We start from the raw sequence: 108,793 nt of genomic DNA, 5'->3' as shown, positions 1-108,793 counted from the left end.
GAGACTGTGCATCTGTTCGGTTTCGACGTTGTCGTGGATCAGTACCTGCGACAGGTTCAGACCCATGTCGAAGATGACGACGTCGTTACCGGCGCGGACGGCAGTCATCTGCCGCCCGACTTCCTCGTAGCCGCCGATTGTTGCGATTTCGATTTCCATGGTTTGTCCGAGCATTGAAACGCCACAAGTGTGGCAAGGGTGCTCACGCAAATCCCGTCTCTGGGGGCCACCGGCCCCGGCGTCTTACAGCACGTCGGTCGCTGGTCCCCGCATGCGGCCATCGGCCGCATTTGCCCGCGGGTCGTTGGTACACTGGTCTACACACCCGGGTGATAAAAAGTGCGTGGGTCGGCCGGCGCCGAGCCACGGGGTGGCACGGACAGGGTTATGCGCGGCGAGGCGCATCGCCCGAACGAATGCCGACGCGACGAACGGCGCTCGCGGCGGCCGGTGGCGCCCTCGCCGGGAGCCTCGGCACCTACGCCGGCCTCGAAGCGACCGACACCGGCTACGGCTCGATCCAGTGGGCGAACGAACTCGACCGCGAGGTTCGCGTCCGGACGGTCGTCCGCTCGACCGGCGGCGTCCTCGCCGATCCGGCCGTCGTCTACGAGAGCGAGTACCGGATGTTTCCGACCGAACACACTCGCGGCGGCGACACGAACGTCGTCGAGACCGGACGGTACGAGGTGTCGGTCGAGGTAACGTCACGGGACGGCGGCGTGCTCGCCGGCCCCGAGTCGACGACGTGGGCACCCGCCGGCTGTTACCACCAGCGGCTGATCGTTCGGGTCACGGCCGACCGGTCCGTCGAGTTCCTTCAGCGCGAGTGTTGAGCGATCAGTCCACCCACTCGAACGCGACGCCCGCCCGCTCCGCGGTCACGGCGTCGCGTTCGGAGTCGCCGACGAACAGCGCCGAAGACGGCTCGGCGCCGAGGCGGTCGATGGTCGTCAACAGGGGTTCGGGGTCGGGTTTGTACGTCGCCACCGAGTCCCGGCCGACGACGACGTCGACGTGATCCAGCAGGTCGTGTCGGTCGAGTGCCAGCCGACACGCCGCCTCGGCGTTGAGCGAGCAGACGCCGACCGGAACCCCCCACTCCGGAATGCGGTCGGCGTGCGGGAGCCGGATCGCACGCTCGGCGCCGCGACGTTCGTGGCCCGCGAGGATCGACTCTAGGTCCTCGGCCAGGCCGTACTCCGGCGCCGTCTCGAACAGCGACCAGAGGTCGGCGTCGGCGGCGTCGACGCCCGCCTCGGCGAACGCCGTCGTCGCGTCGCTGGCGGCGGCCTTCCAGTTGACCGCGAGTCGGACGAGCGTCCCGTCGAGGTCGTACACCACCGCCTCGTAGTCGGTACTCGAACTCACACCGGTCCGTAGGGTCGCGTGGATGAAGGCGCCTTCGGTCCGGTGGATCGCGGGTGGACGACGGGGCCGAACTCGGACGACGACGACCGTGTCACCGCGCGACAAGGTATTTTACAGGTTGCCGCCGTACGTGCGTCCATGTTACGGGTTCCCGAAGTACTAGGTGCACTTCTCGTGTTGTCCCTCGTCGCCGGCGCCAGCGCCGGCGTCACCGTCGCGCAGGGGGGCGGCGAGACGGTGACCGTCACCGTCGCCGTGCGTGACCGCGCGGGCAACACCATCTCGAACGCCGACCTCGACGTGGAGTGGGACGGCGGGTCGACGACGGCGACGACGGCCGGCAACGGCAAGGCGTTCGTGGACGTGCCCGCGGGCGCCGAGGTGACGATCAGGGTGACCCACCCGCGGTACGTCCGGAACAACCCCTACGTCATCGACTCGGCGGCCGAACGCGAGGTCGACGTGCAGGTGTACCGCAAGAGCACGGTCCGCCTCGAAGTGAGCGACGACGACGGCTCGGTCGCCGACGCGCGGGTGCGGATTCAGCGCGGCGGGCTGGACATCGAGACGGGGCGAACCGGCCCGAACGGGGTCTTCGAGTCGGACACCGTCGAGGCGGGTCGATACACGGTCGTCGTCAGTAAACCCGGCTACTACACGCGGGAGAAACCGCTCGAAATCGACGGCGACATCACGAACCGCGTCGCGCTCCGTCGCGGATCGGTGACCGTCGGCGTACGGGTGATCGACCCCCACTTCGACCCGCCACAGGCCGTTTCGGGCGCGACGGTGACCCTCACGGACGTGGCGACCGAGCGGACGGGCCGCAGCGGGAACGTCAGCGTGACCGCCCCGGTCAACACCGAGACGACCCTGCGCGTGACCCGCGACGGCTACCGGACCGCCGAACGCGACCTGACGGTCGGGGAGGAGGCGACCAACGTCTCGGTCGGCATCTCGCGAACCCCGTCGGTCACGCTCGAATCCGCCAACGAACGCGTCGTGGCGGGCGAGCGGGTCGTCCTCACCGCGACGAACGCGTACGGCGAGCCGGCGAGCGTCGCGACGGTCTATCTCGACGGCGAGCGGGTCGGCACCACCGACGGCGAGGGCGAGGCGCGGGTGCGGATCGACGACCCCGGCGAGCATACACTCTACGTGACGAAAAACGGCGTGCGGTCGAACGAGGTCGGAATCGAGGCCATCAACGCCGACGGCGGGACGGACACCGCCGACGCGACTGCGACGGCGTCGCCGACGGACGAACCGACGCCGACGGCGACGACGACGAGCGACAGTAGCCCGGGCTTCACCCCGATCCTCGCACTGCTGGCGATTCTCCTCGTCGCCGCCCGGTTCGCGCGTCGCTAGTCGCGTAGGGCTGCGACGACCGTCTCGGGGGCGGCGTCGAGGCCGCCACCCTGTGCGAACGTCGGGCCGCCACCGCCGCCACCCCCGAACTCGTCGGTCAGGTCGGCCACGAGGTCACCGGCGTCGACGTCGCCGGTCGTCGCGACGACGACGTACGGCGCCGACCCCTCGCCGACCGCCGCGATCACGTCCGCGTCGCCGTCGCCGACGCGTTCCTGTGCCGCCTCGCCCACCTCGTTCGGGCCGAAGTCCGCGACGGTGCCGACCCGCCAGACTGCGCCGTCACGCTCCGTCGTGGGGAGGGCGGCGAGGCGCGCGCCGAGGACGTCGGCTTTGTATTCGCGCACCTCGCGTTCGAGTTCGTCGCGCTCCGCTCGCAGGTCGGCCACCGCGTCGTCGAGAGAGTCGACGCTCGTCCCGAGGGCACGGGCGGCACCGAGGGCGGCGCGTCGGACCGACGCCCGGCGATCGATCGCCGGCGGTCCGACCGCGAACTCGACGCGCGTCAGCCCCTCGCCGGGGTTCGAGCGGTCGACCACCTCGACCGGCCCGACCTCCCGGGTGTTCGAGACGTGCGTGCCCCCACAGGCCGCCACGTCCCAGCCCTCGATGTCGACGAGGCGGACGGTGTCGGCGTCGTCCATCACGCCCTCCTCGGTCTTCGTGTTGAACGCTACGTCGTCGCGGGCGCGCGCCTCGTCGACGGGTACCTCGCCCCACGAGACGGACCGGGAGTCCCACACCGCCCGGTTGGTCAGGCGTTCGAGTTCGACCAGCACGTCGTCGTCGATGTCGGTCGAGGTGGCGAAGTCGACGCGGACCTTCTCGGCGTCGATGTCGAATCCGCCGTACCCCAGGTCGTCAAGCAGGCGTCGGCCGGCGCCGTAGAGCAAGTGACTCGCGGTGTGGGCGCGCATACAGTAGGTGCGGAAGTCGTCGTCGATCACGCCGACGACGGTGTCGCCGGCGGCGACGCCCGGGTCGTCGTCGAGGTGGTGGACGACGGCGTCGTCCGCGGCCTGTACGTCGGTGACGGGCACGCCGGCGAGGGTGCCGCGGTCCGCCGGCTGGCCGCCGCTCTCGGCGTAGAAGTACGTCTCGTCGAGGACGATGGCGGCGTTCGTGGAGCCACGCTCCACGTCCTCGACCGTCGCCTCGAACTCCCGAACCTCGGGTTCGGCGGGGGCTCGTGTCTGCATGCCCGCCAGTCGTGGGCGGGACGGGTAAAAACTCCCTACTCGTCGACGAGATCGATCCCGAGTCGCTCCTCGACGGCGCGGACGAGCGACCCGCCGACGCCGGCGCGGGTGGCCCGGCCCTGTTCGAGCGCGAGCACGTCGTCCTCGTCGGCGTCCAGTTCGGCCGCGAGTTCCTCGACGGTGAGACCCGCCTCCTGCCGTGCGGCCTCGACGTGGTCGCCGTAGCCCGAGACGAGGTAGGGGAGGCGGTCCTCCTCGTAGTCGGTCCCCTCCTGCTCCCAGCGTTTCGTGTTCCCCCGCGAGGCGTCGTAGATGCGCGCCGTGTTCTGGGCGGCGCGCTTCTTCCGGCTGGGTTCGTCGTCGCCGCGCGATCCGGAACTGGCACCGGACGAGGACCCGGATCCCGTCCCGCCGCGCCCTCCGGAATCGCCGTGTGGCGCGCAGTCCGAACAGACGAGTAGCTTCGCGCCCGCGACGGTGGCGCGCTGAAGGTTGGCCGTCTCGCGGCCACAGAGTTCGCAGGCGTCGCCGTCGCCGCCACCCCGGTCCGAGCCGGTCGAGTATTTCGTCATACCTCGTCTACCCGGCCGACCTATTTCAACGTCCGGTCCACGACGCGCGACCGAAGGACAAGGCATCTACGCGCCCGCCCCGAACGGCGCGTATGCGAGCCTGGCACTTCGCCGAGCGACCCGACGGGGAACCGACCCTCGACAGTTTCGAACTACGGGAGTACGAGCGGCCGACGCCGCGACACGGCGAACTCCTCGTGCGCGTCCGCTATCTCTCCGTCGACCCCTACATGCGGGGGCGGATGCGGGACGCCGACTCCTACGCCGAGCCTTGGGCGGTCGGGGACGTACTCCGGGGCGGCGTGGTCGGCGAAGTCGTCGAGAGCGGGAGCGACCGATACGCGGCCGGTGACCTCGTGGCCGGGCGCGGCACCTGGGCCGAATACAGCGTGCTGGACGCCGACGACGCCACGCCCGTCGACCCCGAGGTGGCCGACCTCCCGGCCTACCTCGGCGTCCTCGGCATGCCGGGGCGGACGGCGTACTTCGGCTTGCTCGACGTGGCCGAGCCGCGACCCGGCGACACCGTCGTCGTCTCGGGCGCGGCGGGCGCCGTCGGCTCGACGGTCGGACAGCTAGCGGGGCTGAACGGCTGTCGGGTCGTCGGCGTCGCCGGCACGGACGAGAAGACGGCGTGGCTCACCGACGACCTGGGCTTCGACGCGGCGATCAACTACGCGACGACCGACGACTACCGCGCGGCGCTCGACGACGCCGCGCCCGACGGTGTCGACGTCTACTTCGACAACGTCGGCGGGCCGATCACCGACGCAGTGTTTACGAAACTGAACGTCGACGCCCGCGTCGCCGTCTGCGGACAGATCGCTCACTACAACGCCGAGGCGGTGCCGACGGGACCGCGAAAGCTCCCCCAGCTCATCGCGTCGCGGGCGACGGTCCGGGGGTTCCTCGTCACCGACTACGCGACGCGGGCCGACGCGGCACGCGAGCGCCTCGGAGGGTGGGTTCGGGCCGGCGATATCAGCCATCGCGAGACGGTCGTGGAGGGACTGGAGCACGCCCCCGACGCGTTCCTCGGGCTCTTCTCGGGGGAGAACGTCGGCAAACAGGTAGTGCGCGTCGCGGAGTGATTATTCGGGGAACAGCGGCGGTTCCAGACTGTCGCGCTCGATGAGTTCGATTTCGTGGCCGTCCCCATCCTTCGTGAACGCGTACATGTCGTCACAGGAGGCGGGGTCGCGGTAGTCGTCGGCCTCGCGTTCCATCAGACGCTCCCAGTCCTCGTGCAGGTCGTCGACGCGGACGCAGAGGTGGCCCCACGCGTCGCCCATGGTGTACGACCGGCCGTCGTAGTTGTAGGTCAGTTCGACGGACATCGCCTCCACGGGGGCGTTCCGCGGTTCGGTGAAGTAGTTCGCGAAGGTGTCCGACTCCCAGCGACGGGTGGGAACGTGTTCGAACTTCCGGGTCCAGAAGCCGAGCGCCTCGTCGGCGTCCTCGACGCGGATCATGGTGTGATCGAGGCTCCAGCGGGCACCGTGGTCGCGCTGGACGATTTCCACCTCGTGGCCGTCGGGGTCTTTCACGAACGCGTACCGTCCACCACAGGAGTCGGGGTCGCGGTAGTCCTCGACGCCCTCGGCCATCAGTTCCTCGTAGGCGTCGTAGACGTCCTCGACGCGGACGGCGATGTGGCCCCACGCGTCGCCCATCTCCTCGGGGGCGCCGTCGTGGTTGTGGGTGAGTTCGAGCATCGCGCCCGCCTCGTGCATGTCCTCGGGGCCGAGGTAGACGATGGTGAACGTGTCGGCCTCCCAGCGATCCTTCTCCTCGTAGTCGAGATGCGACCGGTACCACGAAAGCGAGTCGTCGAGGTCGGCGACCCGCATCATGACGTGATCGAGCGTTCCGTCCATGCGCGACGGGAGGGCGGCGACGCCGAAAAACGTACCGCAACCGGTGGTTTCGCGCCGCCGAACCGCCCCGTCGACTACCACCGACTCGCGGGGAACGGGATCGGATCGCCTCCGAACGGGAACGGGTCGGGACGCGGGCCCGGCCAGGGCCACGGCCACGGCCACGGCGGCCACTCGTCGGGCGGGAAGGTGAGCCCTTCCCGGGACATCGCGGCCCCGCTCCCGGGGGTGAGCCGTCGCGGATCGACCGCGTTCGTCGGCCGGCGTCCGCCGAGTGGCGTGCGCTGGAGCGTGTCGGACGGACTGTCACGGACCGTCGGCAGCGGGACCGGATCACCGTTGTCGGCGTACCCCCACGGACCCGGACGTGGTCCCGGCCCCGGCCAGGGCCACGGCCACGGCCACGGTGGCCACTGCGGCGGCCACGGCCACGGGTCCGGCGGCGGCGTGAGACCCACGGGCGATTCGGCACCGCGGCTCGGCTGTGGGCTCGGATCGCCCCAGGTGCGCGCGACCGGTCGGAACCCCCCGCCCGGCGACGCCGTCTCGACGTCGAGGAGGCCCTCCTCTTCCAGATGCGAGAGGTACTCCTCCCGAATGTCGAGGAAGTCGCCGAGCCGGTCACCGACCGCGGGCGGTGAGCCTGCCAGACAGATCGGATCGTTCGGATGCTCTCGGCAGTACTCGGTCCACTTCTCCTCCTCACCGGGAATCGGCTGGAACACCTTGCCGCCACCGCCGACCAGGTTCTCCTCTTCGAGCCGCTCGACGTACGCCCGCTGTGCGTCGCCGACGCGTCGGGCCCAGTCGGCCTGCATTCGGCGCGAGAGCTCCCGACGCTCGTCCGGATCGAGTTCTCCCAGCCGTTCGATCAGGTCGTCGATGTCGTCTCCCATCGAGTATCCCCTCCGTATAGATATTTGACACTATAGATAATTAATGTTAGCTTTCTAAGATTACTTGGCAACGCGTCACGGCCTACGCGTCACACTCGCGGTACACCCACCACGCGACGAGCCAGCACGCGGCCGTGCCGAGCGGCCACCCGGCCCGGCCGGGCTGGAACGAGAATCCCCGTGCCAGCGTCAGTTGTGCGACGCCGGCGGCCGCGAGGAGGCCGGCGGTCACCCGCGGGTCCTCGCGGCCGAACAGGTAGCCGCCGAGCGCGCTCGCGAACGCGAGGAGGTAACAGGCGACCGAGAGCGGCCAGGCGAGGATGTAGTCGGGGAGCCCCATCGTGTACCGAAAGAGGAAGTCCCAGAGGAAGGTGACCGAGAACGGATCGAAGTTGAGCAGTCCCCACGCGAAGACGAACCCCGGCGGCCGAGCGCCCACGAAGGTCTGGACGGACCACGGGACGGCGAGGAGCGCGAAGACGACGGCGGGACGGATCGGCGAGCGCTCGGGCACTATCGTCTGGCGACGACGCGCATCACGTCCTCGTCCTGGAGTTCGTGGTCGCGACCCACCTGCTGTTCGTCGTGTTTCGCGCTCGGGCCGGTGACGCGGGCGAAGCGGAAGCGCTCGTCGAGCGAGCCGCCGAGTTTCCGGAGCGCGTCGTCGACGGTGTTTTCCCCCTCGCGCAGGACGAGGGGTTCCTCGTAGTCGACGCCGCGGCCCGGCTTGTCCATGTAGACGCGAATCATCCCGAGCGCCTCCCAGATCTTCTCCTTGAGGGCGTCGAGGCCGCGTTCCTCCTCGGCGCTGATGAACACCACCTCCTCGGGGTCGAGACCGTGTTCGCGGAGGTTCTCCTCCACCGTCGGGAGGTAGTCCTTGTCGATCAGGTCGGCCTTGTTGACGGCGACGATGGAGGGAAGGTAGACCCGGTTGTCCTGGATGCCGTCGATGAGTTCGTCGATGGTGCAGTCGCCGCGGATCGTCACGTCGGCGTTGACGTAGCCGTGTTCGCGCAGGACGCTCTTGATCGTCCCCTCGTCCAGCGCCACGTCGTCGGTGGTCGTCACGCGCAGGCCGCCCTTGCCGGTCTTCGAGATGGAGAGGCTCGGCGGCGAGGTGTCTAGGCGAACCTTGTTGGCGTAGAGTTCCTCGCAGAGGCGGTCGTAGTGCTGAATCTCGAACACCGAGAGGAGGAAGACGACGAGGTCGGTCGTCCGGACGACCGACAGCACCTCCTGCCCGCCGCCGCGGCCGCCGGCGGCGCCCTCGATCAGTCCCGGTACGTCGAGCATCTGGATGTTCGCGCCGTTGTACTTGAGCATGCCCGGGTTCACGTCGAGGGTGGTGAACTCGTACTCACCGACTTCGCTCTCCGCGTTCGTGAGGGCGTTGAGTAGCGTCGACTTGCCGACGCTGGGGAAGCCGACGAGACCGACGGTGGCGTCGCCCGTCTTCTCGACGGCGTAGCCGTGCCCGCCGCCCGAGGAGGATTGGCGTTCGAGCTTCTCCTTTTTTTCCGCGAGCTTCGCCTTCAGCCGGCCGATGTGCTGTTCGGTCGACTTGTTGTACGGCGTGTTGGATATCTCCTCGCGGAGGTCCTCGATCTCCTCCTCAAGACCCATCACCCGACTCTCGGCCGGCGGCGTCGAAAAACCTGTTCCTTCAGAGTCGCCGGCGACCGACGGCTCGGACGTAGCCGGGATAGTGATAGAATTTCGACACGGTTATACCGGGGTACTGGGACTGTACGATACCGATGCCGAGCCCCGAGCGGTTGCGAGACAGCACGCAGATCGTCGTGCCGTGCGAGTCGCTGGTCGGGCTGCGGGACGACCTCGAATCCGACTTCGCCGTCAGCGTCTTCTCCATCGAGGAGGCGACATGTCGGATCGTCGGCAGCCCGGTCGAGATCAAGGCAGTCAGCCGGTTTCTCGCCCGTCACGGCGTCAACGTCGCCTGACTCGGGGTGGGGCGACGTGTCACGAACGGGTCGAAGCGTTTTCTACGATCCGGCCGCTACGGCGGGTATGGACGAACAACCGGGACTGAGCGACCAGTATCGGATGGCGAGCCCCTGGCCGATATTCGTCGCGTTCGGCATCCCCATCGCGGAACTCGGCATCCTGTTCGACGTGTTCGTGGTCGCGGTCGGCGGTCTCCTCCTGTTCTGTGGGAGCCTGACCGGCATGATCCGCGAAGCCGGCTACGCGAAGACGGCGTGGCGACCGCTCGCCGTCTTCGCCGTCCTCCTCTTCGCCATCGGCGGCGGGCTCGTGTTCACCGACGTGAACCTGGTGACGCGGGGCTACGCCATCATCACTGCCGGCGCCCTCCTCGCGGCGGCGGGGATCGGGGGCGAACTGTTCGTGCCGAAACGCGAACCCGTCTGAGGCAGGTCGTCGTCACCGGCTAGCCGTCGTCGCACTCGCGGAACCGGCGATCCCGTCCGTCCGAGCGGCGACGGTCTGGGGGGCCGATGGAAACCTATTTGTTCGGGCTGTGTTTTTGATCACCCATGGCGACGAAAGTGTTCGACCGGGACACACTCCTCGATCTGACGGTGAACTTCATTCCGCTGTTCATCATCCTCTTTTTCATCGTCGGCTACGCCGTGTACGACCCGTTCGGTCTCGACTCGGTGTCGCGCATCCTGCAGTACGTGCTGCTGGTCGCGCCCTTCGTCCTGCTGGCTATCCTGACGTATCTGTCGGGGAAAGCCATCGCAACGGCGGAGAAGACGTCGACGATGTACCTGCCGGGAGGCGCGACGGTCGACGACGCCGAACCGATCGAGGAACACGAGGAGGAGTGAGCGCTCGCGGCGGGCAGTGACAGCGGCGCGCGGAGCCGCGCGCATCCGCCGTGACCGCCCGACGCGCACCCGAATATTTCTTAACCCTGGCTTCCTGAGCAACGTCCATGCAGATCACCGGACAGTTAGCGTTGACGGTGCTCATGGGGCTCTTCCTCGTGATCATCGCCGCGTGGCTTGCGCGGATCGAAGACTGGCGGTCGTATACGCCACTGGGGAGTGGCGGGGCGGCCGGCGAGTCGGGATACGTCTCACAGGAGAAGCCGGCCGGCATCAGTCGCTGGCTGACGACGGTCGACCACAAGGACATCGGCATGCTGTACGGCCTCTACGGCGTCATCGCCTTCGTCGTCGGCGGCCTGATGATCATGCTCATGCGGATCGAACTGCTCGATCCGGGGATGACGCTCCTGTCGAACACGTTCTACAACTCGTTGCTGACGAGTCACGGCATCACCATGCTGTTCCTGTTCGGGACGCCCATCATCGCGGCGTTCGCGAACTACCTCGTCCCCCTGCTCATCGGCGCGGACGACATGGCGTTCCCCCGGATCAACGCCATCGCCTTCTGGCTCCTGCCGCCGGGCGCCCTGCTCATCTGGGCAGGCTTTTTCCCGCTCGGTGACATCATCCCCGCGCAGACGGCGTGGACGCTCTACACGCCGCTCTCGGCGGGCGTCGGCGGCGGCAATCAGGCCAACGCCGGCGTCGACCTGATGATCCTCGGTCTCCACCTCACCGGCGTCTCGGCGACGATGGGGTCGATCAACTTCATCGCGACCATCCTCACCGAACGCGCGGAGGAAGTGACGTGGGCCAACCTCGACATCTTCTCGTGGACCATCCTCACCCAGTCGGGACTGATCCTCTTTGCCTTCCCCCTCCTGGGAAGCGCGCTGATCATGCTCCTGCTGGACCGCAACCTCGGCACCACCTTCTTCGCCATCGAAGCCGGCGGGACGATGCTCTGGCAACACCTGTTCTGGTTCTTCGGCCACCCCGAAGTGTACATCCTCGTCCTGCCCCCGATGGGCATCGTCAGCTACGTCATCCCGCGGTTCTCCGGACGGCGGCTGTTCGGGTTCAAGTTCGTCGTCTACTCCACGCTCGCCATCGGCGTGCTCTCGTTCGGCGTCTGGGCCCACCACATGTTCGCCACCGGCATGGACCCGCGCCTGCGCGCCTCGTTCATGGCGGTGTCGCTCGCCATCGCGATTCCCTCGGCCGTGAAGACGTTCAACTGGATCACGACGATGTGGAACGGAAAGCTCCGCCTGACGACGCCGATGCTGTTCTGTATCGGCTTCGTCTCCAACTTCATCATCGGCGGCGTCACCGGCGTCTTCAACGCCTCCATCCCCGTCGACCTGGTGCTCCACGACACCTACTACGTCGTCGGGCACTTCCACTACGTCGTCATGGGCGCCATCGCCTTCGCCGGCTTCGCCGGGCTCTACTACTGGTTCCCGATGTTCGCCGGACGGATGTACCAGCGCCGCCTCGGCAAGGCGCACTTCTGGCTGTGGATGATCGGCTCGAACATCACGTTCCTCGCCATGCTCGTCCTCGGCTACGGCGGTATGCCCCGGCGTTACGCCACGTACCTGCCCCAGTTCGCCACGTTCCACCAGCTGGCGACGCTCGGCGCCGTGCTGATGTTCGTCGGCGGCCTCATCTGGACGTACAACTTCGTCGTCTCGTGGCTGGAAGGCCCGAAGGTGCAGGACGGCGACCCGTGGAACCTCCGCGAGGACGGCATGTACACCAACGAGTGGCAGTGGTTCGCGGACAAGCAGGAAACCGCCCTCGCCGACGGCGGTGACGAAGAGGACGGTCTCGTCGCGGACGGCGGCGAGCCGACCGACGAGTAACGTCGGCCCGTTTTTTTACGTCGCGAGCAGAATTCCGGTAACGAACATCAGGAGCGCGACGCTCCCGAGGATGATCCCGAGGATATCCTTGTTGGTCATACCCGCTCTGACGAGCGGCGCGGTCAAAGGCCCATCGGTCCGAAGGGAAAGCGCTAATCGGTGCGCAGCCCTACCGTCGTATGTGACCGCAACACGGCGTGACGGCCAGCGGCTGATGATACTCCTCTATTTCGTCATCGTTGGTATCGCGGGCGTCCTCGGTCTGGTCCTCGGCGGGTTCATCTTCGCCGGCGAGGGACCGGAGCTGTTCTTCCTGATCGACCTCCCGGCGACGGCGCTCGGCTACGCGACGTTCGGCGTGGTGACCGTCGCCGTCGGACTCGGGATTCCGCTCGCACTCGTCGTCTACGTCTCCCGCGGGCTGGACGGCGTGGATAAAGACACTTAGCCCTGGCTGGCGGACCCTTCTGTATGTACCACGTCGTGATCGGCGTCGACGACAACGAGGAGCGAGCGATGGCATGTGCACGGGCGGTGGCCGACCTGCCCGGCGACGCGTCGGAGAAACGGGTGACGGTGATCCACAGCTTCACCGACAACCCGAGCGGTGCCTCCGCGTCCCAGCTCGCGTCCGTCCGTGACGTGACCGACTTCCTGGAGGAGCGGGGCATCGAGATCGAGGTGACCGAATCGAGCGGCGACCCCGCCGATCAGCTTCTCGAAGTCGCACAGGAAGAGGATGCGGACCTCATCGTCGTGGCCGGCCGGAAGCGCTCGCCGACGGGCAAGGCGCTGTTCGGAAGCGTCACGCAGTCGGTTATCTTGAACGCGGAGCGGCCGGTGATGGTCGCCGGCGAGGCGCGCGAGTAGCTACTCGTACACGGCCACGAACCGGTCGGCGTAGGTGTCGGGCGACTGGCGCCCCGTCGTCACGTCTTCGAGAGCGCCGTCGCGGAACGAACAGACCGCGGGCGCCGCGTCGACGTCGAACGTCCGGCGGAAGTCGGCCACCGACTCGCCGTCGACGCCCGCCACCGCCACGGCGTCCGGAAGCGCCGACAGCACGGCGTCGAGGTCGTCTTTTAACGCCTCGCAGGGCGCGCAGTCGTGGCGCCACACCGTCACGACGGCGTCGGGATGATCGGCGAGAAAGGCCGGCCACGACTCGTCGTCGAGTTCCGGCACCGCGTCGGGCACCGGCGACCCGGGCGAAATTTCGGCGACGAGCGTCGCCATCGTCGCCAGTCGCTCGTCGTCTGGCAACGTCGCCTCACCCGCACCGTCACCGCCTTCCCGAGGCGTCTCCGACGCCTCGCTGTCGACGGCTTCGCCGTCTGCCCGAGGGATCTTCGATCCCTCGTTGTCGAATGCAGCCCGAAGCGAGAGGTAGGCGATCAGGTCCGCACGGGTGATCGATCCGGCGTCGATTCGCTCGGCTGCGGTCGACTCGCTCACGCCGAAGGCGTCGGCGACGGTGGACCGGAAGACGGCGTCGTCGACGCCGGCGTAGGAGTCGCGATAGACGCGGCGCGTCGACTCGAAGGCGTCGGTCGTCACGAGGCCCCCGTCGTCGCGTTCGGCGACGAGACCGGCGTCGATCAGGGCGTCGAGCGCGTCTTCGAGCGCCGCGTTCGAGGGGCCAGACATCTCAGACACCCAGATAGCGCTCGCGGGTCCGTTCGTCCTCGCGGAGTTCGTCGGCCGTGCCGTCGAAGACGATTCCTCCCTGGTCGACGACGTACGCCCGGTCGGCGATTTTGATCGCCGCCGCGGCGTTCTGCTCGACGAGCAGGATCGTCACGCCCTGATCGCTGATGCGCTCGACGGCCGCCTCCACGTCCTCGACGATTTTGGGGGCGAGTCCCTCGTAGGGTTCGTCCAGCAGGAGGAGGTCGGTGCTCTGTTTGAGCGCGCGGGCGATGGCGAGCATCTGCTGTTCGCCACCGGAGAGCGTGCCGGCCTTCTGGGTCTTGCGCTCGCGGAGGCGGGGGAAGTCGTCGTACACCTGCTCGGTCGACATCGACGTGCCGGTCGCGGTGAGCGGCCGGCGCCACGTGTTCGAGCGGTTGCGCGACACCTCCGCGATCCGGAGGTTCTCCTCGACGGTGAGGTTCGGAAAGACGCGGCGTTCCTCTGGCACCAGCGAGATGCCCTGCATCGCCACGTCGTCGGCGGGCAGCGACGTGATGTCGTCGCCGTTGAACGTGATCGACCCGTCGCGGACCTCCGGCGGTTTCGCGCCGGCGATGGAGCGCAAGGTCGTCGTCTTGCCCGCGCCGTTGCGGCCGAGGAGCGCACAGATTTCGCCCTCCTCGACGGTGAGCGAGAGGTCACGCAGGATGTGGCTCTCGCCGTAGTAGGCGTCGACGGCGTCGACGTCGAGAAGCGTCACAGGTCCACCCCCCCGAGGTACGCCTCCTGCACTTCGGGATCGCCCCTGATTTCGTCGGGCGTTCCCTCGGCGATGACCCGACCGCGGTTGAGGACGACGATGCGATCGGAGACGCTGAAGACGATCTCCATGTCGTGTTCGATGAGGACGAAGGTGAGCCCCATTTCGCGTTTGACTTCCTCGACGAGGTCGACCGTCGCCTCGGTCTCCTCGGGCGACATCCCCGCTGTCGGCTCGTCCATCAGGAGGAGGTCGGGTTCGGCCGCGAGCGCGATGCCGATTTCGAGGCGCCGCTTGTCGCCGTAGGGGAGTTCGGAGGCCGTGCGGTCTGCCTGATCGAGGAGGCCGACGGCGTCGAGGGTGTCCCGTGCCACCTCGTGGACGTCGGTGAGGCTGTCCCGGTGTTCGAGGAACTTGAACCCGAACGAGCCGTGTTCGGCGGCGAGAGCAGCGATTTCGGCGTTCTCCCGCACGGTGAGGTTCGAGAAGATGGAGGCGGTCTGGAAGGACTTGCTGACGCCCATCTGAACCACCTCGTGTGGATCACGGTTCACGATGGACTCGCCTTTGAACCGGATATCGCCCGACGTGGGGTCGAGGCGGCGCGTGATGAGGTTGATGAGCGTCGACTTGCCCGCGCCGTTCGGGCCGATGATCGAGACGCGTTCGTCTTCTTCAACCTCGAGGTTCACGTCGTCGGTGGCGACGAGACCGCCGAACTCCTTGACGAGGTTCTCCGTTTCCAGCAGCGCCATCAGTCCTCACCTCCGGTGACGAAGTCGCGAACGTCGCGGACGAACCCCCAGATGCCGCGGGGGAAGATCCAGATGACGACGACGAACACCAGGCCGAGGATGAGATGCCAGAACGGGGCGATGAAGTCGACCGGGTGGCCGCCGCTGACGATGTTCTCGACGTAGAGGTAGACGCCGGCGCCGACCATGGGGCCGAACAGCGATCCCGTGCCGCCGAGGACCGTCATGATGACGATCTCGCCGCTTTCGGTCCAGTAGAGCGACGACAGCGGGACGTACGACCCGTGGATGGTAAAGAGGCTCCCGGCGATACCGGCGAAGAGCCCGGAGAGGATAAAGGACATCAGCCGGTAGCGCCAGACGTTCAGGCCGACGAATTCGGCGCGCTGTTCGTTCTCCCGGATGGCTCGGAACACCATGCCGTACGGCGAGTGGAGGATGCGGTAGGCGAGAGCCACACAGAGCAGCGTGATGATCCCTACGAAGAGGTACAGCCACGTGCCGAGGAGCAGTCCGACCACGGACGGAAGTTCGGCTTCGAGCGCGAAAGTGCCGAGCAGTTCTCCCGTCTCGACGCCCGTGAACCCGTTCTCGCCGCCGGTGATGAACGCGAGCGGCGACGAGGACATGTAGAACATCATCTGGGCGAACGCGAGCGTGAGGATGGCGAAGTAGATACCGCCCCGACGAAGCGAGAGGAAGCCGAGTACCCACGCGAGGAGGACGGCGAAGGCCGTCCCCGCGGCCACCATCAGGACGGGGGAGCCGGAGACCTGCTGGCTAAACACGCCGGCCGCGTAGGCCGCGCCGCCCCAGAAGGCGGCGTGACCGAACGACAGCAGTCCGGTGTAGCCGAGCAGGAGGTCGAAGCCGAGCGCGAAGATGCCCCAGATCAGGATGAGCGTCGCGAGGCTCTGATACCCCTGCAGCAGGTCGCTCACGACGGGCATCCGCGAGAAGACGAACGGAAAGAGCGCGAGGACGACGGCGGTGCCGGCGACGACGCGAACCTCGTTGCCGCGGGGCGCCCAGACGCCGATGGCGTCGGTGAGGGCACCCGCTTCCGTTTCCGGTTCGCTCGCCGGTGCGGGTTCGTCGCTCATGGGGCCACCTCCGCCTCACCGAGCAGGCCCTGTGGCCGCACGAGCAGGACGAGCGCGGCGATGGCGTAGAGTCCCACCTGCGCCCACGCGGAGTACGTCGCCACGAGGATGGCCTGTGTGAGTCCGAACAGGACGCCCCCGAGGACGGCGCCGGCGATGGAGCCGACGCCGCCGATGACGACGGTCAGGAACGCGGGCACGAGAATCTCGTTGCCGATGGTGGGGTTGACGGGGTTGAGCGGGCCACCGACGACGCCCGCGACGCCGGCGAGCGCCGCGCCGATGCCGAAGACGACGATGTACGGCCGACTCAGCCGGATGCCGAGCAGTTCGACCATCTCGGGATCACGGGTGCCGGCACGGACGATCAGCCCGAAGTCCGTGAACTCCACGAGGAGGTAGACGATGAGCACCAGAACGGCTGTGATGCCGATGACGTAGTACCGCCACGAGGAGATGGGGATGGCCGCGAGGAAGGGCACCTGGGGCGGCCCCTGTGCCCACGCGGGCTGGCTGAACGGCAGGCTGCTCGATCCGAAGAAGGCTCGGAACAGTTCCTGAACGATGATCGCCAGCCCGAAGGTGACGAGAATCTGGTCGGTGTCCGGACGGTCCTTGAACGGTTCGACGACGAAACGCTCCATCGCCAACCCGACGACGAAGACGACGAAGGGAACGATGAGCAGCGCCGGGATGTAGCCCAGGCCGAGGCCGAGCTCGGAGAACCCCCACTCTTGAAGCAGGCCGCTCGTCAGGTTGATTTCGAGGGCCAACAGCAACCCCGCGTAGGTGCCGATGAGATACAGCGCCCCGTGGGCGAAGTTGACGAACTTCAGTGTGCCGAGGATGATCGACAGGCCCACCGCCAGCAGGATGTAGATGGCGCCCTGCTGGAGGCCGTTGAGCAGGACGGTAATCGCCTCGATGTGAAAGCTCATCGTCTCACCTCACGGGCACCTCGAAGGGGTCGACGAGGAGCGCCGGTTGGTAGTGTCATACACGTGTAGTTGAGCATTATTGACTATAATTTTGTGCTACGGCGCGAGGCCGACTCGCGCCGGGCGGTCGTCGCTACTCGTCGCCGTACTCGCCGAGCTCACATTCGGCGGCAGGACCGGCGTCGCAGGCGTATCCGAGTTCGTCGCGACTCGTGACGTTGATGATCTCGAAGTACTGGCCTTCGGCCTGTTCGGACTCGGGGAGGCCACGGACGACGGGCACGTCGCGCTGGGCCTGGTGGTCACAGCCACGCATCGTCTCGGCACCCATGCCGATGTTGTCGTACTCGTAGTCCTCCAGTTGCCGGATGACCTCGGGCGGGTAGAACGTCCCGGCGCGTTCGACGGCCGCCGCGTACATGAGCGTCTGGGAGTACGCGAGCTGTGCCGGCCCGGATGGGATGCGGTCGTACTCGTCCTGGAACACCTGCAGGAACTCCTGGGACGGCGTGTTGTCGATCTGTGAGTCCCAGGCGACGGTGCCGAACACGCCCTCGATGGCGGCGCCGGCTGCCTCGGCCATCGGGCGGTTGTACAGCGGGACGACGAGCTCCATGTCCTCGTCGAGACCGGCGTCGACCGCCTGGCTCACCGACGTTGCCCCGTCCAGTCCGTAGTGGTCGAGCAGGAGGACGTCGGCCCCGGAGTTCGCCGCCTCCGAGAGATAGGACGAGTAGTCGCTGGTGCCGAGCGGCGTCGCGACGGAGTCGACCTGCTCCCAGCCGGCCGTCTCGGTCAGGAACTGGTTCATCGACTCCTGAACGGTCTGCCCCCAGCTGTAGTCGGCGTAGAGCTGATAGAACTGCAGGTCGCTCCCGTACTCCTCACGGAGGACTGGCGCGAGCGCCTGCCCGGTCATGTACGCGTTGAACATCTCCCGGAAGCCGTAGCGCACGCAGTTCGCGCCGGTCGTCTCGTTGGAGTGGGTCAGACAGGCCATGAACATGACCCGCTCGCGCTGGCACAGCTCCTGCACCGCGATGGCGACGGCGGAAGAGGACCCGCCGGTCACCATGATCGCGTCGTCACGCTGGATCATCCGCGACGCGGACTGGCGCGCGGTGTCGGCGTCGGTCGCCGTGTCGCCGCTCACCGAGTCGATCTGGTAGCCGAGGACGCCGTCGCCGGAGAGGTCGTCGAACTGGGAGTCGACCCAGCCGCCGCCGTTGTTCAGGTGATCGACCGCGAGTTCGTACGCGCGGAGTTCGTCTTCCCCTTCGGAGGCGTACGGCCCGGACTGCGGGACGTTGAACCCGAGCGTCGCCGTATCGCCCTCGATGGGGTAGTTGCCGAGTTCGGGGTAGTCGGAGTCGCCGCCACCGCCGCCACCGCCGCCACCACCGCCACCCGAGCAGCCGGCCAGTCCGACCAGCCCCGCGGTGCCAGCAGCGCCGGCGGCCTTGATCACGTCACGCCGATCCAAATAGCCATCAGTGCTATCCATGCACAAAGGGGTGGGTAGAATATTAATAATAGTTTCTGTTTTTGCGGTAACTTTCGTGTAAAATCCGGCTGGAAGCGGTCAGCACAGGTCGTCGGCGACGGCCGGCAGGGTCGTCACTTCCCGGTCCGGACGGGCACCGATGGCTTCGGGCGGGTCACGCGCGCGGTTCACCCACGTCGTCGCCATGCCCGCGTTGCCGGCGCCGGCGACGTCCCACGCGTTCGAGGAGATCAACCGGCAGTCGCCGATGGGGCGGTCGAGGGTCTCCGCGGCGTGTTCGTACACCGCCGGGTCGGGTTTGAACGTCCGCACCGCGTCCGCGCTCAGCACGTCGTCGAGGTGGGGCGCGAGCCCCGCGTTGTCCGCGAGGCGTTCGAGCATGGCGGGGTTGCCGTTCGAGAGGACGACCACGTCGTGGCCGGCCTCGGAGAGTCGGGTGAGCGCCTCGACAGCGCCCGGGAACGGCTCCAGATGGTTGTACGCGTCGCGGATGCGGTCACGCGCCTCGGCGTCCGGGGCGAGGTCGTACGCCGCGAGCGCGTAGTCGAGCGCGTGGGACGTGATGGCCCAGAACGGTTCGTAGTCGTCCATCTGTGCGCTCTGGTAGGAGTACTGGAGCTGTTTGCGTCGCCACGTCTCGTCGACGGCGGCGACGAGCCGGTCGGGCACCCCGAGCACCTCGCCGAGGCGCGTCCGCACGCTACTCGTGTCACAGAGCGTCCCGTACATGTCGAAGCAGAGTCCGGCCATGCACGGGGGCACACGTGACAGCCTCTTGTAGTTGTGCCAATCCCCACCGGGACCATTTAAGGAGCGGCACCGCACACTCCCCACCATGGACATCCGCGAGGCAACCGCAGCGGACATCGACGGGATTCGGACCGTGGCCCACGACTCCCTCGCCGCGTCGTACGGACACGTACTTGAGGACGACATCATCGCGCAGGCCGTCGAGCGGTGGTACGACGAGGAGACGCTCGCCGACGACTTGGACGACCGGAGCACGGAGTTCCTCGTCGCCGACGACGACGGAGACATCGTCGGGTTCGCACAGAGCTACGTCGTCGACCGGCGCGAGGTGGTCGGCGAAATCGACTGGCTCCACGTCGAACCCGGGAGCCGCGGGAGCGGCATCGGGGACGAACTCCTGGCCGCGCTCGAAGCCCGCCTCATGGACCACGGCGTCGGCCGCATCGAGGGGCGCGTCCTCGAAGCCAACGAGGCCGGAGCCGGCTTCTACGAGCGCGAGGAGTTCGAAGGCATCGGCGACCGCACCGTCGAAATCGGCGGCGAGCCGTTCGTCGAGAAGCTCTACTCCAAGTTCCCCGAGACCGGCGGCCGGCAGGTACTCACCGAGGCCGCGACCCTCCCCGACGGCCGACAGGTGTTCGTCGCCCTCGACGAGAGCGTCCGCGGCTCCAGCGGCCCGTTCTACGCCGTCTACCTCGACCGCGACCGCTCGGAACGCTACGGCTACCTCTGTGGCAACTGCGACGGCTTCGGCATCTCGATGGACACCATGGGCCGCGTCGTCTGCAAGGACTGCGAGAACCGCCGCAAGCCCACCCGCTGGGACGCGAGCTACCTGTAGTCGGCGTTACCCCCCCCCCCCCCTTCTCCGCGTCGCGAGTCGATACCCTCCCGTGGCACCCCGGCGATTACCCAGTTATAACACAAACTATTACACCGTCGACCGCGTGCCGACAGCCATGCACGAACGAACCGGAGGTGCGGTGTCGTGGTGACGACGACGACGTTGCTCGGCCTCCTCGTCGCCGTCCTCGTCGTCTTCGCGGCGTTCGGCGCGTGGTACGCGCGGGGACGGATCGAGACGGTCGAAGACTACATCACCGCCCGCAACTCGACGGGCGGGGGGACGCTGACCGCGACGGTCGTCGCCTCCAGCATGGGGGCGTGGATCCTGTTCAGCCCCGCGGAAGCGGGGGCGGCCTTCGGCGGCATCACGGCCGTCGCGGGCTACGCCGCCGGGTCGGCGCTCGCCCTCGCCGCCTTCGCCGTCGTCGGGCCGCGCATCCGACGCCTCCTCCCCGAGGGCCACAGCCTCACCGAGTACGCCTACGCCCGCTACGGCCCGGTCATGTACGGCTACGTCCTCCTCGTGAGCGTCGCCTACATGTTCGTCTTCCTCGCCGCCGAGTTCACGGGCATCGCGAGCGCGCTCTCCCTGATCGCTGGCGTCCCCGGCTGGCAGACGGCGGCCGTCGTCGGCGCCACCGTCCTCGCCTACACGGGCTACGGCGGCCTGCGCGCGAGCATGGTGACCGACACCGTCCAGACGGCGCTCATTCTTCCGCTCCTGATCGTGAGCGTCGTCGTCACCCTGCTCGCGCTCGGCGGGACGGACGCCGTCCACGCCACCGTCGTCGACGCCGCGCCCGAACTGCTGACGCTTGGCGCGCCGAGCGGCCTCGAGTTCGGCGCGTACGTCGTCGTCGCCATCGTCGGCGCCGAGATGCTGAATCAGGCGTGGTGGCAGCGGGTGTACGCCGCGAGCGACGAGGGGACGCTCCGGCGTTCCTTCCTCGTCGCCGCCGTGGCGGTGGTGCCCATGGTCTTTCTCGCCGGTATCTTCGGCCCCGTCGCCGTCGGCCTCGGCCTCGTCGAGGCGCCCGGCGACGCCTCTGTCTCCTTTTTCCTCGTCGTGACCGAGGTCCTGCCCGATCCGGCCGTGATTGCCGTCGCCGTCCTCGCCGTCCTCCTCGTCGTCTCCAGCGCCGACACGCTCTTCAACGCCATCGCGAGCGTCGTCACCGTCGACCTGCCGCGGGTGGTCGACCTCTCCGATGCGGGGCTCACGGCCGCCGCGCGCGCGGTGACCGTCGTCGTCGCCGCCGCCGCCACCGTCGTCGGCGCGCAGGGCTACTCCGTCCTCACCCTGTTTCTGCTCGCGGACCTGCTGGCCGCCGCGACCTTCGTCCCCCTCCTGTACGGCCTCTACTCGCCGCGGGCGTGGTCCGGGGGCGTCGCCGCGGCCAGCGCGGCCGGTCTCGTCGTCGGTCTCGCCTTCTTCCCGCCGGCGCGGGCCGTCCTCCCGCTCTCGGCGCTGCCCGCTGCCTCCTACTTCGTCTCCTTCGTCGGCGCGGCCGCCGTCTCGACGGGGCTGGCCGTCGTGACCGCTCGGCTCGGGAACCGGCGGTACGACCTCGACCAGCTGGACCGCGACGTGCGTCGGCTGGACGACGGCGTACTGGCCGACGGTCGCGGAGGTGACCGCCGGTGACCCTCTCGGCGCTCGGCTTCGCCGTCCTCGTCTGGGGGTCGCTCGCGCTCGTCGCCGTCGTCTTCCTGTACGAACTGCTGACGGTGTGGCGCGACCGGCAAAAAACGGGTGGCGAGTCGACTTAGTCGCCGCTGATCTTGCCCTGGATGTCCTCGACGATGTCGGGGTTGCGGAGCGTCGAGGTGTCACCCAGTTCGGCCTCGTTGGCGATGTCTTCGAGCAGGCGGCGCATGATCTTGCCCGAGCGCGTCTTGGGTAGGTCGGGCGAGAAGACGACGCGCTCCGGCCGGGCGATGGGCCCGATGGCGTCCTCGACGCCCTGGACGATGCGCTGGCGGAGGTCGTCGTCCTCCTCGTACCCTTCCTCGGTGATGACGTAGGCGTAGACCGCCTCGCCTTTCACCTCGTGGTCGCCGCCGACGACGGCCGCCTCGGCGACGCCCTCGACGCCGACGATGGCGGACTCGATTTCCATCGTCCCCAGCCGATGCCCGGAGACGTTGATCACGTCGTCGACGCGGCCGAGGACGGTGATGTAGCCGTCGTCGTCGATCTTCGCGCCGTCCTCCGGGAAGTACACCCAGTCCTCCGGATCGTCGCTGTCGGTGTCCGAGTACTCCGCCCAGTACTCCTGGATGTAGCGCTCGTCGTTCTTGTAGAGGGTCCGAAGCATGCCCGGCCACGGCTTCCCGACGGTGAGATAGCCGGCGCGGCCGGCCTCCACCTCGTCGCCGTTGGTGTCGACGATCCGAGCGTCGACGCCCGGCAGCGGCGGCCCGGCGGAGCCGGGCTTCATGTCCTTGACGCCCGGCAGCGTCGTGACCATCATGCCACCCGTCTCGGTCTGCCACCACGTGTCGACGATGGGGCACTCCTCGTTCCCGATGTGCTTGTAGTACCACTTCCACGCCCGCGGGTTGATCGGCTCGCCGACGGTGCCCAGCAGTCGCAGGCTGGAGAGGTCACACCGCTCGGGGTACTCCGATCCCCACTTCATGAACGCACGGATCGCCGTGGGGGCGGTGTAGAGCTGGTTCGCCTCGTACTCCTCGACGATCTGCCAGAGGCGGTCGCGGTCAGGGTAGTCCGGCGTCCCCTCGTACATCATCGTCGTCGTGCCGAGCGCGAGCGGTCCGTAGACGATGTAGGAGTGACCCGTGATCCAGCCGATGTCGGCCGAGCAGAAGTAGGTGTCCTCGGGCTTGACGTCGAGGACGGCCTGACTGGTCCACGACGCCCACGCGAGGTAGCCGCCGGTGGTGTGTTTGACGCCCTTGGGCTGGCCCGTCGTGCCCGAGGTGTACATGAGGAACAGCATGTCCTCGGCGTCGCGCTGGACCGGCTCCACTTCCGCGCCCTCGTGGTCGGTGACGAGGTCGGCGTAGGCGTGCTGGTTGTCCGCCATGTCGTGCCCGAAGCCGTCGCCGTCGCGGAGACGTTCGGCGACGACCACGCCTTCGACGTCGTGATCGACGCCCGACAGGCCCTCGTTCGCCTTCGCGAGGTGGTCGAGCGGGTCGCCACGGCGGTAGTAGCCGTCACAGGTGACGAGATACTCCGAGTCGGCGGCGTTCATGCGCGTCGCCAGCGCGTCCGCCGAGAAGCCCGCGAACACCACGCTGTGGGGCGCGCCGATACGCGCACACGCCAGCATGGCGATGGGGAGTTCCGGGATCATCGGCATGTACATCGTCACCACGTCGTCCTCGCCGACGCCCATGTCGCGGAGCGCCGCGGCGCACTCGTTGACCTCGCGGTGGAGCTCCGCGTAGGTGAACGAGCGGTCGTCCTCGTCGACGGGTTCGCCGACCCACTCGATGGCCACCTCGTCACCACGCTCGTCGAGGTGGCGATCCAGACAGTTGGCCGACGCGTTCAGCTTGCCGTCGGTGAACCATTTATAAAATGGCGGGTTCGAGTCGTCGAGCACCTGGTCGTACCCCTCGTCCCAGTCGAGGAGGTCGGCCGCCGCCTCCCAGCAGTCGGGCCAGTTCTCCTCGAACTCCTCGTAGATGCCAGGGTCCGAGACGTTCGCCTGCTCGACGAACGCGTCCGAGGGCTCGAACACCTCTTGCTCTTCGAGGCGTGCCTCCAGTTCGATGTCGTCGTCGGACATGTCTCATCGTAGGGATTCCCAATCATTCGTGATAAACCTACGCCATCTGACGACAGCGCCCCGATTGATCGCCGCGTGGTCGGTCGACGCGGGGATCGACGGCGAGACCGTCCGTATTTGCGGGAACCCGAACCATTCAGAAGGCTTTTGAGCGGTCCGGCGATACCTCCCACACAGTATGCCTGCGGACTTCAACTGGGCGATCGGTGGGGAAGCCGGAGACGGCATCGACTCCACGGGAAAAATCTTCGCCCAGGCGCTTTCGAGGGCCGGTCGGCACGTGTTCACCTCCAAGGACTTCGCGTCACGGATTCGCGGCGGTTACACGGCCTACAAGGTCCGCACGTCAGTAGAACAGGTACAGAGCGTCGTCGACCGACTGGACGTGCTCATCGCACTCACCCAGCGGACCATCGACGAGAACCTCGACGAACTTCACGAGGGGAGCGTCATCATCTACGACGGGGAGCGAACCACGATGCAGGACGTCGAGATTCCCGAGGAGATGATCGGCCTCGACGTGCCGCTGAAGAGCCTCGCCGAGGACGCCGGCGGCGCCATCATGCGCAACGTCGTCGCCCTCGGCGCCGCCTGCGCCGTGAGCGACTTCCCCATCGAGAACCTCAACAGCGCGCTCGAGAAACGCTTCGGCGACAAGGGGGCGGCCATCGTCGAGAACAACATGGCCGCCGCCCGGAAGGGCCGGGACTACGTTCGCGACGAGTACGACTACGAGTTCGGCTACGACCTCGAATGTACCGACGAGAACTACGTCCTCCTGAACGGCGACGAGGCCATCGGCATGGGCGCCATCGCCGGCGGCTGTCGGTTCTACGCCGGCTACCCCATCACGCCCGCGACGGACGTGATGGAGTATCTCACCGGCCGGATCGAACGCTACGGCGGCCACGTCGTCCAGGCGGAAGACGAACTCGCCGCCATCAACCTCGCGCTCGGGGCCGCCCGCGCCGGCGCGCGCTCGATGACCGCCACGTCCGGTCCGGGGATCGACCTCATGGCCGAGACGTTCGGCCTCGTCGCCACCAGCGAGACGCCGCTGGTCATCTGTAACGTGATGCGCTCCGGCCCCTCGACGGGGATGCCAACCAAACAGGAGCAGGGCGACCTGAACGCCATGCTCTACGGCGGGCACGGCGAGGTGCCGCGGTTCGTCCTCGCGCCGACGACCATCGCCGAGTGTTTCCACAAGACCGTCGAGGCGTTCAACCTCGCCGAGAAGTACCAGCTTCCGGTCTACCTCACTGCGGATCTCTCGCTCGCGGTCACCGAACAGACCTACCCGCCCGAGGAGTTCGACATGGACGCGGTCGAAATCGACCGCGGCAAGGTCGTCGACGAGGAGACGGTGGGCGAGTGGCAGGACGAGCAGGGCCGGTTCAAGCCCCACGCCATCACCGACGACGGCGTCAGTCCGCGCACCTTCCCGGGGACCGAGGGCGGCGTTCACATGTCCACCGGCCTCGAACACGACGAACTCGGGCGCCGGACCGAGGAGACCGGGATGCGGATCAAGCAGGTCGACAAGCGGTCCCGAAAGGTCGAGACGGCGAAGGAGCGCGAGCCGTTCGAAGCCCGAGAGTTCGGCGACCCCGACGCCGAGACGCTCGTGATCTCGTGGGGGTCGAACGAGGGCGCCATGGTCGAGGCCATGGACTTTCTCAAGGAGGAGGGCATCGACGTGCGTTTCCTCTCGGTGCCCTACGTCTTCCCCCGGCCGGACCTGACCGAAGTCATCGAGGACGCCGAGGAGACGGTCGTCGTCGAGTGTAACGCGACGGGACAGTTCGCCGACCTGATCGAACACGACGCGCTGACGCGCGTGAAACGGCTGAACAAGTACGACGGCGTCCGCTACAAGGCGGACGAACTCGCCGAGCGGATCGCCGCGACCCTGGCGGACGACGGCGGCGAAACGGAGGAGGCCACGACATGAGCTCAGACGTTCGATTCACCGACTTCAAGTCCGACGCACAGCCGACGTGGTGCCCCGGATGCGGCGACTTCGGCACCATGAACGGGATGATGAAAGCCCTCGCCGAAACCGGCAACAGCCCCGACGAGACGTTCGTCGTCGCCGGTATCGGCTGTTCCGGCAAGATCGGGACGTACATGCGTTCCTACGCCATCCACGGCGTCCACGGGCGCGCGCTTCCGGTCGGCGCCGGCGTCAAACTCGCCAACCCCGACATCGAGGTGATGGTCGCGGGTGGCGACGGTGACGGCTACTCCATCGGCGCCGGCCACTTCGTCCACGCCGTCCGCCGCAACGTCGACATGACCTACGTCGTCATGGACAACCGCATCTACGGGCTGACGAAGGGCCAGGCCTCGCCGACCAGCCGCGAGGACTTCGAGACGTCGACGACGCCCGAGGGGCCACAACAGCCCCCGGTCAACCCCCTCGCCCTCGCCTTCGCCGCCAGCGGCACCTTCATCGCGCAGTCGTTCTCGACGGACGCCCAGCGCCACGCCGAAATCGTCAAGCAGGCGGTCGAACACGACGGCTTCGGCTTCGTCAACGTGTTCTCCCCCTGCGTGACGTTCAACGACGTGGACACCTACGACTACTTCCGCGACCACATCGTCGACCTGCAGGACACGGACCACGACCCGACGGACTACGAGGACGCCCGGTCGCGCATCCTCGACCCCGGATCGGAGTATCAGGGCGTCCTCTACCGGGACGAGGACTCGGTGCCCTACGAGGAGAGCCACGGCGTCGACGCCGACATGTCGGACATCCCCGACGGCGCACCCGAGGACGCGATGGATCTGGTGCGCGAGTTCTACTGATCTATCGGCTTCGAATCCGCACGCACCGACGCGAAGACCCGTTCTGCCCACTCCCGTGCGATGGGCGAATCCGTATCCACGAACACCGTCAACAGCCCCGTCTCCTCGTCGTAGCCGCCGATACCGACCCGGCCGTCGAAGATGGCGAGACCGTAGGGGAACGCTCCCCGCGTCCGCAGAGTCAGATGCCCACGCTCGACGGCCGCCGTCGCGCGCTCGGGATACGTCTCGACGAGTTTCTCGACGGTCCGCGGGAGGTAGACGAGTTCGGCGTCGACGCCCTCGAATAGACGCCGGTGGAACTCGCCGAGGACCGGCGGGACCATCGGCGTCGTGTTGAAACCGCGGAACGTTCCCGACTCCCGGAGCAACGAGAGGAACCGTTCGACCGGTCGGTACGGGTCGTCCGGCTCCGCGACGGTCACCGTCGCGCCAACGAACGGTTCGACGACGAACTCCAGATGGTCGTCGCAGATGCGGTCCAAGAGCGGCGCGAGGCGCTCGACAGTGCGGACGTTCGCCTCGAACCGAAGCACTTCGTCGGCGACTGCCTCGCCGCGCCCGGTCAGCCGGAAGCGCCCGTCGACTTTCTCCACGTACCCTCGCTGGTCGAGCCACTGCGTCAGCCGGTGGCTCGTGGCGCGGGAGACGTCGAGACGCGCCTCTATCTCCCGACGGTCCAGCGGCCCCTCCCGGAGCGCCTCCAGCACCGGACCATGGCGAACGATGTCCCCGAGGAGCGTCGTCTCGACCCGGTCGCCCGCGGCGTCCAGTCGCTTCCCCAGGTGGCGGCGGCGCCGTTCGTTCTCCAGAAGCGCCTCCAGCACCGGCGACCCTGGCGAGACGTCTGCGGCGTCGGCGTCCTCGTCTCGGTCACCCATGTGAATTACCCTCTAGAGAGTCGATGTCGTGGATACTAACTCTGTCCCTGAAACGCGTCTCACGCCGTGAAACGCCGTTCACGCGTCCGAACGCGTGTCGACGAATGAGGCCAAGGGACGCGGCGCCGTTCGATTCGGTATGGTCCCACCACTGACCGACGACCGACTCGACCGGTTCGAGGCGGCGCTCCACGGCGACCTGATCCGCCCCGACGACGACGGGTACGACGACGCCCGTGCGGTCTGGAACGGCATGATCGACAGACACCCGGCGCTGATCGCCCGGTGTGCAGGCGTCGCAGACGTGATCGAAGCGGTGACACTCGCCCGCGAGGCGGACTGTCCGGTCTCGGTTCGCGGCGGCGGCCACAACGTCTCCGGGAGCGCCGTCTGCAACGACGGCCTCGTGATCGACTGCTCGGAGATGACCGCCGTCGGCGTCGACCCGGCGGCGCGGACGGTGTGGGTGCAAGCGGGCGCCCGGTGGGCCGACGTGGACCACGAGACGGGGGCGTTCGGCCTCGCGACGCCCGGTGGCGTCGTCTCCGACACCGGCGTCGCGGGGCTGACCCTCGGCGGCGGCATCGGCCACCTCCGGCGAAAGCACGGTCTGAGCTGTGACAACCTCCGCTCGGCCGAGGTGGTCACGGCCGATGGCGAGTTCGTGACCGCGAGCGCGACGAGTCACGCCGACCTGTTCTGGGCCCTCCGGGGTAGCGGCGGCGGAGTCGGCGTCGTCACCGCGTTCGAGTTCGACTGCCACCCGGTCGGGCCGGAGGTGGCGACCTGTTTCACGTTCTATCCGGGCGACCGGGCGACGGAGTGCCTGCAGGCCTACCGCGAGTTCACCGCGACGGCGCCGGACGAAGTGAGCACCCTCACCTCGACGGGCGTGATGTACGACCCCGACCTGTTTCCGCCGGGCGTGGTAGACGAGACGAAGTTCGCAGTCATGGGCTGTTACGCGGGCGACCCCGAGACTGGCGAACGGGCGCTGGCCCCGCTTCGGGAGTTGGCCGACCCCATCGCCGACTACAGCGCGGTTCGGCAGTACGTCGATTTCCAGCAACTCCTCGACGCGGACTACCCGGAGGGGATGCGCTACTACTGGAAGTCGCTCTATCTGGACGGACTTCCCGACTCGGCCATCGACCGCATCGCGTACTGGGCCGAGGCGGCCCCGTCGCGGCTCTCGACGGTCGACGTGTGGCATCTCGGTGGCGCAATCGGGCGGATCGGCGCCGCGGAGAGTGCCTTCGCCGGTCGTCACGCGCCCTTCCTCCTCGGCGTCGAGGCGAACTGGAAGGACCCCACGGCCGACGACGAGAACGTCGCGTGGGTCCGGGACTGCCTCGACGACATGCGCCAGTTCTCCGACGGGTCGGTCTACCTCAACTTCCCCGGCTTCTTCGAGGAGGGCGAAGCGATGCGTCGAACCACCTTCGGACCGGCGTACGAGCGACTGGTCGAAGTGGAGGAGACGTACGACCCGACGGGAGTGTTCGGGCGGCAGACGGGGGCAGGAGCAGGAGCGGAGGCGAGCGAGAGCGACCCCGAGTGAGCTACGACAACACCACCGGCCAGACGAATCGAAGGAGGAGCGTGAGCACGCCAGTCGCGAGCAGGATCACCACGGCGTCCAGCGGCAGGCCGGCCCGGAGCATGTCCTCGCGGTCCATGTAGCCCGCGCCGTAGGCGATGGCGTTCGGCGGCGTCGCCACGGGGAGCGCGAAGCCGTAGCTCGCGGCGACGGCGCCGACGATGGCGAGGAAGGCCGCGGCCGTCGGCGCGGACGTGCCGAGGACGTCGGCGTACGCGGGACCGATCCCCACCAGGAGGGGCGCGAGGATGGCCGCCATGGCCGTGTTGGAGGCGAGTTCACCCACGACGACGACCAGCGTGACGACGACGAGGACGAGGACGGGCAGGGGGACGGGACCGAGTGCGCCGAGCGTCACCGACGCCAGCCACTCGGTCGCCCCCGTGGCGACCAGCGCGTCCGCCAGCGAGATACCGCCCCCGAGGAGGACGAGCGTCGCCCAGTCGATGTCGAGTACCTCGTCCCACTCGGCGGCGCCGGTCACGACGAGGGCGACGACGGCGACGAGGCCGACCACGACGTAGTAGAGGAGGCCCTGGTGTCCCGTCGTGCCGAAGACGGAGACGGTGTCGCCGCCGAACAGCGTCGTGTAGACGGCGGGCGGGAGGACCGGCCGGACGAGGAAGCCGAGGCCGCCGAGCACCCAGAGGCCCGCCGTGAGGGCGAAGATGCCGACGGTTCGGCGCGCTCGCGGCCCCAGCTCGCCGGCCGCCGCGAGGCTCCGGCGGGCGCTCTCCCGTGCGTCGCTCACGTCCCCCACTCGTGGCGGGTAGACGACGAACGTGAGCAGCACCCAGGCGACGGGGAGGGTCACGACGACCATCGGCAGGCCGACGAGGAGCCAGTCCGCGAAGGAGACGTGGTAGTCGAGGAGTTCGCGCAGTTGCCCGACGACGATGGCGTTCGGCGGCGTGCCGACGATGGTGCCGACGCCCCCGAGGCTGGCGGCGTAGGCGACGCCCAACAGGGCCGCGAGCTGGAAGTTCGAGGGGGACTCCGTCCGAGCGGTGGCGGGCGCGTCGGCGTCGGCGCTCACCACTTCCGTCACCTCGCCCACGAGGCCGACGGCGATGGGCACCATCATCGCCGTCGTCGCGGTGTTCGAGACGATCATCGAGAGCAGGGCGGTGGCGACCATGAGCGCGAGGACGAGCCGTCGGGGCGAGGTGCCGACGCGAAGGAGGACGTGGTAGGCGACCCGGCGGTCGACGCCGTGGAGCTGGAGCGCCTCGGCGAGCACGAATCCCGCGAGCAACAGGAAGATCACGGGGTCGGCGAAGCCGGTGACGGCGTCGCCGAAGGTCGGGACGACGCCGAAGGCGGCGAGGAGGACGGGAATCGCGAGCGCGGTCAGTGAGAGGGGGATGGCGCCCGTGAGCCAGAGGAGGGCGGCGAAGACCGTCACGCCGAGGGCGTAGCCCGCGGCGGGCGAGAGGGCGGCGACGGGACCGGCGGCGGCGCCGACGGCGAGGGCGCTCGCCACGGCGAGGCCGAGGATGGCGGCGTCACGAGCGCCGGTCACGCCCCGTCCCCCCGTCGGTCCCGTCCGTCCATCGGATTGGGTGGCGGGGGCCGCGGACAAGAGTCTATCCCCGTGCCGTCCCGGTTCGGAAAGACTGATTACGCTCACCCGGTAGGGAAAGATATGCCCGACCGTTTCGACGTGATCGTCGCCGGCGCGGGGCCCGCCGGGGCCCAGTGCGCCCGCGACCTCGCTCAACGGGGGTACGACGTGGTCGTCCTCGAGGCCGAACCGGAGGCCGACTTCCCCCGCCAGAGCGACAAATCTACCGCCGGCACGTTCTACTCCATGATGGCCTCCTTCGGCGTGCCGGACGAGGTAGTCATGAACTACACCGACGACGTGGTGCTGGAGTCGCCGAACGACCACTACGTCCAGCGCCAACCCGGTGCCGTGTTGGAGTTCGCCGACTTCAAGCGGTGGCTGGTTCGGGACGGGCGCGAGGAGGGCGCAACCTACCGCTTCGACGCCCGCGTCAACGCCCCGATCGTGGAGGACGGCACGATTTCGGGAGTCCGCTACGCGGGCGACGAGGAGGTGTACGCCGACATCGTCGTCGACGCCACGGGGCCGGCGGCGCCGCTGGCGAAGAAACTCGGCGTGAGTGATCTCAAGCGGACCAACCAGGCCATCGGCGTCGAGTGGGAGATGGACGGCGTCGTAGTCGATCATCCGGACTACGCCGACCTCACCGACTCGATGATGCTCCGCCTCGATCACGAGTACGCCCCCGGTGGCTACTCGTGGATCTTCCACACCGGCGGCGACACCGCGAAGGTCGGTCTCTGTTACATCCAGAACGACAGTCACGAGCGCTACGGCCGCGAGGGTGCGAGCATCGACGACTACCTCCATCACTGGCTGGACACCGATCCCCGGTTCGAGAACGCCGAGCGAATCGCGGACAAACAGCAACACCGCGGATCGGCACACATCCAGATGCCCGGCGACCTGTACACGGACGGATTCATGGCCGTCGGCGACACGGTGCCGACCATCGACCCGCTGTGGGGCGAAGGCATCCACAAGGGGATGAAGTCGGGGCGGATGGCTGCGATCACGGCCGATCGGTGTTTCACGAACGGCGACGCCGACACCTCCGCGGAGGCGATGTCCGTCTACGGAAAGCTCTGGCACAGCAAGGTCGCCCCCCGGATGCGCGAGCGCTTGCTGATGACGGAACTGCTCTATCTCGCCCCCAACGACCGCTACGACACGCTAATGGGCGACCTCCGGGCGGCCGATAGCGACGTGTTGGCGAAGGCGAACGCGGGCAACATCCGGGCGATGATAAACCTGATCCACGTCGGCGACGTTGGGCTCCTCACGAAGTTCGCGCGGGAACGCCTTCGCGAGCGGTCGTCGTAACCGTCACGTCCGCCGGTTCCACAACGCCTTTTGTCGTCTCGAACCACCCTCGAAACGTGTCTCACTCACCCATCGACGACATGCCGAGCCTCGGCCTCGGCACGTGGCAGAACACCGATCCCGAGGAGTGTGCGAACGCGGTGGCGACGGCCCTCGAGACGGGCTACCGTCACGTCGACACCGCCCAGGCGTACGACAACGAGGCGTCGGTCGGCGAGGGCCTCGCGCGGGCGGACGTGCCCCGGGAGGACGTCTTCCTCGCGACGAAGGTGTGGATCGACCAGCTCGCCCACGACGACGTGCTGGCGTCGACGGAGGAGAGCCTCGACGAGCTCGGCGTCGACTACGTCGACCTGCTCTACATCCACTGGCCGGCGGGCGAATACGACCCCGCGGACACCCTCACCGCCTTCGACGACCTGTACGACGAGGGACTGATCGAGCGAATCGGCATCAGCAACTTCGAACCCGGGCAGGTGACGGAGGCGGTCGAGACGGCCGACGCGCCCATCTTCGCCAACCAGATCGAATGCCACCCGCTCCTTCCACAGGAGACGCTCCGCGCCCACTGCGCCGACCACGACGTGGAAGTGGTGGCGTACTCGCCGCTGGCCCGCGGCGAGGTGTTCGACGTGCCCGAGATCCAGCAGGTCGCGGAGAAACACGGCGTCAGCGAGGCGCAGGTGTCGCTCGCGTGGCTCCGCGAGAAAGGTGTGACCGCCATCCCGAAGGCGACGAGCGAGGCCCACGTCCGGGACAACTGGGCGTCGCGGACGCTCGAACTGGACGCGGAAGACGTGGCGACAATCGACGGCATCGACCGCCGGGAACGGCAGGTCGATCCGGGCTTCGCGCCCTGGTAGCTACGAGCGGTCGACCGCCTCGGCGTCGGTGTCCTCTTCGCTCGGGTGGTCGTGGGCGACTTTCGCCGCCACCCGAACGCCGACCAGCGAGATCACGATGGCGGTGACGACGAACAGCGCGAGGCGCTCGGTCGGCTGCACCGTGACCCCGGCCACCTGGAGGTGCGGGAGGACGTTCTCGCGTTCGAGGAAGTAGCCCGCGAAGCCGCGAACGACGAGGCCCAGGGCGACGACGCCGAAGGGGAGGTTGAGGTAGGGTCGCGGGATGCGATCCGCGTCGATGAGTTCGTCGAGCAGGCGCCCGGCGCTCGCGGTGAGGGCCGCCAGCGCGAGCCACGGGATGCTGCTGTAGAAAAACTGCATGATCGGGACGAGGACGACGCCGTCGGCCACGGGCGAGACGGCGAGGCCGCCGAGAAAGAGGCCGACGAGCGCCAGGCCGCCCGCGACGGCGTACGTGACGACCGACACCTGTCCGGAGTAGAGGGCGTCCCGAATCTGGTCGGGCAGGCGTGCGAGGTGGTCGTCGATCGCGAGCCCCTTGTAAAGCACCGCGGCACCGAGCAGGGAAGCGAGGCCGGCGAGCGCCACGCCGAGCGAGAAGCGCACGAGCAGGACGGGCAGGAGGAGCAGTCCGATACCGAGCGGTACGAGGACGGTCGAGCGAAGCTCCTCGTCGGCGAGAAACTGCTTGAGCAGGTAGTAGGTCGATTCGATGTCGCGGGCCTGTCGGACGACCACGCGATCCACGGAGTCGACGGGGAGGCGGCTCTCGACAATGGGGACGAGCCGTTCGTCGTCGGCGCTGTCGGTGACGATGATCGCCGAGTCGGGGGTGTAGCGGTCGAGCAAGTCGTCGATCTGAGCGGCGACCGAGCGGTCGGCGTTGACGGCGGAGTCGCCGGCGCCGGAGACGACGGCGACGATGGCCTCCTCGTCGTCGCTCCGGAGGTCACGGGTGACCCGGAGCGCCTCGAGCAGGCAGTTGACCGTCGAATCCTCCGGATCGGCGAGACCAACCTCCGTCACCAGCGACCGCACCGCGTCCCACCCGTCGACCGGCATCGACACGCCGACGGTCCGGCCGATGTCGTCGGCGCGGTCGACACACAGCACCAGCGTGGTCACGCTCGTGAGAACTATCCACGGGAATAAATAATCCCCGCTGCGCTGGGGGTGACGGGCTCAGAACCGCAGACGGAAGTCGTGGTCGTCACCGACGACGGCGCCCGCGACGCCCGCGCCGGCGGCGTAGGCGACGGCCGTCGCGCCGCCGCGGAGGCGGGCGGCCAGTCCCTTCTCCGGTTCGAACTCGCGGACCGACACCTCGGCGTCGAGCAGGCCCTCGACGTGGTCCTCGATGTCGTCGCGGGTGCCGATCGAATCGACCAGGCCGAGTTCGTTGGCCTCGTCGCCGAGGTAGACCCGTGCCTCCGTCTCGCGGACGGCATCGGGCTCCATCCCACGACCCTCGGCGACCCGTTCGACGAAGTCGTCGTAGAAGCCGTCGATGATCCCCTGTAGATACTCCCGTTCGTCCTCGGAGAGGTCCTTCAACGGCATGCCTGCGTCCTTGTACTTGCCGGCGGCGAAGCGCTCGTAAGAGACGCCGAGGTCCTCGGCCAACTCCGAGACGTTCACGCGGGAGCCGATGACGCCGATGCTGCCGACGATGCTCCCCCGCCGCGCCCAGAGTTCGTCACAGCCGCTCGCGATCCAGTAGCCGCCGCTGGCGCACACGTCGGTGGCGTAGGCGACGGTCGGGCCGTCGAAGTCGGCCGCGGCCCGGCGGATGTCGTCGCTGGGGACGACCTGTCCGCCCGGCGTGTCGAGTTTCACCAGGAGGGCGTCGACGGCGTCGTCCTCGTCGGCCCGTTCGATCTGTTCCACCACGTCGTCGGCGGTGGCGCCGAGGGCACCGCCGGGGATCGGTCCCGGCGTCGATCCGTCGCGGGTGATCGGTCCCTCGACGGCCACCTGCGCGACGTTGTAGTCCGGAAAGGCCGAGTCCGCGAAGTCACCCGCGGCGCGCGTGCCGAGGATCACGACGCCGATAGTCACCAACACGCCGAGCAGTTCCGCGAACGATCCCGGGACGACGACGAAGACGAGGAGGCCGAAGACGGCCGCGAGCAACCCGCCACCGACGACGATGCCGAGTCGCCAGAGGTCATCGCCGTCACTCACACTGGATCACCATACGCGTCGCTGGGGGACGGATCGGCATAAAAACACGTGCGTCGATAGCGGCGACCGGTCTACAGAAGACCCGTCTTCTGGAGCTTCATCAGGTCCTCGGTGTCGAGGGTCTCGCCTTCCTTGAACTTCTGGTAGATCTCCTCGGCCTCCTCCTTGGCGGCCTCGCGCTCGGCCTGGCGCTCGTCCTGCTGTTCCTGCTCCTCTTCCTTGTCGAGTTCGCGCAGGCGCTTCTGGACGCGGACGAAGTCCTCGTGGTGGCGGTCGGCCGCCTCCTGAGCCTCGACGAAGAGTTCGTGCATCTCGTCGGCCTTGTCACGGATCTCGTCGGCCTCGCGGTAGGCCTCGATCATCCGGTTGTGGTGCTCCTGGGCCTTGTCGGCGAGCTCGGTCACCTTCTGGTGGTGCTGGGACGCCTCGGAGCGGACCTCCTCGGCCTCCTCGACGAGTTCCTCGAGTTCGCTCGCGTCGTCGAGTTTCTCCTTGCGCTGCTGGTACTCCTCGCGCTTGTCCTCGATCTTCTCGATGAGTTCGCGCTCGTCCTCGGCCGAGAGGACCTCGGTCTGCTGTCGGAATTCGAGCTGCTCGATCTCCTCTTCGAGCTCCTCGAGATCCTTGCCATCGCCGAGTTCGAGGTCCTGTTTCATCTCCTCGACCTCGTCGAAGAGCTCGTTGGCCTTCGCGTTGAGCTCGTTCCGGCTCTCCTTGTGCTCCTGAACCTGCTCGTTGAGCTCGTCGCGCTGCTCGCGGTGTTCCTGAGCCTCGTCGACTTTCTCCCGCGTCTTGGCGTTCAGGTCGTCGCGCTTGGAGGCGCGCTCCGACGCCATCTGGTTGAGCTCGTTCCGTCGGTCACGGAGCTGACCGGCGAGTTTGATGAGCTGTCCCTTCGAGTCGTTTTCGAGCTGATCGTCCGTGAGGTCGACGTTGTTCTCGGTTTTGAGCGCCGAAACGTCGAATTCGTCGAGTACTTCTTCTGTTGTTACCATTGTTGAAACCTCGATACCATCGCTCCGGCGAAACTGGCGGCTCTCCGTACAGCGACCGGCCGTGTATAAGAATTCCCGATCATTCTGCGTGCGATGCCGCCAAGCGCCGAAGGCGCGTTGGTAGTATCACGTACAGCCGACATGTATATAAAAACTTCGGTGCCCGAACCCCTGAGAAACGGTATCAAGGGCCGCTGTAACGGCCGTGTGAAGGATTCACACGTATCGTGGTGAGTATATAAATGTCCGGCGGATGGGGCGCTCCACTTTCAGTTTCACTCCGGGGATGGCGCGCCTTCATGTCGGTCCGTCGACTATCGGGAAGTATGCTCGAGAACCTGACCAGCACGTGCGAGGCGGCCGGATGCGAGCGGTCCCTCGACGACGACGCCCTCATGTTGACGCTGCGGACCGAGGCGGGCGAGCGGCGGGCCTACGAGTGTGCCTGCGGCGCGGTGACGGTGACGGTCGCCCGGTCCTGACACTGTCGGCTGTGACTGTTTCAAGCTATCCGTCAGCCTGAACTGACCGATATCTTGATCGACTTACGGCCGACGGCACGACCACGAATCGGCACCGCTATCCGGGGCGCTCGGGGAGTTCCGCCCATGCGAGAGGTCATTCGGGCGCGCGGCCACGAACACGTCGCCGCGACCCACGAGAGCACCTTCGAGGTAACGACCGACGACTGGCTGACGCCGGCCGGCGACTGTATCGTCGGGATCGAAGCCGACCGCTCGCCGGCCGACTTCGACGACGACTTCGCCGTCGCCTGCCGCGACCCCGCGGCGACGATCACGCTGACGCTCGAAACCGCGGACGCGCGCGACGAGATCCGTGCCCGCGGCCATCCCGACCTCACCTTCGGGAGCGACCGGAGCGCCGTCGTCCGCACGAGCACGTACGTCGACGACCGCACCGTCGCCGTCGGCGCCGACGCCGCGGCCGCCGACCTGGACCGCGACCTCGTCGCGGCACTGGCCGGCGGCGCCGCACTCACCCTCTCCCTGTCCGTCGAGTGACGGCCACCCGGACGCCGCGCTTTTGCCGATCCCACCCTCACGCCCGTCCATGGCGGAGGAACCCGCGGAGAACATCGGCGATGGCGGCGTCGAAGCCGAGTTCGCGACCGGCACGCCCGACACCCGCGCCGAGGCCGTCGTCGACGCCCTCGGTGACATTTACTGGCAGACGGCGTACGGCGGACGCGACGCCTTTCCCTGTCTCGTCCGGACGATCCTGAGTCAGAACACGAGCGACACTGCCAGCCAACCGGCGTTCGACGACCTGCTGGGTCGGTACGACGACGGGCGCGACCTGGCGGCGACGCTCGCGGCGGCCGACCGCGAGACGCTCGCCGACACCATCGCCTCGGCGGGGCTGTACAACCAGAAATCGCGTGTGATCGTCGAGGCGGCCGAGGAGGTGGTCGCCGACTTCGGCGGCGCCGACGCGTTCGACGACTTCGTCCGCGAGGGCGACCCCGATGCGGTGCGCGACCGCCTCCTCGAGATCCGCGGTGTCGGGCCGAAAACCGCCGACTGCGTCCTCCTCTTCGCCGGCGGACGCGGCGGCGTCTTCCCCGTCGACACGCACGTCCACCGCATCGCCCGCCGGATGGGCCTCGCGCCGGCCGACGCCGACCACGAGGGAGTTCGGGCGGCGCTGGAGGCGGCGGTGCCGACGGAGAAATGTGGCTTCGGACACACCGCGATGATCCAGTTCGGCCGGGAATACTGCACGGCTCGGAAACCCGCGTGTCTCGACGGGCCGGACGCCTGTCCGCTGTACGATTCGTGCGAGCGCGTGGGTGTAGTTCCAGAGACGGGCGAGGTAGTCGACCCGGCGGAGACGGGGGCGGCCGACTGAGACGCCGCGTCGCGGCCCGTCCTCAGTCGCCGTTCGACGGGGCCCCGACTTCGACGATGCCGTGACTGTGGACGGTCACCCGGCGGGCGAGATAGCGAAATTCGAGGGTGCGGTCGGTCCCCTCGTCGGCGCCGTTGACCAGACGGTCGAGGGCCATCGGATCGACCGTCTCCACCAGCGGCTCGAGTTCCGTCGGCGGGGTGTCGAGGATACCCGCCATCGCCTCGACGATGGCCATACTCGGGGCGATGGCGTCGGGATCGAATCGCACCTCGTGCGTCTCCGAATCGGAGTCGTACGATATCGAAACCGGGTCGTCGGACGGGAACTCACTCAAGCGAATCGCCTCCGTGGACCGTCGACCGAACCGAACCGAACCGTCGCGCCCGCGTCTCTGAAAAAGGGAGAACGGGAACCGCGTCGTCCAGTGTCATAGGGAGGGGACGGAGTGGGCCGACATGGGTTTTTCGCCATCGTATCGTGGTTCGACCCGAGAGGCCGTCGGTCGCCGGGAGCCAGTGACCGCCACCCGCGTTCGGACCGGGAATGCTCTGGAAGCTACTTGAACCGGAACGTCTCGAGGTTCTTCGGCGCGAACGTCCGCATGTTGTAGTCGTGATAGAGCGCGGAGGAGAGGTCCTGGACGGAGCGTTCGTCGCCGTGGACACAGAGCACCTTCTCCGGCCGAGGGTTCATCGTCTTGACGAAGTTCTCCAGCCCCTGCCGGTCGGCGTGGCCGGAGAAGCCGTCGACCGTCTCGACGTCCATCTTCAGCGAGAGGGTGTTGCCGCGCCCGCCGCGGCCGTTGCCGCGGTCGTTCATCGGAATTTCGTCCCAGCCGTTCTGGATGCGGCGGCCGAGGGTTCCCTGGGCCTGGTAGCCGACGAAGACGAGCGTCGAGTCCGGGTCGGGACCGAGGTGGCGGAGCCACGACATGATCGGCCCGCCGGTGACCATCCCGGACGTCGAGAGGATGATCGCCGGCTCGCCGTCGGTGACCTCCTGGCGTTCGTCCTCGCCCGCGTCGATGTGGTTGAACTCCTCGGCGAGGAAGGGGTTCTCGTCCTCGTGGAAGATCCGATCCCTGAGGTTGTCCCGGAGATACTCGGGATACGTCGTGTGGATGGCCGTCGCCTCCCAGATCATGCCGTCGAGGTGGACGGGCATGCGGGGTATCTTTCCGGAGCGCATCGCCTCCTCGAGGACGAGCATGATCTCCTGTGACCGACCGACGGCGAAGGCCGGAATGACCACCTTCCCACCTTTCTCGTGGGTGTCGCTGATGATATCCAGCAGGTTGCGCTCGGAGTCCTCCTGGTCCGTCTGGTAGTCGTTGCGGCCGCCGTAGGTCGATTCGAGGACGAGCGTCTCGACCCGCGGGAAGTCGTTGACGGCGCCGTTGAAGAGGCGGGTGTCCTCGTAGTGGATGTCGCCCGAGAACGCGACGTTGTAGAGGCCGTCGCCGATGTGGAAGTGGGAGACGGCGGAGCCGAGGATGTGGCCCGCGTTGTGGAAGGTGAGCTTCACGTCCGGCGCGATGTCGGTCACGTCGCCGTATTCGAGGGGGACGGTGTGTTTGATCGCCTCGCGGACCATCTCGCTCTCGTATGGCGGGGTGCGACCCTCCTTGGCGGCCACGTCGAGGTAGTCCAGCGTGAGCAGACCCATCAGATCACGCGTCGGCTCCGTACAGTAGATGGGGCCGTCGTAGCCGTACTTGAAGAGGAGCGGGATGAGCGCGGAGTGGTCGAGGTGGGCGTGGGTGAGGACGACGGCGTCGATGGAGTTCAGCGGTGCCGCCTCGGGCACCTGGAGGTAGGGCACCTCGCCCTCGGCGCCGGGCTTGTCGCCGCAGTCGATGAGGACGCGCGTCTCCGCGGTGGAGAGGATGAAGCTCGCGCGGCCGACCTCGCGACAGCAGCCGAGGGTGGTGATGCGCACCCACTGTTCGTCCGCCATCTCCTCGCGGTGGATCTGTCGCCCCACGCGTTCGAGGATGTCGCGGCGTTCCTCACGCTCCTGTTTCAGGAAGTTGCGGACGTTCGAGACGGTGGAGGATTCGATGGGTGGCGTGCGCACCACCTCGGGCGTCCAGCCGATGGCCTTCGTGATCTCGCGGAGCGTCGACCCGTGGCGGCCGATCACCATGCCGGGCTTCTCGGCCTCGATGACGACTTCGCCGGTGTCGACGTGGAAGTCGAGGTCGGTGACGCCCGCGTCCTCGGGGATCACCTCGCGAATCTTCTCTCGCGCCGCCGTCACGTCCATCAACACGTCGGGGTCGGGACGGACCGTGATGCGCTTGCGGAGTTTGCTCGCCAGCTTGCGGATCAGGTCGCCGTTGCTGGCGAACTCCTTCGGATCGCGCGTGTACACGACCAGTTCCGGTCCCTCGTATTTCACGTCGGAGACTGAGATGCCCGGAGGGAGTTCGTCTTCGATCTCTGCTTTCAGGTCCTCGAGTTGCTTGTCTACGGAGCTCATGTGTACCGGTGGAGAGCCCTCCGTACGGTCGCTCGCGCGTAACGCCCGGACGCGGCAGCCGTAGTCGGCGGCGCCGGCCGCCGACGGTCCGTCGTGCCGTGTGGGAGCATCGGTGAACGATCCTGTACGGGAGGTGCTCGACTGCGGGAAGAGGCAGCGAAAACCCGCTTGAGTCACCCTATCAGTCCAGTATTATAAAAGCCTTCGCAAAGTCGAAGGCGCTGGCCGGCGGATGGCGGGTATGGAACTCACCCCGGCGGCGGTCGAGACGGAGTACGAGTGGGTTCGCGACAGGGCGCCGGTCGTCGTCCCGCTCATCAACGAGACCCGCGACCGGCTGGGCGACTGCTTCGGCGTCGAGGTGGGGTCGGTGACCGCGGACGCCTATCGCGACGAGGTCGGACACGTCTTCGCGGACGGCACCCGCGCGGTCAACGTCGCCGCCTACGTCGCCTTGCTCCGTGACCTCGACGTGAGCGGGGACTATCCGGGCTTCGTCGTCGACGAGGTGCTCGGCCGGGAACTCGCGGCGACGGTCGCGGGCGGGCAACCGTTCGCCCTCCTCGCGCAGGCCACCTTCCACGTCGCGGACGTGATGACCCACACCGACGGCGTCGCGGGCGCGGACGACCTAGACGCCGCCCTCGCGGCCGGCTTCCAGACCCGGCTGCCGGGGTGGGAGTGGACCGAGGGGGAGAGCCCCTTCGCGGTGGATGGAGCATGAATTAACTGCCGGCGGACCGAGGGAAGCCGTGTGCAACCGAAGACCGTCCTGATCACGGGCTGTTCGTCCGGCATCGGTCGTGCGACCGCCGAGGCCTTTCTCGACGAGGGGTGGGAAGTGTACGCCACGGCCCGCAACCCCGCCGACGTGGAGACGCTCGGGGACCGGGGCTGTACCATCGCCACCCTCGACGTGACCGAGGACGACGACGTGGAACGGGTCGTCGACCGGATCGTCGAGGAACACGGCCGGATCGACTGCCTCGTCAACAACGCCGGCTACGCGCAGTTCGGACCCATAGAGGACGTGCCGGTCGACGCCGTTTCCCGCCAGTTCGACGTGAACGTCTACGGACCCCACCGCCTCACGCGGGCCGTCCTCCCCCACATGCGCCGTCGACGCGAGGGCACCATCGTCAACGTCTCCAGCGCCGCCGGGCGCGTCTCCTTCCCCGGCGGCGGGGTCTACTGTGGCTCGAAGTTCGCGCTCGAAGCCATGACCGACGCCCTCCGCGCCGAGGTGGACGAGTACGGCATCGACGCCGTGCTGATCGAACCCGGTCCCGTCGACACGGCCTTTACCGACCGCGCGGAGGACGAAATCGAGGGCGTCGAACGCTCCGGTGCCTACGACTCCTTCTACAGCGTCTTCGAGGACACGCAGGCCATCGGCGGCGGCGGGCCGGGCGCCGTCGCGCCGGAACGGGTCGCCGAGGAGGTGCTGAACGCCGCGAGTTCGACCAAGCCCGCCAGCCGGGTGCCTGTCGGCGCGCTCGCGCGGGTGACCGTCCTCGCGCGGTTCGTCCCCGACCGCCTCCGCGACCGGGCGTTCGGACTGCTGGATCGGTTGCGGTAGGATTACGCCAGACAGGCCGCGACGACCCGGAGCGCCCGCTCCCCGCGCACCTCGTCGGCGAGCAGGGGAACGCGTTTCACGTCGTGACCGCGGAACAGGTCGCTCGCGCGCCGGAGGGCGCGCTGCTGGACGTCCCATCGGCGCTGACAGAACTCGCAGTCGGCCAGGTTCGGCGAGACGACCCACGCGGGGTCCACGTCGGCCACGTCCGCGAGGTCCTCCATCACGCGGTTGACGACGACCGTCCCGACCGGAATCGAGAACTCGTCGAGCCGGGCCACCAGCCGTTCGGACTCGACGACGCTCATCTCCTCGGGCACCATCACGACCCGGAAGTCGGTCCGGGACGGGTCCTGCAGGACGGCGCGCAGACGCTCGATCCGGTCGCGGAGTTCGTCGAGGTCCGGCGCCTCGGGGTCGTCGCCGCCGACGCCGAACATCCCCTTGAACCCGTCCATCATCCCCGAGAACTTCTCGCGCATCGAGAGCAGGCGCCCGACCATCGAGTCGAGCATCTCGGGGAGTTCGAGCAGTCGGAGGGTGTGACCCGTCGGCGCCGTGTCGATCACCACGCGCTCGAACCGGGGGTCGTCGAGATACTCCAGCAGCTGCCGCATCGCCGCCGCCTCGTCGGCGCCGGGCATCGACCCGCCCATCAGCGGATCGACGGCGTCGTCGCCGAGCATCTCGCCCAGTTCGCCGAGGCCGCCGAGGGGGGCGCCGTCGCCCGGGGTCGTCCCCGATGCCTCGCCGTCGTCGTCGACGCCGATGCCGCCCTGTCCGAACATCCCCTCCTCCATCGCCGCCTCGGGATCGATTTCGGCCGCCCACAGCGGCGTGTCCTCGCGGATGCGCGTCGGCCGTGGCGGGATGTCGGTGTCGAGGGTGTCCGAGAGGGAGTGGGCGGGGTCGGTCGAGACGACGAGCGTCGCCGTCCCGTCGGCGGCGGAGGAGAGCGCCGTCGCCGCCGCCATCGTCGTCTTGCCCACGCCACCCTTGCCGCCGTAGAGGACGTACTCCGGCGCGTCGACGCCCTCGGGCAGGTCCGTCGTCGCCTCGACGTCGATGTCGGCGGGGCCGTGATCGACCGGCGCTCCGTCCGCGTCCGCGTCGTCCACCTCGTCGACCGGCTCCACGTCGATGTCGCTCATACGCGACGTGAGTCGGGCCGGACACCTGTACCCGTCGATACGGGGAAGACACTTACTGGCGGCGGCTGAAGCGAAGCGCATGACCGGCAGTCCCTCCACTGTCAGTCGAGCGGTGCGCGTCGCCCTCGCCCTTGCGTTGCTCGTCGTCGGGACGGGCTGTCTCGGTGCGGGTCCCGGGGCGTCCGCGACGGCGACGGAGACGCCCACGGCGACGCCGACGGCCACCGCGAACACCGACTGCCCGCCCGCTCTGACCGTCACCGAGATCGACGCCGACCAGGTCGATCCGTCGTCGGCCGTCGCCTACGAGAACCTCACCGCCGAGCAGCAGGCGACGTTCGACCGCGCGCGCAACGGCACCGCCGTCGAGGGCTTCGACTACGCGTGGCGCGACATCGACCGGGTCGAGTACGCGGGCCGATACTACAACACCGGCATCCTCGTCTGTTAGAACTCGTAGTCGGCCAGTCGCCGCGCCGCCTCCTCGGCCCGCGGCGTGACGAGGGCAAAGCGCACCCACTCGTCGTAGGTGCCGAAGGTGTCGCCGGGCATGCAGGCGACGCCCGCCTCGTCGACCAGGCGTTCGACGTTCTCCAGAGTGCCGGGGAAGCCCTCGAAGCGCGCGAAGACGTAGAAGGCGCCGTCGGGGACGATGTACTCCGCCCCCGCCGCGTCGAGGGCGTCGGTGAAGGCGTCGACCCGCTTCCGCAGGAGGTCGCGCGAAGCCTCGTAGTACCCCGGTCCCGTCTCCCGCAGCGCGCGGAGGACGGCGACCTGCGAGGGCCGGGCGCCGGTGACGTTGACGAGCATGTGTCGTGTTCGCGCGGCCTCGACGAGGTGGGGCGGGAACACCGCGTAACCGACACGAAAGCCCGTGATCGCCATCGACTTCGAGAAGGAGTTGGTGACGACGGTGTGGTCGGAGTCGACGGCCAAGGCGCTCTCGAAGCGGCGGGAGAAGTCGTAGTGGTCGTACACCTCGTCGGAGATGAGGAGGGCGTCGTTGGCCTCGGCGAGGTCGACTATCGCACCCATCGTGTCGGCGTCGTACACCGCGCCGGTGGGATTGTTGGGGGAGTTGACGAGGATGGCCGCGGTGTCGGGAGACGCCGCCTCGCGCATCGCCGCCACGTCGAGGCCGCCGTCGTCGGCGACGGGGACGAGACGGGGGTCGGCGCCGAGCATCCGGGCCTTCCCCGGGTAGTAGGGGTAGACCGGGTCGGTCAGCAGTATCTCGTCGCCGGCGTCGCGTTCGAGCGCCGCCGCCATGGCGAGGTAGTTCGCCTCGCCCGCGCCGTTCGTGATGACGACGCGATCCACGTCGACGCCGCGGCGGGCGGCGATCTCCTCGCGGAGTTCGCGCAGGCCGTCGCTCGGCGGATACTGGAACGCGTCGGCGTCGGCGTCGGCGTACTCCCGGAGGCCGTCCCGGAGCGCTTCGGGTGGCTCCCAGTCCGGCCCGCCGCTCACCATGTCGATCACGTCGCGGTCGGCCGCGGCCGCGTACTGCATGACGTGAAAGAAGAGGGGCGTGTCGTAGTCCATAGGTGCCCTGCGGACGGCCGTCAAATCCCTCTTTCGCTCGTCGATGACCGACACTTTTGACGGGCGGGGGCCAAGCCCCCGACGGATGAACAAAGAAGGACACGTCCTCAACGCGGCGCTGTTGAGCGTGGGTCTCGGCGTCGTGCTCGTGTTGCCGACGATGCCGTCCGCGTCGACGGCGCTCGAAACCGTCGAGATGATCGTCAGGCTCTCGGTCCCCATCGTCCTCGGGGCGCTCTTCCCCGACGTCGACACCGCCTTCGGCAAACACCGCAAGACGCTGCACAACGTCTTCGTCCTCGGCGTCATCGCCGCCTACCCCGTCTTCTTCGACAACCTCCAGTTCGTCTGGATCGGCGTCGCGACCCACTTCCTCCTCGACGTGGTCGGTAGTCGCCGCGGTATCGCCTTCTTCTACCCCCTCACGAGCCAGGAGTGGGGCCTCCCCTCCGGCGTCACGACCAGCAGCAAGTACGCCAACCCCGTGACCGTGGTCGTCACGCTGCTGGAACTCGGCGTCCTCGGCGCGTTCCACGTCTACGTGATGCCTCTCGGGAGCGTCGCCGGCGCGATGAACGCGCTGATCCTCTGACGTGACTGCCCCCATCGAGTGGGCCGACGACGGCCCCGCCGCCGTTCGACACGTCGCCGCCGGGGGCGCCGTCGGCGTCGCCTTCCTCCTCGTGGGTGGCGCGCTCGCGTTCGGGTGGACGGCGCTCCGGGCCGGCGCGTACGACCGGCTACTGGCCCTCGCTCTCGCGCTCGCGCTCCTCCCACTCACGGGCCGGGCGCTCCTCGGGATCCGCGCCGTCGGGGCGCCGACCGACGCCTCGCTCAGTCGGCGCCCGCTCCTCGTCGCCGGCGGCGCGTGGGCGCTCGTCCTCGCGGCCGTCCTCCGGTGGCGGCCGCTCGTCGCCGTCGCGCTCCTCGCGGGCGCGGCCGGCCTGTGGATCGTAGCGGCCGCCTGTCGGACGCGGGGGCGCCTCGACCCCGCGGCGGGGACGCTCACGTACGGGGGGCGGACGGCGTCGCTCGCCGGTCTCGACGGTGTCCGACGGGTGCCGCTCGGAATCGTGTCCGTCTACTGGCTCGACTTCGCCCGCGGGAGCGTCGGCAGCGGCGTCCCCCGAACGGTCGTGGTGCCGCGTCGCGTCGACGCCGACGTGCGCGTGGCGCTCGACGCGGCGGCGACGGGCGACGCCGACGCGGCGGCGACGGACGGCGCCGGCTGGGGCGAGCGGGCCGCGGCGGCGACGCTCGGTCTGGGATTCCTCCTCGCCGGTCCGGTCGCGTGGCTCCTCCTCCCCGCGAGCGCCGACGCGACGCTCGTGACGGGGTATCTGACGCTACTGGGGCTCCCCTTTGCCGTCCTCTTGCTCCGTTACGCGCTGGTGGCGTAGACTCACCCCTGCGCGTACGCGAAGACGTCGTCGAACCGGCCACCGTAGGCGACGTTGCTCGGGTGCGTCGGCTCGGTTCCCGAGAGGAAGAGCCGGTCGAGTTTGCCCCACGAGTTCTCGTAGCCGAGGTGAGTGAACTCGGCGAGGCTCCGGAGGCGGTGGCCGACGCCGCCCCGGTGGACGACCCGCCGTGGGGCGCCGGTACGCAGCGCGGAAACGAGGTCGGATTCGTCGTCGATGGCGTCCTCGAAGGCCGTCCACGCCTCGCCGACGGTCCGCCGGAAGTGGGCGTACGACGAGCCGAAGGCAGGGTGCCCCGTCTCGCGGGCGACGGCTCGTGCCGCGCGGTTCTGGTGGGGGAGACACTTCGCGTTGTACGTCTCGACGGCGTCGAGGGCGTCTCGGTTGGCAGCCACGTCGTCGCGCGAGCAACTGACGTTCAGCATCTCGGGATGGGGGACGAGTACCGCGGCGTCCTGGCGGATGAACTCGTCGAGCGCGCCACGAAAGCTGATGAAGTCCGGAACGGGGTCCGAGAGCCCGACGGCGAGGAGGTGGCGGCGGTCGTACCACGGTCCGGTGAACACCTCGCGCGCGGGAACGACGAGCAGGTCGTCGTCGGAGAAGCGTTCTGCTCGGGTGCGGATGTCGGGCAGTCGGGTGAAATGCGGGGCGTACACCAGCGCGTCGAGGCCGCGGGCCTTCGCCCGCGAGACGACGCGCTCGTCGAGGGTCTTCACGTGCATGTCCACTCGGGTCGGCCATGCCGTCGTCACGGGCGGACCTGCATCGACGGCGCAGTTATGGGTTGCTATTCCGTCGGGCGAATGTCGGAAAAACGAGAGGACTGCGCGGCGGCGTGGGTCAGACGGTTTATCGTAGCTGTGTGCCGGTTCTGGCTTCCAGCGATCCGTCTCGGCGTTCGTCCGCGTGGCGAAGCCGTTCGCACGGCCCGACGCGCTATCGCTCGTCGCTGTCGAGCACGCGGATCTGGTCGCCACGAACCGTCACCGGAATCGGAACGGTCGCCTCGTACAGTTCGACGGTCACCTGATCCTTGCCCTCGTCGATACGCTGGACGCGGGCCTTCTCGCCTTTGAACGGGCCGGCGATGAGTTCGACGATGTCGCTCTCCGCGATGCCCTCCACGTCCGGCGTCGGCGACAGGAAGTGTTCCACCTCGGTCAGCGAGGAGGTGCCGGGGACGATGGAGCGGGCGTGAGGGATCTCGTCCATCACGCGTTCGAGGACGGCGCTGTTGTCCGCCTCGACCATCACGTAGCTCGTGAGCGAGTCGGGCGCGAGGACGGCGTGTACCTCGTCTTCCTCACGGCTGGCGATCATGTCCGCGACGGTGCGCTCCTGACTGGCCGTGGTCTTGACGGCGAAGATGCCCATCTATGCGCCTCCGGGGATGAAGGTCATGATGGCGAAGATGATGAAGCCGAGCAGACCCACGAGAAAGACACCGGCACCCGCGACTTTGGAAACCTGCGAGAACTCGTTCCACGACGGCGTGCTCGCCATCTTTAGCACGCGGACGTAGCTTGAGAGGTCGTATTTGACGTCCATACGTGACCCTAGACGAGCGGGCTTTTTCTATCTATTGATAGGGCGCGCACACACTGGCGGGGACAGCCGAGGGCGGAACGTCGCGGCTGACGGCCGGTGCCGTCATCCCTCGAACCGCAGTTCCGCCGACAGCCCCTGCGCCATCTCGATGCCGCGGCCGTTGTTCAGCGTCCACGCCGTCCGCTCCGTGACCGCCTCGATCACTTCCCGGGCCGAGGGCGCACCCTTCCCCGACTTGCCGACGCCGCCGAAGGGCAGTTGCACCTCGGCGCCGATGCAGGGAAGGTTGGCGTAGGCCAGCCCCACGGCCGCCTCGTCGCGGTAGTAGTTGAGCTGTCGGTAGTCCTCGCTGATGATCGCACCCGCCAGCCCGTAGTCGACGGCGTCGTGAATCTCGACCGCGCGCTCGACGCCACCGCGGTAGGGGATCAGGGCGACGTGTGGACCGAACACCTCCTCGCGGAGGACGCGGTGCTCGGGGTCGTAGTCCATCTCGTAGACGAAGGGGCCGACCCAGTGGCCGGCGTCGCCCCCGGCCGGAATCTCGTCGGGGTCGAGGTCCACGCGGTCGACGAGGACCGTCGCCCCCTCCTCGCGGGCGAGGGCGTTGTACTCGCGGAACTTCGCCACCGCGTCGGCGTCGATCAGCGGCCCCATGAACGTCGACTCGTCCAGCGGGTCGCCGACGGCGACCCGTTCGGCGGCGTCGACGAAGCGGTCCCGGAAGTCGTCGTACACGTCCTCGTGGACGATCAGGCGCTCGGCGGAGACACAGCGCTGGCCGGTCGTCTTGAACGCCGAGAGGACGGCCGCCGGCACCGCGATGTCGAGGTCGGCCGCCTCGGTCACGACGACGGCGTTTTTCCCGCCCATCTCCAGCGCGCAGTCGCGGCCGGGCCGTCCGCCGAGTCGCTCGTCGATGGCGTGACCAACTGCGGCCGACCCGGTGAACAGGACCGTATCCACCCGGTCGTCGTCGACGATGGCCGCGCCCACCTCGCCGTAGCCCTGAACCACGTTGAAGACGCCGGACGGGACGCCGGCGTCGTCGAACAGCTCGGCGACGATCCGGCCGCAGTACGGCGTCTGCTCCGCGGGCTTCCAGACGACGGTGTTACCCTCGACCAGCGTCACCGCCAGATGCCAGAAGGGGATGGCGACCGGGAAGTTCCACGGGGTGATACAGCCGACGACGCCGCGTGGACGGCGCCGCATGTACGCGTCCTTGCTCGCGATCTCGCTCGGCACCACGTCGCCGTGGGGGTGTCGGGCGTTGCCCGCCGCCCACTCCACCATGTGCGCCGCCTCCTCGATGTCGGCGAGCCCTTCGCCGATCTCCTTCCCACACTCCCGGCTGACGATTTCGCCCAACTCCGCCTTGCGCTCGCGGAGTTCGGCGAACACGTCCCACAGCACCTCGGCACGGTCGACGTAGGACCGCCGTCGCCACTCGTCGGCCGCGGCGCGCGCCGCGCCCACCGCCCGTTCCACGTCCGCCGCCGACGCGTGTTCGAACGCCGCGATGACCTCGCCAGTCGCGGGGTTCGTACTCTCGAAGGTATCGCCCGCGCCGCCGACCCACTCGCCGTCGACGTACCACTCGTACGGCTCGTTACCATTGACCATACTCCGGAGGTAGGCGGAGCGTTCGGATAAATTACGTGTTCGGATCGATTCGTGGCGATGATCGTGCAGTTCGGGGTGGAGACGCCGACGTTCGTCCACCGCCGTCCTACCGACCGGCGACGCTGTCCACGATGGCCCGAAGCGCGAACCGGAGGTTCTCGCGGCGTTCCCGCACCCGTCGGTAGAAGTACGAGACCCACGCGGAGCCGTAGGGGACGTACTGGTAGACCGTCTCCGTCGCGGCGAGTTCGCGCTGGCGGCGTTCGCGGACGCCCATCAGCATCTGGAACTCGCAGTCGCGGTCGTACCGGGTGCCCAACTCGAGCGCGAGGTCGATCATCGCGTCGTCGTGGGTGGCGACGGCGATGCCGACGCTCGTCTCGGCGAACAGTCGCCGGAGCAGGTCGCGGTAGGCCTCGTCGACGGCGGCGCCGTCGCGGTGTGCGAGTTCGGCCGGTTCGTCGTACGCGCCCTTGACCAGTCGAATCCGGCCCGGCGTGTCCGCCAGCCGCGCCACGTCGTCGGGCGTGCGCCTGAGGTTGGCCTGCAGGCAGACGCCGACGCCGCCGTCGTACTCGTCGGCGAGTGCCTCGTAGGCGCGGAGCGTCGCGTCCGTCGTCGTGTGATCCTCCATGTCGATCCAGACGAAGGTGTCCGTCGCCGCCGCTACCTCGACGATCCGGTCGAGATTGTCGCGGAAGGCGTCCTCACCGACCCCGAGCCCGAGCTGTGAGGGTTTGACCGACATCGTCGCCGGCGGGTCGGTCGCGGGCAGGTGTTCGAGGAGGCGGAGATACTCCTCCGTATCAGCGCGGGCGTCCGCGGGGTCGTCGTAGTGTTCGCCGAGGTGGTTGACGATGGCACCGATCCCCGCGTCGTCGAGGGCGTGGACGTGGGCGACGGCGCCGTCGGCCGACTCGCCGGCGACGAATCGGTCGGCGATCGGGGGGAGCATATAGGAGATAGGTGCCCGGCGAAGAAAACCCGTTCCCCGTCGGCCATCGAAGCGATTAAGCCCGGACTGACCGAACCCCCGTCCATGCAACAGCTCATCGTCAGGGGTGACCCCGGCATCCGCAAGGACGCCGTCATCGACTACGACGGCGAGGAGCAGGTCTGTTTCTCGATCCAGCGCCAGGGCGACTACCACGGCCCCGAGGAGGTACAGCTCTGGTGTACCATCGGCACGCCCGACGAGCGGGAGGCCTTCGAGAAGCGCCAGTACGTCCCCCACTGGCTCGACGTGGATTCGATCGATGCCGACGCGCTCGACGTGGTGTCGCCGCTCGGCCGGCAGTCGTAGTGCGTCGTCGTCGGTCGACCACGGAACGGCCTACCGGGCGACTCGCGGATCGTCGACCCGGTATATCGTCACTGCCTCGTTTTCGAAGACGGGCGTGAGTCCCTCGACGCCCGCGAACGTCACCGACCCGTAGCGGGCGCGCTCCGCCGGGCCGACCCACACGTACTCGACGCCGTAGCGGTCGAGCACCGCGACGGTCCGCTCGGGCGACCCGGTGTAGGCGTCGTCCACGTCGCGAACCCGCTGAAGGTACGGCTCCGGGCCGCGGTAGCCGATTTCGTGGCCCCAGCCGGCGACGGTGGGGACGCCGGTCAGGCTCGCGGCCGGGCTGGAGTCCCAGCTGTACATCCCCGGCGGCGCGGGGTAGTCGCCGTTCGGCCCCGGATACCGCCCCGTCGCGGGCGCCGAGAGGAGCGTCGGCCGGCCGGATAGCCCGTCGACGTAGGCGATAGCCGGCGCCTCGTCTGGGTGTTCGCGCTCGACGAACCGGGTGGCGTCCAGCGTCGGGTCGGCGGGCGTGCCGAAGTGGGCCGAGAGCGCCAGCCCCGCGTAGGACACCGTCGCGAGGACGACGGCGACGGCGAGGCCGACCCGGAGCCAGCGCGAACGCGTTCCGGGAAGCGACGGCGCGTCGGCACCGCCGGCCCACTGGACGAACGCCGGGAGGGCGGCGCCTGCGGCCGTCCCCCACAGCACCCACACCTGCATGTACGTCTTGAACACGGTGTTCATCCGGAGGGGGCCGGCCTGCTCTTTCACGTACAGGAGTTCGACGATGCCGACCAGTCCCGCGCCGGCGACGATCAGGACCGTCTCGAACCCGACCGGCCGATCCGTCCGGCAGGCGACCCAGCCGAACACGAGGAGCGGGCCGACGGCGACGGCGACGGGGAGGTTGGCCGTCGCGGCGAGCAGTCCCAGCGCGGCGACGCCGAGGAGCAGCGGGAGCGTCCGGTCGACAGACAGCCGATCCAGCAGGGTGGCGTAGAAGACGACGAGGAAGGCGCCGTGGACGAGCAGGAGACCGGGGAGGCTCGTCCGCTCCGCGGCGGCGAGGAGTGCCACCTCGCGTCCGCCGCCCGCCCCCAAGAGGAAGGGAAGCGCGAGGGCGCCGCCGAGGGCGCCCGCGACGCCAGCGACGCCGAGGGCGCCGACGAGGTGGCCGAACTCGTCGAGAAGTGGACCGTCGTCCCGACCCCGTCGCCACTCGGCGACGCGTTTCGAGAGGATCGGCCAGGGATCGGTAGGGCCGAGCGCGACGGCGAGAAAGAGGAGGCCGAACAGCGAGGGGGTGCTCCAGGTGTCGATCACGGTCTGTAGCCCGGCGAGCAGCGGGACGACGACGAACGCGAGGAGGCGTCGCCGCCGCAGATCACGGGGCGGCGTCCGGTAGAGCGCGAAGGCGAGGGCGGCACCGAGGAGGAGGAAAGGCGTCCCCATCATGTGGGCGTGCAGGTCGCCGTTCAGCCACGCGAACAGGGGGAACTCGTTGATCGTGCCCGGGATGACGCGGCTGGCGGTCCAGTACGAGAAGGCGTCGACGCCGCCGAGGAGACCGTCGGTCGTGTAGCGCGACCGGGCGGCGACGGCGGCGGCCACGTCCCGCTGGAGCGACGGGGGGAGCGCAGCGACGACGAGGCGGCTGACGGTGACGAGGTTGCTCGCGACGCCGACGAAGAAGGCGGCCGCGAGGCCGGCGGGGCGCCACGCGTTCGCGCGGTCCCGAGCGATGGCCCCGGCCAGTCCGTAGGCAGCCGTCACCAGCATGGCGTAGAAGCCCGCGAGCGAGAGGTTGTAGGCGAAGCGCGGCGGCGTCGCGGTGAGGTCACCGAGCAGCGCCGTCAGGAGGTGGCCGCCGTAGTAGTAGGCGACGGGGTCGTTCGCGAACCACATGTCCTCGGGGGGGAGGACCGTCGCCCGTTCGAGCGACTTCAGCAGGCCGAAATCGAGGAACTTCTCGCCGCCGATAGGGTAGACCGCGGGGTCGACGGCGCGAACGGCGACGAGCAGGAGGAAGGCACCGAGGAAGACGACGGCGGCCTCCGCGTTCCGGCGGGTGGGTCGAACGCCGTGAGCGAGTTCGAGGCGACGCTCGCGGAGCGCGTCGCCGTCGAGACCGGTGAGGGCGGCGAGGGCGACGAGGGCGAGGAGGGCGGCGGCGAGGGCGACGGGGCCGAACGTGAGGTGGCCGACCCAGTAGCCGACGGTGCCGACGACGACGAGCGCCGTCGGGAGGGCGAAGCCGACGCCGCGGCCGGGAAGCGTCGAGCAGAGGCGTGCGGCGACGGGGCGCCCGAGCGCGGCGAGGACGCCGTAGGCGACGAGCCACCGAACGACGAGGCCGTACTCCATCTATCCCACGACGGCCCAGCGTCGATAAACCGTTTGTGATCCGAAGTCGGTCGGTTTTTTACCGCCGTGACGAAAGTGGCTCCCATGAGCCGTTCCGTGGGGGTCGTGATCCCCGCGTACCATCCGGACGTCGACCGCCTCGGGGCGTACGTCCGAGCCCTCCACAACGCCGTCGATCCCGAGGTGATCCGCGTCGAACTCGATGCGGCGACGCCGGCGGTTCGCGACCGGATCGAGGACCTCCCGGTGACGCTCCACGAGGCGTCGCGCCGTCGGGGCAAGGGCGCGGCCATCACCGCCGGCTTCGAGGCGCTGTCGGCCGAAGTGGACGTACTGGCATTCGCCGACGCCGACGGGAGCACGCCCGCTCCATCCATCGCGGACGTGCTCCGCCCGGTCGTCGCCGGCGACGCCGATTTGGCCGCGGGGTCGCGTCGCCACCCCGAGGCGACCGTGGAGTCCCACCAGACGGTCGCCCGCCGGTATCTCGGCGACGGCTTCGCGTGGCTGGCCCGTCGCCTCCTCGACGTCCACCTCTACGACTACCAGTGCGGCGCGAAGGCGCTCACGAGCGACGCGTGGGACCGGATTCGCCCGCACCTCCACGAACCCGGCTTCGCGTGGGACATCGAACTCCTCGCCGTCGCGGACGCGGTCGGCTGTCACGTCGTCGAGGTGCCCGTCGTCTGGGAGGACCGCCCCGAATCCACCGTCTCGCCGGTGCGGACGACCCTTCGGCTCGCCCGGGGGCTGGTCGTCTCCCGGCACCGCGCGAAGCTGCTGCGAAACGACCGGCTCCACTCGCTTCTCGACCGACCGCGGGACTCGACGCCCGCCCTCGTCGAGCGGGAGCACCGATGAGCGGCGGGCTGGGCAAGCTGGAGGAACTCTACTCCGGGATTCGCTTCGGCCAGTTCGTCTCCGTCGGCGCCGTGGGCGCGACGGCAGAGACCATCGTCGTCGCCATCCTGACCGCGGGCTACGGCGTCCTGCCGCAGTTGGCGAAGGCCGTCGGCGCCGAGGTGTCCATCACGCTCATGTTCCTCATCAACGACCGGTGGACGTTCTCGGAGGCGGGGGCCGCGGGGTGGCTCCCCCGAATTCGACGCTACCTCAAGTCGCATCTGGTTCGGGCGGGGGGCCTCGTCGTCGGCTTCGCCGTCCTGACGGCGTTGACCTCGTGGACGGACGTGACGCTCGTCGTCGCCGGCGCGGACCTCTGGCCGACCGTCGCGAACGCCATCGGCATCGGCTGTGGTATGTTGCTGAACTACCTCACCGAGGGCCTGTTCACGTGGCGGGTCGGCGCGGAGTGACCCGCCAGCGATCGACGGCCGGTACGTGAATCACAACCCTTAATGCCGCGACCGGATTCGATTCTGGTAGCGGGATGGGATAGCCAGGAGATTCCGCCGGGCTCATAACCCGGAGATCGGTAGTTCAAATCTACCTCCCGCTATGTTCTGGCGACGACTGTGACCGGCGAGCGCAGCGAGGAGGGAACCAGTCGCCAGAGCACTCGCCCAGTAGATTTGAACCAGGGAGTGAAGTGAGCGAAGCGAACGGAACGACCGTGGTTCAAATCCACCTCCCGCCCACACCCACAACAGTTACTACCCGTTACCGAGACGCCCCCGTCATGGTCCCCCTTCAGATGGATCTCCCCGGCGGTCCGGAGCTGTTGATAATCGGCCTCCTCCTCCTGGTCGTCCCCTTCGTGCTGACGTACTGGGTGTACAACGACGCGGAGAGTCGCGGCGACGACCGGGCGGCGTTCTGGGCGCTCGCCGTCGGCGGACTCTACTGTCGGCTGTAACTGTTTCAAGATATTCGCCACCTCTGGGTGGCGAATATCTGTATCGACTTACAGCCGACAGTAGCACCTTCCTCACTTTCTTCGGCGAAATCCTGGCGCTCGTGGTGTACGTCTGGCAGCGTTAGAACTCGAAGTTCGACGTGGGCGACGGTCCCGCGCTCCCGTCGTCGATACCGCCCGTCTCGACGAACGCGTAGTCGTCGTCGGTCAGATACACGTCGCCGTCGACGACGGAGACGTCGACGGGTTCGAGGGTGGCGCCCTCACAGGGACCGAAAGTGCAGTAACCGGTGTCGGCCTCGAAGTACGCGCCGTGGTTCGCACAGACGAGTTCGCCGTCGCGCATCGGCGCCCCCGACCCCTTGTCGAGGCGCACGTCGAGCAGGTGCCGGCAGTAGTTCAGCCAGCCGGCCACGCCGTCGTCGGTGCGAACGAGCACCGCCTCCCGAGGGTCGTCGTCGCCGTTGCGGAGGGTGACGAGATACGTCGTGTCGGCGGGCACGGCGTCGAGCGGCGCGATCCGTCGATCCGGGTCGGGAGCCATCGGTGCCCCGTATTCGTGGGCGAAATATATACTCCGCGCTCCGACTACGCGTCGCCGTCGACGAACCGCGCGTCGTACAGGTGCGCGAGGAGGCGGGTGACCGGCCCGTCGTCGACGGCCACGCCGTCGATGCGGTCGACGGGCCGGACGCCGGCGGTCGGTTCCGCGACGAAGACTTCGTCGGCGGCGCGGACGTCGGCCGGCGTGTACGCCCCCTCGGCGACCGGCAACCCTTCAGCGGCGGCGAGGTCACGGACGAGACGCCGGGTCGCCGTCCGTGCCGGCCACTCGCCGGGCGCCGGCAGTCGAAGCGCGTCGCCGGCGACGAACAGCGGATCGCTCGCCGTCCCGCCGACGACGTGGCCGTCGTCGGTGAGGACGAGCGCCTCGTCGGCCGGGTCGTCGTCCGGCGGTGCCGCTCGCCGGAGTTCGGCCTGAGCACGAACCGCGTCGAGGCGGTTGTGCGTCGCCGGTGCGACGGGCACGGCGGCCGGCCGGATGGCGCGGGCGCGGACGGTCTGGAGCCGGATCGGGTCGCGCTCGACGGTGAGCGGTTCGAGCGTCACGACGACCGTCGGGTCGGGGTCGGTCGGCGGGCGGAGACGGGCGGCGTCGGGGAGCGTGGACGCGCCACCGCCGCGCCCGCGGGTCACCGTCACCCGAACCAGCGCGTCGTCGTGGTCGTTCGCGGCGACCGTCTCGTCGACGCGTGCCCGGAGGTCGGCGGCGTCGGGAGTGACGCCGAACTCGAGCGCGGCACACGCGTCGCGCAAGCGGTCGGCGTGGGCCGCCCACGCGACGGGCCTCCCGTCGGCGACGCGGACGGGTTCGGTGACGGCGTCGCCGACGGTCACCCCGCGGTCGGCGACCGGGAGCGTCGCGTCCGCGGCGTCGACGAGGCGTCCGTCGACGTGGAACCGCATCCGATCAGCGGTCCTGTGCGCGTTCGATCCAGCGGCCGACCCGCGTCTCGGAGAGGTCGACGGCGGCGGCGAGGTCGGTTACGTCGGCGGCCGCGAGGTCGGAGACGGAGTGGACACCCGCGTTCGCCAGGCGCTCGGCGTACGCGGGGCCGATACCCTTGATCACCTCGACCGATTCGGGGTCGGCGTCGGCCGCCTCTTCCCCTTCCGCGTCCTCGATATCGATGGTCGCCTCGTGTTCGCCGGTCGTCTCCCCCTCCGACTCGGCGGTGGCCGTGTCGAGTTCCGTCTCGACGCTACCGGTCTCGACGGCCTCGGCGGGTTCGGCCGCCTCGTTCGTCCCGTCGACGAGCGACTCCGTCGACGCCGCCGCGTCAGTGCCGGCGGCGGCTTCGTCGGTCCCTTTGACCGCCGCCTCCGTCTCGGTGCTTGCCTCACGTTCCACGCTGACGGTCGTCTCTCGACGGTCGTCGTCCGACGAACCACCCAGTCCGAGCAACGACAGGAGCGTGTCCAAGATTCCCATTACTGACAGTTACAACGCCCCGATACTTAAAAACCTTCGAGGCGGCGAAGCGGGTCCCCGCGGTCTATCCGAGGTGGGATCGGAGGGCGTCGTTCATCGCCTCGACGGGGGCGTCCCGCCCGGTCCAGCGCTCGAACGCCACGACGCCCTGAAAGAGGAGCATCCAGGCGCCGTCGACGGTGGTCGCCCCCGCGGCGGCGGCGTCACGGAGGAGTCGCGTCTCGACCGGCGCGTACACGGCGTCGAGGACGGCCAGGTCGCCGTGAAGCAGAGTCGCGGGGACCGGCGTCTCATCGCTCTCCATCCCGACGCTCGTCGCGTTGACGAGGACGTCGGCAGTCGGCACGCGGTCCGCGAGGGTGTCGAGGCCGCCCGCCGTCACCGTCTCGTCGGCGTCGGCGCGCACGTCGGCCGCGAGCGCGTCCGCCTTCTCGACCGTGCGATTGGCGACGTGGACCCGTTCGCAGGCGTCGGCGAGCGTGAAGGCGACGGCGCGGGCGGCACCGCCGGCGCCGACGACGACGGCGTCCGTTCCCGACAGCCCGACGCCGTGGTGATCGAACGCGCGCCGCACGCCTGCGGCGTCGGTGTTGTAGCCGCGGGGCGGCGAGGTGGAGAAGTCGACGGTGTTGACCGCGCCGATGCGCGCCGCGAGGGGGTCGGGGTCGACGAGCGAGAGGACGTCCTGCTTGAACGGGATGGTGACGTTGAGGCCGTCGATGCCGAGGGCGGCCGCGCCCTCGATGGCCGCCGTGACGGCGTCCGGGTCGGGCTCGAAGGTGACGTACTTCGCGTCCATGTCGAGTTCGCGGTAGGCCGCCTCGTGCATCGGCGGCGAGAGCGAGTGGCCGACGGGGTTGCCGATCAGCCCGAAGACGTGCATCGTCATCGGAGGGCCGTTGTGAAGGGAGGGGCAAAAGCCCCCCTATCCGGGTGGCGGTCGGCGGACGTCACGGAGCCCGCGACCGTTCTAGCCCCCGAAACGCACTATATCACGGGGTAGCGAGTCCATAGCGCGCAATATCCGGCATCGTCGCTATTCGAGCGATTCGCCCAGCATGAGGGCTCTCTCCACGGATATCGCCGGGAACGGCGACAACTTGTGTTTTATTACGCGGGGGACTGGTAACCGTAGACACGCGTTACGTATGATACAGACACAGACACCGGTCGTGACGGCCGACACGGCTGGCACGGCCATCGGAGAGAAACAATGAGGCGGCAGGCGCTCACCGCGCTCGGTGGCGCGACGGCGCTGACGCTCCCGTGGGTCGTCACCTACCTGAGCGGTATGGCACACAGCCTCGCGACGGGCACGGTCGTCCTCGTGAGCGGGCTGTCGGTCCTCGGCGCGTCGTTCCTGCTCGCGTGGGGCGCCGAGACGGCCGAGAAGGACGTGCCGCGCGCGTTCGCCATCGCGGTGCTCGCGGTGCTCGCCGTCGCGCCGGAGTACGCCGTCGACGCGCTGTACGCGTGGAACGCCGGCGTGCACGCGGGGACCGCACGCGGCGTCGAGGCGGGGAACCTCGCCGTCGCCAACATGACGGGGGCGAACCGTATCCTCATCGGTATCGGCTGGGCCGGCATCGCCCTCTTTACCGTCTACCGGGCCGGCTCGGGCGACGATCCGGCCGTCGAGAGCCGCAGCGGCTTCCTCGCCGACGCGGTGACGCTCGACCACGACATCGGCCTCGAAATCGTCTTCCTCTTTCTGGCGACGCTCTGGGCCTTTCTCGTGCCGCTCGGCGGTGGCATCGACATCCTCGATATGGCCTTCCTCGTCGGCCTCTACATCGCGTACATCGCCGTCATCCTCAAGGGTGACGTCGACCCCGACGAGGCCCACGTCGGCGTGCCGGCCTACCTCCAGCGGTTCCCGAAACCCTACCGCGCGGCGACGGTCATCGGTCTCTTCGTCTACTCCGGCCTGATGATCTTCACCGCGGTCGAACCGTTCGCCCACGGGCTCGAGCAGCTCGGCCAGAACATCGGCATCCCCTCGTTCTTCATGATCCAGTGGATCGCACCGCTGGCCTCGGAGTCACCCGAGTTGATCGTCGTCGTCTACCTCGTGAACAAGGCGCGCTCGACGGCGGGGTTCAACGCGCTCATCTCCTCGAAGCTCAACCAGTGGACGCTCCTGATCGGGACGCTCGTCGTCGTCTACTCCATCGCGCTCGGTCAGTACGGCGCGCTCCCGTTCGACCAGAAGCAGTCGGGGGAAATCTGGCTGACCGCCGCCCAGTCCTTCTTCGCCATCTCCCTGCTGGTCAACTTCGAAATTTCGGTCCGGGAGGCCATCGTCCTGCTCGTGCTCTTCCTCACACAGGTGCTCTCGGAGTTCCTGCTCATCCGGGGCATCCTCGAACTCCCAATCTCGGATTACCAGCTCCTGCTCGTGTTCACGGGCATCTACATCGTCCTCGGGACGACGCTGTTCGTCGCCCGCCGGAACGCGCTCGGCAGCATCGTCCGAGATTCGGCCGGGACGGTGAGTGACGCGTTTTCGAGTAGCGGCGAACCACGGGGGGCAGACTGATATGTTCGACCGACTCCTGATCGCGACCGACGGTAGCGACTGTGCGCGGCGGGCAGCCAAGTACGGCATCGAACTCGCGGCGCGATACGACGCCGACGTCGATGTCGTCTCGGTCTACCGCGGCGGCGAAACGCAGGGACAGGCGACCCTCGACGAGATCGCCGACTTGGCGGCCGACGCGGGCGTCGCCGTCGACACCGAACTGCTCTCGGGAAAACCGGCCAAGTCCATCGTCGACTACGCGGACGAAACCGGCGCCGACCTCATCGTCGTGGGGCGCCGTGGACGGTCGGGCGTGCGGGAACGACTGCTCGGCAGCATCACCGAGCGCGTCCTGCGTCGGAGCGGGCCGCCGGTGTTGACCGTGCCCGGGAGCGAGGTGGATGCCGACACCGGCACCGCGTACGACGATATTCTCGTCACCACCGACGGGAGCGACCTCGCGGCGGAGGCGGGACCGTACGCCGCGAACCTCGCCGGCCGGTTCGACGCGATCCTCCACGTCCTGAACGCCGTCGACGTGCAGGCCGCCGCTGGCGTGTTCAACGCCGGCGGCGTCGATCGCGAGTACATCGAGCGGCTCGAACGGAAGGGACAGCGGGCGGTCGACGACCTGATCGCGGGGATCGACGCGACGGATCTCGACGTCCGCGAAGCCGTCGTCCAAGGCTACGCCCCCGACGTGATCGCCGACTACGTCGACGAGAACGATGTGGACCTGGTCGTCATGTCCTCGGAAGGGCAGTCGAACCTCGCCGGCCAGCAGCTGGGTACCGTCGCGGGCCGTGTCCTCCGCACGGTCGACCGGCCGGTGCTGGTCGTCACCGAGGACTGAGACGGGGTGTGGTAAGGCCGTACCGCTGGTTCGCCACGACGATCCGGCGAACCATCGGAGCACCGTTACAACGATCCGTACGACCGTCGGGCCACGAATCGAGTTCGTTTTGAGGATCGACCGCGAGGATTCGCCGTGATCGCACTCGTCGTCAGCCGCGCCGACAGCGCCTCCGAACACGTCGGCGAGCAGTTGCTCGACCTCGGGGACTGGACCGAACGCCACGACGACTCGCGACCCGACGCCGACGGCGGCGGCACGTACTACCGGACCGACGGGTTCTCGCTTCGCACCTTCGACGACCTGCACATCTACCTAGAGCGTCCGGACGCCGCCTTCGACGACCCGGACCTCCTCGTCGTCGTCTCCCGACACTCGGGGGAGACGGGACCGCTCCTCACCGCCCACTTCACGGGCAACGTCGGCGACGCGGAGTACGGCGGCGAGCCGGGGCAGTTCGCCCGCGCCTGTCCGAACGCCGCCGCCGAGGCCGTCGCGGCGCTGGATCGATACGCGCCCGAGGGGTACGAGGTGGGCACCGAATGCACCCACCACGGCCCGACCGACGTGGGCGTCCCCTCGATGTTCGTCGAACTCGGGAGCGACGAGGCGCAGTGGTCGGACCCGGCGGGCGCCGAGGCCGTCGCCCGCGCCGTCCTCGACCTGCGCGGCATCGACGCGGATCGGGACAAGCAGGTCGCGGGCTTCGGCGGCGGCCACTACGCCCCCCGGTTCGGGCGCGTCGTCCGCGAGACGGCGTGGGCCGTGGGCCACGTCGCCGCGGACTGGGGCCTGGAGGCGATGGGGAATCCGGCCACGAACCGCGACGTACTCCGGCGGGTCGTCGAGGCCAGCGCGACGGAGTACGTCCTCGTCGACGGCGACCACGGGGGACTGGCGGGCGTCCTCGACGACCTGGGGTACCGCGTCGTCACCGAGACGTGGCTCCGGGAGACGAGCGACCACTCCCTCCCCCTCGTCGAGGCCGTCGAAGCCCGGATGGATACCGTGAGCGAAGGACTCCGGTTCGGGGACGTGACGCCGCCGGTCGACGGGAACGGGGACCCGGCGGACGCCGTCGTCGTGACCGACCTGCCGACGGCCCTCGTCGACGCCGCCCACGGCGTCGACGCCGCGGCGACGCGGGCCGCCGTCGCCGGCGTGGCCGTCGCCTTCGAGACGACGGAGGGTGGGACCCGCCCCAGCGGCCGGGTCGCCCTGCCGGCCGACGATCCGACCGCCGCGGCCGACGCGCTGACGGAGGCGCTCGCGGCCGTCCTCCGCGAGTCCTACGACGAGGTGACGCGTCGAGACGGGGAGGTCATCGCCCGGACCGAGGCGTTCGACCCCGCGGCGGCGCAGGACCTCGGCGTGCCGGAAGGACCGGCGTTCGGCCGCCTCGCGAACGGCGAGGCCGTCGACGTGGACGGCGAACGGATCGATCCCGACGCGGTGCGGACGGAGCGGACCGAGCGGTTCCCGGCCGCCGAATAGTGTAATTCTTCGTATGTTTGTCTGACGCACGCACGACGCATCCAGTCGTTCGGTTCGTCGAGTCGTCAGACACGCGCGTGACAACGGGCGGAAAGATAATGAGGCTGGTGTAAGAACGCGTGAGCATACCATGGACTCCATCGTGGAGGAAGCAATCGAGGATGCCGAGGAGCCGGGGGATGGGACCGCGGCCGAGGTGGACGCCAACCACGCACCCAGCACCGACGCGTCGCCGAACGAGGCGAATCGAACGGGCAAGATGACCGACGAGGAACTCGAAGACGTTCTCGAGGACCTCCAGACGGACATCACGGTCGTCGGCTGCGGGGGCGCCGGCGGCAACACCGTCAATCGGATGGCCGAGGAGGGAATCAAGGGGGCCAACCTCGTCGCCGCCAACACCGACGTGCAGCATCTGGTCGACGTGGAGGCCGACACCAAGATCCTGATGGGGGAAGAGAAGACCGGCGGCCGCGGCGCCGGGTCGCTCCCGCAGGTCGGCGAGGAGGCCGCCATCGAGAGCCAGGAAGACATCTACGGCGCCATCGAGGGGTCGGACATGGTGTTCGTCACCGCTGGCCTCGGCGGCGGCACCGGCACCGGCTCCGCGCCCGTCGTCGCCGAGGCGGCCCGCGAGTCCGGCGCGCTCACCATCGCCATCGTGACGACGCCCTTCACCGCGGAGGGTGAGGTCCGGCGCACCAACGCCGAAGCCGGCCTCGAACGCCTGCGCGACGTGGCCGACACCGTCATCGTCGTGCCCAACGACCGCCTGCTCGACTCGGTGGGGAAACTCCCCGTCCGGCAGGCGTTCAAGGTGTCCGACGAGGTGCTGATGCGCTCGGTCAAGGGCATCACGGAACTGATCACCAAGCCCGGCCTCGTCAACCTCGACTTCGCCGACGTGAAGACGGTCATGGAGAAAGGCGGCGTCGCCATGATCGGCCTCGGCGAGAGCGACTCCGAGCAGAAGGCCCAGGACTCGGTGCGGTCGGCCCTGCGGTCGCCCCTGCTCGACGTGGACATCTCCGGCGCCAACTCGGCGCTCGTCAACGTCACCGGCGGCACCGACATGGCCATCGAGGAGGCGGAGGGCGTCGTCGAGGAGATTTACGACCGGATCGACCCCGACGCGCGCATCATCTGGGGCACCTCCATCGACGAGGAACTCGACGGGACGATGCGGACGATGATCGTCGTCACGGGCGTCGAGTCGCCACAGATCTACGGCCGCGGCGAGGACGCGCCGGCGCCCGAACCGGGCGACGACATCGACTACGTGGAGTAGTCGCTCTTTTCCAGTCGGTGGGGTTGACGGTCACGAACGCCGACGCCGAACCAAACGGGTTTTAACGCCCGACGCGAAAGTGCCGGCAAGGTAGATTATCTATGCAGATGCCACGCCGATTCAACACGTACTGCCCGCACTGCAACGGGCACTTCGAGCACGAGGTCGAGAAAGTGCGTCGCGGCCGCGAGACGGGGATGAAGTGGATCGACCGACAGCGCGCCCGCGCCAAGGCCACCATCGGCAACGCCGGGAAGTTCTCGAAGGTGCCCGGTGGCGACAAGCCCACCAAGAAGACCCACCTGAAGTACCGCTGCGCCGAGTGTGGCAAGGCCCACATGCGCGAAGGATGGCGCGCCGGTCGACTGGAGTTCCAGGAATGACGGGGAGCTTCTTCGCCGTCGAGTGCGCGGACTGTGGTAACGAGCAAACGGTCTTCGGCAAGGTGTCGACGACGGTGAACTGCGCGGTCTGTGGCAGCACGCTCGCCCGCCCGACCGGCGGTCAGACGGCGTTCGAGGGCGAAGTCGTCGACACCGTCGAGGCACGGTAAGCGATGAAATACAGTGGCTGGCCCGATCAGGGTGAACTCGTCGTCGGCAAGGTCGACGAGATAACCGACTTCGGCGTCTTCGTCGACCTCGAGGAGTACGAGGACAAACGGGGCCTCGCGCACATCAGCGAGGTCGCCAGCGGCTGGATCAAGAACGTCCGCGACCACGTCCGCGAGGGGCAGACGGTCGTCGCGAAGGTGCTCGACGTGGACGAGGGGTCCCAGCAGATCGACCTCTCGATCAAGGACGTCAACGAGCACCAGCGCAAGGAGAAGATTCAGGAGTGGAAAAACGAGCAGAAGGCCGACAACTGGATGGCCATCGCCTTCGGCGAGGACGTCTCCGACGAGCGCTACGAGTCGGTGGCGAACGCCCTCCTCGCGGAGTTCGAGAGCCTCTACGACGCCTTCGAGTCCGCGGCTATCCACGGAACCGAGGCGCTGGACGAGGTCGACCTCGACGACGACGACGTGGCGACGGTCGTCGAGACGGCCCGCGAGAACGTCTCGGTCCCCTACGTCAACGTCACCGGCTACGTCGATCTGGAGTGTCCGACCGGCGACGGCGTCGACCACATCAAGGCGGCGCTGCAGGCCGCGGAGGGCAACGGCGAGGTGAGCGACGAAATCGAGCTCTCGGTGTCGTACGTCGGCTCGCCGGAGTACCGCATTCAGGTGCAAGCCCCCGACTACAAGACCGCGGAGTCGGCGCTCGAAGCCAGCGCCGAGCGCGCACGGGAGTCGATTTCGGCGGCTGGCGGCACGGGGCGGTACCACCGCGAGCGCGAGACCGACGACGAGTAGTAATGGTCGTTGTAGGTCATCACCGGCGGTTCGCCGACGAGTTCCGGCGAACCGCCGGAAAACAGCTACAACTACCCTTTCAATGAAATCCGACATCCGAGTGTGTTCGGCGTGGCACGACCGACACGACCGCCCCGTCTACACGCTCGGATCGACGTGCCCCGACTGCGGCGCCGAGGCGGTCAACAGCGCCCCGGCGCCGTTCGATCCGGCGGACCCGTACGGGAAGTACCGACGCGCTCTTAAGCGCCGCGAACGCGAGTAGGCGGTATGGACGCCATCGAGATCGAGACGGTCGCGGAGCCGACGCTGTCGGACCCGGTGCTCGTCGAGGGGCTTCCCGGCGTCGGACACGTCGGGAAACTCGCCGCCGAATACCTCTTAGAAGAGTTCGAGAGCGAACTCGTCCGGCGGGTGTACGCAGACGAGTTCCCGCCGCAGGTGAGCATCGACGAGGAGGGCGTCGCCGAGTTGGTCTGTGCGGAGTTTCACGCCGTCGAGACGGCGGGCCGTGACCTCCTCGTCCTCACCGGCGACCACCAGGCGGGGAGCAACGCCGGCCACTACCACCTCACGGAGTCGTTTCTCGACATCGCGGAGGGGATGGGCGTCGCGGATCTGTACGCCCTCGGCGGCGTCCCGACGGGCGAACTCATCGAGGAGTATCACGTCCTCGGGGCGGTGACGGACGCCGACCTGAAGGCCGACCTTGAGGCGGAGGACGTCGAGTTCCGCGAGGACGAACCCGCAGGGGGCATCGTCGGCGTGAGCGGCCTGTTGCTCGGCATCGGCCGCCGTCGAGGCCTCGACGCCACCTGCCTGATGGGCGAAACGAGTGGCTATCTGGTCGACCCCAAGAGCGCCCGTGCGGTACTCGAAGTGCTCGAAGCGGTCCTCGACTTCGAACTCGATTACGAGTCGCTGGAGGACCGCGCCGAGGAGATGGAGGAAGTCGTCGGCAAGATTCAGGAGATGCAGAACCAGGGCGCCCAGATGCCGACCGACGACGACCTGCGGTACATCGGCTGAGGAACCGGGAGCGGCGAACCGCCAGCGGGCGAGAGCTTCTTTACGACGCGTCGCTAACGGCCGACCGTGCTACCGGAGTGGGTGCAACTGTTGCCGCCGTGGATGCTGGCTGGCGTGGGGATGGGCGCCGCAGCCGTCGTCCTCGTGGCCGGTATCTTCGTCGCCGGCGACCGCCTGTTCCCCACCGCGCCGACCGACCGCGGGCCACGGATCGACGGCACCGACCGGCGGCGGGGCGAGATTCGAACCTACCTCGGCTCCATCGGTGAACGGTACGTCGAGGACGCGGATGTCGAGGGCTACACCGTCGCCTTCTACCTCCCCGAGCGGGAGGTGGCCATCACCTTCGATCCGCAGGCCTTCTTCGCCATCGAGCGGTCGGGGACCCACGCCATCCTCTGTGAACACGAGATGCCCGGCCACCAGTTGGGGCGTCGCCTCCCGTTCCGGACGCCCGATCAGGGGCGGCGGGCGGGGCGCACGTCGACCCGAATCGGTGCGGCCTTCGACCGCCTCGGCCTGCCCCCGACCGCCGACACGGACGAGGTGAAGGCGGCCTACCGGCGGCGGGTCAAGCACGTCCACCCCGACCACGGCGGGGACAGCGAGTCGTTCAAGCGACTGCAGGACGCCTACGCGACGGCGAAGGAACACGCGGACTGAGCGGTGCCGCCCGACTGCATCCTCCACGGCCGGACGGCGTATCTCCCCACGGCGTCGACGCTCGTCGTCGCCGACCTCCACGCCGGGCGCACCCATCCCGAGGAGCGTCGCTCCTCGCCCGCGACGAACGCCGGCATCCTGTTGAACGAGCGCCGCGACCTGCTGGATCGGCTGTCGGCGGCGGTGGCAGCGACGGACCCGGAGACGGTGGTGTTCGCGGGCGACCTCTGTCACCGGTTCGGGGCGCCGAGCGAGCGAACCGCCGGCACGGTCCGAGCGCTCGCGGGGGCGGTCCGCGCGGCGGGGGCCCGCCCCGTCGCCGTCGCGGGCAACCACGACGTGGGACTCGGGGGCGTCTGGCCCGGGCCGGTCCACGACGCCTACCGTCTCGCCGACGACACTCTCGTCTGTCACGGCCACGAGGCCCCGGACGAACCCGCCGAGCGGTACGTCTGTGGTCACCTCCACCCAGCCATCGAAATCGAGGGTCGAAAGCGTGACTGCTTCCTGTACGATCCGGCGGGATACCGTGACCGGCCGACGCTGGTCCTGCCCGCGTTCTCGACGTTCGCGGCCGGACTCCGGATCGAGCGCCGTGAGGCCGTCGACTCGCCGCTGGTGCCCGACCTGGACGCCGTGCGGCCGGGGGTCGTCGACGGCCCACGCGCCACGGAGAGTCGGTCGGCGGCCGACGACGACGGGGCGGAGGGCACCGGGACCGGAGAGACGCTCTGGTTCCCACCCCTCGCCGACCTGCGACCGTACCTCCGTCGATAGGGTTTACTCGGCGGAGCGTGACGACCGACGTATGCACCGACGGGTAGCGGATCGATGCGGCTGGCGGCGCCCAGCCGCCGGGGGTGACTGACCGTGGACTACGACGACGGCGAGTTCGTCCGGGTCCTCGACGAGGACGGCCACGTCGTCGACGAAGAGACGATGCCCGACCTCTCCGACGAAACGCTCGTCGGCATGTACCGGGACATGCGCCTGACTCGTCACTTCGACCAGCGGGCGATCAACATCCAGCGGCAGGGGCGGATCGGCACCTTCGCCTCCGCCGCGGGACAGGAGGGCGCACAGGTCGGGTCGACGTACGCGCTGGCGGACGACGACTGGATCCTCTATCAGTATCGCGAACACGGCGCCGTCGTCGTCAGGGGTCTGGACGCCGGCTACCTCGAATACTGGATGGGTCACGAGTCGGGCAACGCCAGCCTCGCCGACAAACATATCTTCCCGCTCAACATCGCCATCGCGGACCACCTCCCCCACGCCGTCGGGATGTCGTGGGCGTCGAAGCTGAAAGGCGACGACCGGGCGGCGGTCGTCCACTTCGGCGACGGCGCGACCAGCGAGGGCGACTTCCACGAGGCCATGAACTTCGCGGGCGTCTTCGACACGCCCACTATCTTCTTCTGTAACAACAACGGCTGGGCCATCTCGCATCCGGTCGAGAACCAGACGGCGACCGACACCATCGCGGTGAAAGCCGACGCCTACGGAATGCCGGGCGTCCGCGTCGACGGCATGGATCCCCTCGCCTGCTACGCGGTGACGAAAGAGGCGGTCGAGCGGGCACGGAATCCGGCCGAGGGCGAGACGCGCCCGACCCTGATCGAGGCGGTAACGTACCGCTTCGGCGCCCACACCACCGCGGACGATCCGACGGTCTACCGTGACGACGAGGAGGTCGAGAAGTGGAAGGCGCGCGACCCTCTGTCGCGGTTCGAGGCGTTCCTCCACCGGACCGACCGCCTGGACGACGAGTTGGACGCCGACATCCAGGCCGCGGTCGAGGACCACGTCGCGAGGATCATCGACGAGTCGTCCGAGTTCGAGGCCGATCCCGAGTCGATGTTCGACGACGCGTACGCGGAGTTGCCCCCGGAGTTACGGCGTCAACGCGAGGGCTTCCTGTCGATGCTGGAGCGGTACGGCGACGAGGCGTTCCTGCGGGACTGACGGCGGTCAGCGGTCGGCCTCGGCGTCGTCGGTCGACGATAGGGTCGACGCCTCGTCGTCACCGGTCGTTCGAGACGTCTCCGACGCCTCGCTGTCGACGAGTCGGCGTTCGATCCGTTCGAACGCTTCGCGGGTGGCGCGCACCTCCTCGATCAGTTCGGTCAACTGTTCGGCGGTGGCGGGGGCGCCGCCGTCGCTCGCGTCCTCCTCGCCGCGTTCCGACCGGCGGCGCTGGAGTTCGGTGATGCGGTCGCGGACGGCCGGAGCGTCCGGAATCCCGTCGAAGGAAATCTCCGCGCCGCTGCTGCCGGCGGTGCTGATCGAGATGGAGCCGTAGTCGAACTGCTTGCCCCAGAAGCTGCGGTTGTACTCCGTGTTCTGGATGCGGTCCAGATCCACCGTCTCGATATTGGTCGAGAAGACCCCCGACTTGACGTACAGCGACTCGGTGGTGACGACGTAGTCCGTGTTCTGGATGCGCAGGTAGGCGAAGGGAAGACCGAGCAAGATGAGGAAGCCGATGAGGACGACGGTCAGGAGGAGGCCACTGAGGATGGTCCCGTACAGCGTCTCGAACGCCGGCCGACCCATCCAGACGACTTCCTCGCCGGGGTCGAGCGAGAGCCACTCGGGCGGTCCGTCGTCGCCGGTCGCGGTGCCCGTCTCGCCCGCAGTCGCGGCGTCGCTCATCGGTCGCTCACCCCGCGTTCGACGCGCGCCGCCGACTCGCGGAGGGCGCGGAAGTCGGCCAGCAATGCGTCGGCGGTCGATTCGTCGAGCGGCGTCGTCGTCTCGGGGTCGACGCGCGAGCGACGGGTGCCGATCAGCCGCCGCATCTCCGCCCGGACGGGTTCGGGGTCGTCCAGGTCGGTAAACCGGAGGTCGACGCCGTCGGAGCCGGCGGTGCTGATCGAGATGGTGCCGTAGTCGAACTGCTTGCCCCAGACGTCCTTGCTCAGGCTCGTCCGCTCGACGGTCGACAGGCCGATCCGGGAAACCCGTGTCGAGAGGACGCCGGACTTCCGGTAGCAGTTCCGGTCGGTCAGCACGTACTCGACGTTCGTCGTCCGGAGGTACGCCCACGCGACGGCGGCGACGGCCGGGACGGCGAGCAGGAGGGCCGCCCCCGCGAGCACGACGCCCGGGAACGCACGGACGGGGAGGGAGGTGACTCGTGGGCCCACCGTGACGGCGAGGACGAGGAGGGCGATCCAGAGCGTTGCGGCGGCGGCCGTGGGCAGGATGCGCCGGACGCGAGGCGCACCCTGCCAGACGACCGTCTCATCGGCGTCGGTGGAGAGCCAGTCGGGACGGGAGTCCATACCGCCGCTTCTCGCGTGGGGGTGGTAAAAGTGGGGCGTCGTCCGCGGCGATCCGAGCCCTCAAGATGGATGCCGAACACACGCTCTACCGAATGCGCTACGCCCGCGACGACCCGGGGGACGACCGGATCGCGACCTTCGACATCGAGACGACGGCGACGGACCCGACTGACGGGGAACTCGTCTCCGTCGGCGTCGGGGTCCACGACCGTGCCGAGCCGTTGACCGAGGCGACCTACGAGACGTTCCACCGCGAGGACGGCGAGGCGTCGCTCGTCGACCGGGCGATGACCCGTCTCGCCGCGGCCGACGCCGACGCCCTCGTGACGTACAACGGGATCGAGTTCGACCTGCCGTTCGTCGAGGGGCGGCTCGACCGACTCGGCGCCGACGTCGACCTGCCGGCCGTCGCGTCGCAACCGGGGCATCTGGACCTCTTTCTCGACCGGAAGCGCCGCGCCGACGAGGCGGGGGAGAAGTGGCCGAGCCTGGAGGCGTGTCTGGAGTCGTACGGTCACGCGCCGCCGCAGACGGTCTGGCGGGGCGCCCCGCTCACGAACGGGCGGTTCGGCGAGGAGCTGGGCCCGGCGTACCTACGGACGCTCGGCACCGAGACGGGAGCGCGGTTCCGGGCGTCGCTCGCCGAGGTGGTGGATCACTACCTGATCGGCGATCTGGAGGCGACGCTCGCGCTCTACTACGCTGATCTCGGCGAGTCGGTCGAAGGCGCGTATCTCGGCACCGAGCGCCGGTTCGACTAATCGAGGTCCGCGACGACGGCCTCGGCGGCCTCCCGCCCGCTCCGCATCGCGCCCTGAATCGACGACCACGCGGTGTAGTCGCCGGCGAGGTAGACGGGACCGTTCGGGTCGCGGGCGTCGGGCAAGTCGTCGTGGACGCCCGGCGGCTGGGCGAACTGTGCGAACTCGATCCGTTCCGTCCGGACGGCTTCGAGGCCGCCGAAGAGGCGTTCGGGATACCACGCCGCGAGGGCGTCGCGGGTCGATTCGAGGAGATCGGCCTCGTCGACGTCCAGAGCGTCGGCTCCCAAAAAGGTGGCCGCGAGGAGCGTCCGGCCGTCGGGGGCGTAGGAGGTGGCGACGGAGGACAGCGGGACGACGATGTTGGGGCGGTCGTCCGCCGCGTTGAGGTGGATCTTTCGCCTGTCGTCGAGGGGCGTGTCGTCGGGGAGCGCACAGTAGAGCGTCGTCGAGGGGCGTGCGGTCGTCGGAATCGCGGCCACGCCCGTCAGCCGGCGGGCGGTCCGTGGATCGGCGGCGACGACGACGGCGTCGAAGTCGACCGTCAGCGTCTCCGTCTCGACGGTCGCCCGGTCGCCGTCGGGGGAGACGGCGGCGACGGGTTCGTCGAGGTGGATCGTCGCCCCGGCGTCGCGTGCGCCCTCGGCCAACTGCGCCGGGACGGCGGCCATCCCCTCGGCGGGGAGAGCGATCTTCCCTTCGCTCATCGCCTTGAACGTGTACTCGAAGACCCGCTTGGAGGTCGAGAGCGAGCGGTCGAGGGTGATGCCGCCGTAGAAGGGGGCGACGAAGTTCTCGATGTAGTCGGTCGAGAAGCCCCAGTCGCGGAGGTAGTCGTCGATGGGGGCGTCGTCGCTCTCGAAGATGGCCGCCTCGTCGCGGCCGCCGACGTGTTGGCGGAGCGCGAGCGTCCGGAGTTTGTCCGTCGTCGTCACCTCGCGGTTGAAGATGGAGTCGGTGAGCGAGAAGGGGTCGCGCAAGGGGTCCGAGAGGACCGACCGCTCGCCGGGGCGGGCGATGACCGCGCCGGGCGAGAACGCTTGCAGGTCGAGAGCCGAGAGGTCGAGTTCCCGTCGGACGGCGGGGTAGGCGGTAAAGAGGACCTGAAAGCCGCGGTCGATGGTGAACCCGTCCTCGTGGCGGGTGCGGACCCGGCCGCCCACGTCGTCACGGCGCTCGAACACGGTCACGTCCGCGCCCACGTCGGCGAGGTGGCGGGCGGCGACGAGCCCCGCCAACCCGGCGCCGACGACGGCGACCGACGGTGTATCGTCCATGTCGGTCGGTCGGGGGGCCGAGACAAAGAACTCACGGACGACGGGAAGAGGGACAGGGATTTGCGCGTTCGGGCCGAGGGCCGCACATGGACACCTCCGACGCCTTCGTCGGCCTCGACTGCACCGCGACCGGCGACCGATACGCGCCCGACCGCGCCGGGCGGAGCGACGCCGACGCGCCACTTTCTCCCGTCTACGACCTCGATACCGTGGACGCCGCCGCCCTGCCGACCCGTCCGGACTCGATGTGGGACTACGACGCCCTCCTGCCCGTCCCCGCGGACCGCGCCGTCTCGGCGAGCGAGGGGGCGACGCCGCTACTCGACGCGCCCGGACTCGCGTCCGACCTCGGCGTCGGGAGCGTGTGGCTGAAAGACGAGGGCCGAAACCCGACGGGGACGGTCCTCGACCGGGGGCTGTCGGTCGCGGTGACGATGGCGCACGCTCACGACGCCGACCTGCTGGCGCTCGCGGCGCCCGGAAACGCCGGGCAGTCGGCGGCGGCCTACGCCGGGCGGACCGAGACGGATCTGTACGCCTACCTCCCCTCGCGCGCCCCCTTCCCGAACAAGGCGATGGTGAACGTCCACGGCGCCGACATGCGCGTGATCGGGGGACGCTACCCCGACGCGCTGGAAGCCCTCGAATCTGATCTGGCGCGCGAGTGGTACTCCCTGCAGGAGTTCACGACGCCGTATCGACACGACGGCGCGAAGACGCTCGCCTACGAAGTCGCCGCCGCGCGGGACTGGTCGGTTCCGGACGCCGTCGTCGTCGCCGTCGGCACCGGCGAGACGCTCGTGGGCGTCGCACGCGGGTTCCGTGACCTCGAAGCACTGGGGCTGACCGACCGGGTGCCGCGGTGTTACGCCGCCCAGCCCGAGGGGTGTGCGCCGGTCGTCGCGGCCCACGAGGACGGGACGGACGTGGCGCCGGTCGAGTACCCCGACACCATCTGTGGCGAACTGGAGGTGCCCGCGCCGGCGGGTGGGTCGATGGCCCTCGACGCCGTCGAGTCGACGGGCGGCGGCGCGGTGGCCGTCGCCGACGAGGACCTCCTCGAGAGCGCGGTGACGCTCACCCAGCGGCTCGGGACGGAGGTGGGCGCGACGGGCGGCGCGGCCGCCGCGGGCGCGTGGGCGCTCGCCGAGCGCGGCGACTTCGGGCCGGACGACTCGGTTCTCGTCGTCAACGCCGACGCGGGCGTGAAGACGGCGGACGTGCTCCGCAGTCACCTGATGGGACAGGGCGTCTGAGACACCACCGACCCACGGTTTCGGTACAATAGGTTTATAGATTAGACGCGTCAAATCCGGGTAGAGTGATGTTGAGCGACGCCATGGAGGACTACCTCAAGGCAATCTACCGCCTCCAGTCGGAGGGTGGTGCCCCGGTGTCCACCTCGGCCATCGCCGACGAGGTGGGGAAGACGGCGCCGACGGTGACGAGCATGGTGCAGAAACTCGCCGACCAGGGACTGCTGGAGCGCGAGAAGTACAAGGGGGTCGAACTCACTCCCGAGGGGGAGACGGTGGCGCTCGAAGTGCTCCGGCACCACCGCCTGCTGGAGGCGTATCTCGCCGAACACCTCGACTACTCGTGGACGAAGGTACACGAGGAGGCGGACGCCCTCGAACATCACATCTCCGAGGAGTTCGAGCGGCGGGTGGCGGAGGCGCTCGGCGACCCGGAGGTGGACCCGCACGGCGACCCGATTCCGGGTGCCGACCTGCGACCGCTGGAGGGCGACGAGACGACGCCGTTGAGCGACCACGAGCCGGGCGACCGGGTCGTCGTGAGTCGGGTTCGTGACCGCGACGAGGACGAACTCGCCTACCTCGACGACGCGGGCGTGCGGCCGGGGACGGAGCTCGAAATCGTCGACGTGGCGCCGTTCGGCATGGTGACCGTCCGCATCGGCGACGCGGAGCAGAGCCTGCCCGAGTCGGTGGCGCGGACCATCCGGGTGCGGTCGACCGAGACGGAGGTGAGCGACGTGTGACCGGCTGGCTCGAAATCCTCACCGTCGCCTTCGTCGCCCAGCTCGTCGTCCTGCCCGGCGAGAAGGTGCAGTTCATCATCGCGGGGCTGTCGACGCGGTACAACCCGCTGGTGGTCGTGGGCGCCGCGGGCACGGCCTTCGCCGGGTGGACGGCGCTCGAAATCCTGTTCGGCGAGGCGCTCCAGCGGGCGCTCCCACCCGTCGTCCTCGACGGCTTCACCGCTGCGCTCTTCGCAGTCTTCGCCGTCCTGCTCTACCGGTCGGCGCCCTCGGGCGGCGAGCCGGAGCGGGTCGATCCGGCGGCGACCGACGGCGGCGTGGCCGCGCTCTCCGACGACTTCGAGCCGACGGTGTTCGGCCGGGAGGTGCCACAGGTGTTCAACAACGGCTTCGTCCCCATCTTCGCGATGATGGCCGCGGGCGAGTTCGGCGACAAGACCCAACTGGTGACCATCGGCCTCGCCGCGCAGTACGGCGCCCATCCCGCCATCTGGGCGGGCGAGATGCTCGCCATCATCCCCGTGAGCCTCGCGAACGCCTTCTTCTTTCACAAGTTCTCGCACCGACTCGACCTCCGGAAGGCACATTTCTTCTCCGCCGGTCTCTTCGCCTTCTTCGCGGCGGATACCGTGCTGAGCATCGTCACCGGCTTCTCCGTCTGGGAGACGGTCGTCTCCGCGGCGTCGACGGCCGTTCTGAGCCTGCTCTGACCGCTTCGGAAGCGTTATTTTTCGCCGGCGGCGACGGCTACCCGTGCCGAATCCCCTCCCGTCGCTCCTCGCTGGCGTCGTCTTCGGCCTCGCGCTCGCCGCCCCGCCGGGACCGATGAACGCCGTCATCGCCGAGGAGTCCGTCAACAACGGCTGGCTCGCGGGCGCCCGCACCGGCCTGGGCGCGATGACCGCCGACGCCGTCTTCTTCGTCGGCTCGCTGTTCGGCGTCGTCGCCTTCGTCGAGCGGTTCCCGACCGTCCGCGCCGCGATGGTCGGCGTCGGCGGCGTCCTGATGTGCTATTTCGCCTACGGCGCCGCGAGGGACGCGGTCGGCGACGTGGAGACCGTGCCGTCCGGCGACGGCGCGGCCCGGAAAGCGGCCACCGGCTTCCGCAAGGCGTTCGTGCTCGCGCTCACCAACCCCTACCAGATCCTCTTCTGGCTCACCATCGGCGTCGGACTGCTCGAACCGGGCGAACTCGACGTGCTCTCGTATACGCCCTACGTGGGCGCGGACCTCGCCGGCCTGCTGGTGGTACGGACCGGAAGTCCCGCGCTCATCGTCGGCTTCTTCCTCGGCATCACGCTGTGGATCACAGGGTTCCCGGCGGCGCTCCGAGCGGCCCAGCGCCGCGTCGCCGCGTTCGCGCCCGTCGTCGCCGGCACGAGTGCGCTGGTGCTGGCCGGGTTCGGCGTCGTGTTCTTGATCGACGCCGTGCGGACGCTCGTATGATCGACTTAATCCGGATTAACTCGCCAACATCGGTGTTGATCGTCGCCCCGGTTTATGCAGTAGTCGACCCAGTGGCCGACTGCAATGGCACTCTCGAAACCCCTGATCGTGGTCCTCTCCGTGTTGCTCGTCGCCGGTGGTGGCGTCGCCGCGACCGGCGTGGCACAGACCGACGCGGACACGTCGACGACGGCCTCCGTCTCGGCGCTGGAGATGGACGCGACACTCGGTAACGAAACGGTCACCGTGACCGTCGCGGACGACGGCACGCCCGTCGAGAACGCCTCGATCACCGTCGAGGGCGACGAAGAAGTCACGGTCACGACCGACGCGAACGGCACGGCGGCCGTCGACCGGTCGAACCTGACCGAGGACGGCGAGTCGCTGGACGAACTGGAAGTCGAGTACGAAACCGAACACGCCGAGGGAAGCCTGGAGTTCGTCGTCCAGAACGGCTCGCTCACGCTCGTCGAAGAGAAGTACGAGTACGACGTCGAGGAGGATGAAGACGACGAACGCGACGACGAACGCGACGACGAACGCGACGACGAACGCGACGACGAACGCGACGACGACTGACGACGGTCGATCGGTCGGGAGTGGGTTCGACACCCGGTGAGGGCACTCCCCTGCCAAGCGTTTTCCCGTTTCACCTCCCACAGTCGTCTATGCAACCCGACCTCTCGCCCCTCGATTCCGCCCTCGGCGACGACACCGACGGCTACCTCCTCGACGCCGACGGCACCGACTCCACCCAGCGCTACCTCTCCGGCTTCGACGCACCCGATCCGTTCGTCACCTGCTATACGCCCGACGGGGTCCACCTCCTCGTCTCGGGGCTGGAGTACGGCCGCGCGACGAAGGAAGCCCGCGCCGATACGGTGACCCGCCTCTCGGCGTACGACTACCGGGACCGGATCGGCGAACTGGGGCGCGCGACCGGCCGGGGGGCCGTGGTCGCGGACTTTCTCGCCGACCACGGCGTGGACCGGGTGGCGGTGCCGGGGCGCTTTCCCCTCGGCACCGCCGACGGCCTCCGCGAATCCGGCGTTGCAGTCCGCGTCGACGAGTCGGACGCCGTCGCGGAGCTTCGGGCCGTGAAGACGGCCGAGGAAATCGAACACGTCCGCCGCGCCCAGCGGGCGAACGAGCGGGCGATGGCGGCCGCCGAGTCGCTGATCGAGTCGGCGTCGGTCGTCGAGGGCGTCCTCCACCGCGACGGCGACCCGCTAACCAGCGAGGCGGTCAGGCGGGAGATCGAGCTGACGCTCGTCCGCGAGGGCTGTGCGCTGGACGAGACCATCGTCGCCTGTGGCGCCGACGCCGCCGACCCGCACAATCGAGGATCGGGTCCCCTGCGCGCCGACGAGCCAATCGTCGTCGACATCTTCCCGCGCGATACGGAGACGCGGTACCACGCGGACATGACGCGGACGTTCGTGAAGGGGGAGCCGACCGAGATGCTGCGGGAGTGGTTCGACCTGACCGACGAGGCCCGGACGGCCGCACTCGACGCCGTCGAACCCGGCGTCACGGGCGGCGCGGTCCACGACGCGGCCTGCGACGTGTACGAGGACGCCGGCCTGCCGACGCTTCGGAGCGATCCGGACGCGGAGACGGGCTTCATCCACAGCACGGGCCACGGCGTCGGCCTCGACGTGCACGAACTCCCGCGGGTCGCGCCGGACGGTCCCGAACTCGAACCGGGGAACGTGATCACCATCGAACCGGGGCTGTACGACCCCGACGTGGGCGGCGTGCGCATCGAGGACCTCGTGGTCGTCACCGAGGACGGCTACGAGAACCTGACGGAGTACCCCGTCGAGTTGGTCCTCTAACGCCGGAATCGCAAGGCACTTCGTCGGCGTCGGCGCATCGCCAGTGTGAACTGGCGGTACCGCCACACGGTCCTCGGCCTCTGTACGCTCGCGTTCGCGTCGACGATGCTGGCCCGGTTGGTCATCAGTCCGGTCGTCCCCGACGTGACCGACGGGTTCGGCGTCTCCACCGGCGCCGTCGGCCTCGCGCTCTCGGGCATGTGGGCCGCCTACGCGCTGACGCAGTTCCCCTCCGGCATCCTCGGCGACCGCTTCGGCGAGCGACGGGTGATCCTCGCCGCGGTGGGCATCACCGGGTGTGCGAGCCTCCTGCTCGCCCTGTCGCCGACCTTCGCCGTCTTCGCGGTGCTGACCGTCGCCCTCGGCGCCGGCGCGGGCCTCCACTACAGCGTCGCCACCACCCTCCTCACGAAGGAGTTCGACGATATCGGGCGGGCCATCGGCGTCCACGTCGCGGGCGGGCCGCTGGCGGGGCTGATCGCCCCCGTCGTCGCCACCGCGGTGGCGACGCGGTACGACTGGCGGGCGGGGGTCGCCGTCGGCGCCGCCGTCGCCGTCCCCGTCTTCGTCGCCTTCGCGTGGCGGATCGAACCGACGCCGCCGGAGCGTCCGGACGAGTCGATGCGGGATCGCATGGCGATCAAACCCCTCGTTGCCCTGCTCTCGCGGCCGCCCATCGCCTTCACGACGCTCGTCGCCTTCCTCGGCGCGTTCTGCTGGCAGGCGACGGCCTCCTTTCTCCCCACCTTCCTCGTCGCCTTCCGCGACCTGCCCGAGACGAGCGCCGGGCTCCTCTTTTCGGCCTACTTCGTCGTCAACGGCCTCTCCCAGCCGACCATCGGGTGGGTGTCCGACCGGATCGGCCGCGACGGCGCCGCCGCCGCGACGATGGCGCTCGGTGTCGTCGGCTACGCCGCCCTCGTGATCGGGCCGCGGGTCGCGCTCCTGCCCGCCGTCGTCTGCGTCGGCGCCGCGATGACGTGGGGAGCGCCGCTCCAGTCCCGCTACTTCGACACCTTCGAGGCCGACGAGCGCGGCGCCGCGTTCGGCCTCGTCCGCACCGCGTACATGATCCTCGGCGCCTCGGGGAGCGTCGTGGTGGGCGTCCTCTCCGACGTGGCGGGATGGGAGGCCGCCTACGGCCTGCTCGTCGGCGTGATGGGGCTGGGACTCGCGCTCTTGCTCGGGAACCGTGCGCTTCGGCTGGGGCTGTAGTCGGCCGGGCGAGGCGGCACCACGCGAGGCGGCGCTGGCCGGCGCGTGGTCCCCGAGCGTTGAAATGTATGTACAGAGTAGTAATACACAGATACACAATGCCGAGCAAGACGATCAGCGTGAAAGAGGAGACGTACGAGCGACTCTCGCGGTCCAAGGGAGAAGGGGAGAGCTTCAGCGACGTGATCGACCGCTTGCTCCGGACGGAGGACGACCACCCGCTCTACCACCTGGTCGGCGCGCTGGACGAATCGGACGCCGAGAGACTGCGCGAGCGTGCCCGCGGGTTCCGCGAGGACGTCGACGGTCGCATGAGCGCCGACGGATGATTCTCGATTCGTCGTTTCTGATCGATCTGCTGGCCGAGGATACGGGTGCCGTTGCAAAACTCGAAGAGATCGACGACGAACTGCTGGCGGTGCCAACGCTCGTGTACACCGAAGTCGGCGTCGGTCTCGACGGCGGGTCGGACGGGGAGCGCCGCTTCGAAGCGGCCATGGATCGGATGACGCTCGTTCCCTACGACGCGGAGGCCGCGCGGCGGGCCGTCGACATCCAGCGAACCCTGCGCGAGAACGGGCACCCCGTCGGGGCGGTCGACGCGATGATCGCCGGTATCGCCCTCGCACGAGACCAACCGATCGTCACGCGTAACGCGGACGAGTTCTCGCGGACGCCGGCTCGAATTTCGCCGTACTGATACTGTTCGTCAGACCGGTGGGGCGCCGGACCGTCCCGGCGAACCGCCGGGACGCAGTTACAGTGAGCCGTATGAAGCGCACCGAACCCCTTTTAGACAGTGAGAGGGAAGCCACGCGCATGGATATGCTGGTGGTCGGCGCGGGCGAGATGGGACGGTGGATCGCCCACACTGCCGACCGGCCGGTCGCGGTCACGGACGTCGACCCCGCGGTCGCGGAGCGGGCCGCCGAGAGCCTCGACGGGGTTCGAGCCGTGCCTACGGATACGGACGAGACGTTCGATATCGTCTGTCTCGCCGTGCCGATTTCGGTCGTCGAGGACGCAGTCGAGCGCTACGCCCCGAACGCCGACCGCGCGATGTGTGACGTATCGGGCGTGATGACGGGACCGGTGGAGGCGATGCGGGCGACCCTGCCGGATCGGGAGCGGGTCTCCCTCCACCCGCTGTTCGCGGCGGCGAACGCCCCCGGCAACGTCGCCGTCGTCGCCGACGCGCCCGGACCGGCGACCGACGCGCTCCGGGAGGACCTGCGGGCGGCGGGCAACCACCTCTTCGAGACGACCGCCGCCGAACACGACACGGCGATGGAGACGGTCCAGGCCGCGGCCCACACCGCCGTCCTCGCGTACGCGCTCGCCGCCGCCGACGTCCGCGAGGAGTTCGCCACGCCCGTCTCGGCGGCGATGGACGACCTCGTGGCGACGGTGACCGGCGGGACGCCGCGGGTGTACCGCGAGATTCAGGAGACGTTCGCGGGCGCGGAGCGAGTCGCCGAAGCCGCCCGACGGATCGCGGACGCCGAAGGCGAGGCGTTCGACGAGTGCTACCGCGAAGCGAGGCACGACGGATGATCGACCGCGAGGCCGTCCGGTCGAACGCGAAGTATCTGCGGCAGGTCCGCCCCATCGACCCTGACGAGATTTCCGAGTACGTCGAGGGGGAGCCACATCCGGCGGTCGTCCGGCGTGTCCTCCGCGAGGAGGCGTACGACCTCGGCCTGTTCGAGCGCGAGGACGGCACGTTCGTCCCGGTCGAGACCGACCCCGTCTCGGCGCCGGGATGGGAACCGGAGGCGTTCCCCGACCGCTACGCACACGCGCTGGAGGACCTGCTCGTCGGCCGCTACGGCGCGAACTGGCACCGCGGCGACTCCGGCGACCGCCTGCGCGAGGTGATCCGGCGGCTGAAGGCCGACTACTACGCGCAAAACCCCGTCGAGTACGACGACGAGGTGGCGCTCGGCTACGCCGTCTACCACCTCTCGGACTACTACGCCGCCGTCGGCTACGTCCTCGACGACTTGGTCGAGCAGTCGCTTCTCCCCCGCCACCTCCGCGTCCTCGACATCGGCGCCGGCGTCGGCGGCCCGGCGCTCGGTCTCCACGACTACCTGCCCGACGACGCGGTGGTCGACTACCACGCGGTCGAGCCGAGCGCCGCCGCCGACGTGCTCGACGCCTTGCTGGACGGGACGCGGCGGAACTTCCGGTCGACGATCCACCGCGAACGCGCCGAGGCGTTCGCCTTCGACGGCCCGTACGACCTCGTCGTCTGCGCGAACGTGTTGAGCGAACTCGACGACCCCGTGCCGGTCGTCGAGGACGCCCTCGACGCCCTCGCCGACGGCGGAACGCTCGCCGCCATCGCGCCCGCGGACCTCGAAACAAGCACGGGCCTCCGGTCGGTCGAACGGGCGGTCGCGGACGGCCGGAACGTGACCGTCTACGCTCCGACGCTCCGTCTGTGGCCGGGGATGGCCCCCGAAGACCGCGGGTGGTCGTTCGACGAGCGCCCCCGGATCGCCGCGCCGAGCTTTCAGCGGCGCCTCGACGACGCCGGCGGCGAACCCGGTACCTTCCGCAACGAGACGGTGAAGTTCTCCTACTCGCTCCTGCGGACCGACGGGACACGGCGGGTGGACGTTCGCGCCGACCGGTCGCGACACGCCCGGATGGCCGACATGGACGATCACGTCACGGATCGGATCGACCTGCTGGCGGTGAAGCTGAGCCGGAACCTCGCTGACGGCGGTAACCCGCTGTTCAAAATCGGCGACGGGAGCGAACGACTCGAACACTACGCGGTGCTGACCCGCGAGTCGGGGCTGAACCGCGACCTCCTGCGGGCGGACTACGGCGCCGTGTGCCAGTTCGAGAACGTCCTCGCGCTCTGGAACGACGACGAGGGGGCGTACAACCTCGTCGTCGACGCCGAGGCGGTCGTCGACGTCGTCGCCTGAAGCGGTGCGCCTTTCTCGCCGGCCGCCCGAGAGGTGGCATGGACGAGCCACACGTGCTCCTGACGAACGACGACGGGATCGATTCCGTCGGCTTCCGGGCACTCTACGACGCGCTCTCCCGGTTCGCCGACGTGACGGCCGTCGCACCGAACGGCGACAAGAGCGCCGTCGGCCGTGCGATGTCCCGGGAAGTACAGGTCGAGACCCACGACCTCGGCTACGCCATCCACGGGACGCCGGCTGACTGCGTCGTCGTCGGGCTCGAAGCCCTGTGTCCCGACGTGGACATGGTGGTCGCCGGCTGTAACCGCGGAGCGAACCTCGGGGCGTACGTCCTCGGTCGCTCCGGCACCGTCAGCGCCGCCGTCGAGGCCGCCTTCTTCGACGTGCCCGCCATCGCCGTCTCGCTGTACGTCCCCGGCGCGGACGGGGAGTGGCAGGAGAAGGCAAAGGACCCCCTCGACTACCGGAACGCCACCGCGGCGACGACGTATCTCGTCGATCACGCCCTCGGTGCCGGCGTGTTCGAGCAGGCCGAATACCTGAACGTCAACGCCCCCATCCACCACGAGGACGACGACCCCGCACCGATCGAGATCACCGAGCCGTCGACGCTGTACGACATGCGTGCCGAACGCGACGGCGAGCGAATCAGCCTCACCGACAACATCTGGGCGCGGATGCGCGACGGTGACATCCCCGACCCGGAGGGAACCGACCGCCGGGCCATCGTCGAGGGACGAGTCAGCGTCTCGCCGCTCACGGCCCCCCACACCACCCAGCACCACGAGGCCCTCGACGCGCTGGCGGAGACGTATCTGACCTGAACTGACCGCCGCCTCAGAAGACGCCGGCGACGAAGCCCAGTCCCATCACCACGAGGACCGTCGCCGAGACGAGCGGGAGATACGGCGTGTATCGCTCGACGCGTTCCTCGGACTGCTGGTAGCCGGCGATCAGGAGCAGGGTGAGACCGACGATGCCGACGATCACCGTGAGCGCGTAGGCCGTCATGAGTTCGAGACAGTGCGTCGACCCGGCACACAGCGCGATGATCTCGAACTCTTCCTCGTGGGCGAACCCGAGGACGAACGCGAACCACGCGATGCCGAGGAGGCCGCGGTCCGTCTCGCCGTCGAACGACGCGTGGGCGTGGTCGTGTGAGCCGCCACCGAACGGGAGGGCGTCGCGAAGGCGTGTCAGAATGCCGGAATCGTGGTCGTGGTCGTGGTCGTGGTCGTGGTCGTGGTCGTGGTCGTGGTCGTGGTCGTGGTCGTGGTCGTGGTCGTTGTCGTTGTCGTTGTCGTTGTCGTTGTCGTTGTCGTTGTCGTTGTCGTTGTCGTGACTGTGCCCGTGCCGATACTCCCGAACCCCGAGCGCGATCAACACGACGCCCGCGACGATGCTGACCGGGCCGCCGATCTGAACGCCGCCGAGCGTCATCGGTGCGTCGACCTGTGTGAGATCGAAGTACGCCTTCGCGTAGAAGAAGACGCCGACCATCGCGATGGAGCTGACGAGGTGGCCGATCCCGATGAGGAGACTCGCCGCGAGCCCGTACGCCCACTTGTTGGCCTGATCGAGCGCGTACGAGGCGGCGACCGGCCAGCCGTGTCCCGGTTCGATGCCGTGGACCGCCCCGAGCGCGATTGCCCCACCGAACAACCCCAGCGTGCTGTCGAGCACCATCGCCACGTCTTACTCGGGATCGATCCGAGTTAGCGGTTGTTAATATCGAATCGGGGGAATCGTCATAACGGGGTCTCTTGGTCCTGCGCGACGAGCGGGGTGACGTGCGAACGAGTTTCAACATCCCCGACGACATCGTCGAGGCGTTCGACCGCGTGTGGCGCGACCAGGAACTGGAGAGTCGATCCCGGGCGGTCAGGGAGGCGATGCTCGAATACATCGAGGCCCACTCGCGACTCGAATCGACGACCGGCGAGGTGGTGGCCCTCGTCGGCTTCGACTACCGTCACCACGACGTGATCCGTGACCTGCACGCCGTCCAGCACGACTACCAGGACGTGATCCTGAACACGAGTCACACCCATCAGGGCGAGTGGTGTCTCGAATCGCTGTTCTGCCGCGGGCCGAGCGAGCGGGTGCGCGAACTCACCTACCGCCTCCGCGATTTCGACGCCGTGCGACGGGTGAAGGTGATGGTCATCCGGGACGACGCGTGATACGGCTGATCGTAAGCCAGTACCGGTGGTTCGCCGACCCGTCTCGGTGAACCACCACAATAATCCGTATGAGTCGCCGTCGCGATGGCCACCAACGACTATATCGGCGGACGGACTATCCAGTTCCAATGGATCAAACGTTCGTCGACCTCCTGGCGGGGAATCTCGCCCACGCCGCCGCGTTCGACGACCGGTTCGACGACCTGCAAGCGGCACAGCATCCCCACACCGTCACCATCTGTTGTTCCGATTCGCGCGTCCTGCAGGACCACATGTGGGGAAACGAGGCTCCCGGTCGCATCTTCACTTGCGGGAACATCGGAAACCGCGTCGTCCAGCGGACCGACGAGGGCGACGTCGTCTCCGGGGACGTACTGTATCCGCTGGCACACACGGGGACGGAGACGGCGGTGGTCGTCGGCCACACGGGCTGTGGGGCCGTCACCGCGACGTACGACGCCCTGACCGGTGACGTGAACGACCTGCCAGGCATCGAAGGCTGTCTCGACCTGCTGAAACCCCTCCTCGAACCCGGCGTCGAGGCGCTCCCGGACGACCTGAGCCGCCCGGAGGCGATCAATCGGCTCGTCGAGTACAACGTCGACCGGCAGGTGGACGTGCTCGTCGGGAGCGACGACGTGCCGCCCGGGGTGGAGGTGGTCGGCGCCGTCTACGACTTCCAGGACGTGTACGGCGGCGACCGGGGCGAGGTGCACGTCGTCAACGTCGACGGCGAGCGCGGCGTCGCCGACCTGCGGGCGACGTATCCGGCTATCGAAGATCGGATCCGTCGGTTGTGGGTGTACTGAACCGAGCCGTTACTTCGCGGCCCGCTCGAGGAACGTGAGCGCCGCGCCCGCCGCTTCCGAGGCAATCCGTCCTACCGTGACTCTCGCTGCTCCACCTTGTTCACGTAGCTGAAATCCATTATGCTCTTAATGAACGAAATCAATCGTCGTCGACAGTGTAGGCACTACCGCGTCGCTTGATTCGAGCCACCACCATCCGCTGTTCGTTCTGTCGCAACGTCACGGCCAGACGGAACTCGCCAACGCGGACTTTCCTGTGTGGGCTGTTTCGGAGAGGTTCACTGTAATCTGGCGGGTCACGCCACGGCGAATCGACGATTTCGTCGAGTTTGCCCAAGATCCGTTCTTGCTCTTGGCTGTTAAATAGTGAGGGTGGAACGATACCTCACGGGTCGCAAGTCCAATCAAGTCATCCATTCTCGCGTTGCTGTCGAAGCGTGGCCTTCGCACGCTCAACGTAGGAGTTCGACGACCAGCTGCGAGCGTCACTCATCTCGGCCAAGAACTCCTCGGCAGCGTCGGGTGAGAGCGCGTCGTTGCGAACCAACGCAGTGATGAGAATCGGCGTCGTGACGAGGCGGGTCTCGGCCAGCGAGGCGTGGACGAGCGCGAGTCGGTTGAACTCATCACAGAGCAGTTGCACGGCGTCGATCTCGTTCGCCAGCGTGACCGCCGCGTTCTCGCCGTCGTCCAGCGGGAACGTCTCGTCCAGTTCGACGGAACACACCTCGAACGCAGAGCGACGGTCGAGAACCGCCTGTGCCCCCTGACCGGAGGCGTCGTCGTAGGAGGCCGTCTCGATGAGTTCGTCGACGACCTGCTCTGGGACGACTACGGTGTGCGAATCGAGGAGCAGATCGAGTGGGTTCGGCGAGGCGTCCGCCACGGGCCCGAGGCTCACGAGGGCTGACGTGTCGGCGACGATCAGCACCATCTACGAGTCGGCCAGCTCCTCTGCGACCTCGTCCACGAACTCGTCGGTCAACTGCTCTTTCAGTAGTCGGAAGTTGGCGGCCTCCTCGTGCCCGACGAGGTCCTTCAGTTCCTCGAACGTGATGTTGTCGTCGTAGTAGGCGTCCGCGATCTCCTGTTTCACCTCGTCGGAGTGCGCGGCGTCGCGCAGGTACTCCCGAAGTGCGGAAATGAGGATGTCCGTCCGGTCCGTCTCGAACACCGCAGCGAGCGCGTCGGCCCGGTCTACCAACCCCCTCGGTGCGCGGAACTGGACGCGCTTTTTCTCCGACCCGGAACTCATGTGTGTACATTGTGAGTGCAGAAGCAAAACGCTTGTCGTGCCGTCGCTTCCCCGTCTTTCGGAGCCACCGAGGCCAAGTACGGAGGTTTTCTCCGAACCCGAACCGAGAGAACAGCAATCGGAAGAATACCGGTGGGACTGAACGGGCGCTACAAGCCCCGTGTCACCTGATTACGGCTATCGGCTCTCTCGTTGCTCCACCTTGTTCAACTCGATCAGCAGCCGGAAAATCGCCTTCACCAGGTTGGCGTCCACGTCGAAGGTTTCGGCGTTCTCGCCCGCTCGCTCCATCACACGGGCCTCCTGTGACTCGTCGGTCGTCGGCAGCCCTCGCTCCTCTTTGACCTGCGCGACGGTGCCCGCGACGTAGGTTCGGCGGGCGATGAGTTCGACGAGTTCGCGGTCGATCTCCTCGATCTCCTCGCGGAGTTCGTCCAGGGACATCTCCTCGGCCGCGTCGCTCTCGCTCATTCGATCACCCGTGCGCCGTCCGTTCGTGTCGTCGTTAGCCATGTGTCTCCCTCCCGTTGGTTCCAGTGGTCGCGTACGCGTTCCAGTCCGTCCCGGTCGCCGACGGCGACGACGCTCGGCCCGGTCCCCGAGAGCGACACGCCGTCGGCGTGTGGCATCGCCTCGACGGCGGGATCGGTCGGAAAGCCGAGCGCCGCCGAGAAGGCGAGTCCGTTGACCGTCATCGCCTCGCCGTAGCGGCCGTCGAGCGCCAGTTCGGCGACGAGGTCCGCCATCGGCGCCACCCGCTCACAGCGCGCCACGTCGGCGTCGGCGCTGAACGCGCGGGCCGGCGGCGTCCAGACGAGGGCGTCCCAGTCCACCGCCTCGCGGGCGAGCAGGTCGTCCGCCGCGTTGTCGGTGACGGTGACGCCGCCGAGCATGCTGGCGCTCGCGTCGTCGAACGCGCCGGTGACGGTGACGCCGGCGTCGCGGGCGGCGGCGACGCCGATGCGACAGGCCGCCTCGCGGTCGAGTTCGGCGTCGTCACCGACCGACACGTCGAGCGCCGAGAGCGTCGCCAGCACCGTCGCGTTCGCGGCGGCGCTGGAACTCTTCAGCCCCGCGGCCATCGGCACGTCGCTTTCGGTGCGGACGTGGCCGCCCTGACCGTCGCCGAACCGGTCGACGACGCGTTCGACACAGCGGCGGATGAGCCGCGTGTCGCCGTCCGGCGCACCGGCAATCGCACCCTCGACGGTCCCGGAGTCGTCGAGTTCGACCCGGGCAGTCGTCTCCGCGTCGATGGCGAAGGCCGATCCGACGCCCGTCGCGAGGGCGTTCAGGACCGTACCCGCACCGAGTGCGACGGCCTCGCCGTACATACCGAACCCCGCGCGGAGCGGACAGTTATGCTTGCCGGTTAGCGGACGAACTGCGAGCCGAGAGCGCCGGCGCCGGCACCGGTGGCCGTCGTGACGGCGCCCGCGAGGAGGAGGGGACCGACCGCGCCGCGGAGCGAGTAGACCTGCGCGGTGCCGGGGCCCGAGAGCGCCGAGAGGCCGAGGAGGCCGAGCCCCGCCATGCAGAAGAACCCGACGAGGGCGCCGCCGGCGGCGACGCTCGCCGCCGCACTCGGGTCCGCGAACCGGGAGCCGGAGAGCAGGCCGAGGACCGCGGCGAGGACGGGGCCGACGACGAGCATCGTCACCGTCGTCTGGAAGACCGAGAGCGCGAGAAAGACGGGGCCGAACGTCTCGGGGGCGGCGCCGGACGCGGCGGTGACGAACTGGGTCCGCGCCCAGTCACCGGCGACGAACCCGAGGACGCCGAGGGCGATGCCCACGAGTGCGAAGGTGGCGACGATCAGGCCGGCCTGTCGGCGAGCCGAAGGGAGCGCGTTTCGCCCGGACACGCTACGGTCTCCACAGCCAGAGTCGGTCGAGCGGGGCGGTCCAGTCGACGCGTTCCTCCCACGCCACCTCCGAGGGAGCGGCGACGAGGACGAAGGGGCCGGCCTGGATCAGGTAGGCGTAGGTCACGTCGCCGTCGGCCCGATAGTAGACCTGCCGCCACCGGTCACGGCCGAAGGAGTACCACCCCTCCTGACTGACCGCCGTCTCGAGGAGCGTCTCCACCGCGTCGGTCGCGGCCGCCACGCCGTCGTAGTGCTGGACGAACAGCGACGTGTAGGGGTAGTCGAGGGGAGCGAGATTCGACGGCTGTTCGTCCTCGTCGGGCACCGCGTAGCTCACGACGTAGGCGAAGCCGGTCCGGCCCGTCGCCTCGCTCGGTGGCTCGAACTGTAGGCGCTGGCGAGCGAGCAGTTCCCGGCCGGCGTTGTCGTCGTCGCCCGGGGCGTCGTCGAACGGGTCGCGCTCGACGTATCGAGGGCCGGCGTAGGCGTAGCCCGAGTAGCCCGTGGAGTGGTGCACCTCGAAGAGTCCCGGGGTGGCCTCGTCGTCGTCATCGTCGTCGTCCGTGTCGTCGACGGTTTCGTCGTGGAGGTGCCGGTAGAGCGCGGCGTCGATCTGTCGATCCGAGAGCACCCGACGGACGAACAGGTCGCTCCGGATGCCGCCGAGATAGTCGTGGAGGCGTTCGAGTTCCTCGTCGACGCGGTCGAGGTCGCCACGGTCGGCGAACCGGCGGATCGTCGCGACGTGGCGGTCGATCTCTTCGCGCATCTGCCCGGGGATGCCGAAGTGCCCGCCGAGTTCGGCCTCAGCGGTGGCGACGGCTCGATCCGTCGCGCGGCGAACCAGTCCGAGGCTGTTGGCGTCGAACTCGGCGGCGTCGCGGACGCGTTCGACCGTCGCCATGGCGTTGCCGAGGGTTCGCCGGTACGCGTGGATGGCGTCGTCGTAGTCGGTGGCGAACCACTCGATTTCGCCGTAGACGCGCCCGACTTCGGCCGCCAGCCGACGGTTCGGCACCGACGGCTCCGTCTGCTGGACCGTCTCCTCCTCGTCGACCGCGGACGGCTCGGGGTCCGCGTCGGCGAGGGCGGCGTCGGTCGGCGTCCGGGTCGGCGTCCCGGATTCGGGGTAGGCGACGTTCGAGTCGCCGGATCCGAGACAGCCGGTCAGACCGAGCGCCGTCGCGGTCCCCAGCAGCGCCCGACGTGTCAGCTCCATGGCCGCCCCAAAGATAGGCCCGGATAAATAACGTGCGGCCCAGAAATCAAACCTGAGAGCGGTGTCGGTCGATAGACTCAACGGGGACCGCCCCGCACCGCGAGCCATGGGCACACCACTGGACTCGCGGGAGGCACAGGTCGAGGCGGTGCTGGACCGACTGTACGACGAGTACCCCGACGCGACCATCTCACTCACCTACTCGAACCGGCTGGAACTTCTGGTCGCCGTCGTCCTCTCCGCACAGTGTACCGACGAGCGGGTCAACGAGGTGACCGAGGAGCTGTTCGAGAAGTACCGGACCGCAGCCGACTACGCCGCGGCGGACGAGGGGACGCTCGCCGACGACATCTACGGCATCACCTTCCACAACAACAAGGCCGGATACCTGAAGTCCATCGGCGAGACGCTCGTCGAAGACCACGACGGCGACGTGCCCGACACGATGAGCGAACTGACGGACCTGAAAGGCGTCGGGCGCAAGACGGCGAACGTCGTCCTCCAGCACGGCCACGACGTGGTGGAGGGCATCGTCGTCGACACGCACGTACAGCGGCTCTCGCGACGGCTCGGCCTGACGACCGAGGTGCGGCCCGAACGGATCGAAGACGACCTGATGGACGTGGTGCCCGAAGACGACTGGCAACAGCTCACCCACCTGCTCATCAGTCACGGGCGGGCGGTGTGTGACGCCCGCAACCCCGACTGTGCGGACTGTGTGCTGGAGGACATCTGTCCGTCCTCGAAACTGGACGCGGAGGTCGACTTGGCGAGCGGCGAGGCGTGGGACTAGAGGTGCAGCTGCACGTACCGAACGACGCCGATCAGGTAGGCGCCGATCCAGAAGAGCACGTAGCCGAAGACGCCGATTCGGAGGCGGCCGCGCCACGCGCTCATGTTCTCGTGGAGGTCGTTCAGGTCCACGTCCTGATCGGGGTCACGATAGAGATTCGCGGCGTGTTTGGCCTGGAAGATGCGGACGATGCCGGTCAGGGCGAACGCGAGCATCGCGTAGGCCTGGAGGCCGAGCACGGCGTGCAGGACGGCGAGGCCGCCGAACTGGTCCATCAACCGAGGGACCATCCACCCCACGACGGGCACCGTCGTCAACACCAGGCCGACGACGATGAACTTCAGGTGCCGGAGGAGGACGCTCCACGTCACCGTCTCGGCGTCGATGACGATCCACGCGCCGTAGAGATAGAAGGGGAAACTCGCGGTGACGGACAGCCCCGCAAGCGTCGCCGTCGTCGCCTCACTCACCATCGTCGGCGCTTAGGAGGGCGACGTTAAAACGGGCCCGACTCGGGGACAAGGTCGGAAAGCGTATGACGCTGTGGACCCAATGTCGACCGATGGCTGATTCGTCACCGTCGTCGACCGACGGGACGGCCGAGACGGCGGCTAAGGCCGACGCCGACGCCGTCGACGCCCTCCGACGCGAAGTCGAGGAGAACTACGACTTCGAGAACTTCGGCCCGAGCGACATGGCGCGGATGAGCGCCGAGGAGTGGGAGGCGGCGTTCGATCCGGACACCTGGATCGTCGGCCCCGAGTTACTCGACCGGGTGGAGCAGGACCTCAAGAGCCGCATCCAGAGCCGAGAGGTGTTCGCCGTCCTCGAACGGTTCGAGGAGGGCGGCGAAGAGCGACTGGTCGCCTACTCGGACGAAGGGTACGCCATCGTCTTCCCGGACGGCAGCGTCGAGGGACAGGGGACGGTGGTACGGGACGTGAAACCGACCGTCGCGCTGTGTTCGATGGACAGCTACGAGGTGCCGGACGCCCCCGAGGACGTCTCCCTGCCCAGCCCCGCGGACGTGCCCGAGGGAACCGGCCAGTTGGGGAACAACCTCCTCCAGCTCATCGCGTTCGCACAGATTCTGGTCGGACTGGGGCTGGTCGGCGTCTGGCTGTTCACCGACGCCATCCCGACGCCGGGCGGCTACGTCGACCTCGTGGCGCCGATGACGGCCCTGATCTTCGTCGGCATCGGCCTCTTCCTGTTCATGGTGGTCGCCAACGCCCGCCTCTCGGACCGGTTCCGGGCGGAGGAGTTCCGCAACCGACTTCGCGCCGCCGGCGTCGAAGACGGTGAGCGACCGGAGTTCCTGCCACCGCTGGGCGACGACGCCGAGGCACTGGCGGCGGAGGGTGACGAGACGGCCACGGACGGCGCGGAGACGGCCGGTTCGAGCGCCGACCGCCCGTGAGGACGTCGGTGGGGAGTCGGTGGGTTTAAGCGCGTTCCATCCTCAGATTCGACCGTATGAAGAGGCGGGACTTCCTGAGAGTGGCCGGTGGGTCCACCGCCGTCGGAACGGCCGCCGCCACGGCGACGCCGGCCGCTGCGCAGGCGTCGTTCGACGGGTGGATGAGCGACGTCGGCAACTACAGCGAGGTGGCTGACGCGACCGGACAGGACGAGGTGACCATCACCGTCGGCGCCCAGGGCAACGGCGGGAACTTCGCGTTCGACCCGCCGGCCGTCCAGGTCGATCCCGGGACGACCGTCGTCTGGGAGTGGAACGGCGAGGGCGGCCAGCACAACGTCGTCGCCGAGGAGGGCGGCGAGTTCGAGAGCGAACTCACCGCCGAAGCCGGCTTCACCTTCGAACAGACCCTCGAATCCGAGGGCGTCGTCAAGTACTTCTGCCAGCCCCACCGCGCGCTCGGCATGAAAGGCGTCGTCGTCGTCGGCGCGATGCCGGGCGGTGGCGGCGAGGGCGGTGGCGGCGGTGGCGGCGGTGGCGGCGAGGTCGACCTCCACGAACTCGGCGTGCCGATCCAGGCCCACTGGGTCGGCGCCGCGACGATCCTCGGCATCATCGTCTCGCTGATATTCAGCTTCTACGTGCTGAAATACGGCGAGTCACCACACACCGGAACCGGGAGAGGAGAGTAAATGTCATCGAGTGGAAGCACGTACGGCGATATTCACCGATACGAACCGGCCCGCGAGAGTACGGCCGCCGCCATCACCATCGTCCTCCTGACGGTCGTGGAGGTGGTGTTCGTGTTCATGTTCGCCTACGGCCTCGTGAGCGGCTGGGGGCTGAGCGAGTACGGCAACATGTTCCTCGGCGGCATCCTCGCCGTGATCTTCGTCGACCTCGCGTTCATCCTCGCGCTGTACCGCAAGGAGTTCCTGCCGGACGTCGTCATCGTCAAGAAGCGGCGTCGGAAGTGGGAGGACCTCTACATCCGCGAGGAGGACGTGGACGGCGAAACCCTCGGCGACGGGGCGTGGGACACAGTCAAACGCGCGGTTTACCCGTACTACAAGCGATAAGCAATGAGCTTAGAAAAGAAAGACGAGATGGACCACAAAGGGTGGATGAAGCGGAAGGATCTGACACCCGTGGAAGCCACCTTCCTGACGGCGCTCATCTGGATGGACAAGCGGCTCCGGGTCGTCGACTACCTGGAACTGCTGGAGGACCTGTACTACAAGGTCAACATGCAGATGCCGAAGAGTCACACCGAACAGTACGACCTGGACAACAAGTTCTGGTACTGGTACCCGCTGTACGCGCTGGGGTCGTTCTCGACGCTGGCGTACATCGTCGCCGCCGTCTCCGGCGCCCTGCTGGGCTTCTACTACGCCCCCGCACAGACCGGCGACCCGAGTACGGCGTACAACTCGATCACGTTCATCATGACGGATCTCCAGTTCGGGTTCATGCTGCGCTCCATCCACCGGTGGTCGGCACAGGTGATGGTCGCGGCCGTGTTCCTCCACATGCTCCGTGTCTACTTCACGGGCGCGTACAAGGAACCGCGCGAACTCAACTGGCTGCTGGGGATCGTCCTCATCAGCCTGACGATGGTGTTCGGGTACACGGGCTACCTGCTCCCGTGGGACCAGCTCGCCTTCTGGGCGGGACAGATCGGCGTCGAGATGTCGCTGTCCATCCCGCTCGCCGGCGAGTGGATCGCCCAGCTCCTGTTCGGCGGCTTCACCCTGAGTCAGGCGACGCTCCAGCGGATGTACATCCTCCACGTGTTCCTGCTCCCCTTCGTCGTGACGACGCTGATCGCGATCCACATCGGCATCGTCTGGGTGCAGGGCATCGCGGAACCCCACTAGAACCATGAGCGACAACGAATCCACCACGGACGAGACGCGCACCGACGGCGGCAGCCCGGGCATCGTCGCCCCGGACGACGAGACGCCGACGTGGCGCGAGCGCAAGGAACGGACGACGGGCCTCTCGCGGCTCACGTACGAGTACTTCGAACGCGCCCGCCGCGAGGACCAGGACCTGCGAACCGAGTCGGACTACGTCGAACGCGACGTGCTCGCGTTCCCGACGTGGCCCCACGAGACGGTTCGTAACCTCTCCATCGCGGCCTTCTTCACCGGGATGATCTTCTTCCTCTCGGCGACGATGCCGCCACACATCGGCGCGCCGGCCAACCCGAGTTCGACGCCGGCGATCATCCTGCCCGACTGGTATCTCTACTGGTCCTTTGGCCTGCTGAAGCTCGGCCCGCTGAACCCCGACCTCGCCATCCTCGGCGGGGCGAAGATCACCGCCGACCGGACGTACGGCGTGCTCGCGAACGTCGTCGTCGTCGGCTTCATCGCCATCGTTCCCTTCCTGAACAAGGGGTCGGCCCGACGCCCGGTCGAGCAGCCGTTCTGGTCGGCCGTCGGCGTCGGCGGGGTCGTCTTCGCGTTCACCATCAGCCTGCTCGCGGTCAAGAACCTGATGCCGATGAACGTCGACCTGCTGTTCGATCTGACCTTCCTCCTGCCCATCGTGGCTACGACGATCACCTACGCGGTGCTGAAGACGATGCGCGAGGGGTACATGTACGACCTCAACCGGCGGTACTACCGGCTCCGTCCGCCGAAGTAACCGCTCTCCGATGTCTTCTTCAGACGACCACGACGCCGACGCACAGGAGGGCGTCCACGACGCCGACGGGCGTCGGGACGTGGTCGTCCCGATGCGCCTCTACAAGACCGTCACCGTCTTCTCGACGCTCATCGCCATCGTGGGCGTCGTCTTCGGCTTCGTCCTCCTCGACGCGGCGACCATCCGACTCAGCCTTCTGCGACGCCTCGTCCTCGGTCTCCTCCGAGCGGTCGGCGTCGTGCCCCCCGAAACCGTACTGAGCGCCGTCCTCGCCGTCCTCGGTCTCGCCGCAATCGGGTTCGGGGCCGGCGTCTACGTCCTCGGGACGCGCTTTCGCGCCCACGGAATGGGAAACCCTCAAGAGGACGCCGACGAATCCTCAGGTAATGGCTGACGAATTCATCAAAGGGCTCGGCATCTTCACGGGCGCGGGCCTCGGCTGGCTCGTGCTCGCGGGGTGGTACCGGACGCCGGGGTTCGAGAGCACGCGGCAACTCGTGAGTCCGGTGTCGCCGGATCCGGCGAGCGCCGACATGTTCAACCTGCTGGCCATCGGGCTGATGGACACGCTGCTCTGGTTCGCCATCCTCGGCCCGCTGGCGTTCTGGGTGATCCTGCCCGCGGTCCGGCAGGCACGGAAGGCGATGAACGAGCGGCAGGCGTAGCGCGGCCGACCGAGACGAAACGACTCCTCTGGATCGGATTCATCGACACGGCAGTTCGGGGTGAATTCGAACGTGCGGCTGGCGTTCTGTGTCGGAGCGGCGCGTCCGGCGGACGAGAAGACGTAGTAGGGGTTCGAACTGGTCACCGGTCGACCGCATACGCTTTGTGTGAGACGGTTTATCGTAAGTCCTTACCGGTGGGTCGCCGGATCGTCTCGACGACCCACCGGTAGACGGGGCGATGAGCCGTATCAGACGACGGCGTTCCAGAGCGGCTCGATGAAGACGAACAGGCTCTGGTAACCGGCGTACAGCAGAGCGAGCACCGACGCCGCGACGGCACCTTTCGGCCGTTCGAACGTCATGTCGTTACGTGCCTCGACCTGTCGAGATTCGAACTCGAAGAAGTCGGTCAGGAACAGGCCGATGGCGAGCACCGACATGACCATGCCGCCGTGGGGTTCGATCACCAGGAAGGCGAACGACGCGAGCACGAGCGCAATCGACGTCAGCGAGTGCGGGAAGTACCGGCTCAGCTCCTCGGCGCCGTCGTCGACCTGGCTCTGGTGCACGGAGTGGGCGCGGATTCGCGTGAGCATGTTCACCACCACCAGCGCCAACACGACGTGCGCGATGTACGGTTCGAGCGCGTCGAGGGCGCCGACCGGGACGGCGAACTGTAGCGGTTGCATACCCCGAACTCGGGTGTAGACTCATTAGAAGTTTTCCGTTCCGGTCGGCGCGACCACGTCGAGCGATCCGACGCGATCGATTCGGACGGCCGCCCCCCGGTCGACGACGCCGCGGTGGACGCCGTCGGCGACGACGGCGACGGCGCCCTCGCGCTCGACGGAGACGGTGACGGTCCCGTCGGGGTCGACGACGCGCGTCTCCGCGGTCGTCGAGAACGGGGCTATGGGGACGACGGCGACGCCCGCGCCGGCTTCGAGGACGGATCCGCCCGCGGCGGCGGCGTACCCGTCGCTCCCGAGCGGCGTCGCGAGGACGACGCCGTCGGCGCGGACCGACGCTAGTCGCTCGTCGCCGACGGCGAGGGCGTACTCGGAGATGCTCGCCGGGGCGTCGGTCACGAGCGTCACGTCGCGGAGCGCGCGGGCGAGGGCGTCGCCGTCGTCGTGGACGCCGAGGATGGGGTGGGAGGCGACGCGGTAGTCGCCGGCGGCGACGGCGGCGACGGCGGCGTCGAGGGCGTCGCGGGCGACGAGGTGGCGCCCGCCAGCGGCGGTCACGGGAAGCAGCGGCGCGGCGGGCGGGTCGGCGACGGCCGACCGGATCGCCTCGTCCCCGACGGCGACGACGACGGCCGGGTCGGCAGTCTCGTCGACGATCGTCGCACCGCCGACGGCGAGGGCCGCCGCGTCGTCGTCGCTTCCGCCCCGGACGGCGACGTTCACCGCCGGGACCTCCCGCCGCCGCCGCGCCTCGTCGGTACCATGCGGGATACGTCACCGGACGACGGTAAAAAGTTCACTCGGTCGAGAACGGCCAGTCGCCGGTAGCGCGCATACCGGCCGCTAGGTCCTGTGCATCGAGGTCAGCGGCGATGTCGTCGGGATCGCGGCGGGGCATCCGGTCGGTCGACGCTAGGTCGTCGACGAGCGCTGTCAGGAGGATCGCCCCCTCCCGAAGCGTCCGGCGCTCCAGTTTGTCGAGGGTGTCGGCGCGGGTGTGGCCCCAGCCACGCCCCCGGTCGCCATCGTCGCTCGACACGAGGACGGCGGGCACGCCGCGGGCGACGAACGGCCAGTGGTCGCTGTGGGGGTGCTGGGTCGGGCGGACGGAAGCGGGGTGGTCGAAGCGGTCGGCCACCCGCTCGACCGCCGCCGTGAGGGCGTCGAAGCCGTGAGTGTAGTACTGGAGCGTCCGGCCGCGACAGACGCCGTCGCAGTTGACGACCGCCTGTATATCGTCGGGATCGATCAGGTCGGCCTCGCGTTTCGAGCCCTGCAGTCCGACCTCCTCGGCGCCGAAGCAGACGATCCGAACCCGGCGGTCGAGGGCGGCGTCCCGGTCGAGGAGGGTGCGAGCGATTTCGACGACCGTCGCGGTGCCGGCAGCGTTGTCGACGGCGCCCTCCGCGATGTCGTGGGCGTCGACGTGGCTGGTCAGGTAGATAGCGCGGTCGGTGTCGGGGCCGATGTCGGCGCGGACGACCCCGCTCTCGGCCCGGGGCGTCTCGCAGTCGACGCCGACGGTGACGGTGTCGCCGGCGTGACGGCGGGCGAGGCGGGCACCTACCTCGCGGCTGACGCCGACGGCGGGGACGGGACCGAGCGGGTCGGCGTCGGTGCCGACGCTCCCGGTGGGGGCGAGACAGCCCGACGCGTGGTTGCGGAAGACGAACCCGACGGCGCCGGCCTCGACGGCGCGGTAGTACTTCTCCCGGCGGTGGATAAAGCGGTCGTAGTAGTCCGGGACGCCCGCGGAAACGAGGGCGACGGCCCCCTCGAGGTCGGCGTCCGCGAAGTCGTCGGGGAGGCCGTCGCCACAGTCGACCAGCGGCGCCTCGACGGTCCCGGCGGGGCTTCGGGGCAGCGCGATGCAGTCGACGACACCGTCGGCGGTTTCGATCCGACTGGACCCCCTGATCCACCCCTGTATCCCGAAGTCCTCGACGTGAGCGTTCCGGGCACCGAGCGTATCGAGGGCGTCGCGGGTCGCCGTCAGCGCCTCGTGCTCGCCGGGACTCCCGGCCATGCGGTTCCCGATGTCGACCAGTCGCTCCAGGTGACCCCAGCCGACGTCGCTGGTGAACGTCTCGCCGATCCAGTTCATGCGTGGAGGTGTGGCCGGCCGTGACTAACGGTTTCGGTCGGTGGGGGCGAGAGCACGTCGAACGTCGATCCGTCGACGGACAGCTGTCGAACGTCAAACGGCCGATACCGGGCGCCAGAGCTTCCGAATCCGGCAGGTCTTTATCCGCTCGTCCGTCTATGTGACTGCATGACAGGCGTACGTGTCGCCGGCGTCGGACTGACGCATTTCGGGCGGCATCCGGAGCGAACCGGGCGCGATCTGTTCGGGGAGGCCGCCCTCGCCGCCCGCGAGGAGTCGGGGGTCGATCCCGAGGACATCGAGTCGATCAACTACGGGAACTTCATGGGGTCGCTGGCTGAGCGACAGGGCCACCAGGCGCCGCTCATGGCCGAGATGGCCGGGCTCCAGTGTCCGGCGACGCGCTACGAGGAGGCGTGTGCCTCCGCGGGCGTCGCGATCCGTGAGGCGGTCAGAGCCGTTCGCTCCGGCGAGGCCGACGTGATGCTCGCCGGCGGCTGTGAGCGCATGACCAACCTCTCGACGGCGGACGTGACCGAGGGGTTGGCCACGGCCGCCGACGAACTCTACGAGATTCGGGCGGGGATGACTTTCCCCGGCGCGTACGCCCTGATGGCCCGGGCGTACTTCGAGTCGTTCGGCGGCGAGCGCGAGGACCTCGCGCACGTCGCGGTGAAGAACCACGACAACGCCCTCCCCAACGAGTACGCGCAGTTCCACCGCGCCATCACCGTCGACGAGGTGCTCGACGCGCCGATGGTCTCCGATCCGGTCGGCCTGCTGGACGCCTGTCCCGTCACGGACGGCGCGAGCGCGCTCGTCCTCGTCAGCGACGAGTACGCCGAGGCGAACGGCCTCGACGCACCGGTCTCGATCACGGGGAGCGGACAGGGCGGCGACAACCTCGCGCTCCACGACCGCGAGCACCTCGCGGTCACGCCCGCGACGGAGCGGGCGGCGGCGGAGGCCTACGACGACGCCGGCTGTGCGGCCGACGACGTGGACCTCGTCGAGGTACACGACTGCTTCACCATCGCGGAGGTGCTGGCCATCGAGGGGCTGGGCTTCTACGACCACGGCGAGGGAATCGGCGCGGCCCGGCGCGGCGAGACGACGGCGACGGGCGACCTGCCGGTGAACCTCTCGGGCGGCCTGAAGGCGAAGGGCCATCCCGTCGGCGCCACCGGCGGCAGTCAGATCGCGGAGATGACGCGCCTGCTCCGCGGCGATCACCCGAACAGCGACCACGTCGAGGACGCGACGGTCGGTGTCACGCACAACGCGGGCGGCACCGTCGCGAGCGCCGTCGTTCACGTCTTGGAGGTGGACCGATGACCGACGCCGGCTACGACGAGTGGCTGGACGCCGTCGACGACGGCGAGGGGTTCTACCTCGCCTGTCCCGAGGGCCACGGGTCGCTCCCGCCGCGGCGGGTGTGTCCCCACTGTGGATCGGCTGACCTCGACCACGCCGACCTGCCGACGGCGGGAACGGTGGAAACGTTTACCATCTGTTACGTCGGCGGCCCCGACTTCGCCGACGAGGAGCCGTACGCCACCGCCATCGCCGACTTCGGCGACGTGCGCCTGACGGGCGTCGTCCGCGGTGTCGACCCCGAGGAGGTGACGGTCGGAATGCCCGTCGAGGCGGCGGTCGGCACGAACCGAACGACCGGCGACGACCTGCTCATTCTGCGGGCGCGATAGCCTCGCGCACCGCGTCGACGAACGCCGTCGGGTGTTCGACGTGCGGCAGGAGTTTGGCGTGATCGAAGACGACGAGCCGGGCGTCCGCCTCGTCGGCGAGTTCCCGTCCCGTCGAGAGCGGCGGGAGCGTCGCGTCGCGGCCCCAGACGAGCGTCACCGGCGCGTCGAGGTCCCGGAGCGCGGCGCCGAGGTCGATATCGGAGTTGCAGTGTCCGGAGACGAAGGCAGCGACGGCGAAGCGGGCGTTTCGCTGGTGGGTGGTCCGCCACTGGTAGTCGGTCCACTCGTCGGAGACCGAGGCGGGATCGGCGTAGGCGTGGTCGGCGTTGAAGTAACGGATCGAGGGTTTCGAGACGAGGGCGTCGAAGAGGCCGGTGCCGACCACGGGCGAGCGGAGGAGTTCGCGGAGCCACGTCTTCGGCGGATGCGGGCCGCCACGGGTCGTCGGGCAGATGGTCAGGAGGGAGTCGACGGTCACCCGGTCGTCGTCGGCCGCGCGGGCGACGTACGCGCCCGAGAGCGACGAGGCGACGACGGCGGGGGCGTCGTACTCGGCGAGGAAGTCGGCGACGAAGTCCTCGTAGAGCGCGGCGGAGTAGCGAAGCGGCGGCCGGTCGGAGCGACCGAATCCCGGGAGGTCCGGGGCGACGACGTGGTGGGTCTCGGCGAGCGTCGCGGCGACTTCGCGGAACTCGCCGCTCGATCCGGCGGCGTTGATGCCGTGGAGACAGACGAGGGTGGGGTCGTCGGCGTCGCCCAGTTCGGCGTAGGCCACGTCCATGCCGCGCCAGCGATACGTCCGCTCGGTCGCGTCGAGGGCCGGTTCGAGTTCGCCCGCGGCGCCGCGGAGGAGGCGGTCGCCGGCGACGACGCCACCGGCGAGACCCGCGACGGCGGCGCCGAGTCGTCTGAGCTTCATAGGTGGAGGTAGGCCGCAGTCGACTTATTCCCGGCGACCCTCGACGCAGTCCGCGAGCGGGTCGACGATCCGGTCGGCGACCGTGTACGGATCCGCCTCCCGCGCCTGCACCTCGTCGACGAGGGCGTCGATGCCGCCGTGGCGCTCGAGTTCCTCCTCCAGCAGGGCCGCGGCGTCCGACCGGAGCAACTGGCGGATCTTCTCGGCGTAGCGCGTCCGCTCGCGGCGGGCGAGTTCGCCCGTCTCGCGGAGGTGGGCGTAGTGATCGTCGAGGACGCCGATCAGGTCGTCGACGCCCTCGCCCTCGGTGGCGACGGTTTCGACGATCCGTGGGTCCCAGCCCTCGCCGTCGTCGCCGTCGTCGGCGTCCTCACCGTCGGCCATCGATCCCAGTCCGTGGTGGCCGGCGGCGCCGGTCGTCGACCCCTCGCGCAGGTGGAGCATCTCGCGGAGGTCGGAGACGGTGGTCGCGGCGCCGTCCATGTCGGCCTTGTTGACGACGAACACGTCGCCGATCTCCAGGATTCCCGCCTTGAGCATCTGCACGTCGTCGCCGCTGCCGGGTTGGACGAGGACGACGACGGTGTCGGCGGTACGCACCACGTCCACCTCGTTCTGCCCGGCACCGACCGTCTCGACGACGATGCGGTCCTTCCCGAAGGCGTCGAGGGCGGTGATGGCGTCGCCGGTAGCGGTCGAGAGCCCGCCCAACTGGCCGCGGGCGCTCATCGACCGGAAGAACACGTCCATGTCGCCGACGTTCGAGGCCATGCGGATGCGGTCGCCGAGGACCGCCCCGCCCGTGTAGGGCGAGGAGGGATCGACGGCGATGACGCCGACGGTCAGCCCGTCGTCCCGGTACCGTTTGGCGAGTTTGTCGACCAGCGTCGACTTGCCGGCGCCGGGGCTGCCGGTGACGCCGACGACCTCCGCGTCGCCGGTGTGGGCGTGGAGCGCCGACACCAGATCGCGGTAGCCCGGCTCTTGGTTCTCGATGGTCGTGATCGTTCGCGCGAGCGCCCGATGTTCGCCGTCGAGGACGCCCGTCACGAGGTCGTCGACTGCCGCCTCGCTCATCGTGAGACGTTCTCGCGCACGAAGTCGATGGTCTCCTGCATCGGCGTCCCGGGGCCGAAGATTTCGGCCACGCCCGCCGCCTTGAGGTCGGCGCGGTCCTCGTCGGGGACGATGCCGCCGACGATGACGAGGGTGTCCTCGAACGCGCCGTACTCCTTCAGCCCCTCGATCACCTTCGGGACGAGCGTGTTGTGTGCGCCCGAGAGGATGGAGATGCCGAGGACGTCCACGTCCTCCTGCACCGCGGCCTGCACGATCTCCTCCGGGGCGCGATGCAGCCCGGAGTAGATCACCTCGAACCCGGCGTCGCGGAAGGCGCGTGCGATGACGTGAGCGCCGCGGTCGTGGCCGTCGAGGCCAACCTTGGCGACGAGACACCGGATCGTCCGCTGTTCCTGCCCCGTACTCATGTGGTACCGTTCACCGTGCGCCCGTTTGACTCTAACGGAGGCGCCGGACGGATCGGAAGACGGTCGGCGTACGACGGGTGATACCATGGCCCACCTTTATAACGGATCGGATTGTTAACGAAAGACATGAATCGATTCATCACGAGAATCGGCGACGGGGGCGAGGTGGTCGCTGCCGCCGTGACGAGTATCGTCCTGACAGTGCTTTCGATGGTCAACACCGTTCTCAGGGTCCACGCCGACCAGACGGAGTGGGCCGAGGTGACGGCCACACCCGAGACAGCACCCGTCGACCACGACGGCGCCGAGAACGGAGGTGGGTCGGCATGGGTCTGATCGACAAGATTCTGTCCATCTTCGGCGGGGGATCGAGCACCTCCGACCCCACGCCGTCGGCGGAATCGGAGGAGCCAGCGGAGCCGGAACCAGAGCCAGAACCCGACGCGGAGGCCGAGGAGGCGGAAGCCGAGGAGGCGGAAGCCGAAGAGGCGGAAGCCGAGGAGGCGGAAGCCGAAGAGGCGGAAGCCGAAGAGGCGGAAGCCGAAGAGGAAGACGGCGGCGGCATGTCCACCAAGGCCGTCGCCGAGATGGCCGACCCGCGGCGCCGCGAGGACGAGGACAACACCGTCCACAACCGCGCCGAGAACCCGGCCGATCACGCGGAAGTCGCGGAGGAAGAAGCCGAGGAAGCGGAGGCCGAGGAGGAAGAATCCGAAGCGGAGGACGACGGCGGCATGTCCACCAAGGCCGTCGCCGAGATGGCCGACCCGCGGCGCCGCGAGGACGAGGACAACACCGTCCACAACCGCGCCGAGAACCCCGACGACCACGCGGAGGCCGAGGAGGAAGAAGCCGAAGCTGAAGAAGCCGAGGAGGAAGACGACGGCGGCATGTCAACCAAAGCCGTCGCCGAGATGGCCGATCCACGCCGCCGCGAGGACGAGGACAACACCGTCCACAACCGCGCCGAGAACCCCGACGACCAGCGGGCGACGTAGACCCTACTCGCTCGCGAGGTGCGTATCGAGGAACTCGACGATTGCGGCGTAGGCCTCGATCCGATTTTCGAGTTTCGTGAAGCCGTGACCCTCGTCCTCGAATATCAGTTCGCGGACGGGGACGCCCGCCTCACGGGCGCCCTCGACGATACGGTGGGCCTCACTGACGGGGACCCGGGGGTCGTTCTCGCCGTGGAGGACGAACAGGGGTGCGGCGATCTCGTCGACGTGGTTGACGGGACTGATCGACTCCAGCAGTTCCCGGTCCGAATCGAGCGAGCCGTACTCGGCCTCGCGGAGTTCGCGCCGCCAGTCGCCGGTGTTCTCGAGGAACGTGACGAAGTTGGCGATGCCGACGATGTCGACGCCGGCGGCCCACACGTCGGGGTACGCCGTCATGGCGGCGAGTGTCATGAACCCGCCGTAAGAGGCACCCATGACGGCGATGCGGTCGGGGTCGACGGCGGGATGGTCGTGGAGCCAGTCGACGCCGGCTTTCAGGTCCGCCACCGAGTCCATCCGTTTTTCCACGTCGTCGAGGTGGGTGTAGGCCTTGCCGTAGCCCGTCGACCCGCGGACGTTGGGTTCGAAGACGGCGTAGCCCCGAGAGAGGAGGTACTGTTTCACGCGGCCGAAGGAGGGGCGACGCTGTGACTCGGGACCGCCGTGGACGTCGACGACGACGGGCGTCTCGCCGTGGCCCGTATCCGTCTCGGGCAGGGAGAAGAAAGCGGGGATCTCCCGCCCGTCGAAGGAGGGGTACCGGACGAGTTCCGGGGTGACGAAGGTGTCGCGGGGGATGCCCGCGGTGGAGGCGCGGGTCCATCGTTCCGTCTCGCCGCTCGTCACGTCGACGACGTGGACGTTGGCGGTGTCGTCGCTCCGGGTGACCGTCAGCGCGAAGCGGTCGCCGTCGGGCCCGAAGCTGACCCCGCCGGCGACACAGGGCGGGAGGTCCGGCGTCGGGAAGTGATCGAGACGGCCGGGCGCGACGAGTTCGCCGACGCCGAGTTCGGTGTAGCCGTCGACGTTGCGGGAGTAGACCAGCCGTCGGGAATCCTGATCGACCGCGACGCCGTCGACGTTCCACGCGTCGTCGGCGAGAGGGGTATCCTCGGAGCCCGCCGCCTCGACGGTGGACAGCTCGTCCGCCGAGAGGTCGATGACGGAGAGCCGGAGGGTGTCGGTGTCGCGGTCGGTGACGAGGTAGACGTACTCGCCGTCCGGTCCCCAGTTGGCGCTGAGGTGGCGGACGGTCCCCTCGTGGGGCGTGAGGTGGCGGCGACTCCCCGTCTCCACGTCGAGGACGTAGACGTCCTGGTCGAAACTGGAGTGCGATTCGGTGAGGAGGAGGCGGTCGCCGTCGGGACTCCAGCCGGCGACGGAGAACCAGCCGTCGCCCTCGTGGACGCGTTCGGCGTCGGCGCCGGTGGCGTCGCGGTTCTGGACGTAGACGTCGAAGACGGACTCGTCGCGGCGGTTGGAGGCGAAGGCGAAGCGCTCGCCGTCGGGGCTCCAGCCGCCGAACCAGTGTTTCGCGTCGGGGTGTTCGGTCAGATCGGTGATCGAGCCGTCGGTGGCGTCGAGTCGGTAGAGCGTCTCCTTCTCGTCGCCCCCGCGGTCACGGCCGACGATCAGTTCGAGGCGTTCGGGCGACCACGAGGCGAAGGTGACCCGGTTGTCGAAGAAGGTGCGCTGTTCGGGCCACGCGCCGGGGGCGTCGAGGGTCCACACCTGCGGGACGCCGGTGGTGTCCATGAGAAAGGAGAGCGTGTCGCCGTCGGGGCCGACGGAGGCGCCGTGTGCGCTCCGCACGTTGAGGTAGCGCTCGATGTCGAACATACGGGCCGTTGGTCGGGGGCGACCAAACGTGTTGTCCTAAATGAGGCCTTCCGCTTCGATGGCCGCCATCACGTCGTCGACGAGTTCGTCGACGGACTCGTAGGGGAACTCCTGGTGGCCGTCGAGGTTCGCGGCGAGTTCCATCGCGGAGAAGGACACGTCGCCGGCCTCGAACCGTGTGCCCGGTCCGTCCGGGAGCGCGGGAACGAGGTCCATCTGGTCGGTGACGGGAAAGTCGGCGCCCTCGAATGCCGTCCTGAACTGCTCGCGAAGCTCGGCCGCAACGTCGTCGCTCATGGATTGTCGTGGACGTATCGCGGGCAAAAGCGTTCCGAAACGGTCGGGAACGTCAAAAGAGGCCGTAGTCGGCGACGACCGTCTCGTAGCAGTCGACGTAGCGGTCGAGAACCGCCTCGTGATCGTAAGACGCGTACGCCTCGTTGACCGTCCAGCGCTCCAGCTCCGCCGCGGCGACGATTTCGTCCGCGAGTTCGCGGGGGCTGGTCACCAGCGCGCCGCGGGGGTCCCCCTCGACGAGTTCGTGGGCGGCCGAGTTGGCCTGGTACGCGACGACGCCGACGCAGCCACACGCGAGCGCCCGGAGGAGGTCCGTCGCGAACGGCGCCCACGTCGCCGTCTGGGCGAAGACGTGCGCGCCCTTGAGGATCGGAATCTGGTCCCCGGGGTCGAGGGCGCCGAGAAACTCCACTCGGTCGTCGATGCGGAGGTCACGGGCGGTCCGTTCGGCGTCGGGACGGGCCGGCCCGTCGCCGATGACCGCGGCCCGCCAGTCCCGCTGTCGGAGTTCCGCCAGCGCGAGGAGAAAGGCCTCGACGTTGGCGTACTCGTCGAGCGAACGGGCGTACACCACGTCGGCGCGAGGGTCGACGGGGGCGTCGCGGATGCCCGCCACGTCGACGCTGTCGGGGATCACCTCGACGTCGGCGGCGGCCGCCCCGCACTCGCGGACCGTCGTCCCGACGGTGTCGGAGGGGACGAGGACGCGAGCGGGCGAGCGGGCGGCCCAGCGGCGGCGCCACGGCGGCGTCTCGTCGTCGGGGTACGCCCACCACTCGGCGACGACTGGGGTGCGTCGGAGCCGGCCGGCGGCCTTCGCGGCGGGGACGGCGAGGTGTGGCCGCGTCGCGACGTGGACCACGTCGGGGCGGACGCTGTTGAGCGCGAACGGGAGCTTGGTGACGAACGCCCGTGGTGCGTGGTCGGCGGTCACCCGGCGGTAGGTGACGCCCTCGAAGTCGAAGCTCGGATGATCGCCGTCCCACCACTGCACACAGCAGATCGTCACGTCGTGGCCACGGGCCGCCAGGCGTTCGGCGACCGCCTGCAGCCGACCCGCGTACCAGTCGTCGCCGTGGTGGGCCGTCGACATCGACGCGAACGCGACTCGCACACGGCCGCCCACGAAGCGGGTGACCAAAAATCCCCGCCGTCGGCGAACGATGGGGCGGTTCCCGCCGGCCGAGAACCGCCGGGGGATATGAGGGCTGGGCGACCGAATCGGCGGCCATGTACGATCACGTTCTGGTGCCGACCGACGGGAGCGACCCGGCGATGGCGGCCACCGAACACGCACTGGCCATCGCCGAACGGTTCGACGCGACGGTCCACGCCCTGTACGTCGTCGACGTCGACGGTATCGCCCACGAGGCGCCGGGGCTCGGTCTCGACGCCCTCCGCGACGCGCTCCACGAGGAGGGCGAGGCGGCGACGGCGGCCGTGTCGGAGCGGGCGGCCGACCGCGGCGTCGACGTGACCGAGGCGGTGATCGAGGGTCTCGCCGAGGACGCCATCGTCGACTACGCCGAGGGGAACAGCATCGATCTGATCGTGATGGGGACCCACGGCCGACGTGGGGTGGAGCGGTACGTGGTCGGGAGCGTCACGGAGCGGGTCGTTCGGGCGACGGACGTGCCGACGCTGGTGGTTCGGGGGAAGTGGGATTAAACGAAAACAATCGCCGCCTCGACGAACTCCCAGCTGTAGACGTGGTTGAGGAGGAGGTAGGTGACGACGCCGAGCGAGAGCGAGAGGATCCACGCGCCGGCTGCGACCCGTCCGACGCGGGCGTGGGCGGTGTCGCGGAGTTCGGCCGGGGTGTGGGTCACGCCGAGAACGATGGCGTAGAGGACGACGGGGACGGAGACGATAGAGAGGATAATGTGGATGGCGAGCATCGCCAGGTAGGCGTAGTAGACGAGTTGGGGGCCGACGAACTCCTTGGTGCCGCCGCCGCCGATTTTGGTCAGATAGAGGACGAGAAAGACGAGGATGAGACCGAAGGCGGAGGCCATGGCGGTCGCGTGTTTTTTGACCTCGTCGCGGCGGATCCACCGCCAGCCGGCGATCAGCGAGAGGGTGGCGACGGTGTTGACGACGGCGATGGCGTCGGAGAGGCGGTTTACCTGTTCGAGCGAGAGGTCGGGGAAGATCGACCCGGGAACCACTCCGAGGAAGGTGCCGACGACGAGGGTGTAGCCGACGACGGAGAGGACGGCGGTGACGGCGGCGGGGTGGTCCTTGACCGGGCCGCTGGCGCTGGCCGTTGCCATAGCGGGGGGTTGGACCGCACCGGCTTGCCTCTTCCGTTCTGTGAGCGTCGCCACGCGACGCGGTGAGGGTCTAGATCACGCCCGTCACCGTCGCGGCTTCGCGCGCGGCCGCCTCGCTGATGCCGTTGCCGAGGATGGTGTACCGGTCGCGGATGCGGTGGGCGGTCGTCAGCGCCTCGATGACCGTCTCGTCGTCGAAGCCGAGTTCCGCGGCCGTCGTCGGCGCGCCGATGACCGCGAGGGCGTCGCGGATGTTTCGCCACATCCCCTTCTCGCCCTCGTGGAGGTAGGCGACGAGGATGGAGCCGACGCCGACCTGGTGGCCGTGGAGGGCGCGGCCGGGTTCGATGCGGTCCAGCCGATGCGAAAAGAGGTGTTCGGCGCCGCTCGCGGGCCGCGAGGAGCCCGCGATGGACATGGCGACGCCGGAGGAGACGAGCGCCTTCACCACGACCCACGCCGACTCCTCTAGCCCCTGTTTGATCGACTCGGCGTTCTCGACGAGCATCTCGGCGGTCATCCGGGAGAGCGCGCCCGCGTACTCGGAGTACTCGACGTTCTGCAGGCGGTGGGCGAGTTGCCAGTCCTCGACGGCGGTGTAGTTGGAGACGATGTCGGCACAGCCGGCGGTGGTGAGCTCCCACGGCGCGGCCGCGACGACTTCGGTGTCGGCGACGACGGCCAGCGGCGGATCGGCAGCCACGCTGTGGCGGGTGTCGCCCTCGGGGATGGAGGAGCGGCCGCTGACGATGCCGTCGTGACTGGCCGCGGTGGGGACGGAGACGAAGCCGAAGCCGAGGTGGTCGGCCGCCATCTTCGCCGTGTCGATGGGTTTGCCGCCGCCGAGGCCGACGAGATAGGTTGCGCCCTCGCTCTCGGCGGCTTCGACGACGCGCTCGACGGCGTCGAACCCCGCGTGCTCGACGGTGATCGTCGCGGGATCGTTGCCGAGCTGGGCACGGACCCGCTCGCCGACCAGTCGCTCGGGCGACGGACTCGTCACGACCAGCGGCCGACCGACCACCGAGAGGTCGTCGACGACGTCGCCGAGGTCGTCGAGCACGCCGTGGCCCACGACCACGTTCCGCGGGAGTTTGATCCACGTCGACTTCTCGAACATACGCCACCTACTCGACGTGATCCTTTAGTAACTGAGGGTCACGGGGTCGGCGTCGCGACCCGGCGGGGGCGATCACTCCCGCCGGGCCGGAAACGCGAGCGTGACGGTGCTCCCGTCGTCGGATCCGTCGACGGTCATGTCGCCGCCGGAGAGCCGGGTCACCCAGTAGACGAAGAGCAGTCCGAGCCCGGAGCCGTGGTGGAGCTGGTCGATGTCGCGGTCGAAGTCCAAGGTGTCCCGCTCGATGTCGGGGATTCCCGGGCCGTCGTCGACGACGTGGACGACTCCCCGAACACCCTCGTCGTCGACGGCGACCCGAACCGTCGGCGCCTCGTGGTCGGCGTACTCTATGGCGTTCTCGATCAGTTCGTCGAGGGCGGCAGAGAGGTCCGGAATCGCGGCCACGACGACCGGATCGGCGTGCGTGAGATCGATGTCGGCGTCGGGGTAGCGCTCCCGGAGCGCGTCAATGCGCCGTCGGGCGAGTTCGGCGAGATCTATCGACACCGGATCGACCGGCTCGGTCAGTATCTCGACGATCCGACGCTCGCGGTCGGCCTGTTCGAGGAGGTGGTCGGCGTAGCGCTCGATCCGGCGGATGCCCTCGTCGACGTTCCCGATTCGACCCTCACGGACGTTCTCGGCGGTGCCGTGGATGACGTTCACGTCGTTGCGAATGTTGTGGCGGAGCCACTGTTCGAGCGCCTTCAACTGCCGTTTCCGTTCCTTTCGATGCGAGATGTCGCGCCCGATCCCGACCACCTGTGGCCCGTCGTCGCTGCCGTCCAGCCGTCGGCCGCGGAACTCGTACGGGCAGGTGTGGCCGTGTTTGGTGACGAGCGTGGCTTCGATAGTGTCGGAGCCCTCCTCGACGACCGTCCCGATGGAGTCGAGAACCCGCGGCCGGTCCGACTCGGCGAACAGGGTCGTGACGTTCATCGACGCCAGCTCGTCGTCGTAGCCGGTGATGTCGGTCACAGCCTGGTTCCACCGCAGGAGTTCGCCGTCGGCGTCGACGACGTAGAACACGTCCTGTAGCGTATCGAGGGCCTTCTCGATGAACCGCCGTTCGTCCTGGAGGGCACGCTGCACCTCGCGAAGCGGCGTGATGTCGACGACGACGGCCTGACCGATGTCCTTGCCCAGGAACCGACCGACTGCGGTCGAGACCTGTACGTATCGCACCTCGCCGTCGGGCCGTTCGAGTTTCATCTGGGTCGGCCCGGTCGACTCCTTGCGCTCGATGACGTCGGCCAGTTCCCGTCGAGCGAGGGCGTGGTCGTCGGGGTGGACGAACTCGAAGATGGATCGCCCGACGAGTTCGTCCCGGCCGTCCAGTCCGAGGAGGTCGAGGGTGGCGTCGTTACACCAGATGGACTCGCCGGTGTCGTCGAACAGGTTGATCGGAATCGGCGCCATCTCGATGAGGTGGCGATACCGGTGCTGGTGTTCGTCGGAGAACCACGGAGCGTCCCGGTCGAGGGCAGCCTGCAGTCGAGCGAGGATCGTCGACGGATCGGCGTCCGCCGGCACGTAACCGCTCACCCCGGCGGCGACCGCCTCGTCGGTGATCG

128 protein-coding genes and 1 tRNA gene (2 of these 129 only partly in view) are annotated in these 108,793 nt (G+C 68.7%); 70 read left to right on the top strand and 59 right to left on the bottom strand.

All coding sequences use genetic code 11. The features are described from left to right. Positions 1-159, bottom strand: partial view of a ribonuclease J gene (locus DU484_RS09725; protein WP_114605802.1) — the 5' portion only. The gene continues 1,194 nt to the left of window position 1, outside the view; 159 of the gene's 1,353 nt are visible here — the first part of the coding sequence; its start codon is at positions 157-159; the stop codon falls past the left edge of the window. Positions 160-416: 257 nt separating this feature from the next. On the opposite strand from DU484_RS09725, the gene DU484_RS09720 reads away from it, so the two are divergent. Then, entirely contained in the window at positions 417-836 is a 420-nt protein-coding gene (locus DU484_RS09720) for a hypothetical protein (protein WP_114605801.1), read from the top strand. Positions 837-840: 4 nt separating this feature from the next. Here the strand turns inward: DU484_RS09720 and DU484_RS09715 are convergent, their stop codons facing one another. Next, a complete protein-coding gene (locus tag DU484_RS09715) occupies positions 841-1,371 on the bottom strand; it encodes an HAD family hydrolase (protein WP_262342764.1) in 531 nt (176 codons plus the stop codon). Between the two features lie 138 nt (positions 1,372-1,509). Here DU484_RS09715 and DU484_RS09710 point away from each other — a divergent pair, with 138 nt between their 5' ends. Then, positions 1,510-2,742 (top strand): carboxypeptidase-like regulatory domain-containing protein, encoded by a 1,233-nt coding sequence (locus DU484_RS09710; RefSeq protein WP_114606762.1) that lies wholly within the window; start codon positions 1,510-1,512, stop codon positions 2,740-2,742. Here the strand turns inward: DU484_RS09710 and DU484_RS09705 are convergent. Together DU484_RS09705 and DU484_RS09700 are read right to left on the bottom strand one after the other, a co-directional pair. Continuing rightward, positions 2,739-3,941, bottom strand: a complete 1,203-nt coding sequence (locus tag DU484_RS09705; RefSeq protein WP_114585863.1) for an alanyl-tRNA editing protein — start codon at positions 3,939-3,941, stop codon at positions 2,739-2,741. The genes DU484_RS09710 and DU484_RS09705 overlap by 4 nt on opposite strands. Before the next feature lie 35 nt (positions 3,942-3,976). Further along, the gene (locus DU484_RS09700) at positions 3,977-4,513 is read right to left on the bottom strand and encodes a helix-turn-helix domain-containing protein (RefSeq protein WP_114585862.1); all 537 of its coding nucleotides are present in this window, start codon (positions 4,511-4,513) and stop codon (positions 3,977-3,979) included. 92 nt (positions 4,514-4,605) lie between these two features. Between DU484_RS09700 and DU484_RS09695 the strand changes: the two genes are divergently transcribed. Continuing rightward, positions 4,606-5,604, top strand: a complete 999-nt coding sequence (locus DU484_RS09695) for an NADP-dependent oxidoreductase (RefSeq protein WP_114605800.1) — start codon at positions 4,606-4,608, stop codon at positions 5,602-5,604. On the opposite strand, the gene DU484_RS09690 is transcribed toward DU484_RS09695, so the two are convergent. The 4 genes from DU484_RS09690 to DU484_RS09675 form a co-directional block, all read right to left on the bottom strand. Further along, positions 5,605-6,390, bottom strand: coding sequence for a VOC family protein (locus DU484_RS09690; protein WP_114585860.1), 786 nt, complete (start codon positions 6,388-6,390; stop codon positions 5,605-5,607). 74 nt (positions 6,391-6,464) lie between these two features. After that, positions 6,465-7,286: a hypothetical protein gene (locus DU484_RS09685; protein ID WP_114605799.1), complete on the bottom strand. Its 822-nt coding sequence runs from the start codon at positions 7,284-7,286 to the stop codon at positions 6,465-6,467. Between the two features lie 82 nt (positions 7,287-7,368). After that, positions 7,369-7,800, bottom strand: a complete 432-nt coding sequence (locus DU484_RS09680) for a TIGR04206 family protein (protein ID WP_114585858.1) — start codon at positions 7,798-7,800, stop codon at positions 7,369-7,371. After that, complete coding sequence (locus DU484_RS09675) at positions 7,800-8,912, bottom strand: OBG GTPase family GTP-binding protein (RefSeq protein ID WP_114585857.1); 1,113 nt, start codon at positions 8,910-8,912, stop codon at positions 7,800-7,802. Before DU484_RS09675 ends, DU484_RS09680 begins: the two co-directional genes overlap by 1 nt. A 134-nt stretch (positions 8,913-9,046) precedes the next feature. Here DU484_RS09675 and DU484_RS09670 point away from each other — a divergent pair, with 134 nt between their 5' ends. From DU484_RS09670 to DU484_RS09645, 6 genes are all read left to right on the top strand, one after another. Then, positions 9,047-9,250: a VNG_1110C family protein gene (locus DU484_RS09670; RefSeq protein WP_114605798.1), complete on the top strand. Its 204-nt coding sequence runs from the start codon at positions 9,047-9,049 to the stop codon at positions 9,248-9,250. A 67-nt stretch (positions 9,251-9,317) separates the two neighbouring features. Then, positions 9,318-9,680 (top strand): DUF7541 family protein, encoded by a 363-nt coding sequence (locus tag DU484_RS09665; RefSeq protein WP_114605797.1) that lies wholly within the window; start codon positions 9,318-9,320, stop codon positions 9,678-9,680. A gap of 125 nt (positions 9,681-9,805) precedes the next feature. Next, entirely contained in the window at positions 9,806-10,102 is a 297-nt protein-coding gene (locus tag DU484_RS09660) for a DUF6684 family protein (RefSeq protein WP_114585854.1), read from the top strand. Positions 10,103-10,245: 143 nt separating this feature from the next. Beyond that, a complete protein-coding gene (locus DU484_RS09655; RefSeq protein WP_114587222.1) occupies positions 10,246-11,973 on the top strand; it encodes a cbb3-type cytochrome c oxidase subunit I in 1,728 nt (575 codons plus the stop codon). 181 nt (positions 11,974-12,154) lie between these two features. Continuing rightward, entirely contained in the window at positions 12,155-12,421 is a 267-nt protein-coding gene (locus DU484_RS09650) for a DUF7520 family protein (RefSeq protein ID WP_222844822.1), read from the top strand. Positions 12,422-12,444: 23 nt separating this feature from the next. Next, the gene (locus DU484_RS09645; RefSeq protein ID WP_114585852.1) at positions 12,445-12,843 is read left to right on the top strand and encodes a universal stress protein; all 399 of its coding nucleotides are present in this window, start codon (positions 12,445-12,447) and stop codon (positions 12,841-12,843) included. Here DU484_RS09645 and DU484_RS09640 read toward each other — a convergent pair whose 3' ends face one another. From DU484_RS09640 to DU484_RS09610, 7 genes are all read right to left on the bottom strand, one after another. After that, positions 12,844-13,620: a thioredoxin family protein gene (locus DU484_RS09640; RefSeq protein ID WP_114605796.1), complete on the bottom strand. Its 777-nt coding sequence runs from the start codon at positions 13,618-13,620 to the stop codon at positions 12,844-12,846. 1 nt (position 13,621) lies between these two features. Beyond that, complete coding sequence (locus tag DU484_RS09635; protein WP_114585850.1) at positions 13,622-14,365, bottom strand: ABC transporter ATP-binding protein; 744 nt, start codon at positions 14,363-14,365, stop codon at positions 13,622-13,624. Continuing rightward, complete coding sequence (locus DU484_RS09630) at positions 14,362-15,120, bottom strand: ABC transporter ATP-binding protein (protein ID WP_114585849.1); 759 nt, start codon at positions 15,118-15,120, stop codon at positions 14,362-14,364. Before DU484_RS09630 ends, DU484_RS09635 begins: the two co-directional genes overlap by 4 nt. After that, entirely contained in the window at positions 15,120-16,223 is a 1,104-nt protein-coding gene (locus DU484_RS09625; RefSeq protein ID WP_114605795.1) for a branched-chain amino acid ABC transporter permease, read from the bottom strand. Before DU484_RS09625 ends, DU484_RS09630 begins: the two co-directional genes overlap by 1 nt. Beyond that, positions 16,220-17,161 carry a branched-chain amino acid ABC transporter permease gene (locus DU484_RS09620; protein WP_114605794.1) on the bottom strand — a complete coding sequence of 314 codons (942 nt, stop codon included), beginning with the start codon at positions 17,159-17,161 and terminating at the stop codon, positions 16,220-16,222. Before DU484_RS09620 ends, DU484_RS09625 begins: the two co-directional genes overlap by 4 nt. A 133-nt stretch (positions 17,162-17,294) precedes the next feature. Then, positions 17,295-18,593: a substrate-binding protein gene (locus DU484_RS09615; RefSeq protein WP_245957320.1), complete on the bottom strand. Its 1,299-nt coding sequence runs from the start codon at positions 18,591-18,593 to the stop codon at positions 17,295-17,297. Between the two features lie 150 nt (positions 18,594-18,743). Further along, the gene (locus tag DU484_RS09610) at positions 18,744-19,415 is read right to left on the bottom strand and encodes a haloacid dehalogenase type II (RefSeq protein ID WP_157969548.1); all 672 of its coding nucleotides are present in this window, start codon (positions 19,413-19,415) and stop codon (positions 18,744-18,746) included. Positions 19,416-19,500: 85 nt separating this feature from the next. Between DU484_RS09610 and DU484_RS09605 the strand changes: the two genes are divergently transcribed. The 3 genes from DU484_RS09605 to DU484_RS20400 all read left to right on the top strand — a co-directional run bounded on the left by DU484_RS09605 (position 19,501) and on the right by DU484_RS20400 (position 22,031). Beyond that, entirely contained in the window at positions 19,501-20,256 is a 756-nt protein-coding gene (locus DU484_RS09605) for a GNAT family N-acetyltransferase (protein ID WP_114605793.1), read from the top strand. Positions 20,257-20,403: 147 nt separating this feature from the next. Beyond that, on the top strand, positions 20,404-21,906 hold the full coding sequence (locus DU484_RS09600) for a sodium:solute symporter family transporter (protein ID WP_114585844.1): 1,503 nt from the start codon (positions 20,404-20,406) through the stop codon (positions 21,904-21,906). Beyond that, positions 21,903-22,031, top strand: coding sequence for a hypothetical protein (locus tag DU484_RS20400; RefSeq protein WP_262342906.1), 129 nt, complete (start codon positions 21,903-21,905; stop codon positions 22,029-22,031). Before DU484_RS09600 ends, DU484_RS20400 begins: the two co-directional genes overlap by 4 nt. Here DU484_RS20400 and acs read toward each other — a convergent pair. Further along, positions 22,028-24,022 (bottom strand): acetate--CoA ligase, encoded by a 1,995-nt coding sequence (acs, locus tag DU484_RS09595; protein WP_114585843.1) that lies wholly within the window; start codon positions 24,020-24,022, stop codon positions 22,028-22,030. The genes DU484_RS20400 and acs overlap by 4 nt on opposite strands. Positions 24,023-24,200: 178 nt before the next feature. Here acs and DU484_RS09590 point away from each other — a divergent pair, with 178 nt between their 5' ends. Together DU484_RS09590 and DU484_RS09585 are read left to right on the top strand one after the other, a co-directional pair. Beyond that, positions 24,201-25,976, top strand: coding sequence for a 2-oxoacid:acceptor oxidoreductase subunit alpha (locus tag DU484_RS09590; RefSeq protein WP_114605792.1), 1,776 nt, complete (start codon positions 24,201-24,203; stop codon positions 25,974-25,976). Continuing rightward, complete coding sequence (locus DU484_RS09585; RefSeq protein WP_114585841.1) at positions 25,973-26,836, top strand: 2-oxoacid:ferredoxin oxidoreductase subunit beta; 864 nt, start codon at positions 25,973-25,975, stop codon at positions 26,834-26,836. The genes DU484_RS09590 and DU484_RS09585 overlap by 4 nt, the downstream gene beginning before the upstream one ends. Here the strand turns inward: DU484_RS09585 and DU484_RS09580 are convergent. Further along, on the bottom strand, positions 26,830-27,717 hold the full coding sequence (locus tag DU484_RS09580) for a helix-turn-helix transcriptional regulator (RefSeq protein ID WP_114605791.1): 888 nt from the start codon (positions 27,715-27,717) through the stop codon (positions 26,830-26,832). The genes DU484_RS09585 and DU484_RS09580 overlap by 7 nt on opposite strands. A gap of 139 nt (positions 27,718-27,856) precedes the next feature. On the opposite strand from DU484_RS09580, the gene DU484_RS09575 reads away from it, so the two are divergent. Next, a complete protein-coding gene (locus DU484_RS09575; RefSeq protein WP_114605790.1) occupies positions 27,857-29,278 on the top strand; it encodes an FAD-binding oxidoreductase in 1,422 nt (473 codons plus the stop codon). Between the two features lies 1 nt (position 29,279). On the opposite strand, the gene DU484_RS09570 is transcribed toward DU484_RS09575, so the two are convergent. Beyond that, positions 29,280-30,839 carry an SLC13 family permease gene (locus DU484_RS09570; RefSeq protein ID WP_114605789.1) on the bottom strand — a complete coding sequence of 520 codons (1,560 nt, stop codon included), beginning with the start codon at positions 30,837-30,839 and terminating at the stop codon, positions 29,280-29,282. A 123-nt stretch (positions 30,840-30,962) separates the two neighbouring features. Between DU484_RS09570 and DU484_RS09565 the strand changes: the two genes are divergently transcribed. Together DU484_RS09565 and DU484_RS09560 are read left to right on the top strand one after the other, a co-directional pair. Continuing rightward, a complete protein-coding gene (locus tag DU484_RS09565; protein ID WP_114585837.1) occupies positions 30,963-32,207 on the top strand; it encodes a digeranylgeranylglycerophospholipid reductase in 1,245 nt (414 codons plus the stop codon). Positions 32,208-32,287: 80 nt separating this feature from the next. Beyond that, on the top strand, positions 32,288-33,070 hold the full coding sequence (locus tag DU484_RS09560; RefSeq protein ID WP_114606760.1) for an aldo/keto reductase: 783 nt from the start codon (positions 32,288-32,290) through the stop codon (positions 33,068-33,070). Here DU484_RS09560 and DU484_RS09555 read toward each other — a convergent pair whose 3' ends face one another. The 3 genes from DU484_RS09555 to DU484_RS09545 form a co-directional block, all read right to left on the bottom strand. Continuing rightward, complete coding sequence (locus tag DU484_RS09555; RefSeq protein ID WP_114605788.1) at positions 33,071-34,198, bottom strand: DUF373 family protein; 1,128 nt, start codon at positions 34,196-34,198, stop codon at positions 33,071-33,073. Between the two features lie 57 nt (positions 34,199-34,255). Continuing rightward, a complete protein-coding gene (sppA, locus tag DU484_RS09550; protein WP_187347797.1) occupies positions 34,256-35,257 on the bottom strand; it encodes a signal peptide peptidase SppA in 1,002 nt (333 codons plus the stop codon). A gap of 71 nt (positions 35,258-35,328) precedes the next feature. After that, positions 35,329-36,252 carry a coiled-coil protein gene (locus DU484_RS09545; RefSeq protein WP_114585835.1) on the bottom strand — a complete coding sequence of 308 codons (924 nt, stop codon included), beginning with the start codon at positions 36,250-36,252 and terminating at the stop codon, positions 35,329-35,331. A 326-nt stretch (positions 36,253-36,578) separates the two neighbouring features. Between DU484_RS09545 and DU484_RS19990 the strand changes: the two genes are divergently transcribed. The 3 genes from DU484_RS19990 to DU484_RS09535 all read left to right on the top strand — a co-directional run bounded on the left by DU484_RS19990 (position 36,579) and on the right by DU484_RS09535 (position 38,121). Next, positions 36,579-36,734, top strand: a complete 156-nt coding sequence (locus DU484_RS19990; protein WP_187347796.1) for a hypothetical protein — start codon at positions 36,579-36,581, stop codon at positions 36,732-36,734. A 126-nt stretch (positions 36,735-36,860) separates the two neighbouring features. Then, on the top strand, positions 36,861-37,274 hold the full coding sequence (locus tag DU484_RS09540) for a DUF371 domain-containing protein (protein WP_114585834.1): 414 nt from the start codon (positions 36,861-36,863) through the stop codon (positions 37,272-37,274). A 49-nt stretch (positions 37,275-37,323) separates the two neighbouring features. Further along, a complete protein-coding gene (locus tag DU484_RS09535) occupies positions 37,324-38,121 on the top strand; it encodes an endonuclease III domain-containing protein (RefSeq protein ID WP_114585833.1) in 798 nt (265 codons plus the stop codon). A gap of 22 nt (positions 38,122-38,143) precedes the next feature. Here DU484_RS09535 and DU484_RS09530 read toward each other — a convergent pair whose 3' ends face one another. Next, positions 38,144-38,458 carry a HalOD1 output domain-containing protein gene (locus DU484_RS09530; protein ID WP_114585832.1) on the bottom strand — a complete coding sequence of 105 codons (315 nt, stop codon included), beginning with the start codon at positions 38,456-38,458 and terminating at the stop codon, positions 38,144-38,146. A gap of 221 nt (positions 38,459-38,679) precedes the next feature. Further along, positions 38,680-40,605, bottom strand: coding sequence for a beta-CASP ribonuclease aCPSF1 (locus DU484_RS09525; RefSeq protein ID WP_114585831.1), 1,926 nt, complete (start codon positions 40,603-40,605; stop codon positions 38,680-38,682). Positions 40,606-40,846: 241 nt separating this feature from the next. On the opposite strand from DU484_RS09525, the gene DU484_RS09520 reads away from it, so the two are divergent. Further along, the gene (locus tag DU484_RS09520) at positions 40,847-41,329 is read left to right on the top strand and encodes a hypothetical protein (protein ID WP_114587218.1); all 483 of its coding nucleotides are present in this window, start codon (positions 40,847-40,849) and stop codon (positions 41,327-41,329) included. A 30-nt stretch (positions 41,330-41,359) separates the two neighbouring features. After that, positions 41,360-42,184: an SDR family oxidoreductase gene (locus tag DU484_RS09515; protein ID WP_114605787.1), complete on the top strand. Its 825-nt coding sequence runs from the start codon at positions 41,360-41,362 to the stop codon at positions 42,182-42,184. Positions 42,185-42,186: 2 nt separating this feature from the next. On the opposite strand, the gene DU484_RS09510 is transcribed toward DU484_RS09515, so the two are convergent. After that, on the bottom strand, positions 42,187-43,335 hold the full coding sequence (locus DU484_RS09510; protein ID WP_114585829.1) for an ArsA family ATPase: 1,149 nt from the start codon (positions 43,333-43,335) through the stop codon (positions 42,187-42,189). 79 nt (positions 43,336-43,414) lie between these two features. Between DU484_RS09510 and DU484_RS09505 the strand changes: the two genes are divergently transcribed. Further along, positions 43,415-43,786, top strand: a complete 372-nt coding sequence (locus DU484_RS09505) for a hypothetical protein (RefSeq protein ID WP_157969547.1) — start codon at positions 43,415-43,417, stop codon at positions 43,784-43,786. On the opposite strand, the gene DU484_RS09500 is transcribed toward DU484_RS09505, so the two are convergent. After that, positions 43,783-44,880 carry a pyridoxal phosphate-dependent aminotransferase gene (locus DU484_RS09500; RefSeq protein ID WP_114605785.1) on the bottom strand — a complete coding sequence of 366 codons (1,098 nt, stop codon included), beginning with the start codon at positions 44,878-44,880 and terminating at the stop codon, positions 43,783-43,785. The genes DU484_RS09505 and DU484_RS09500 overlap by 4 nt on opposite strands. An 85-nt stretch (positions 44,881-44,965) precedes the next feature. Here DU484_RS09500 and DU484_RS09495 point away from each other — a divergent pair, with 85 nt between their 5' ends. Together DU484_RS09495 and DU484_RS09490 are read left to right on the top strand one after the other, a co-directional pair. Then, positions 44,966-45,472, top strand: a complete 507-nt coding sequence (locus DU484_RS09495) for a metal-dependent hydrolase (protein WP_114605784.1) — start codon at positions 44,966-44,968, stop codon at positions 45,470-45,472. 1 nt (position 45,473) lies between these two features. Then, positions 45,474-46,280 carry a hypothetical protein gene (locus DU484_RS09490; RefSeq protein ID WP_114605783.1) on the top strand — a complete coding sequence of 269 codons (807 nt, stop codon included), beginning with the start codon at positions 45,474-45,476 and terminating at the stop codon, positions 46,278-46,280. Positions 46,281-46,282: 2 nt separating this feature from the next. Here the strand turns inward: DU484_RS09490 and DU484_RS09485 are convergent, their stop codons facing one another. The 5 genes from DU484_RS09485 to DU484_RS09465 all read right to left on the bottom strand — a co-directional run bounded on the left by DU484_RS09485 (position 46,283) and on the right by DU484_RS09465 (position 50,433). After that, complete coding sequence (locus tag DU484_RS09485) at positions 46,283-47,026, bottom strand: PHP-associated domain-containing protein (protein WP_114585824.1); 744 nt, start codon at positions 47,024-47,026, stop codon at positions 46,283-46,285. 214 nt (positions 47,027-47,240) lie between these two features. Next, positions 47,241-47,678, bottom strand: coding sequence for a transcription elongation factor Spt5 (locus DU484_RS09480; protein ID WP_114585823.1), 438 nt, complete (start codon positions 47,676-47,678; stop codon positions 47,241-47,243). Further along, positions 47,679-47,852, bottom strand: a complete 174-nt coding sequence (locus tag DU484_RS09475) for a protein translocase SEC61 complex subunit gamma (protein WP_114585822.1) — start codon at positions 47,850-47,852, stop codon at positions 47,679-47,681. A gap of 102 nt (positions 47,853-47,954) precedes the next feature. After that, complete coding sequence (locus tag DU484_RS09470) at positions 47,955-49,478, bottom strand: aldehyde dehydrogenase family protein (protein WP_114605782.1); 1,524 nt, start codon at positions 49,476-49,478, stop codon at positions 47,955-47,957. A 106-nt stretch (positions 49,479-49,584) separates the two neighbouring features. Continuing rightward, on the bottom strand, positions 49,585-50,433 hold the full coding sequence (locus DU484_RS09465; RefSeq protein ID WP_114605781.1) for a proline dehydrogenase family protein: 849 nt from the start codon (positions 50,431-50,433) through the stop codon (positions 49,585-49,587). Positions 50,434-50,517: 84 nt separating this feature from the next. On the opposite strand from DU484_RS09465, the gene DU484_RS09460 reads away from it, so the two are divergent. Then, entirely contained in the window at positions 50,518-50,781 is a 264-nt protein-coding gene (locus DU484_RS09460; protein WP_114585819.1) for an HAH_0734 family protein, read from the top strand. 30 nt (positions 50,782-50,811) lie between these two features. On the opposite strand, the gene DU484_RS09455 is transcribed toward DU484_RS09460, so the two are convergent. Further along, positions 50,812-53,133, bottom strand: coding sequence for a DUF2298 domain-containing protein (locus DU484_RS09455; protein WP_114605780.1), 2,322 nt, complete (start codon positions 53,131-53,133; stop codon positions 50,812-50,814). Positions 53,134-53,217: 84 nt separating this feature from the next. Here DU484_RS09455 and DU484_RS09450 point away from each other — a divergent pair, with 84 nt between their 5' ends. From DU484_RS09450 to DU484_RS19535, 4 genes are all read left to right on the top strand, one after another. Then, a complete protein-coding gene (locus tag DU484_RS09450; protein WP_114585817.1) occupies positions 53,218-53,994 on the top strand; it encodes a glycosyltransferase in 777 nt (258 codons plus the stop codon). Then, the gene (locus tag DU484_RS09445; RefSeq protein ID WP_114585816.1) at positions 53,991-54,449 is read left to right on the top strand and encodes a GtrA family protein; all 459 of its coding nucleotides are present in this window, start codon (positions 53,991-53,993) and stop codon (positions 54,447-54,449) included. Before DU484_RS09450 ends, DU484_RS09445 begins: the two co-directional genes overlap by 4 nt. 68 nt (positions 54,450-54,517) lie before the next feature. Next, a tRNA-Met gene (locus DU484_RS09440) sits at positions 54,518-54,592 on the top strand. A gap of 180 nt (positions 54,593-54,772) precedes the next feature. After that, complete coding sequence (locus DU484_RS19535; protein WP_157969546.1) at positions 54,773-54,949, top strand: hypothetical protein; 177 nt, start codon at positions 54,773-54,775, stop codon at positions 54,947-54,949. Between the two features lie 121 nt (positions 54,950-55,070). Here DU484_RS19535 and DU484_RS09435 read toward each other — a convergent pair whose 3' ends face one another. The 4 genes from DU484_RS09435 to DU484_RS09420 all read right to left on the bottom strand — a co-directional run bounded on the left by DU484_RS09435 (position 55,071) and on the right by DU484_RS09420 (position 57,825). Next, positions 55,071-55,493, bottom strand: a complete 423-nt coding sequence (locus DU484_RS09435) for a Rieske (2Fe-2S) protein (RefSeq protein WP_114585815.1) — start codon at positions 55,491-55,493, stop codon at positions 55,071-55,073. 44 nt (positions 55,494-55,537) lie between these two features. Then, the gene (locus tag DU484_RS09430) at positions 55,538-56,416 is read right to left on the bottom strand and encodes an aminotransferase class IV (protein WP_114605779.1); all 879 of its coding nucleotides are present in this window, start codon (positions 56,414-56,416) and stop codon (positions 55,538-55,540) included. Between the two features lie 4 nt (positions 56,417-56,420). After that, complete coding sequence (locus DU484_RS09425) at positions 56,421-56,942, bottom strand: helix-hairpin-helix domain-containing protein (protein ID WP_114585813.1); 522 nt, start codon at positions 56,940-56,942, stop codon at positions 56,421-56,423. A 64-nt stretch (positions 56,943-57,006) separates the two neighbouring features. Further along, positions 57,007-57,825, bottom strand: coding sequence for a shikimate dehydrogenase (locus DU484_RS09420; protein ID WP_114606758.1), 819 nt, complete (start codon positions 57,823-57,825; stop codon positions 57,007-57,009). Between the two features lie 330 nt (positions 57,826-58,155). Here DU484_RS09420 and DU484_RS09415 point away from each other — a divergent pair, with 330 nt between their 5' ends. From DU484_RS09415 to pdhA, 12 genes are all read left to right on the top strand, one after another. Then, the gene (locus DU484_RS09415; protein WP_114605778.1) at positions 58,156-59,481 is read left to right on the top strand and encodes a sodium:calcium antiporter; all 1,326 of its coding nucleotides are present in this window, start codon (positions 58,156-58,158) and stop codon (positions 59,479-59,481) included. A 1-nt stretch (position 59,482) separates the two neighbouring features. After that, positions 59,483-60,316, top strand: coding sequence for a universal stress protein (locus DU484_RS09410; RefSeq protein ID WP_114605777.1), 834 nt, complete (start codon positions 59,483-59,485; stop codon positions 60,314-60,316). Between the two features lie 135 nt (positions 60,317-60,451). Then, a complete protein-coding gene (locus DU484_RS09405; protein WP_114605776.1) occupies positions 60,452-61,810 on the top strand; it encodes a D-aminoacyl-tRNA deacylase in 1,359 nt (452 codons plus the stop codon). A 130-nt stretch (positions 61,811-61,940) separates the two neighbouring features. Next, entirely contained in the window at positions 61,941-63,098 is a 1,158-nt protein-coding gene (ftsZ, locus tag DU484_RS09400; protein ID WP_114605775.1) for a cell division protein FtsZ, read from the top strand. A 101-nt stretch (positions 63,099-63,199) separates the two neighbouring features. Beyond that, complete coding sequence (locus DU484_RS09395; RefSeq protein ID WP_114447741.1) at positions 63,200-63,481, top strand: 50S ribosomal protein L44e; 282 nt, start codon at positions 63,200-63,202, stop codon at positions 63,479-63,481. Next, entirely contained in the window at positions 63,478-63,651 is a 174-nt protein-coding gene (locus tag DU484_RS09390; protein ID WP_114585808.1) for a 30S ribosomal protein S27e, read from the top strand. The genes DU484_RS09395 and DU484_RS09390 overlap by 4 nt, the downstream gene beginning before the upstream one ends. Positions 63,652-63,654: 3 nt before the next feature. After that, entirely contained in the window at positions 63,655-64,455 is an 801-nt protein-coding gene (locus tag DU484_RS09385; protein WP_114605774.1) for a translation initiation factor IF-2 subunit alpha, read from the top strand. Between the two features lie 82 nt (positions 64,456-64,537). Next, on the top strand, positions 64,538-64,720 hold the full coding sequence (locus tag DU484_RS09380; protein ID WP_114585806.1) for an RNA-protein complex protein Nop10: 183 nt from the start codon (positions 64,538-64,540) through the stop codon (positions 64,718-64,720). A gap of 5 nt (positions 64,721-64,725) precedes the next feature. Next, positions 64,726-65,484: a proteasome assembly chaperone family protein gene (locus DU484_RS09375; RefSeq protein WP_114585805.1), complete on the top strand. Its 759-nt coding sequence runs from the start codon at positions 64,726-64,728 to the stop codon at positions 65,482-65,484. Between the two features lie 66 nt (positions 65,485-65,550). Then, on the top strand, positions 65,551-66,147 hold the full coding sequence (locus DU484_RS09370) for a J domain-containing protein (protein WP_114605773.1): 597 nt from the start codon (positions 65,551-65,553) through the stop codon (positions 66,145-66,147). A 3-nt stretch (positions 66,148-66,150) separates the two neighbouring features. Beyond that, positions 66,151-66,924: a metallophosphoesterase gene (locus tag DU484_RS09365; protein WP_114605772.1), complete on the top strand. Its 774-nt coding sequence runs from the start codon at positions 66,151-66,153 to the stop codon at positions 66,922-66,924. 87 nt (positions 66,925-67,011) lie between these two features. Then, the gene (gene pdhA, locus DU484_RS09360; RefSeq protein ID WP_394338761.1) at positions 67,012-68,112 is read left to right on the top strand and encodes a pyruvate dehydrogenase (acetyl-transferring) E1 component subunit alpha; all 1,101 of its coding nucleotides are present in this window, start codon (positions 67,012-67,014) and stop codon (positions 68,110-68,112) included. Between the two features lie 6 nt (positions 68,113-68,118). On the opposite strand, the gene DU484_RS09355 is transcribed toward pdhA, so the two are convergent. Continuing rightward, complete coding sequence (locus DU484_RS09355) at positions 68,119-68,802, bottom strand: PH domain-containing protein (protein WP_114585801.1); 684 nt, start codon at positions 68,800-68,802, stop codon at positions 68,119-68,121. Further along, positions 68,799-69,434 carry a PH domain-containing protein gene (locus DU484_RS09350; RefSeq protein ID WP_114585800.1) on the bottom strand — a complete coding sequence of 212 codons (636 nt, stop codon included), beginning with the start codon at positions 69,432-69,434 and terminating at the stop codon, positions 68,799-68,801. The genes DU484_RS09355 and DU484_RS09350 overlap by 4 nt, the downstream gene beginning before the upstream one ends. A gap of 65 nt (positions 69,435-69,499) precedes the next feature. Here DU484_RS09350 and DU484_RS09345 point away from each other — a divergent pair, with 65 nt between their 5' ends. Further along, positions 69,500-70,195: a ribonuclease H-like domain-containing protein gene (locus DU484_RS09345; protein WP_222844896.1), complete on the top strand. Its 696-nt coding sequence runs from the start codon at positions 69,500-69,502 to the stop codon at positions 70,193-70,195. Here DU484_RS09345 and DU484_RS09340 read toward each other — a convergent pair. Beyond that, positions 70,192-71,472 (bottom strand): NAD(P)/FAD-dependent oxidoreductase, encoded by a 1,281-nt coding sequence (locus tag DU484_RS09340; RefSeq protein WP_114585799.1) that lies wholly within the window; start codon positions 71,470-71,472, stop codon positions 70,192-70,194. The two genes, DU484_RS09345 and DU484_RS09340, sit on opposite strands and share 4 nt — an antisense overlap. 86 nt (positions 71,473-71,558) lie before the next feature. Here DU484_RS09340 and DU484_RS09335 point away from each other — a divergent pair, with 86 nt between their 5' ends. The 12 genes from DU484_RS09335 (at position 71,559) to surE (ending at position 81,742) form a co-directional block, all read left to right on the top strand. Next, positions 71,559-72,728 carry a pyridoxal-phosphate dependent enzyme gene (locus DU484_RS09335; RefSeq protein ID WP_114585798.1) on the top strand — a complete coding sequence of 390 codons (1,170 nt, stop codon included), beginning with the start codon at positions 71,559-71,561 and terminating at the stop codon, positions 72,726-72,728. A 68-nt stretch (positions 72,729-72,796) separates the two neighbouring features. Further along, positions 72,797-73,474 carry a metal-dependent transcriptional regulator gene (locus tag DU484_RS09330; RefSeq protein ID WP_114605770.1) on the top strand — a complete coding sequence of 226 codons (678 nt, stop codon included), beginning with the start codon at positions 72,797-72,799 and terminating at the stop codon, positions 73,472-73,474. Further along, positions 73,471-74,184, top strand: a complete 714-nt coding sequence (locus tag DU484_RS09325; RefSeq protein WP_114605769.1) for a TMEM165/GDT1 family protein — start codon at positions 73,471-73,473, stop codon at positions 74,182-74,184. Before DU484_RS09330 ends, DU484_RS09325 begins: the two co-directional genes overlap by 4 nt. Positions 74,185-74,227: 43 nt before the next feature. Next, entirely contained in the window at positions 74,228-74,920 is a 693-nt protein-coding gene (locus DU484_RS09320) for a LysE family translocator (protein WP_114585795.1), read from the top strand. An 84-nt stretch (positions 74,921-75,004) separates the two neighbouring features. Continuing rightward, the gene (locus tag DU484_RS09315) at positions 75,005-75,499 is read left to right on the top strand and encodes a hypothetical protein (RefSeq protein ID WP_114605768.1); all 495 of its coding nucleotides are present in this window, start codon (positions 75,005-75,007) and stop codon (positions 75,497-75,499) included. 89 nt (positions 75,500-75,588) lie between these two features. Next, positions 75,589-76,758 carry a M24 family metallopeptidase gene (locus DU484_RS09310; protein ID WP_114605767.1) on the top strand — a complete coding sequence of 390 codons (1,170 nt, stop codon included), beginning with the start codon at positions 75,589-75,591 and terminating at the stop codon, positions 76,756-76,758. A gap of 45 nt (positions 76,759-76,803) precedes the next feature. Further along, the gene (locus tag DU484_RS09305; protein ID WP_114605766.1) at positions 76,804-77,973 is read left to right on the top strand and encodes an MFS transporter; all 1,170 of its coding nucleotides are present in this window, start codon (positions 76,804-76,806) and stop codon (positions 77,971-77,973) included. 98 nt (positions 77,974-78,071) lie between these two features. Beyond that, complete coding sequence (locus DU484_RS09300; protein WP_114585791.1) at positions 78,072-78,302, top strand: antitoxin VapB family protein; 231 nt, start codon at positions 78,072-78,074, stop codon at positions 78,300-78,302. After that, complete coding sequence (locus DU484_RS09295; protein WP_114585790.1) at positions 78,299-78,673, top strand: type II toxin-antitoxin system VapC family toxin; 375 nt, start codon at positions 78,299-78,301, stop codon at positions 78,671-78,673. The genes DU484_RS09300 and DU484_RS09295 overlap by 4 nt, the downstream gene beginning before the upstream one ends. A 119-nt stretch (positions 78,674-78,792) precedes the next feature. Then, entirely contained in the window at positions 78,793-79,527 is a 735-nt protein-coding gene (locus DU484_RS09290; RefSeq protein ID WP_114585789.1) for a prephenate dehydrogenase/arogenate dehydrogenase family protein, read from the top strand. After that, positions 79,524-80,915 carry a small ribosomal subunit Rsm22 family protein gene (locus DU484_RS09285; protein WP_114605765.1) on the top strand — a complete coding sequence of 464 codons (1,392 nt, stop codon included), beginning with the start codon at positions 79,524-79,526 and terminating at the stop codon, positions 80,913-80,915. The genes DU484_RS09290 and DU484_RS09285 overlap by 4 nt, the downstream gene beginning before the upstream one ends. A 38-nt stretch (positions 80,916-80,953) precedes the next feature. Then, positions 80,954-81,742, top strand: a complete 789-nt coding sequence (gene surE, locus DU484_RS09280) for a 5'/3'-nucleotidase SurE (protein ID WP_114585787.1) — start codon at positions 80,954-80,956, stop codon at positions 81,740-81,742. A 13-nt stretch (positions 81,743-81,755) separates the two neighbouring features. Here surE and DU484_RS09275 read toward each other — a convergent pair whose 3' ends face one another. Beyond that, positions 81,756-82,604: a HoxN/HupN/NixA family nickel/cobalt transporter gene (locus DU484_RS09275; RefSeq protein WP_114606756.1), complete on the bottom strand. Its 849-nt coding sequence runs from the start codon at positions 82,602-82,604 to the stop codon at positions 81,756-81,758. 104 nt (positions 82,605-82,708) lie between these two features. On the opposite strand from DU484_RS09275, the gene DU484_RS09270 reads away from it, so the two are divergent. Both DU484_RS09270 and DU484_RS09265 read left to right on the top strand, forming a co-directional pair. Continuing rightward, on the top strand, positions 82,709-83,101 hold the full coding sequence (locus DU484_RS09270; RefSeq protein WP_114587214.1) for a CopG family ribbon-helix-helix protein: 393 nt from the start codon (positions 82,709-82,711) through the stop codon (positions 83,099-83,101). 128 nt (positions 83,102-83,229) lie between these two features. Then, positions 83,230-83,910 (top strand): carbonic anhydrase, encoded by a 681-nt coding sequence (locus DU484_RS09265; protein WP_114605764.1) that lies wholly within the window; start codon positions 83,230-83,232, stop codon positions 83,908-83,910. Positions 83,911-84,049: 139 nt separating this feature from the next. On the opposite strand, the gene DU484_RS20615 is transcribed toward DU484_RS09265, so the two are convergent. From DU484_RS20615 to DU484_RS09230, 7 genes are all read right to left on the bottom strand, one after another. Next, positions 84,050-84,292, bottom strand: a complete 243-nt coding sequence (locus tag DU484_RS20615) for a type II toxin-antitoxin system RelE family toxin (RefSeq protein ID WP_316043109.1) — start codon at positions 84,290-84,292, stop codon at positions 84,050-84,052. A gap of 27 nt (positions 84,293-84,319) precedes the next feature. Further along, positions 84,320-84,844 carry a hypothetical protein gene (locus DU484_RS09255; RefSeq protein ID WP_114585785.1) on the bottom strand — a complete coding sequence of 175 codons (525 nt, stop codon included), beginning with the start codon at positions 84,842-84,844 and terminating at the stop codon, positions 84,320-84,322. Next, positions 84,845-85,165, bottom strand: a complete 321-nt coding sequence (locus DU484_RS09250) for a hypothetical protein (RefSeq protein ID WP_187347795.1) — start codon at positions 85,163-85,165, stop codon at positions 84,845-84,847. Between the two features lie 177 nt (positions 85,166-85,342). Continuing rightward, positions 85,343-85,636 carry a chorismate mutase gene (locus DU484_RS09245; RefSeq protein ID WP_114585784.1) on the bottom strand — a complete coding sequence of 98 codons (294 nt, stop codon included), beginning with the start codon at positions 85,634-85,636 and terminating at the stop codon, positions 85,343-85,345. Beyond that, positions 85,633-86,499, bottom strand: coding sequence for a shikimate kinase (locus DU484_RS09240; protein WP_114605763.1), 867 nt, complete (start codon positions 86,497-86,499; stop codon positions 85,633-85,635). Before DU484_RS09240 ends, DU484_RS09245 begins: the two co-directional genes overlap by 4 nt. A gap of 38 nt (positions 86,500-86,537) precedes the next feature. After that, a complete protein-coding gene (locus DU484_RS09235) occupies positions 86,538-87,029 on the bottom strand; it encodes a hypothetical protein (protein WP_114585782.1) in 492 nt (163 codons plus the stop codon). 1 nt (position 87,030) lies between these two features. Continuing rightward, positions 87,031-88,251 carry a hypothetical protein gene (locus DU484_RS09230; RefSeq protein WP_114605762.1) on the bottom strand — a complete coding sequence of 407 codons (1,221 nt, stop codon included), beginning with the start codon at positions 88,249-88,251 and terminating at the stop codon, positions 87,031-87,033. A gap of 106 nt (positions 88,252-88,357) precedes the next feature. On the opposite strand from DU484_RS09230, the gene nth reads away from it, so the two are divergent. After that, on the top strand, positions 88,358-89,044 hold the full coding sequence (gene nth / locus DU484_RS09225; protein WP_114605761.1) for an endonuclease III: 687 nt from the start codon (positions 88,358-88,360) through the stop codon (positions 89,042-89,044). On the opposite strand, the gene DU484_RS09220 is transcribed toward nth, so the two are convergent. Next, positions 89,041-89,517, bottom strand: a complete 477-nt coding sequence (locus DU484_RS09220; protein WP_114585779.1) for a DUF7321 family protein — start codon at positions 89,515-89,517, stop codon at positions 89,041-89,043. The genes nth and DU484_RS09220 overlap by 4 nt on opposite strands. An 89-nt stretch (positions 89,518-89,606) precedes the next feature. On the opposite strand from DU484_RS09220, the gene DU484_RS09215 reads away from it, so the two are divergent. The 7 genes from DU484_RS09215 to DU484_RS09185 are packed head-to-tail and all read left to right on the top strand — an operon-like array spanning position 89,607 to position 93,781. Further along, complete coding sequence (locus DU484_RS09215) at positions 89,607-90,464, top strand: DUF7319 domain-containing protein (RefSeq protein ID WP_114605760.1); 858 nt, start codon at positions 89,607-89,609, stop codon at positions 90,462-90,464. A gap of 56 nt (positions 90,465-90,520) precedes the next feature. Continuing rightward, positions 90,521-91,156: a halocyanin domain-containing protein gene (locus DU484_RS09210; RefSeq protein WP_114585777.1), complete on the top strand. Its 636-nt coding sequence runs from the start codon at positions 90,521-90,523 to the stop codon at positions 91,154-91,156. Further along, on the top strand, positions 91,157-91,543 hold the full coding sequence (locus tag DU484_RS09205) for a DUF7318 family protein (protein WP_114585776.1): 387 nt from the start codon (positions 91,157-91,159) through the stop codon (positions 91,541-91,543). Positions 91,544-91,546: 3 nt separating this feature from the next. Beyond that, positions 91,547-92,341 carry a cytochrome b gene (locus DU484_RS09200; protein ID WP_114585775.1) on the top strand — a complete coding sequence of 265 codons (795 nt, stop codon included), beginning with the start codon at positions 91,547-91,549 and terminating at the stop codon, positions 92,339-92,341. Between the two features lie 4 nt (positions 92,342-92,345). Next, positions 92,346-93,116, top strand: coding sequence for a cytochrome b family protein (locus DU484_RS09195; protein WP_114585774.1), 771 nt, complete (start codon positions 92,346-92,348; stop codon positions 93,114-93,116). 10 nt (positions 93,117-93,126) lie between these two features. Beyond that, positions 93,127-93,510, top strand: coding sequence for a DUF7315 family membrane protein (locus tag DU484_RS09190; protein ID WP_114605759.1), 384 nt, complete (start codon positions 93,127-93,129; stop codon positions 93,508-93,510). Beyond that, positions 93,503-93,781, top strand: a complete 279-nt coding sequence (locus DU484_RS09185; RefSeq protein ID WP_114585772.1) for a DUF7314 family protein — start codon at positions 93,503-93,505, stop codon at positions 93,779-93,781. Before DU484_RS09190 ends, DU484_RS09185 begins: the two co-directional genes overlap by 8 nt. A gap of 251 nt (positions 93,782-94,032) precedes the next feature. Here DU484_RS09185 and DU484_RS09180 read toward each other — a convergent pair whose 3' ends face one another. From DU484_RS09180 to DU484_RS09170, 3 genes are all read right to left on the bottom strand, one after another. Further along, positions 94,033-94,473 carry a DUF7313 family protein gene (locus DU484_RS09180; protein ID WP_114585771.1) on the bottom strand — a complete coding sequence of 147 codons (441 nt, stop codon included), beginning with the start codon at positions 94,471-94,473 and terminating at the stop codon, positions 94,033-94,035. 24 nt (positions 94,474-94,497) lie between these two features. Beyond that, entirely contained in the window at positions 94,498-95,196 is a 699-nt protein-coding gene (locus DU484_RS09175; protein WP_157969545.1) for an NAD(+)/NADH kinase, read from the bottom strand. Positions 95,197-95,269: 73 nt separating this feature from the next. Further along, positions 95,270-96,577, bottom strand: a complete 1,308-nt coding sequence (locus DU484_RS09170) for a M28 family peptidase (RefSeq protein WP_114605757.1) — start codon at positions 96,575-96,577, stop codon at positions 95,270-95,272. A 168-nt stretch (positions 96,578-96,745) separates the two neighbouring features. On the opposite strand from DU484_RS09170, the gene DU484_RS09165 reads away from it, so the two are divergent. Continuing rightward, the gene (locus DU484_RS09165) at positions 96,746-97,912 is read left to right on the top strand and encodes a thiolase domain-containing protein (protein ID WP_114585768.1); all 1,167 of its coding nucleotides are present in this window, start codon (positions 96,746-96,748) and stop codon (positions 97,910-97,912) included. After that, positions 97,909-98,283, top strand: coding sequence for a Zn-ribbon domain-containing OB-fold protein (locus tag DU484_RS09160; protein ID WP_114585767.1), 375 nt, complete (start codon positions 97,909-97,911; stop codon positions 98,281-98,283). Before DU484_RS09165 ends, DU484_RS09160 begins: the two co-directional genes overlap by 4 nt. Here DU484_RS09160 and DU484_RS09155 read toward each other — a convergent pair. The 3 genes from DU484_RS09155 to DU484_RS09145 are packed head-to-tail and all read right to left on the bottom strand — an operon-like array spanning position 98,264 to position 100,689. Next, a complete protein-coding gene (locus tag DU484_RS09155; protein WP_114585766.1) occupies positions 98,264-99,202 on the bottom strand; it encodes an alpha/beta fold hydrolase in 939 nt (312 codons plus the stop codon). The genes DU484_RS09160 and DU484_RS09155 overlap by 20 nt on opposite strands. A gap of 24 nt (positions 99,203-99,226) precedes the next feature. After that, a complete protein-coding gene (gene meaB, locus DU484_RS09150; protein WP_114585765.1) occupies positions 99,227-100,279 on the bottom strand; it encodes a methylmalonyl Co-A mutase-associated GTPase MeaB in 1,053 nt (350 codons plus the stop codon). After that, positions 100,276-100,689, bottom strand: coding sequence for a cobalamin B12-binding domain-containing protein (locus tag DU484_RS09145; protein ID WP_114585764.1), 414 nt, complete (start codon positions 100,687-100,689; stop codon positions 100,276-100,278). The genes meaB and DU484_RS09145 overlap by 4 nt, the downstream gene beginning before the upstream one ends. A 126-nt stretch (positions 100,690-100,815) precedes the next feature. Between DU484_RS09145 and DU484_RS09140 the strand changes: the two genes are divergently transcribed. Then, positions 100,816-101,025 (top strand): hypothetical protein, encoded by a 210-nt coding sequence (locus tag DU484_RS09140; protein ID WP_114585763.1) that lies wholly within the window; start codon positions 100,816-100,818, stop codon positions 101,023-101,025. Further along, positions 101,016-101,687, top strand: a complete 672-nt coding sequence (locus DU484_RS09135; RefSeq protein WP_114605756.1) for a hypothetical protein — start codon at positions 101,016-101,018, stop codon at positions 101,685-101,687. Before DU484_RS09140 ends, DU484_RS09135 begins: the two co-directional genes overlap by 10 nt. Positions 101,688-101,690: 3 nt before the next feature. Here the strand turns inward: DU484_RS09135 and DU484_RS09130 are convergent, their stop codons facing one another. From DU484_RS09130 to DU484_RS09120, 3 genes are read right to left on the bottom strand one after another with little or no spacing between them, the layout of a single operon-like run. Then, the gene (locus DU484_RS09130; protein WP_114605755.1) at positions 101,691-103,529 is read right to left on the bottom strand and encodes a S9 family peptidase; all 1,839 of its coding nucleotides are present in this window, start codon (positions 103,527-103,529) and stop codon (positions 101,691-101,693) included. A gap of 36 nt (positions 103,530-103,565) precedes the next feature. After that, entirely contained in the window at positions 103,566-103,826 is a 261-nt protein-coding gene (locus DU484_RS09125; protein WP_114585760.1) for an MTH865 family protein, read from the bottom strand. A gap of 52 nt (positions 103,827-103,878) precedes the next feature. Beyond that, positions 103,879-104,940, bottom strand: a complete 1,062-nt coding sequence (locus tag DU484_RS09120) for a glycosyltransferase (protein WP_114585759.1) — start codon at positions 104,938-104,940, stop codon at positions 103,879-103,881. A gap of 116 nt (positions 104,941-105,056) precedes the next feature. Between DU484_RS09120 and DU484_RS09115 the strand changes: the two genes are divergently transcribed. Next, positions 105,057-105,494 (top strand): universal stress protein, encoded by a 438-nt coding sequence (locus DU484_RS09115; RefSeq protein WP_114585758.1) that lies wholly within the window; start codon positions 105,057-105,059, stop codon positions 105,492-105,494. Here DU484_RS09115 and DU484_RS09110 read toward each other — a convergent pair. The 3 genes from DU484_RS09110 to DU484_RS09100 form a co-directional block, all read right to left on the bottom strand. Next, on the bottom strand, positions 105,491-106,099 hold the full coding sequence (locus DU484_RS09110; RefSeq protein WP_114585757.1) for a DUF420 domain-containing protein: 609 nt from the start codon (positions 106,097-106,099) through the stop codon (positions 105,491-105,493). The two genes, DU484_RS09115 and DU484_RS09110, sit on opposite strands and share 4 nt — an antisense overlap. Before the next feature lie 70 nt (positions 106,100-106,169). Next, the gene (locus DU484_RS09105; RefSeq protein ID WP_114585756.1) at positions 106,170-107,219 is read right to left on the bottom strand and encodes an NAD(P)-dependent glycerol-1-phosphate dehydrogenase; all 1,050 of its coding nucleotides are present in this window, start codon (positions 107,217-107,219) and stop codon (positions 106,170-106,172) included. A gap of 72 nt (positions 107,220-107,291) precedes the next feature. Continuing rightward, a protein-coding gene (locus DU484_RS09100; protein ID WP_114585755.1) for a PAS domain S-box protein crosses the window boundary here: on the bottom strand, positions 107,292-108,793 show its 3' portion. Its footprint extends 268 nt past the window's final position; only the last 1,502 of its 1,770 coding nucleotides appear in the window; the start codon falls outside the window, past its right edge; it ends in the stop codon at positions 107,292-107,294.

Source organism: Haloplanus rubicundus (assembly GCF_003342675.1).
Lineage (GTDB): Archaea > Halobacteriota > Halobacteria > Halobacteriales > Haloferacaceae > Haloplanus > Haloplanus rubicundus.
Note: the sequence above shows the minus strand (reverse complement) of the source record. Positions and strands in the feature narration are given on the sequence as shown.

What these genes read in the sequence shown, in the direction of transcription:
- DU484_RS09285 (WP_114605765.1), top strand. Translation starts at nt 79,524, where the DNA reads ATGATCGACCGCGAGGCCGTCCGGTCGAACGCGAAGTATCTGCGGCAG.
- DU484_RS19535 (WP_157969546.1), top strand. Translation starts at nt 54,773, where the DNA reads ATGGTCCCCCTTCAGATGGATCTCCCCGGCGGTCCGGAGCTGTTGATA.
- DU484_RS09355 (WP_114585801.1), bottom strand. Translation starts at nt 68,802, where the DNA reads ATGAGCGACGCCGCGACTGCGGGCGAGACGGGCACCGCGACCGGCGAC.
- DU484_RS09195 (WP_114585774.1), top strand. Translation starts at nt 92,346, where the DNA reads ATGAGCGACAACGAATCCACCACGGACGAGACGCGCACCGACGGCGGC.
- DU484_RS09170 (WP_114605757.1), bottom strand. Translation starts at nt 96,577, where the DNA reads ATGAACTGGATCGGCGAGACGTTCACCAGCGACGTCGGCTGGGGTCAC.
- DU484_RS09575 (WP_114605790.1), top strand. Translation starts at nt 27,857, where the DNA reads ATGGTCCCACCACTGACCGACGACCGACTCGACCGGTTCGAGGCGGCG.
- DU484_RS09185 (WP_114585772.1), top strand. Translation starts at nt 93,503, where the DNA reads ATGGCTGACGAATTCATCAAAGGGCTCGGCATCTTCACGGGCGCGGGC.
- DU484_RS09675 (WP_114585857.1), bottom strand. Translation starts at nt 8,912, where the DNA reads ATGGGTCTTGAGGAGGAGATCGAGGACCTCCGCGAGGAGATATCCAAC.
- DU484_RS09220 (WP_114585779.1), bottom strand. Translation starts at nt 89,517, where the DNA reads ATGGTGAGTGAGGCGACGACGGCGACGCTTGCGGGGCTGTCCGTCACC.
- DU484_RS09605 (WP_114605793.1), top strand. Translation starts at nt 19,501, where the DNA reads ATGGACATCCGCGAGGCAACCGCAGCGGACATCGACGGGATTCGGACC.
- DU484_RS09505 (WP_157969547.1), top strand. Translation starts at nt 43,415, where the DNA reads ATGACCGGCAGTCCCTCCACTGTCAGTCGAGCGGTGCGCGTCGCCCTC.
- acs (WP_114585843.1), bottom strand. Translation starts at nt 24,022, where the DNA reads ATGTCCGACGACGACATCGAACTGGAGGCACGCCTCGAAGAGCAAGAG.
- DU484_RS09385 (WP_114605774.1), top strand. Translation starts at nt 63,655, where the DNA reads ATGAAATACAGTGGCTGGCCCGATCAGGGTGAACTCGTCGTCGGCAAG.
- DU484_RS09455 (WP_114605780.1), bottom strand. Translation starts at nt 53,133, where the DNA reads ATGGAGTACGGCCTCGTCGTTCGGTGGCTCGTCGCCTACGGCGTCCTC.
- DU484_RS09160 (WP_114585767.1), top strand. Translation starts at nt 97,909, where the DNA reads ATGACCGACGCCGGCTACGACGAGTGGCTGGACGCCGTCGACGACGGC.
- DU484_RS09630 (WP_114585849.1), bottom strand. Translation starts at nt 15,120, where the DNA reads ATGGCGCTGCTGGAAACGGAGAACCTCGTCAAGGAGTTCGGCGGTCTC.
- DU484_RS09665 (WP_114605797.1), top strand. Translation starts at nt 9,318, where the DNA reads ATGGACGAACAACCGGGACTGAGCGACCAGTATCGGATGGCGAGCCCC.
- DU484_RS09180 (WP_114585771.1), bottom strand. Translation starts at nt 94,473, where the DNA reads ATGCAACCGCTACAGTTCGCCGTCCCGGTCGGCGCCCTCGACGCGCTC.
- DU484_RS09430 (WP_114605779.1), bottom strand. Translation starts at nt 56,416, where the DNA reads ATGCGGTTCCACGTCGACGGACGCCTCGTCGACGCCGCGGACGCGACG.
- DU484_RS09310 (WP_114605767.1), top strand. Translation starts at nt 75,589, where the DNA reads ATGCAACCCGACCTCTCGCCCCTCGATTCCGCCCTCGGCGACGACACC.
- DU484_RS09610 (WP_157969548.1), bottom strand. Translation starts at nt 19,415, where the DNA reads ATGGCCGGACTCTGCTTCGACATGTACGGGACGCTCTGTGACACGAGT.
- DU484_RS09395 (WP_114447741.1), top strand. Translation starts at nt 63,200, where the DNA reads ATGCAGATGCCACGCCGATTCAACACGTACTGCCCGCACTGCAACGGG.
- DU484_RS09645 (WP_114585852.1), top strand. Translation starts at nt 12,445, where the DNA reads ATGTACCACGTCGTGATCGGCGTCGACGACAACGAGGAGCGAGCGATG.
- DU484_RS09540 (WP_114585834.1), top strand. Translation starts at nt 36,861, where the DNA reads ATGCGAGAGGTCATTCGGGCGCGCGGCCACGAACACGTCGCCGCGACC.
- DU484_RS09340 (WP_114585799.1), bottom strand. Translation starts at nt 71,472, where the DNA reads ATGGACGATACACCGTCGGTCGCCGTCGTCGGCGCCGGGTTGGCGGGG.
- DU484_RS09330 (WP_114605770.1), top strand. Translation starts at nt 72,797, where the DNA reads ATGTTGAGCGACGCCATGGAGGACTACCTCAAGGCAATCTACCGCCTC.
- DU484_RS09670 (WP_114605798.1), top strand. Translation starts at nt 9,047, where the DNA reads ATGCCGAGCCCCGAGCGGTTGCGAGACAGCACGCAGATCGTCGTGCCG.
- DU484_RS09640 (WP_114605796.1), bottom strand. Translation starts at nt 13,620, where the DNA reads ATGTCTGGCCCCTCGAACGCGGCGCTCGAAGACGCGCTCGACGCCCTG.
- DU484_RS09465 (WP_114605781.1), bottom strand. Translation starts at nt 50,433, where the DNA reads ATGCTCCCCCCGATCGCCGACCGATTCGTCGCCGGCGAGTCGGCCGAC.
- DU484_RS09110 (WP_114585757.1), bottom strand. Translation starts at nt 106,099, where the DNA reads ATGGCAACGGCCAGCGCCAGCGGCCCGGTCAAGGACCACCCCGCCGCC.
- DU484_RS09250 (WP_187347795.1), bottom strand. Translation starts at nt 85,165, where the DNA reads ATGAGTTCCGGGTCGGAGAAAAAGCGCGTCCAGTTCCGCGCACCGAGG.
- DU484_RS09495 (WP_114605784.1), top strand. Translation starts at nt 44,966, where the DNA reads ATGAACAAAGAAGGACACGTCCTCAACGCGGCGCTGTTGAGCGTGGGT.
- DU484_RS09350 (WP_114585800.1), bottom strand. Translation starts at nt 69,434, where the DNA reads ATGGACTCCCGTCCCGACTGGCTCTCCACCGACGCCGATGAGACGGTC.
- DU484_RS09705 (WP_114585863.1), bottom strand. Translation starts at nt 3,941, where the DNA reads ATGCAGACACGAGCCCCCGCCGAACCCGAGGTTCGGGAGTTCGAGGCG.
- DU484_RS09105 (WP_114585756.1), bottom strand. Translation starts at nt 107,219, where the DNA reads ATGTTCGAGAAGTCGACGTGGATCAAACTCCCGCGGAACGTGGTCGTG.
- DU484_RS09475 (WP_114585822.1), bottom strand. Translation starts at nt 47,852, where the DNA reads ATGGACGTCAAATACGACCTCTCAAGCTACGTCCGCGTGCTAAAGATG.
- DU484_RS09125 (WP_114585760.1), bottom strand. Translation starts at nt 103,826, where the DNA reads ATGAGCGACGACGTTGCGGCCGAGCTTCGCGAGCAGTTCAGGACGGCA.
- DU484_RS09720 (WP_114605801.1), top strand. Translation starts at nt 417, where the DNA reads ATGCCGACGCGACGAACGGCGCTCGCGGCGGCCGGTGGCGCCCTCGCC.
- DU484_RS09265 (WP_114605764.1), top strand. Translation starts at nt 83,230, where the DNA reads ATGGATCAAACGTTCGTCGACCTCCTGGCGGGGAATCTCGCCCACGCC.
- DU484_RS09200 (WP_114585775.1), top strand. Translation starts at nt 91,547, where the DNA reads ATGAGCTTAGAAAAGAAAGACGAGATGGACCACAAAGGGTGGATGAAG.
- DU484_RS09620 (WP_114605794.1), bottom strand. Translation starts at nt 17,161, where the DNA reads ATGAGCTTTCACATCGAGGCGATTACCGTCCTGCTCAACGGCCTCCAG.
- DU484_RS09145 (WP_114585764.1), bottom strand. Translation starts at nt 100,689, where the DNA reads ATGAGTACGGGGCAGGAACAGCGGACGATCCGGTGTCTCGTCGCCAAG.
- DU484_RS09690 (WP_114585860.1), bottom strand. Translation starts at nt 6,390, where the DNA reads ATGGACGGAACGCTCGATCACGTCATGATGCGGGTCGCCGACCTCGAC.
- DU484_RS09300 (WP_114585791.1), top strand. Translation starts at nt 78,072, where the DNA reads ATGCCGAGCAAGACGATCAGCGTGAAAGAGGAGACGTACGAGCGACTC.
- DU484_RS09580 (WP_114605791.1), bottom strand. Translation starts at nt 27,717, where the DNA reads ATGGGTGACCGAGACGAGGACGCCGACGCCGCAGACGTCTCGCCAGGG.
- DU484_RS09380 (WP_114585806.1), top strand. Translation starts at nt 64,538, where the DNA reads ATGAAATCCGACATCCGAGTGTGTTCGGCGTGGCACGACCGACACGAC.
- DU484_RS09315 (WP_114605768.1), top strand. Translation starts at nt 75,005, where the DNA reads ATGGCACTCTCGAAACCCCTGATCGTGGTCCTCTCCGTGTTGCTCGTC.
- DU484_RS09245 (WP_114585784.1), bottom strand. Translation starts at nt 85,636, where the DNA reads ATGAGCGAGAGCGACGCGGCCGAGGAGATGTCCCTGGACGAACTCCGC.
- DU484_RS09625 (WP_114605795.1), bottom strand. Translation starts at nt 16,223, where the DNA reads ATGAGCGACGAACCCGCACCGGCGAGCGAACCGGAAACGGAAGCGGGT.
- DU484_RS09485 (WP_114585824.1), bottom strand. Translation starts at nt 47,026, where the DNA reads ATGCACGTGAAGACCCTCGACGAGCGCGTCGTCTCGCGGGCGAAGGCC.
- meaB (WP_114585765.1), bottom strand. Translation starts at nt 100,279, where the DNA reads ATGAGCGAGGCGGCAGTCGACGACCTCGTGACGGGCGTCCTCGACGGC.
- DU484_RS09390 (WP_114585808.1), top strand. Translation starts at nt 63,478, where the DNA reads ATGACGGGGAGCTTCTTCGCCGTCGAGTGCGCGGACTGTGGTAACGAG.
- DU484_RS09585 (WP_114585841.1), top strand. Translation starts at nt 25,973, where the DNA reads ATGAGCTCAGACGTTCGATTCACCGACTTCAAGTCCGACGCACAGCCG.
- DU484_RS09660 (WP_114585854.1), top strand. Translation starts at nt 9,806, where the DNA reads ATGGCGACGAAAGTGTTCGACCGGGACACACTCCTCGATCTGACGGTG.
- DU484_RS09410 (WP_114605777.1), top strand. Translation starts at nt 59,483, where the DNA reads ATGTTCGACCGACTCCTGATCGCGACCGACGGTAGCGACTGTGCGCGG.
- DU484_RS09685 (WP_114605799.1), bottom strand. Translation starts at nt 7,286, where the DNA reads ATGGGAGACGACATCGACGACCTGATCGAACGGCTGGGAGAACTCGAT.
- DU484_RS09190 (WP_114605759.1), top strand. Translation starts at nt 93,127, where the DNA reads ATGTCTTCTTCAGACGACCACGACGCCGACGCACAGGAGGGCGTCCAC.
- DU484_RS09205 (WP_114585776.1), top strand. Translation starts at nt 91,157, where the DNA reads ATGTCATCGAGTGGAAGCACGTACGGCGATATTCACCGATACGAACCG.
- DU484_RS09425 (WP_114585813.1), bottom strand. Translation starts at nt 56,942, where the DNA reads ATGGGAATCTTGGACACGCTCCTGTCGTTGCTCGGACTGGGTGGTTCG.
- DU484_RS09115 (WP_114585758.1), top strand. Translation starts at nt 105,057, where the DNA reads ATGTACGATCACGTTCTGGTGCCGACCGACGGGAGCGACCCGGCGATG.
- DU484_RS09590 (WP_114605792.1), top strand. Translation starts at nt 24,201, where the DNA reads ATGCCTGCGGACTTCAACTGGGCGATCGGTGGGGAAGCCGGAGACGGC.
- DU484_RS09700 (WP_114585862.1), bottom strand. Translation starts at nt 4,513, where the DNA reads ATGACGAAATACTCGACCGGCTCGGACCGGGGTGGCGGCGACGGCGAC.
- DU484_RS09525 (WP_114585831.1), bottom strand. Translation starts at nt 40,605, where the DNA reads ATGAGCTCCGTAGACAAGCAACTCGAGGACCTGAAAGCAGAGATCGAA.
- DU484_RS09655 (WP_114587222.1), top strand. Translation starts at nt 10,246, where the DNA reads ATGGGGCTCTTCCTCGTGATCATCGCCGCGTGGCTTGCGCGGATCGAA.
- DU484_RS09230 (WP_114605762.1), bottom strand. Translation starts at nt 88,251, where the DNA reads ATGGAGCTGACACGTCGGGCGCTGCTGGGGACCGCGACGGCGCTCGGT.
- surE (WP_114585787.1), top strand. Translation starts at nt 80,954, where the DNA reads ATGGACGAGCCACACGTGCTCCTGACGAACGACGACGGGATCGATTCC.
- DU484_RS09560 (WP_114606760.1), top strand. Translation starts at nt 32,288, where the DNA reads ATGCCGAGCCTCGGCCTCGGCACGTGGCAGAACACCGATCCCGAGGAG.
- DU484_RS09535 (WP_114585833.1), top strand. Translation starts at nt 37,324, where the DNA reads ATGGCGGAGGAACCCGCGGAGAACATCGGCGATGGCGGCGTCGAAGCC.
- DU484_RS09135 (WP_114605756.1), top strand. Translation starts at nt 101,016, where the DNA reads ATGGGTCTGATCGACAAGATTCTGTCCATCTTCGGCGGGGGATCGAGC.
- DU484_RS09510 (WP_114585829.1), bottom strand. Translation starts at nt 43,335, where the DNA reads ATGAGCGACATCGACGTGGAGCCGGTCGACGAGGTGGACGACGCGGAC.
- DU484_RS09345 (WP_222844896.1), top strand. Translation starts at nt 69,500, where the DNA reads ATGGATGCCGAACACACGCTCTACCGAATGCGCTACGCCCGCGACGAC.
- DU484_RS09275 (WP_114606756.1), bottom strand. Translation starts at nt 82,604, where the DNA reads ATGGTGCTCGACAGCACGCTGGGGTTGTTCGGTGGGGCAATCGCGCTC.
- DU484_RS09210 (WP_114585777.1), top strand. Translation starts at nt 90,521, where the DNA reads ATGAAGAGGCGGGACTTCCTGAGAGTGGCCGGTGGGTCCACCGCCGTC.
- DU484_RS09165 (WP_114585768.1), top strand. Translation starts at nt 96,746, where the DNA reads ATGACAGGCGTACGTGTCGCCGGCGTCGGACTGACGCATTTCGGGCGG.
- DU484_RS09255 (WP_114585785.1), bottom strand. Translation starts at nt 84,844, where the DNA reads ATGGTGCTGATCGTCGCCGACACGTCAGCCCTCGTGAGCCTCGGGCCC.
- DU484_RS09460 (WP_114585819.1), top strand. Translation starts at nt 50,518, where the DNA reads ATGCAACAGCTCATCGTCAGGGGTGACCCCGGCATCCGCAAGGACGCC.
- DU484_RS09565 (WP_114585837.1), top strand. Translation starts at nt 30,963, where the DNA reads ATGCCCGACCGTTTCGACGTGATCGTCGCCGGCGCGGGGCCCGCCGGG.
- DU484_RS09450 (WP_114585817.1), top strand. Translation starts at nt 53,218, where the DNA reads ATGAGCCGTTCCGTGGGGGTCGTGATCCCCGCGTACCATCCGGACGTC.
- DU484_RS09470 (WP_114605782.1), bottom strand. Translation starts at nt 49,478, where the DNA reads ATGGTCAATGGTAACGAGCCGTACGAGTGGTACGTCGACGGCGAGTGG.
- DU484_RS09140 (WP_114585763.1), top strand. Translation starts at nt 100,816, where the DNA reads ATGAATCGATTCATCACGAGAATCGGCGACGGGGGCGAGGTGGTCGCT.
- ftsZ (WP_114605775.1), top strand. Translation starts at nt 61,941, where the DNA reads ATGGACTCCATCGTGGAGGAAGCAATCGAGGATGCCGAGGAGCCGGGG.
- DU484_RS09445 (WP_114585816.1), top strand. Translation starts at nt 53,991, where the DNA reads ATGAGCGGCGGGCTGGGCAAGCTGGAGGAACTCTACTCCGGGATTCGC.
- DU484_RS09435 (WP_114585815.1), bottom strand. Translation starts at nt 55,493, where the DNA reads ATGGCTCCCGACCCGGATCGACGGATCGCGCCGCTCGACGCCGTGCCC.
- DU484_RS09500 (WP_114605785.1), bottom strand. Translation starts at nt 44,880, where the DNA reads ATGGACTACGACACGCCCCTCTTCTTTCACGTCATGCAGTACGCGGCC.
- DU484_RS09290 (WP_114585789.1), top strand. Translation starts at nt 78,793, where the DNA reads ATGGATATGCTGGTGGTCGGCGCGGGCGAGATGGGACGGTGGATCGCC.
- DU484_RS09240 (WP_114605763.1), bottom strand. Translation starts at nt 86,499, where the DNA reads ATGTACGGCGAGGCCGTCGCACTCGGTGCGGGTACGGTCCTGAACGCC.
- DU484_RS09710 (WP_114606762.1), top strand. Translation starts at nt 1,510, where the DNA reads ATGTTACGGGTTCCCGAAGTACTAGGTGCACTTCTCGTGTTGTCCCTC.
- DU484_RS09130 (WP_114605755.1), bottom strand. Translation starts at nt 103,529, where the DNA reads ATGTTCGACATCGAGCGCTACCTCAACGTGCGGAGCGCACACGGCGCC.
- DU484_RS09695 (WP_114605800.1), top strand. Translation starts at nt 4,606, where the DNA reads ATGCGAGCCTGGCACTTCGCCGAGCGACCCGACGGGGAACCGACCCTC.
- DU484_RS09335 (WP_114585798.1), top strand. Translation starts at nt 71,559, where the DNA reads ATGGACACCTCCGACGCCTTCGTCGGCCTCGACTGCACCGCGACCGGC.
- DU484_RS09420 (WP_114606758.1), bottom strand. Translation starts at nt 57,825, where the DNA reads ATGCACGTCTTCGGGCTGATCGGCAACCCCGTCGGCCACTCGCTCTCG.
- DU484_RS09295 (WP_114585790.1), top strand. Translation starts at nt 78,299, where the DNA reads ATGATTCTCGATTCGTCGTTTCTGATCGATCTGCTGGCCGAGGATACG.
- DU484_RS09155 (WP_114585766.1), bottom strand. Translation starts at nt 99,202, where the DNA reads ATGAAGCTCAGACGACTCGGCGCCGCCGTCGCGGGTCTCGCCGGTGGC.
- DU484_RS09215 (WP_114605760.1), top strand. Translation starts at nt 89,607, where the DNA reads ATGGCTGATTCGTCACCGTCGTCGACCGACGGGACGGCCGAGACGGCG.
- DU484_RS09480 (WP_114585823.1), bottom strand. Translation starts at nt 47,678, where the DNA reads ATGGGCATCTTCGCCGTCAAGACCACGGCCAGTCAGGAGCGCACCGTC.
- DU484_RS09415 (WP_114605778.1), top strand. Translation starts at nt 58,156, where the DNA reads ATGAGGCGGCAGGCGCTCACCGCGCTCGGTGGCGCGACGGCGCTGACG.
- DU484_RS09375 (WP_114585805.1), top strand. Translation starts at nt 64,726, where the DNA reads ATGGACGCCATCGAGATCGAGACGGTCGCGGAGCCGACGCTGTCGGAC.
- DU484_RS09545 (WP_114585835.1), bottom strand. Translation starts at nt 36,252, where the DNA reads ATGGTAACAACAGAAGAAGTACTCGACGAATTCGACGTTTCGGCGCTC.
- DU484_RS09520 (WP_114587218.1), top strand. Translation starts at nt 40,847, where the DNA reads ATGGAACTCACCCCGGCGGCGGTCGAGACGGAGTACGAGTGGGTTCGC.
- DU484_RS19990 (WP_187347796.1), top strand. Translation starts at nt 36,579, where the DNA reads ATGCTCGAGAACCTGACCAGCACGTGCGAGGCGGCCGGATGCGAGCGG.
- nth (WP_114605761.1), top strand. Translation starts at nt 88,358, where the DNA reads ATGGGCACACCACTGGACTCGCGGGAGGCACAGGTCGAGGCGGTGCTG.